Here is a 115,343-nt window from a genome sequence, read left to right as displayed (position 1 = left end):
TGTTCTTAAAATAGCTAAGATAATTTCCTCGTCATTTTGATTTAAACTAATGTATCGAATCACTTCTTTAGATTCAATTAAAAACTGCAGCGAGATTTTTTCCGAGTATTCTTGGGATAAAGTAATAATACCTTGTTTATCTAAAAATTGCAAGGCGTTATAGGTTTTTAAAGTTGGAAAATTATATTTGGTACAAAACTGATTCAAATTAAACGAAAATTGTTCGTTGATTCCTTCGCCGTAAGCAATTTGAAAGGAGTTGCATAATTTGACAAAAAGAGTATTTAAGAATTTTTTATCAGGTAGAACATCCAAAAATTGTGCTTTCGTTTGCAAAATGTCCGAAACACTAGTTAAGACCACGGCATACGCTTTTTCGCCATTTCTCCCAGAACGTCCTGCTTCTTGATAATAATTTTCGATGTTTTCGGGCAATTGTGTATGAATAACAGTTTTTACATTTGGCTTGTCAATCCCCATTCCAAATGCATTTGTCGCAACCATAACTTGTGCATCTTCATTCAGCCACAAATTCATCTGTTTTTCTTTTTCTTTAGAAGATAAACCTCCATGATAAAAAGTAGCAGTAAAACCTAAAGATTGTAATTGCTGCGAAAGTGTGATGCAGGATTTTCGATTGCGAACGTATAATATAGAAGGTTGCGGGTTTTTCTTTAAAATTTGTTCGGTGCGGTATAATTTATCTTCGACCTCAAAAACCATGTAAGCAATGTTTGCTCTAGCAAAAGATTGCTGAAAGATTGTAGCATTTTGCAGCCCTAATTCTATTTCAATATCTTTCTTTACCACAGGAGTTGCAGTTGCCGTTAAAGCAATAAAGGGAATCTTAGGAAAGTGTTTTTTTAGATCAATAATTTTTAAATACGCCGGTCTAAAATCGTGTCCCCATTGCGACACACAATGTGCTTCATCAATGGCTATATAATTTATAGGTAAGTTTTTTATGCGATCTAAAACCCAATCTTGTTGCAAACGTTCTGGCGAAACATAGAGAAATTTGTAATTTCCATATTGGCAATTGTCCAGTAAATCAATTAAATCTTCGGTATGAATCCCGCCTGTAATTGCAATAGCTTTAATGTTTCGCTTTTGCAAATTGGCAACTTGGTCTTTCATTAGCGCAACTAAAGGTGAAACCACAAGACAAATTCCTTCTTTCATTAAAGCAGGAACCTGAAAACATATCGATTTGCCACCACCAGTAGGTAAAATAGCCAAGGTATCGTGACCATTTGCAACCGATTCAATTATCTCGCGTTGTAAAGGTCTAAACGCATCGTGTTTCCAATATTTTTGAAGAATTGCTAACGCTTCTGGCATTCGTAATTAATTTAAAGTTAGGAAAATAGACCACGGTACCTTTACAAAATAATTAGAATTCGAACCTAAATCTTATCTAAGATATAAAGAATTCTGTTATCAACCGTGTCTTTTGGCACTTCAATCAATTCGTAACCATACTTTTGATAGGTCTGAATGAGGTGATTGTATATAATTGTAGCTTGTTCAAAGTTTTCGTATCGCTCGCTGTCGCTCAGATATATTTCTTCCCACGGCGGAAGCAAAAATATTTTCGAATATTTACATTGCTCGCAAGCTGCCGCAAAACGTTCGGGGTATAAGTCACCAATAAAATCCATATACGCCACAACATCGGGTATACCGCGATCAATAAATACCACTTCAGACGATTCTTGCAACGCGCTTTCAAACTGCTTTATCCTTCCTTTTAAAAGCATATCACTAAACAACAACGGGTTTTCAAGAAACAATTGATCGATTCCTTGCTTTTGCGCCTCCATCGTTACTTCGCGCGAAATTTCAGGATAACAACAGTAACCCTTGGTAACTAACCCTTCTATAATGGTTGACTTTCCCGTTCCCGGACCGCCAATAATAACTATAATTTCTTTTTGCACACTCTAAAAATAAAGGGCAAATTTACCTAAACTAATTCAGAATTAAAAAGGTTATTTGAGTTAGGAGCGAAAGATTTGGCTTTTTTTTAGGCATGGGTTCCTGCTGCCTTTCCAAATCTGCCGAAAAAAAACGGCAGGATTTTCCCTTGCATCAGGGCTATTGAATTGACATAGTTTCTTTTATGCCAAGAAAACACAAAAAAGCAGTACTGTTTTGATCTTTTAAATTTACCAAATGGGTTTTCTAGATTCTAAAATCAAAACCGTATATTTGCTGATATTTTATTAGATAATGGAGAACGAAAAAGATAAAAAAGTAACCGAATTTTACGAGCGATTAAAAACGGAATTGGACAATAGTAACACTTGGCCAGCCGAATATTTATTTAAATTTATTGTTCCGTCGGTTGCTGATAATGTAACAACAGTCGAAAAAGCATTTGACAATCTTGGTGCTGTAATTAAAACGACACAATCAAAAACCGGTAAATTTACTAGTGTTTCTGTAGACGTAACCATGAAAAGTGCCGATCAAATTATTAGCAAATACAAAGAAGTTTCAACCATCGAAGGAATAGTTTCACTATAATTATGAGCGAAAAATATAAAAAAGAAAATGCCAATGATGTCGTCTTTAATTTAGAATACAATTCTGAAAGGCAGCATTTAATTATTCCGGATTACGGACGCCATTTGCAAAAATTAATTGATCAAGCCACCACAATCGAAGATGATGAATTGCGCAATAAAGCTGCAAAATATATCATTCAGGTTATGGGAACTTTGAATCCGCACTTGCGTGATGTTCCCGATTTTCAGCATAAATTATGGGACCAATTGTTTATCATGTCCGATTTTAGATTAAATGTCGATTCACCCTATCCAATACCGTCCCGCGAAGTATTGCAATTGCGACCAGATGTTTTAGAGTATCCACAAAATTTTCCAAAATACCGTTACTACGGCAACAACATCAAATACATGATTGATGTGGCTAATAAGTGGGACGATGGTGACATGAAAAATGCTTTGATAATGGTCATTGCGAACCACATGAAAAAATCTTATTTAAGTTGGAACAAAGACACTGTAAAAGATGATGTCATATTTGAGCATTTGTACGAGTTGTCTGAAGGTACAATCAATTTGATACAAAGCACGGAAGAGCTGTTAAATACTACCGATTTGTTGCGTACTAATAAACGCATGTCGAACAAAATTAGCACAAGCACAAGCCAACCTAAAATACAGAATAACAAAAATAAAGTTGGCCCAAAAAAGCCTTTTCAAAAAAGTAATCAAAATAAAAGTAATTAAGAATTAGTTTTTTCACTTCTTAAACAAAATAAAAAGTCATAATAGTAAAAGAGTATATGGGAGTATTTAAAATCGAAGGAGGAGTTTCTTTAAAAGGTGAGATCACACCACAAGGTGCAAAAAATGAAGCTTTGCAAATTTTATGTGCGGTACTTTTGACGCCAGAAAAAGTACGAATTAACAATATTCCGGATATTATTGATATCAATAAATTAATTACACTTTTAGACCACTTAGGTGTAAAAATTGAAAGAAACAGTTCAAGCTCGGTGACTTTTCAGGCCGATCAGGTAAATGTTTCTTATTTAGAAACCGAGGAGTTTAAAAAAGAAGGTGGAGCACTACGTGGATCTATTATGATTGTGGGACCATTGTTAGCTCGTTTTGGAAGAGGATACATTCCGAAACCAGGTGGAGACAAAATTGGTCGTCGCAGATTAGATACCCATTTTGAAGGTTTTATTAATTTAGGAGCTAAATTTAGATACAACCGTGAAGATCATTTTTATGGAGTAGAAGCAGAAGATGGTTTAGTCGGGGCAGATATGTTACTTGATGAAGCATCGGTTACTGGAACAGCTAATATTGTTATGGCTGCGGTTTTAGCTAAAGGAACAACAACAGTTTACAATGCCGCTTGCGAACCGTATTTGCAGCAGTTGTGTAAAATGTTGAACTCGATGGGTGCTAAAATCTCTGGAGTTGGTTCTAATTTATTGACGATAGAAGGGGTAGAAAACTTAGGAGGTTGTGAGCATACCATACTTCCAGATATGATAGAGATTGGTTCTTGGATTGGTCTTGCAGCCATGACTAGAAGCGAAATCACAATTAAAAATGTAAGCTGGGACAACTTAGGATTAATTCCGAATACCTTTAGAAAATTAGGAATTACCCTTGAGCGAAGAGGAGATGATATTTACATTCCTGCTCACACCGATGGTTACGAAGTAAAAACAGATATTGATGGCTCTATACTAACCATTGCAGATGCGCCATGGCCAGGTTTTACACCTGATTTGTTGAGTATTGTTTTGGTCGTTGCCACACAAGCAAAAGGAGATGTGTTAATTCACCAAAAAATGTTTGAGAGCCGTTTGTTCTTTGTCGATAAATTAATTGATATGGGTGCAAAAATAATGTTATGTGATCCGCACCGTGCTGTCGTTATGGGACATAATTTCCAATCGCAATTAAAAGCAACAACAATGTCTTCACCAGACATTCGTGCAGGAATCTCATTATTAATTGCAGCTTTATCAGCAAAAGGAACAAGTACAATTCAAAACATTGAACAAATTGACCGTGGCTACGAACGCATCGACGAGCGTTTAAGAGCTATCGGAGCAAAAATTGAAAGAGCATAAATTCATGCAATGACAAATGAACAAAAAGCAATAAAAGCTACATATTTTAGTATTATAGGAAACACCTGCTTGGCCATCATAAAAGGCTTTGCAGGTTTTTTTGGCAATTCGTATGCCTTAATTGCTGATGCCATAGAATCTACTACAGATATTTTTGCGTCTTTTTTGGTTTTATTCGGAATCAAGTATTCAAATAAGCCGCCGGATGAAAATCATCCCTATGGTCACGGTAGAGCAGAACCTTTAATTACTTTTTTGGTAGTTGGCTTTTTGATTACTTCGGCAACGATTATTGCGTATGAAAGTATACTCAATATTCAGAAACCGCATGACCTGCCTAAATCCTGGACACTTTTTGTGTTAGGAGCTATAATTGTGTGGAAGGAATATTCGTTTCACAAAGTGATGAAACGAAGTAAAGAGACCAAAAGCTCTGCGTTAGCCGCAGATGCTTGGCATCATAGAAGTGACGCAATCACATCCGTTGCTGCTTTTATAGGTATTTCAATTGCGCTTTTAATGGGGCAAGGATATGAGTCAGCCGATGATTGGGCGGCACTTTTGGCAGCTTTTTTTATTTTGTACAATAGTTACCGAATATTTAGACCTGCTTTAGGAGAAATTATGGATGAGAATTTAAACGATGATTTAATCGTTGAAATTAGAAAAATAGCCAAAGAAGTTGAGGGTATTATCGATACCGAAAAATGCTTTATTCGTAAAGCCGGAATGAAATACCATGTTGATCTACACGCTATTGTCGAAGCTACAATTACGGTCAAAGAAGGACACGATCTAGCGCATCAATTGAAAGACAGATTAAGAGAGGAAATTCCTGAAATCGGTCATGTTCTCATTCACGTGGAGCCCAATACTTATATTTAAAGAGAATTGAACTTTGCAATCAGCGCGCTTCTTACAAAAAGGAACGAATCGCTAATTCGTAGCTTTTCAAGCCAAAGCCTAAAATAACTCCTTTTGCATTTCCTGAAATGTACGATTGATGTCTGAAACTTTCGCGCGAATAGGTATTTGAAATATGAACTTCAATAACAGGAGTAGTAACTGCTTTTATAGCATCTCCAATACCAATGGAAGTGTGTGTGTAAGCGCCTGCATTTAAGATAATTCCATCATAGTCAAAACCAAATTCCTGAATTTTACCAATCAATTCACCTTCAATATTGCTTTGATAATAACACAACTCTATGGTTGGAAATATAGTCTTTAGTTCTATTAAATAATCTTCAAAAGTAGTAGAGCCGTATACGTCAGGTTCTCTCTTTCCTAATAAGTTGAGGTTTGGTCCGTTGATGATGCAGATTTTCATAAAGTATAATTTGTGTAAAAATAAAAAAACCGTTCTACATTATAGAACGGTTTTTAAAATATTATGTGATATCACTTTTAAAACATAAATCCTGCTGATACTTGAAAAACAGAATTTTTAACATCAGCATTTTTCGAAGCTTCAGTTAATCCTAAGCCGTAACGTGCTTGAACAAAGAAGTTTTCTGTAATTTTGTATCCTAATCCACCTACTACTCCAAATTCGAAAGTTTCACCATTTTTGACATCAAAGTCATTTTTTTCACTTACTAAAAAAGACGCTTGTGGACCTAATTCTAAACTTAAATTTTCTGCAACAAAAAATTTAGCTAAAACAGGGATAGAGATGTATCCTAATTCATTTATAAAATCTTTACCAGCAGTTTTATAAGAAGCTCCTTCTGTTGAATATAAAAGCTCTGGCTGTATAGCAAAACTTTCCATAACTTTTATTTCCGCAACTAAACCTGCATGATAACTTGTAATTCCTTCTTTGTCGTAAGCTATACCATCAAAATTTGCATCACCAGTTTGATTCGCAAAGTTTGCTCCTGCTTTAACTCCAAATTTTACTAATTGTGCTTGTACTTGAGTGAATGACGCTACCATCATTATTGCTCCTAAAATGATTTTTTTCATTAATTGATTTTTTTAAAGTTTAAAATTATTGTGTAAAATAAGACAATATAAAACGAACTATTGTTATAAGTATTGTGCATTTTCTGTTAGAATTTCCATTTTAACTTTTTTTAACAATCGCTGTTTTTATATGTCATTACCTAGTTTATAGTGTATTTTTATAAGTGTCTAGTAGATAGAGTTTTGTTTGTTAAAAGTGCCTAAAATCAGAATTTGTTTGTTAGAATCAAAAAATCCCGTTTCAAGTATTGAAACGGGATTTTAGTATAAATCTATTTGTTATTAGAATTGAAAACCAATTCTAACTCCTCCAAAAACATTTGATGTAATATCAAAATCTTTTGATCCTGGAGTAGACGTAGAATTTGTAACAGTTCCTACTCTTGTAGAAGTTGTTGCATCTTTCGTTTTATCAGACATAAAACTTAATCCAGCTTCAACACCTAAATAAACTTTTTTAGCAATATAGTAATCTGCACCTGTAAATAGTCCAATTCCAAAACCTGACGTTTTTTGTTCAGCTTTAATGTAATTACCGTTTTGAGAAACGATGTCATTAGCTGTTTTTCCAAGGCCAACGATTAAATCTGCACCCGCATAAGTAGACAATCTGTTTGTACCAGCAAAATGCTTTTCAATACCTAACTTAATAGCGTTAGATGATACTTTGTTAGTCGTTGTAATTTCATTTGGTGATACACCTGCTACAGCTTCGGTCGTAGTACTATTTAATCCTAAACCAGCTCTTAATGCTAAATCTTCTTTAAGAAAATATCTAAATTTTAAAGCTCCGCCATTTAAATTAAAAGTGGCATTATTTAAACCACCTGCTAAACTTACTTCAGTTGTAACACTTCCAGTTGTTGGTTTGTAAGAAGAATCATCTTGTGCACTTACTGATTGAAACGCAAAAAAACCTACTGCAATTAAAAATACTTTTTTCATCGAATTAATTAAATTATAATTTTCTCTATTTTGCTTACTGCAAAATTTTGCGCAAAGGTAGGGAAAAATCCTAATTGATGTTATTTTCTTACACATTTTAAAAATTATTTTGAAAGTATTTACTTGTTTATATTTAAGTTACTGACAGACAGTTCTTACAGTTTATAATTCTTGTAAACTCTTGTTATTTTGATCATGATTTTTTACATAATCACATATTATTAAAGTTTTTATTGCAGCAATTTTTTTTTAAAGTGTCTTATAAAGCTTTTTTTGAGCTACTATTCCTAAATTAGTTCGTTTGATGTATTTTTTTAAGATTAGTCGCAATCTTTCATTTTTTTAGAATCAGTTTTATAGTTGGCCTTTTGATTAAATCGTATAATTCTGAATGTTAAACTATTACTGTGACTATTTTTTTTCCTTTTTGCTAAAAGCTGTTTTTATTGTGAAATAACGATATAAAAGTACCTGTAATTATTCACTGTAGCTATTTTGTAAAAGTCTGCTAAATTAGTTTGACCCTAGGTTTTAAAGGGAAGTATGATTATTTTTGCAACTTTAAACGCAATAATTAATTAAAAAAAAAAGATGAAAAAAATTTTATTAACAGCTGTAGCTGTTTTTGCATTTAGTTTTGCAAACGCACAAGATTCTAGTAAAAGTTTTGGTTTTTCAGAAGGTGATGTTCTAGTTGAAGGTAACTTCAGTTTCAACTCAACTAATGATAAAAACACAGATACTAAAACAAATTCACTTGGTTTCAATCCAAAAGTTGGTTATTTTTTAACTGATAAATTTGCATTAGGACTTGAATTAGAAGTGGCAAATGGTAGCACTGAGGTTGCAGGAATTGATACTAAAAAAAGTTCTAATTTTGGTGCTGGAGTTTTTGGTCGTTACTACTTTCTTGAATTAGGAGAGAGATTTAAAACGTATGCTGAAGTTGGAGTTGATTTTAACAACGGTAAAGATGGACTTGGTAACATGGAAACTAAATACAGCGGTGTTGGATTTGGTGCTGGTTTAGGACTTAACTATTTCGTTACAGAAAATTTCGCAATCAATTTCGGATTGTCTGATATTTTAGGATACTCATCTTACAAAGTTGAAGATGGAAAAGCGGTAAGTGGCTTTGGTGCTAACTTAAATGTTTTCAATAACTTTTTTGCTACTGCAAACTTTGGTTTGACTTTTAAATTGTAATTCTCACAATTTACTTATATGAAAACCTCTCCATTGGAGAGGTTTTTTTTTATATAAAATTCTTGCAAGTATTGATTTAGTTTAAAAACTTTAGCAAACAAGTACCTAACTATGACGATTAGGTTTTAATGTAGGTTATCAAAAAGACAAAATTCAATTGCATATTGGTATAGAGTTCTTTCTTTAGATAATTTTAAATTTGCAGTAAAAATCAAATTGTAATACAGTATCAATATCGAGAGCGTCCTTTTTAATCGAAAATGATTTACTTTGTAGTTATGAATTGGAGTACTTACATCAAAGATTATCAGTCGTATTTAAAGATAGAGCGTGGTTTATCTAAAAATACCGTCGAAAATTACACCTTAGATATTGAGAAGCTGTGCCTTTTTTTAGAAGAAAATAAAATAGAAGTAAGTCCGATAAAAATTAAGGAGGAAACACTTCAAAATTTTATTTATGAAATTTCTAAAAATGTCAATCCAAGTTCTCAATCTCGAATCATTTCGGGCTTAAAAAGTTTTTTTAGTTATTTAATTTTTGAAGATTATCGTGCAGACAATCCTTTAGAATTAATTGAGTCTCCAAAACTAGGACGCAAACTTCCAGATACTTTATCACTAGAAGAAATTGATTTTTTAATTGGTGCGATAGATTTAAGTACGCCGGAAGGTGAAAGAAATAAGGCAATATTAGAAACCTTATACAGTTGCGGTTTGCGAGTTTCGGAGTTGATCAATATAAAATTATCTGATTTATTTTTTGATGAAGGTTTTATAAAAGTTACCGGAAAAGGCAATAAGCAACGATTTGTACCGATAGGTCGCGGCACTCAGGTTATTATAGAGCGCTATGTGCAACATACTAGAGGATTTTTAGCAATAAAAAAAGGACAGGAAGATACGCTATTTTTAAATCGACGCGGAAATTTCTTAACCAGAGCAATGATTTTTACTATTATAAAAAACTTAGCTGTTAATTGCGGAATCTCAAAAAATATTTCTCCCCATACTTTACGCCATTCTTTTGCGACGCATTTACTTGAAAATGGTGCCGATTTACGCTCCATTCAATTGATGTTAGGACACGAATCTATCACAACGACAGAGATTTACGTTCACTTAGATCGAAAGTTCCTTACTGAAGTAGTTTCAAAGTTTCATCCGAGAAAAGGCTGATTGAAATCAGATTGTAATTAAAAATATATTACATTTATAATAGTAATTGCTAGTGGTCAATCTTTTAACTTTTTTGAATCCATGATTTTTGATTTATCAGAAAATACAAATGTCCAAAATGTCAACGATTTTTATAAGAAATTGTTTGAGAGGATACCCGACTTAATTTTCCAATTTTTAGTAACTCCCGATAATACGTATTCTTTTCCACTGATTAGTAAAGCAGTTGAAGATCTTTTTGAAATTCCAGTGGATGATTTTTCAAATAGTTCTAAATTTTTAATTTATGAAAAGGTTGTTCTAAGTGATCGAAAAATGTTTTTTAATACATTGATGAATGCAAAAAGAAACTTAGTTCCTTGGGAAATAGAATTTAGAGTTAAATTACCAATAAAAGGAAAGCGATGGTTGAAAGTAACTTCAAAACCAGAACGATCTGATGATGGAAGAGTTATTTTTTGCGGACGAATTTCAGATATTACTGATGCAAAAAAACAAGAACTAAGATTGCGAATCTCTGAGGAGCGATTTCAGTTTGCTTTGGACGCTTCGACAGTTGGAATTTGGGACTGGGATATGATTGAGAACCGTGTGTTTTATTCGTCTTTATCATTAAAAATTTTGGAGCAAAACTCTAGCGATGTTTTTGATAATCCAGAAATGTGGGATAAGATTGTTCATCCAGAAGATCTCGCGAAATATTATTCAGATATTCAAGAGCATTTTGAGAATAAAATTCCGTTCTACGAAAATTACCACCGAGTATTAACATCTAGTGGAAAGTACAAATGGATATTAGATCGTGGTAAGGTAATCGAAAGAGACGAAAGTGGGAAGCCATTGCGTGTTATAGGAACGCATACGGACATTTCTGTACAGAAAGAAAAAGAATTGGCATTGCTAAAAACAATGGAATTATATAGTGACCAAAATTCACGATTGATTAATTTTTCTCATATTGTAACGCACAACCTTAATACACAAGCGGGTAATTTTAAATTGATTTTGGATTTAATAGAAATGCAAGACGATTACAATTCTACTACCGAAATGATTTCTCATTTGAGAACAGTTTCTGATGATTTAAATGAAACTATTTCTCATTTAACAAAAGTAGTCGATATTCAAAATCATTTGAATATTGAAATTAAGGCATTAAATTTAAGCTTTTACTTAAGAAAAACTATTACAATATTGAAATCGTATATCAACGAAAACAGTGCAGTAGTGGTTAACAATATTCCCGAAGATGTTTTTGTAAATTTTAATCCTGCTTATTTAGAAAGCGTTCTGCTAAATTTTATGACCAATGCAATTAAATATTCAAAAGATGATGCGAATGCAATTGTCGAATTTGATTATGTGCCAACTTTTGAAGGATTTAGTTGTTTAAAGATAAAAGATAACGGCTTAGGTGTCGATATGAAGCGCTATGGCGACTTAATGTTTGGTATGTATAAAACCTTTCATCAAAACAAAGAATCTCGTGGAATTGGTCTTTATATTACCAAAAGCCAAATTGAATCGATGAAGGGAAAAGTTTCAGTTGAAAGCGAGGTAGGAGTGGGATCGATTTTTTCTATTTTCTTCAATGAAGAATTACCATCACAAGCAAACTAAATTTAAAATAGCAGCATAAAAAAAAGCTTCACAATTGTGAAGCTTTTTTTATCTCTACTAGCTTGTATTATTTTGCAATATTTACAGCTCTTGTTTCTCTAATTACAGTAACTTTTACTTGTCCTGGGTAAGTCATCTCCGTTTGAATTTTTTGTGAAATTTCAAAAGAAAGGGTAGAAGCATTATCATCAGAAACTTTTTCACTTTCTACAATAACTCTCAGTTCTCTACCAGCCTGAATGGCATAAGCACTTTTTACACCAGTAAATCCGTAAGCAACTTCTTCTAAATCCTTCAAACGTTGAATGTAAGAATCTAATACTTGTCTTCTTGCTCCAGGTCTTGCTCCAGAAATAGCGTCACATACTTGAACAATTGGAGACAGTAAGTATTTCATCTCAATCTCGTCGTGATGCGCTCCAATTGCGTTACATACTTCTTCCTTTTCACCATATTTCTCAGCCCATTGCATTCCTAAAAGCGCGTGAGGCAAATCACTTTCTGCATCTGGCACCTTTCCAATATCATGTAGTAAACCAGCTCTTTTCGCTAATTTTACATTCAATCCTAATTCAGCAGCCATGATTCCACAAAGTTTAGAAACTTCTCTCGAGTGCTGCAACAAGTTTTGACCGTAAGAAGAACGGTATTTCATACGACCAACTACTTTAATCAATTCTGGGTGTAAGCCATGAATCCCTAGATCGATAACCGTACGTTTTCCAACTTCAATAATTTCATCATCAATTTGTTTGGCTGTTTTAGCAACAACTTCTTCGATTCTAGCTGGGTGAATACGACCGTCGGTTACTAATTTGTGCAAGGCTAAACGAGCGATTTCTCTACGAACAGGATCAAAACAAGAAAGTATAATTGCTTCGGGCGTATCATCAACAATGATTTCAACTCCAGTTGCCGCCTCTAAAGCACGAATATTGCGTCCTTCTCTACCAATAATTCTTCCCTTTACATCATCCGATTCAATATTAAAAACAGAGACGCAATTCTCAACTGCTTCTTCTGTTCCAACTCTTTGAATAGTATTGATGATAATTTTTTTAGCTTCTTGTTGTGCAGTCAATTTAGCTTCTTCAATAGTGTCTTGAATGTGAGACATTGCTTCACTTTTTGCTTCGTTTTTCAAGCCTTCCACTAGTTGACTCTTCGCTTCATCTGCAGAAAGACCAGAAATAACTTCCAATTGTTGCAATTGGCTTTTGTGTAAACGATCAACTTCAATTTGTTTTTTATCTAATAGCTCAATTTTTGACTCATGTTCTACAGTTTTAGCTTCATAATCATCATTAATTTTTCGAGCTTTCGAGAGTTCACTAGAAATTTGAGATTCTTTATCACGAATTCTTTTCTCTACTTCGGCTACTTTTTTGTCACGAGTTAAAATAACTTGCTCGTGTTCTGATTTTAATTCTATAAATTTTTCTTTTGCTTGAAGTATTTTATCTTTTTTAATATTTTCAGCATCTAGATTTGCGTCTTTTATAATTGAAGCGGCTTCCTTCTTTGCATTTTTAATCAGGTTAGAAATATTGCTTTTTTCAATAATTTTTGCGATTCCAAATCCTGCTGCGATCCCAGCAATTAGTGAGATTATAATTGTACTTATGTCCATGTTTGTTTAGGTTTATATATAAAAAAAAGCCTACATTAGATTTATTGTATAAACTCGAAAAGACAAGTTTTGAGCTAACTCATTGTTCAAGTTTCCTCGCCGAAGCGTGGCATACTCTAGTAATGATGATTCGCTCATTTTAATTTGTTAGTGTTGAGTTTACCAAATGTGAACTAATGTAGGCAGTATCTTAGTTGTTATAAAGAACGTATTTATTTATTGAGATATTGATCTAAGATTAAATTTAATTTTTTAATTCTTTCAATTGTTTCTGTTCCATCTATTGCGTTGTCCAATTGCTTTTGCTCTACTTGTGCCGCAAATTGTAGGGCACACATTGCCAAAACATCTTGTTTGTCACGCACAGCATAACTTTCTTCAAACTGCTTAATCATCGTATCAATTTTTTTAGAGGCACTTCGAAGTCCTTCCTCTTGATTGAGTTCGACCGTTAACGGGTATACTCGATCGGCTATTGATATTTTAATTTTAAGCTTTTCGTCCATGTTTTTAGTCAGATAATTGCCCTATACAGTAATCAATTTCGCGAATTAATGAATTTATTTTAAGCTTAGTCTCTCTTTTGTTGTCATCGTTGCCCATTAATGAACTGGCAATTTTAAGTGTATCATACTGCTTTTTTAGAGCTGCAATCTCTTCAGATTGATTTTGTATGATGATTGCGGATTGGTTAATTTCTATCTGTAATTCTTGATTGTGTCGCTCTAAACCATTGGTTTTAGTCAGGAGCTTTTCAAGTTTATTTTCAAGAGTATCAATTATTTCTGCAATTACACTCATTTTACTCTTATTCATTACTTAATCATACAAAGTTAGTATTCCTTTTTATTATTACAATATTTTAAGTGTTTTTTTGAATTAAAAAAATAAACAAGCTTATTTTAATACTTTCTAATTTGTAATCTGAACTGTTTTTATGGCATTGTTTTTTTTATCTTAGCTAAAAATGTTACCTATGAAATTTGTTTTTATTTTTGTTTTGATGTGCAGTTTAGCGTTCGGACAAGCTACTTATCCTACGGACTATTTTGATTCTCCATTGGAAGTTCCTTTGCAATTGTCAGCTAATTTTGGCGAATTGCGTTCGAATCATTTTCACGCTGGTTTTGATATTAGAACACAGCAGCGTACAGGTCTTAAAGTTTTAGCTGCAGCCGAGGGCTATATTTCAAGAATAAAAATTTCTACTTATGGAGGTGGAAAGACATTGTATATTAGTCATCCAAACGGTTACACAACAGTGTACTGTCATTTGGGCAGTGCCGTTGGTGCAATCGAAAACTTTATTAAAGACAATCATTATAAAGAGGAAGCTTACGAAACCGAAATGTTCTTAAAACCAGATCAATTTCCGGTTAAAAAAGGCCAGATTATTGCCTTATCTGGTAATTCAGGAGGATCAGGTGGGCCACACTTGCATTTTGAAATTCGCGATTCAAAAACAGAAAATATCATCAATCCAATGCTTTTTGGTTTTGATAAAAAATTCACCGACACTCAAAAACCTATTTTATCAACGTTGTATGTATACCCATTAAGTGATAGTACAACGGTAAATCAATCGCGCAGACCATTGGTTTTAAATGTTAAATTACAAGAAGATGGATCGTATTTATCGGACCGTGTGAGTGCAAATGGTAAAATCGGATTCGGAATCACAGTTCGCGATAAAGACAATGTTTCGCCATTTAAGTATGGTATTTATAAAGTAGTCTCTTTTTTTAATGGCAATCCGAATTACGAGTACAGATTCGATTCATGTTCATTTGATGAAATGCGTTACATTAATGCTTTCATGGATTATGAGAAATATAAAAGTACTGGACAAAAAGTGCAGCAGTTGTTTATGCGTAAAAAATTTCCGTTAAGTATTATAAAAACGGATGCTGCCAATGGCGTTTTGACTATTGTACCTAATTTGGCTTCTTCTTACCGTGTGGAAGTTTCAGATTTTTACGGCAACACGACCAGTATAAATATTCCAATTCAATATGATTCATTACCGGTACTTATTCCTGCAGCAAAACCAGCTTCAAAATATGTAATTAATTCAGGTAAGGATGCTATGTTTTCAAAAGATAATGCGACTGTTTTTTTTCCGGCAGGAACTTTTTACACTGATTTTTCGATGGATTTTGATGTTCGAGAAGGCACTGTTTATATTCATGAAGACACTGTTCCCGTTCATTCTTATTTTACCGTTACTATCGACGATAGTACTTTTGGAGCTGGGCAAAGAGACAAAGTCTTCATCGCAGAAGTGCGCGGTAATAGATTAAATTATAACGGAACAGCTTTGAAGGGTACTACTTTTACTGCGAAAACGAGAGCTTTGGGACAATATAAGTTAGCGATGGACACAACGGCACCTTTAGTTAAAATCACAAAAGCAATTGAAGGAAAAAATGCAGACTCAAAATCGGTTCAATTTATTATATCTGATGATTTGTCAGGCATCAAGTCATACAATGGATATATAAATGACAAGTGGATCTTGTTTGAGTACGATTACAAAACTAAAAGAATTACGCATGACTTTGCTGATGGAATTGTAGTAAAAGGTTCCAATACTTTAAAAGTAGTAGTGGTTGATAACGTAGGGAATTCAACTACTTTTGAAACACAATTTTTTAGAAACTAAACTTTATTTCTGTTGAATACGTTAAAAATAGCGCTTGTTTTTCTAATAACTGGAATCGGCATTTCAGTTGAGGCACAAAATGCATTTTTGCGTGGAGTTGTATTAGATGAGAAACATCAAACCGTAGCAAGCGTAAATATTTTGTGTTTAGGCAAACAAGCGCAATCGCAAGCAGATGGCTCTTTTAGTATTGAGCTGCCTTCTAATAAAAAGGTAAGTGTCATTTTTACCCATGTTGCTTTAAAAATGATTACGCTGGATTTACTGTTGAATACAAATGAATACTTTGTTTTTAATCCTGTAATGAAGGAACGAATTGAACAAATTGGAGAGGTAGTTGTAAGTCAGACTAACTCAAAGAGAGTTGACGGAATTTTATCTTTAAGCGCTTCTATTGTGCAAAAAATTCCGGGTGCCAATGAAGGAATAGAGAATGTTTTAAAAAGCTTGCCAGGCGTAAATTCTAATAATGAATTGAGCACGCAATATGCTGTTCGTGGTGGAAATTATGATGAGAATTTAGTGTATGTGAATGAAATTGAAATGTATCGTCCTTTTTTGATTCGTTCGGGTCAACAAGAAGGATTGAGTTTTAACAACACCGATTTGGTGCAAAATGTTGATTTTTCAGCAGGTGGATTTCAAGCTAAATATGGAGATAAAGTATCTTCTGTTTTGGATATTACGTATCGAAAACCGACCCAATTTGCCGCATATCTGCAAGCGAGTTTTCTAGGAGGAAGTTTAGGGTTTGATTTTATTTCGAAAAGTAAAAAATGGACTGGAGTTACAGGAGTGCGCTACAGAAACAACAGCTTGCTAGTAAATAGTCAAGATACGCAAACTAATTATACGCCTTCATTTGTAGATGTGCAGACCAACATAAATTTCCAATCGTCAGATGTATGGGAGTTAAGTTTTTTAGGAGCAATTTCGCAAAATAACTACGAATATGAACCTTTAACAAGACAAACAAAATTCGGAACAATCGCTCAGCCACTAACTCTCTCCGTTTTTTACCAAGGTCTAGAAAAAGATATTTATAATACTTATTTTGGCGCGGTAAAATCAACACACAAAATTTCGGATGCTACTACTTTAAAAGTTATCGCATCTTTGTACCATACTACCGAACAAGAGCATTTTGATATATTGGGTCAATATCTTTTAAAGCCTACAAATGCAGTAGTCGGAGATGTAGATTATGAAACAGGAATTGGATCGCAACTCAATCATGCGCGAAATGATTTAGATGCTTTAATTGCTTCTCTTGAAATTAAAGGAAATAACAACTGGAATGACAATAGCGTAGCGTGGGGTGCTAAATTTACAAGTGAATCGATTCGTGATCGATTAGTAGAATGGGAAGTAATTGATTCGGCAGGATTTTCGATCAATCCGCCAATTTTAAATTTACCTATTAACGAGCAGCCTTACGCTACTTACACTGGACCTTTACTGCCGTATCAAAATGTTCGTGCGAACAATTCAAATCAAATCAATCGATTTTCAGGATTTGTGCAGTTCAATCGGAAAAGTGAGGTCGGTAGCAGTCAAATTTGGTATAATGCTGGAGTTCGATTTCAAGATTGGCAGGTTTTAGGTGGAGCCGTCAGGGGAGGTAATCAGATCGTATTTAGTCCACGCGCACAATTTGCTTTGCGGCCCAATTGGACTGCTAATATGATCTTCAGGCTTTCTGGCGGATTGTATTATCAACCACCCTTTTACAGAGAATTACGAGACAATCAAGGTGTAGTTCAACCAAACGTAGAAGCGCAGCAATCAGTTCAAATCGTCTTGGGTAATGATTATAATTTTAAGATGTGGCAGCGACCTTTTAAGTTAGTTTCTGAGTTGTATTATAAGTGGCTTGATGATGTTAATGTGTATAGCATTGACAATGTTCGCATTCGATATGCAGCCAACAATACTGCAGTAGCTTATGCAAAAGGAATCGACCTGCGATTAAATGGTGAGTTTGTGCCAGGAACTGAATCGTGGTTGAGTTTTGGTTACCTTAAAACCGAAGAAAATTATCAAAATAAAGGATATATAGCCAGACCAACTGATCAACGTTTGAAATTTGCTATGTTATTTCAAGATTATATGCCTAATTTGCCAAGTGTAAAATTATATCTTAATTTAGTCTATAATACAGGTTTACCAGGAGGTTCGCCTTCCTATAGCGATTCGTACCTGTATCAAAATAGGCTAAAGGACTATCGAAGAGCAGATATTGGTTTTTCAAAGGTTTTTATTGATGTAAATACCATCCAAGCGAAACAAAATTGGTTGAGTAATTTTAAAGAATTATCGATTGGTCTAGAAATCTTTAATTTGTTTAATAATCAAAATGCAATTACCAATACATGGGTTCGCGATGTATATTCTAAAAACGAATATGCGATTCCTAATTATATGACTTCGCGAGTTTTTAATGTTAAAATGCATATGAGACTGTAATTGTCCATAAGACGGTCAACAAAATGCTGTTATTAATCCATAAAATATTTCAAATTCATTACATTTGAAATTATTTTTTAATACGAGATAGATGAAAAAAATACATATTGCTCTTACCGCTCTAACTGTTTTATTTATGGTGAGTTGTAAAGAGGAACCAAAAGAAAAACCGAAAGTAATTTACGACGCGACGAATATGGAAAAAGCTTCCGCTCGTTACGATTCTACTCAAGTTGCAATTGCCGATCTTCCCATTCAAATGGAAGGAACTAATTATTTGATTCATCCTGTTGGAGATTTGCGTGTGTACGAGAGAGGAACAAAATCGAAATATGGTAGCTCTAGCGTTAATGATTTGAGCTTTACTATTTCAAATTTTGGGGAATATGAAATTACGGGCTATTTGCAGAATTTGAAGTTTCAGAAAATTGATTCTGATTCTATTAGACCGCTTACTGATAAACCTGCTTTGATTTTAACAGCTACGTATTTAAAAACGATTGCCGACAGGACAGGTCATCAGGTCATGGTGTATACCATGATTGATACTGACACCAATCGCGATGGAAAAATAGACACTAGCGACATTAAAGCACTGTATTTGAGTGAAAGTAGTGGCCAAAAGTTCACGAAAATGTCTGAAGATTTTCAAGAATTAATAGATTGGAACTTAGTAGAATCTAAAAATCGTTTGTATTTTAGAACTATCAAAGACACAAATAAGAACGGTCAATTTGATAAAAATGACGTGCTACATTACAGCTATATTGATCTGAATTCCAAAGTGTGGGAAGTGCAGTCGTATCAGCCTATTTAAGATATTGATCTAGATCAAAAATACTAAAAGCCATTGCTCTATCAATTTGAGTAATGGCTTTTTTTAATTCTATTTTCAAAAAAAATAAGATATTTTAAGATAGATTTATATTTAGATCAATATGTCACTTTCTAGATCTGATTTTTCAATGGTGATATCAAATCCTAAACGCTCCATCAATTCAATTACTAAATTTTTATACCAGTTTTCAGACTTAGGATGAATGTATAGCTTTTCGATAAGGTGTCGAATATCTACATTGATCTTTAAGCCATCGTTCAATTTGATATTGTTTTGAGAAGTGTCTGTTATAATGCGGACTTCTCTTTCATATTGAAAACTTTTACGTTTGAATAAAAAAGGAAAAAATAGATCCTCAAACGGAATGTATTCTTTTTTATAGTCGATATAATTCACTTCACCAATATATTGATCGTAATTGTTCTCTGGTTTCAATGCTTTCTTTAAACGGCCTATGGTAGATTGAATCGCTAAACCTTCGCTGTTTTGAGTGAATATTTGCCACATTGCAAACGATTCATTCTCGTTGATGTGCCAGCTACTAACGGCGACTTTTTCGCGATGTGTTTTGTAATATTTTAAAAAATCAGGATTATTTTCTGCTAATTTTTTAATTTCACCAAAAGTGGGTTCGCTAAAAGTTCCTTCATATTGATCTTCAAATTTGTCGGAACGTGACATGAATAATTTTTTAGAAATCAATAAATCTAAAAATTTAGATAGGTCTAAGTATTTCCAAACAATTGTATCGGGATCTGCTGGTAAAGTTATATTGGGATGTGATACGTACATTCTAACAGAAGTATTTTGATACTCTAATATACATCAATTTATTCAAAAGATTGCATCGTTACTAATTTGTTGTACATGCCATTATGATTAATTAACTCTTCATGACTGCCTTGTTCTACAATTTTACCTTTTTGCATGACTACAATTACATCTGCTTTTTGAATGGTTGATAGACGATGTGCGATTACAATGGAAGTTCTATTTTGCATCATGTTCTCTAGCGCCACCTGTACAAACTTTTCACTTTCGGTATCCAATGCCGAAGTAGCTTCATCTAAAATCATAATCGGAGGATTTTTAAGAACAGCACGCGCAATAGACAAACGTTGTTTTTGCCCGCCCGAAAGTTTGTTTCCACTGTCGCCAATGTTAGTCATGATTCCAAGCGGTAAATCTTTTACAAATTCGTACGCATTCGCAATTTTTAATGCCACCAAAATTTCTTCGTCGGTTGCATCTAATTTACCTAATGAAATATTTGCTTTGATGGTGTCATTAAATAAGATACTGTCTTGAGTAACCAATCCCATCAAACCGCGTAAGGATTGTAAGTGAATGTCTTTAATGTCGATGTTGTCGATTTTTATAGCACCTTCGTGTACATCGTAAAAGCGAGTTAATAAATTAGCAATCGTACTTTTTCCACTTCCAGATTGTCCAACAAGCGCCACAGTTTGCCCTTTTTTAATAGTTAAAGAAAAGTCTTTTAATACATTTTCTTCTTCATATTTAAAGTTGATGTTTTCAATAACAATTGAATCGATAAAATCTATTTTTTCAATTGCATCTATTTTACTAGTAATTGGATTTTCTTGGTGCAGAATTTCTAAAACACGTTCTGCCGCAGCATCTCCTCTTTTTACTCCATAAGAAGCTTTTGATATCGATTTTGCAGGAGTAAGAATGTTGTAGGCTAATCCCATATAAGCGATAAAAGCTGCTCCATTAAGTGTTTTATCAATTAAAACCATTTGGCCACCGTACCACAATAAAATCGAAATCACCATAATTCCCATGAACTCACTTGCAGGAGATGCCAAGTTTTGACGGTTTCCAATGCTGTTTGAAAGTTTAAAAAAGCGTTGGGTAGATTCCTGAAAAATACCATTAAAGTAATTTTCAGAATTGTATCCTTTTACCACCTTTAAACCACCGATCGTTTCTTCGATAGTCGAAAGAAAGTTTCCTTGTTCTTGTTGCGCTTTGGTAGATTGCCTTTTTAACTGCTTTCCAATCAAAGAAATTACATAACCAGAAAGAGGAATAAAAATAAATACAAAAAGAGTCAATTTGGTGCTAATGGTAAGCATTGCAATAATCGTAAAAACAATCGTTAGCGGTTCTTTTACGATCAGTTCTAATATGGCTAAAAAAGAGGTTTGCACTTCGTTTACATCTGCAGAAATACGAGCAATTACATCACCTTTTCTCTTTTCAGAAAAGAAAGATAACGGCAATTCGAGTGTTTTTTTATACATCGCATTACGCATGTCTCTCAATATACCGTTGCGTAAAAAAGTAATAAAAAACATCGCAAAATAATCGCAAATATTCTTCAGTAAAAAAATAGAAATTACAACACCAACCATTATTGATAATGTATAGCCAACACCGTAATTTGCTGTTGTTGTAGTGACGTAATAGCTTAAAAAATCTTCGGCAAATTGCTTAAATTCCCAGATACCAGTGTAAGTTGGCTTAATTGTGTTTTGCTTGGTTTGATCAAATAAAACCTGAATCATCGGAATCAAAGACATAAACGAAAGCGTACTAAATAAAGCATACAAAACATTAAAGAAAATGTTCAGGTAAGCGTATTTTTTATAAGGATATATAAAAGGAAGTATTTTTTTAATATTACTCATTGTAGGCTATTATTTTTACCATTAAAACCCGACAGTTTTTTAAACATTGTCGGGTTTATTTTAAAACAGAAGTTTGTTAATCTCTTTATTTCAAATGCATTGCTGCAATAATGCTTTTTATTTTTTCGTCTAAATACGTCTCAGTCGACTCATAATCTTCAACAGAATCCAAATGCGTATTAACACTGATGTAAAATTTAATTTTTGGTTCCGTTCCGCTAGGTCTGGCACAAATTTTAGAACCGTCTTCCGTATAATAAATCAAAACATTTGATTTCGGAATAATCATTTCCGTAACTTCATCAGTCAATAAATTGAGTGCTGTTGATGATTGGTAATCTTCGACCATTATAACGCGTTGACCAGCTATTTCTTTTAAAGGATTCTCTCGTAAATCAATCATCATTTGGTTGATTTCCTCAATGCCTTCCATTCCTTTTTTAGTTAGAGAAACCAAATATTCTTTATAAAAACCATGCTCTACGTAAAGTTCAATCAATTCTTTGTATACGCTACTTCCTGCTGCTTTAGCTTGAGCGGCTACCTCACAAATTAGTAAAGTAGCTGCAACCGCATCTTTGTCACGAACGGCATCGCCGACCATAAAACCGAAGCTTTCTTCGCCACCACCAATAAATTCTAATTCAGGAAAATCCTTAATCATTTTGGCGATCCACTTAAATCCAGTCAAGCCAATTTTGCATTCGACCCCATAACTACTTGTTAATTCCATTATCATGGGAGTCGATACTATGGTAGAACCTACAAACTGTTTTCCGTTAAGTTTACCCGCTTTTTTCCATTGCTTTAAAAGAAAAGACGTCATCAAAACCATCGTCTGGTTTCCATTAAGTAAAATCATTTTGCCCTCGTTGTCACGAACAGCGACACCCAACCTGTCGCAGTCAGGATCTGTCCCCACCACAATGTCAGCATTAGTTTTATCAGCCAAAGCCAATGCCATAGTTAACGCTTCTGGTTCTTCTGGATTGGGAGATTGAACGGTTGGAAAATCACCATTTGGCTCCGCTTGCTCAGGAACAATGTGAACATTTTTGTAGCCAGCCGCTGCCAAAGTAGGAGGTACCGATACAATCGAAGTTCCATGCAGCGAAGTAAATACAATTTGCAAATTGTCTTTTGCTTCTTGTGGGGTATTAAAACTGGCGTGTTCAACCGATGAAGCCACAAAAGCGTCGTCAATAGTTGTGCTTATATATTCAATTAAATTCTCGTCGGCTTTAAATTTAATTTTATCGTAATTCAAACTTTCAATTTCGGCAATAATAGCCGCATCTTGTGGCGGGACGATTTGTCCACCATCTTCCCAGTATACTTTATAGCCGTTGTATTCTGGCGGATTGTGAGAAGCCGTCAAAACGATTCCGCACTGACATTTTAAATATTTTAATGCAAACGATAGCTCTGGCGTCGGACGCAATTCTGAAAATAAATAAACTTTAATTCCATTAGCAGAGAAAACATCAGCTACCACTTTCGCAAGCGTATCGCTATCGTGGCGACAATCGTAAGCAATGACTACTTTTATTTCTTGATTCGGAAAAACTTCATGCAGGTAATTAGAAAGTCCTTGCGTATTTTTCCCCAGCGTATATTTGTTAATTCGGTTATTACCAACGCCCATAACACCGCGCATTCCACCGGTTCCAAATTCCAAATTTTTATAGAAACTTTCTTCCAATTCTTTTGGAGAGGTAGTCATCAATTCTTTAACTGCCGCTTGCGTTTCAGTGTCAAAAGTCGGAGTCAGCCATTCGTTCACAGCTGTTAAAATATTTGGTTCAATATTCATCTGGATGTATCTTTTATATTTAAATAATAATTTTCAGTAGCTTATTCCTGCTATTCACTGTATTTTTTGTGTTGAACCCCAACACAAAAAGATGCCGTTGCTATCAGGGCTAGGCTATCGTTGTTAATTAACTTCTTTTCCTATTTTATAACGGGCTTCGTTGTTTTTAGTTCGCAATATAATTTCACCCAAGAAACCAGCTAAGAACAATTGTGTTCCTAGAATCATGGTAGTCAATGCGATAAAAAACCACGGATTTCTAGTCACTAAACTATAATGCGGGCCTTCATATAAAGAGTACAATTTCATCACACCAATATAAAAAGCCAACAAAAAACCAATTATAAACATAAAAGAACCCAACGCTCCAAACAAGTGCATCGGTCTTTTGCCAAATCGAGATAAAAACCAAATGGTAATTAGGTCTAGAAATCCGTTAATAAAACGCTCCATCCCAAATTTAGTTTCACCGTATTTTCGAGCTTGATGTTGTACTACTTTTTCACCAATTTTTCCGAAACCAGCATTTTTTGCCAAAACCGGAATGTATCGGTGCATTTCGCCCGAAACCTCAATATTCTTTACAACTACATTTTTATACGCTTTTAATCCGCAATTAAAATCGTTTAATTCTACTCCAGACGTTTTTCTAGCAGCCCAATTAAATAATTTTGACGGAATGTTTTTGGCTACAACCGAGTCGTATCGTTTCTTTTTCCAACCAGAAACTAAGTCGAATTTTTGTTGAATAATCATGTCGTACAAATCCGGAATTTCTTCTGGACTGTCTTGCAAATCGGCATCCATAGTAATGATAACATCACCTTGAGCCTTGGCAAATCCAGCATGTAACGCTTGAGATTTACCAAAATTCTTCATAAAACGAATTCCTTTTACATTTGGATTCTCGTTCGAAAATCCTTCAATTATTTGCCAAGAATTATCAGTACTACCATCATCTACAAAAATGATTTCATAAGAATAATTATGAGTGTGCATAACTTTAATAATCCAATTATAAAGTTCTTGCAGAGATTCATCTTCGTTAAGAAGAGGTATGAGTATGGATAAATTCATTTAAATTAGATGCTTTGCGGATTGTTGTTTTTTAAAACTGCTCCCACAATTAAAGAGTATACTAAACCAAAAAAGGAATACATAGCAAGAGTAACTGGGAAAACAATTAATGGATTCATGAATTTTTTAATCATCGACATTCCCATTTCTACTTCTTTACTGGAAATATTTGGGTTTTTTGAAATCATATCTTGTTTAGAAATATATAAAACTTCATTTATGAATTCTGGAAAGACAAGATTAAATATTACACTAAAAGCAGCGTAGATAAAAGCGGCTACAAAAGCGATAGAAACACCAGTTTTTAAACATTCAGAAAAACTTATAAAACCATTGTTTACGTTTTTCTTATAATTGTTACAACCTAAATAGATAAAGAATAAAGGTAAAATTAGATAATTTGCAATGTTCACAATAGCACCTGCGCTGGTGTTTACCAATGATTTCATGCCAATTACATACATGACAACAAATTCTAAAATCATAATAACACCAAATAGAACACCATATAAAAGACCTGAATTTGCAGGTGAGACATTTTTTATCATAATTTTATGCTTAGAATTAATCTACAAATATAGTAATTCCCAAAATACAGCGGGCTATAAATTGCTTTTCGAATTTAACTAAAAAAATAAAAGTAAACTGTTGTTTATTGAAAAATAATTGTAAATTTGCAGACTGAAAATAATTAAATTTTAGAACAAAAAAAGAGTGGTTGCATTTACACCTTTTTCTATTAATGAAAAAGCTTCAAAATAAAAACGCTCTAAATATCAAATAAAAAAAAGATGAGAAAAGGAATCCACCCAGAGAATTACAGATTAGTTGCTTTTAAAGACATGTCAAATGATGATGTTTTTTTAACTAAATCTACAGCAGATACAAAAGAAACAATTGAAGTTGATGGAGTTGAGTATCCAGTTGTAAAAATGGAGATTTCTAGAACTTCTCACCCTTTTTATACTGGTAAATCTAAACTTATCGATACTGCAGGACGTATTGACAAGTTTAAAACTAAATACGCAAAACACATTAAAAAAGACTAATTTGTTTTTTTACAATACAAAAGCCTTCCATTCGGGAGGCTTTTTTTATGCGTTATTTTTCGTGTTTTATGTCTTTAGTACGAATCAAACTACTCAAAAACTTTGTAACTTTGCCCCGTATTTATAAATAACCACTCATAAATAACCAAACAATACGGTATGAACTATATTCTTTTTGATGGCCCAGCACGAGATGCTTTGTTGCCTTTTACTTTTACGCGACCCGTCGCTGATATCCTAATCGGTATTATGACCATTCGCGAAAAGTGGGAGATGCGTTTGGGATCTACTATTACAACTATTACTGAAGAGTACTTATCACAGAAATTTCCAATGGTCGAAATGGAAGAGAACGTCATGATAAATGCCTCATTTTTGCCCACAGCCAATTTGGTTGAAATGATTCAAGATTTAAAGGAGAATCAAGCCATTTACAAAGGCGAAGATATAATTGCTTTTTACACTACAGAAAATCAAGAAGAAGTAGATTTGGACGCTTACGAGATTTTACAATTTTCAGAAGATTGCATTACAGTTCAAAACACTTGGGATATTTTCTCTAAAAATAATGCTGCGATTTGCCAAGATTTCGAATTCGTAACCGCAGACAGAAAATCACAGCCAATTCCTAAAAGTGTTAATGTTATTGCGCCAGAAAATATTTTTTTAGAAGAAGGGGCTAAGTTAGAATTTGTAACTCTTAACGCTTCTACCGGACCTATATATATAGGTAGGAATACAGAAATTATGGAAAATGCCGTTATTCGTGGACCTTTTGCGTTATGTGAAAGTGCTTCTGTGAAAATGGGAGCCAAGGTTTACGGCGCTACAACCGTCGGGAATGGCTCTAGAATTGGAGGTGAAGTCAAAAATTCAGTTATTTTTCCAAATTCAAATAAAGGGCACGAAGGTTATTTAGGAGATTCTGTTGTAGGTGAATGGTGTAATTTGGGTGCAGATACTAATAACTCTAATCTTAAAAACAACTATGAAGAAGTAAAATTGTGGAGTTATGAAACCGAAGGATTTGCAAAAACGGGACTGCAGTTCTGTGGTTTAATGATGGGTGATCATAGTAAATGTGGTATAAATACCATGTTTAATACCGGTACAGTTGTGGGCGTCAGTGCAAATATATTCGGGACTGGATTTCCTCGTAATTTTATCCCAAGTTTTTCTTGGGGTGGTGCTGCTGGATTTACGACTTACAATACTAAAAAAGCTTTTGAAACTGTAAAATTAGTCTTAAGTCGTCGTAATATTGCTTTTGACGCGGTCGAAGAATCTATTTTAGAACACGTTTTTGACGAGACTAAAAAGTGGCGTAGAGATTAAATTAAGAGTAAATAAAATAAAAAGAGCTTTTCCGTAATATGGTAAAGCTCTTTTTGTTTTATTGCGAATTTATAATGGATTTACTCTTCAGCATGATGTTTTAATAATAATTATGTAAATTTAGATGCATTTTTAATAGTTTTATAATTCTTCGGTATTGGTTTTTAAATTTTTAATATGATTATCTATTAGTTTTTTTTCTTTAGATGTTATAGTTTTATACCAAATTTTTATTTTTTGAAAGATTTTATTGCATTTTTAATAATTATAAAATAATAGATTTGTTGTATGGAAGAAATTGTAACGTTTTTGAATGATATCATATGGAGTAATGCTTTAATTGTATTGTGTTTAGGAGCAGGTCTCTATTTTTCATTAAGAACTCGATTTCTTCAAGTACGTCATTTTAGAGAAATGTTTCGCTTGTTATTTGATGGTGAAAGTTCAGAATCTGGCGTGTCCTCTTTTCAAGCGTTGTCGATGTCTTTGGCTGGTAGAGTAGGTACAGGAAATATTGCAGGTGTAGCTACTGCTATTGCTTTCGGTGGACCTGGCGCCTTATTCTGGATGTGGACGGTAGCATTTTTTGGTGCTAGTACGGCATTTATAGAAGCAACTTTAGCACAAATTTATAAAGAAGAAAATAAAGGATTGCTACGTGGTGGACCTTCTTTTTATATTGAAAGAGGTTTAGGAGTAAAATGGTTCGCTACTGCTTTTGCGATTGTAGCTGTAGTTGCCATGGGAATTTTATTACCAGGTGTACAGGCCAATTCGGTTGCTGAAGGAATACAAAATGCTTTTCAATTGGACTCATGGATCACGGGTATTTCATTGGCAGTTATTTTTGCTGCAATTGTTTTTGGAGGAGTTAAACGTATAGCGAAATTTACGGAGCTAATTGTTCCTTTTATGGCAGCAGGTTATATTATTGCGGCTATTATAATTATCGCGGTAGATATTGATCAATTGCCTGGAATCATCTCTTTGATCTTCAAAAGTGCTTTCAATCAAGAAGCTGGTTTCGGTGCTGTATTTGGTTTAGCCGTACAGTGGGGAGTAAAAAGAGGAATTTATTCTAATGAAGCAGGTCAAGGTTCGGCACCACATATTGCTGCAGCGGCAAATGTGTCTCATCCTACGAAACAAGGATTGGTACAAGCTTTTTCGGTTTATATTGATACACTTTTGGTTTGTACAGCTACCGGATTTATGATTTTAATTACGGGAACTTATAATGTGCAAAACCCTGCGTTTGGATCTAAAGGAGAATCAGAGTTTTTATATACAGGACTGGCTAGTGTGAGTCCTGGTGCTGGTTATACGCAAAGTGCTATGGACACAGTTTTTCCGGGTTATGGTTCTTATTTTGTTGCTATCGCATTGTTTTTCTTTGCTTTTACAACTATTTTGGCTTATTATTATATTGCAGAGACTAATGTTTCGTATTTGACACGAAAGTTAAAATCACCATTTTACAATCATTTATTGCGAGCAGTAATGATTTTAGTTATCATTTACGGAAGTGTAAATACAGCAAAATTGGCTTGGGATATCGGTGATTTAGGAGTTGGTTTAATGGCGTGGTTTAACATTATTGCCATTTTAATTTTGCAAAAACCTGCTTTGGCAGCTTTAAAAGATTACGAAAAACAACGAAAAGCAGGAAGAAATCCAATTTTTAATCCGAAAGATATTGGTGTTGATAATGCGCCGCTTTGGGAAGAGTTGTATGAGAACAGAAAATTGTAATAACTTTTCGATCAATATAAAAAAATCCGATAAGCATTCTATCAAGATGGTTATCGGATTTTTTCGTGGTTTAAAGAATAAATTTATGGTTGTGCAATTATAAGAGTATCCAATTGTCTACTTCTCTAATTAATCTATCTTTGCAACTTCAAAAAAAAATCAATCAACGTAATGATTACAGTAAATGATATCTCCGTTCAATTTGGCGGGACCACACTTTTTAGCGATGTTTCTTTTGCTATTAATAAAAATGATAAGATTGCCCTAATGGGAAAAAATGGCGCGGGAAAATCGACTTTACTGAAGATTATTGCAGGTCAAAGTAAACCTTCTACCGGAAGTATTTCTACGCCAAAAGATGCTGTTGTTGCTTATTTGCCGCAGCACTTACTAACGGTGGACGGAGCTACTGTAATGGAAGAAGCATCAAAAGCTTTTGGTGAGATCTTTAAAATGAAGTCTGAAATAGATGAAATCAACGAACAGTTAACTGTTCGTACCGACTACGAAAGTGATGCGTACATGAAGTTAATTGAACGAGTTTCTGACCTAAGTGAGAAGTTTTACGCAATTGAAGAAGTAAATTACGAAGCAGAAGTAGAGAAAATTTTAACTGGGTTGGGATTTGTTCGCAAAGATTTTAGTCGACAAACTTCAGAGTTTTCTGGAGGATGGAGAATGAGAATTGAATTAGCTAAAATTTTATTACGCAAGCCTGATTTGATTTTACTAGATGAGCCAACCAATCACATGGATATCGAAAGTATACAATGGTTGGAAGATTTTTTGATTAATTCTGCAAAAGCAGTCGTAGTTATTTCCCACGACAGAGCGTTTGTAGATAATATTACAAATCGAACTATCGAGGTGACAATGGGACGTATTTACGACTACAAAGCAAAATACAGTCATTATTTAGAGCTTAGAAAAGACCGACGCATTCACCAACAGAAAGCTTACGACGAACAGCAAAGGATGATAGCGGATAATAGAACTTTTATCGATCGTTTTAAAGGGACTTTCTCTAAGACAGACGCCGTTCAGTCTCGTGTAAAAATGCTCGAAAAATTAGTGATTGTTCAAGTGGATGAAGTGGATAATTCGGCATTAAAATTAAAGTTTCCGCCGGCTGCGCGTTCAGGACAATATCCAGTTATTGTTAAAGACTTGACAAAAGCGTATGGCGAACATGTTGTTTTTAAAGGTGCTAATATTGTTATCGAAAGAGGTGAAAAAGTTGCCTTTGTTGGTAAAAATGGCGAAGGAAAATCGACTATGATTAAGGCTATCATGAAAGAAATTGGTATTGATGGCGGTAGTTTAGATATAGGTCACAATGCTCAAATTGGATATTTTGCTCAAAATCAGGCTTCTTTATTAGATGAAAATGCAACTATTTTTGAAACTATAGATAATATTGCGGTTGGAGATGTGCGTACGCAAATCAAAAATATTCTTGGTGCTTTTATGTTTCAAGGTGACGACATTACCAAAAAAGTAAAAGTGCTTTCGGGCGGAGAAAAAACGCGTTTGGCAATGATAAAATTATTGCTAGAACCAGTAAATTTATTAATTTTAGATGAGCCTTCCAATCACTTAGACATGAAGACTAAAGACATTATTAAAGATGCTTTGCGTGATTTTGATGGCACTTTAATCTTAGTTTCGCACGACCGTGATTTTCTTGATGGATTAGCTACCAAAGTTTTTGAATTCGGAAATAAACGAGTAAAAGAACATTTTGAAGATATTTCAGGATTCTTAGCGCACAAAAAAATGGAGAATTTAAGCGAAATTGAAAAATAAAAAAGATGCAATAGTATTAAAAAAGGCAAACTAATTAAAGTTTGCCTTTTTTTTATTGTTAAAAGTGAGCTTACAGTCTAATTCCGGGAGGTAGGAGTTCTTTATACGATGGGTTTTTTTTGAAAAACTGAACAACTCTAGGATAAGTAGGAACAACTTTTAAACGTTGTTCAGTAGCAGTTTCTAAGATGTTTTTAATTAGATTATCAATAAAAGGTTCATTTTTAAATTCTTCGGGAGTGTTTATTTTGGTTAAAAATATTTTTCTATCTTGAAAAGAATATTCAACGCTAATCATTCCTTCTGTTACTGTGGTTTCAAATTGTCTTGCAAAAGTGTTGTCTTTAATTTCAATAGCTGTAATTGGTTCCATAACTTTTATTTGTTTTTTTGAATTTATGCTTTTAAAAGTAACTTATAAGAAAATTATATTCTTTGTTGGTTCTAATAAACCAACAGCTCTCAAAGTCTATTTTGAGTTAATTTAGCAAGTGCAAAGTTAAGTGTTTGAAAGTCAAACACAAAGTGTTTTAACATCTGATTTCTCAGTCTGTCAGAAGGAACAAGCGACGCTTAAAATGATTTGGGCGATTATAAGTAACCAATAGAAGCTTTAGAAATTAGGTGCTTCTATCAAAAAACTTTAAATTTATGGTTCTTAGAAGTTTAAAATCTGTGAAATAATGACACCAAAAATCCCCGTTTATTTTATGCCTGGTTTGGCTGCGAGTAGTTTAATTTTTGAACGAATTAATCTGCCGGACGAATTTGAAGTTCATCTATTAGAATGGGCTATTCCCATGGAAAATGAGTCACTTTCGGCTTATGCAAAACGAATGACGTTGTCTATTAAGGAAGAAAATCCAGTTTTGATCGGCGTGTCTTTTGGTGGAATTTTGGTTCAAGAGATGGCGGAACACATAAAAGTGAAGAAGGTAATTATTATTTCTAGCGTTAAAAGTAATAAAGAATTGCCGCTTCGAATGCGAATTGCAAAATCTACTCAAGCATACAAATTAATTCCTGTACGATTGTTGGCAAACGTTGAGAGTTTAGCGAAGTTTTCTTTTGGAAAAAAAATAAACAAACGATTGGTTTTGTATAAAAAATATTTATCCATTCGCGATTATAAATATCTAAACTGGGCTATTCGAAGTGTTATTCTCTGGGAGAGAGTTGTTGCAAATCCGAACGTAATTCATATTCATGGAGATTCAGACGACGTTTTTCCTATAAAATGTATTGATAATTGTATCGTTGTAAAAGGTGGTACTCACATTATGATTTTAAATAAATTTCGTTGGATGAATGATAATCTACCTGATTTTATAAGAAAGTAATTAATTTTCTACAAGTGGTAAAACAACCGAATTATTTTTTAATCGTACGGTATTAATCATAGAGATAAAATTTTTATAGCTCTGTTCGGTTGCTTGTTCTAAAGTAATATTTCCCATAAATGGATTGCTAATTCGGTTAATACTTAGCACTTTTTGATTGGAATCAATAAAATAGGAGGTTGGGAAGCCTAAAGTATTTTTTAGCCGCGTTACTAATTCATAATTTTCATTCTCACTAGTGTCCGTATAGCAAATTTGAATTTTTTTATGAAAAAACCGAGACGTTTTTTACAAGTCAGCTCTGGTTCCCCAAAAGAAAACTAAAACTTCTAAGTCGCCATGCTGTTCTTCAACAATTTTGTTGAGTGCCGGAATATCCCCTTTATTTATAATGCACCAAGAGGCATAGGTAATGATAAAGACGGGTTTGCCTATTTTGCTAAGCGTAATTTTTTTGGAAGAAAGATTTTTTACTGTAAAATCGTCAAATTGTGTTCCGACTAATTTATAGTTCACTAACGAATCAAATAACCGCGCTCCTTCTGTGAAATTTTGATCTCTAAAGGCTTTGTTACTCGCTTTGATATACGGACGTATATTTAACTGCAAAGCGCGTGAAAAAGCAACATTAGTATTTTGTCCATAACTAATAGAAAAACAAATTAAGAGTAGTGTATAAAATACCTTTTTTAACATAGCTATTTTTTTGTAACGTTTAAATTATTACAAATCAAGCTACTGCTCTAAAAAACACGTTCAACTGTTTGTTTATTTGATGAACGGCACAAAAAAACCATCCGCAATGGATGGTTTAGTTTATTAAGAAAGAAATTTTATGAAAACTATATTTTCTTCATCTGATCTTTCATCATTATAATTTGATCTTTCAGCATTCCTTGTTTGTCTAATTTTTTAGCTTCAGCTAACAAACCGCTGGCTTCGATTTTTCTTCTTCGAGACATCGCAACCCCTGCAAGGTTTAATTTAGCAACAGCTAAGTCCATATCCATAGACAATCCTAATTCGATTGCTTTTTTGAAATGCTTCTCTGCCTTATTTAAATTGGTTTGCGAAAGCATGATTCCGTGCAAGTAATTAAAGTATCCTTGTTGTTTGCGAACTAGCGCAGTATCGGGATTTTTAATATAAGCCAACCACTTTTTTGCCCCTTCAAAGTCTTGTTTTCTTAATTTAAGAAAGGCTAAAAGAATAAATTCATTCTTAAAATAAAGAAAAACAGGAATTCCTGCTACTAAAATTAAGAAAATTCCATTTCCAATGTTGTTTTCCGTAAACTGCCAAACACTAGCCACTAATATAAGTGCCGCTAGAATTAATTTAATATTTTTGTGAAACATAATAGGGTGTAAATTTATGTTTGCAAAGATAGTAAAATGAATTAAAAATATTTTTATAAAACTTCTTGCTAGTAAAAAAAGACTTTGTATATTTGCACTCGGTTTTGGAGGAAGTCTTTCAAAACTAGTAAAAAGAAAATAGACACCATTTTAAAGATACAAAGCAATGAGCAAAAGAACATTTCAACCATCGAAAAGAAAAAGAAGAAATAAACACGGATTTATGGACAGAATGGAATCTGCGAACGGAAGAAAAGTTCTTGCGCGTAGAAGAGCGAAAGGAAGACATAAACTGACTGTTTCTTGCGAGCCAAGACACAAAAAATAATGTTTGTATAAACATAAATAAGGCGTTACTTTTTTTAAGTATCGCCTTTTTTTATACCTTGTCAGTAAATAAAGGTTTAATCCTTTAGTTTTAAGGTAGCTACAACTTTAAATTAGAAAAAACTATAACTACACAACACAAATAAAATGCCTAAAGACACATCAATTAAATCGGTTTTAATAATAGGTTCGGGTCCTATCGTTATTGGTCAAGCTTGCGAATTTGATTATGCAGGTTCTCAATCTGCACGCTCGATTCGTGAAGAAGGAATTGAAGTTATTCTTATTAACTCTAATCCTGCAACAATTATGACCGATCCAACAATGGCCGATCATATTTACTTGAAACCATTAACTACAAAATCGATTGTTGAAATTCTGAAAGAACATCCGCAAATTGATGCTGTTTTGCCAACTATGGGAGGTCAAACTGCATTAAACTTATGTTTAGAAGCAGAAGAAAAAGGAATTTGGAAGGATTTTGGGGTACGATTAATTGGTGTAGATATTAATGCAATTAATATTACCGAAGATAGAGAGCAGTTTAAACAATTACTTCATAAAATAGGAGTGCCTTCTGCACCGGCAGAAATATGTACTTCTTATTTAAGAGGAAAAGAAATTGCGCAAGAATTTGGATTTCCTTTGGTAATTCGTCCTTCGTTTACACTAGGAGGGACTGGAGCTTCTATCGTTTACAAACCTGAAGATTTTGACCGATTGCTAACCGCCGGTCTAGAAGCATCGCCAATTCATGAAGTACTAATTGACAAAGCTTTGATGGGCTGGAAAGAGTACGAATTGGAGCTTTTAAGAGATAAAAACGATAATGTTGTGATTATCTGCTCGATTGAAAATATGGATCCTATGGGAATTCATACTGGAGATTCGATTACTGTTGCACCTGCAATGACTTTATCTGATACTACATTTCAGAGAATGCGTGATTATGCAATTTTAATGATGCGTAGCATTGGTAATTTTGCAGGAGGTTGTAATGTACAATTTGCAGTATCTCCAGATGAAAAAGAAGATATCGTTGCTATCGAAATTAATCCTCGTGTATCTCGTTCTTCTGCTTTAGCGTCAAAAGCTACTGGATATCCAATTGCAAAAATTGCATCAAAATTAGCTTTAGGATACAATTTAGATGAATTGCAAAATCAAATTACAAAATCTACTTCAGCACTTTTTGAGCCGACTTTGGATTATGTAATTGTAAAAATACCTCGCTGGAACTTCGATAAATTTGAAGGTTCAGATCGTACTTTAGGTCTTCAGATGAAATCGGTTGGTGAAGTAATGGGAATTGGACGTTCGTTTCAAGAAGCCTTGCACAAAGCCACTCAATCTTTGGAAATCAAAAGAAATGGTTTAGGAGCTGACGGAAAAGGATATACCAACTACGAGCAAGTCATTGAAAAATTAACGTACGCAAGTTGGGATCGTGTTTTTGTAATTTATGATGCTATTGCAATGGGTATTCCCTTGAGTCGCCTTCATGAAATTACCAAAATTGACATGTGGTTCTTGAGACAGTATGAAGAATTATATGCTTTAGAAAAAGAAATAGCTACTTATAAGGTAGCCGATTTACCGAGAGAGTTATTGCTTGAAGCGAAACAAAAAGGTTTTGCAGACAGACAAATTGCTCACATGGTTGGTTGTCTAGAAAGTGAAGTGCACACTTTACGTGATACAATGAATATCAACCGCGTATTTAAATTGGTAGATACGTGTGCAGCTGAATTTAAAGCGAAAACACCTTATTATTACTCGACTTTTGAGGCTGAAATTGAAAAAGCAAACGGCGAGCGTTATGTAGATAACGAAAGCGTAGTTTCTGATAAAAAGAAAATTATTGTTTTAGGTTCAGGGCCAAACCGAATTGGACAAGGAATTGAGTTTGATTATTCTTGTGTTCACGGAGTTTTAGCTGCCAAAGAATGTGGTTACGAAACCATTATGATTAACTGTAATCCAGAAACGGTTTCGACCGATTTTGATACAGCGGATAAATTGTACTTTGAACCTGTTTTCTGGGAACATATTTATGATATTATTCAACACGAAAAGCCAGAAGGAGTTATCGTACAATTGGGTGGGCAAACTGCTCTTAAGTTGGCAGAGAAACTTTCTAAATATGGAATAAAAATTATTGGAACTAGCTTTGATGCTTTGGATTTAGCAGAAGACAGAGGACGTTTCTCTAATTTATTGACTGAATTAGAAATTCCGTTCCCACAGTTTGGGATTGCAGAAACTGCAGATGAAGCTTCAGCTCTAGCTGATGTTCTAGACTTTCCGTTATTGATCCGTCCTTCTTATGTATTGGGTGGTCAAGGAATGAAAATTGTAATTAATAAACAAGAATTGGAAGAGCACGTTGTAAACTTGCTGAAAACAATACCTGGAAACAAATTACTTTTAGATCACTATTTAGATGGTGCCATTGAAGCGGAAGCAGATGCAATTTGTGACGGTGAAAACGTGTATATTATCGGAATTATGGAGCATATTGAACCTTGTGGTGTACACTCGGGAGATAGTAATGCAACATTACCTCCTTTTAATTTAGGTGAATTTGTGCTGCAACAAATTAAAGATCATACTAAGAAAATTGCTTTGGGTCTTAAAACGGTTGGATTAATCAACATTCAGTTTGCGATTAAAGACGATACGGTTTACATCATTGAAGCCAATCCAAGAGCTTCTCGTACGGTTCCTTTCATCGCAAAAGCATACGGAGAGCCTTATGTGAATTACGCAACGAAAGTTATGCTAGGACATAATAAAGTAACTGACTTTAATTTTAACCCCCAATTAAAAGGGTATGCAATTAAACAACCCGTTTTCTCTTTCAGTAAATTCCCAAATGTAAATAAAGCATTAGGACCAGAAATGAAATCGACAGGAGAGAGCATCTTGTTCATTGATGACTTAAAAGACGATCAGTTCTACGAATTGTATTCAAGAAGAAAAATGTATTTGAGTAAATAATCTCAGATTCATTATAAAAAAAGCCTCAAGAAATTGAGGCTTTTTTTATAATGAACTGCGAAATAATATTATCGACCGTTTGCTACTTGTTTCAGATACTTTCCACCAGGGATTTGCATTTTATCAATCAATAATGAAATTTCGCTTAAACTAAAATTCCCTTTCAAATCCATTAAAACAGAATCTTCATTGGACGAACTTTCAATAAACATAAACAGTTCCTTAACTTGATTGGCAGTTGCTCCAGCGTTAGAGTAAATAGTAACTGTTTTGCCTGTCTCGTTTACTTTTTTAAGCTCCACTAAACTAGCAGACTTTATATAATTATAAGCGCTAATCTTCATTTCTTTTTCACGGGCAGCATTTTGAGTTGTAAAAACTTTTAGATCGGTTAATTTTTTAGTTAAATTCAGATAGTTTTGACTTACACTGTCAGATCCATCTATTTGTACCTTACCCATTAATTCGAACATCTTTTTTGTGACAACTATAGCATTAACATCATCGTGCTGATCGTAGGCATCAAAAGTGCTCTGAGAATAAAATGTTGTGGTGCAAAGCATTGCCATTGCCAATATTGTTAGTTTTTTCATTTCAATTTTTTTTAAATCCACTTTTTTTGATTTATGCAATACAATATACTACTATAATTGTGCCATTTGTAGGACTACGATAAGTTTCTTGAGCGAAAGCAGATTATTTTATTTTGCACTTATTTATAATCTTAGTGTAATGTGGCTTATTTTTTGTTATTAAAAATATAATTAAAACTAATGCGTTTATATTTACAAGAACCATACAATCGAAATTAACTATATGAAATCTACATTAAAAATTATTGCAGTATTTCTTTTTGCTTCGCTCACCTTCTATTCTTGCCAAGATCAAGATGATATTGATTTAGCGAAACAAGATAACTTAGAAGTTCAAGACTTTATTTGGAAAGGATTAAACCAATACTATTTATGGCAAGCTGACGTGCCAGACTTAGCAGACAATCGTTTTGCCAATCAAGGTCAATTAAATTCTTTTCTACGTAATTATACCGATCCTTTCGAACTATTCGATGCACTGCGTGTTAACCCTAAAATCGATCGGTTTAGTTGGATGGTCAAAGACTACACGGCTTTAGAGCAATCTTTTCAAGGAATAACTACGGCGGATGGAATGGAGTTTGGATTGTCGTATAAATCGAGTGGTAGTTCAGAGATTTTTGGCTATGTTCGGTACATTGTTCCAAATTCTGATGCATCGAAAAAAGACATTAAGCGAGGCGATATTTTTGTAGGTGTAAATGGAACGCAATTAACTGATAGCAATTACCAATCCTTGCTAAATCTTGAAAATTATACGCTAAATTTAGGTGATAATAACGGTGGTACTTTTACCTCAAATGGTAAAACAGTTGCTTTAACTAAAGGCGTATTAGCAGAAAACCCAATTGCCATTCATAAAGTGATTGAGTCAGGTTCTCATAAAATTGGTTACATCATGTACAACGGTTTTTATGCGGATTATGATAAAGAGTTAAATAACGTTTTTGGAGAGCTGAAAGCCGCTGGAGTTACTGATTTAGTTTTAGATTTACGCTACAACGGTGGAGGTTCCGTGCAAACAGCCACTCGTTTGGCAAGTATGATAACGGGACAATTTGATGGAAAGGTATTTTCGAAACAAGAATGGAATGCGAAATTCAATGAGTATTTTAAAAAAGAAGATCCTGAATTGCTGAAAAATTATTTCACAAAAGATTTAGAAGGACAATCTATCAATAGTTTAAATTTGAGCAAAGTATATATTTTAACAACTAAAAGCTCCGCTTCGGCAAGTGAATTGGTAATTAATGGTTTGAAGTCGTATATAGACGTAGTTCAAATTGGTGATGTCACAACTGGAAAAAATGTTGGATCTGTAACTTTATACGATTCGCCAACTTTTACCAAGAAAAATGTAAATCCGAACCATAAATACGCCATGCAACCCATTGTTTTAAAAATAGTTAATGCAAATGATTTTGGGGAGTATTACGACGGACTAGTTCCAACTTACGAACTTAAAGAAAGTCTTAGCAATTTAGGAATTCTTGGAGAGCTTTCTGAACCATTATTAAGTACAGCCGTTGGTAAAATTACTGGAACTCAAAAATTGACAAAGAAGAATCCGAGTTTAGTTTATAAGTACTTTACAGATAATAAAGCGATGAACAATCTAAATCAGATGTTTATAGAAAAAGCTCCTGAAGGACTTTTAAGAGCATTATAGTACTAAAAAACGGCTTCCAATTGGAAGCCGTTTTTGTTTAAAACAACTTAAATAAAAATAATTAAAACGTAATTATGGGTTAACTATTTTCTTCAATAGTAGAAGAAAAATTAGTAGTATACTAAACTTGGATTTATTATATCTTCCTTAATAAAGTTCTTTGTGTGAGTTTTACAACGATAGCCTTTGGTTATAAATGATTTGTTCTATTTGAATTTAGAAAAATCTTTAAGAAAACGAACAGCTTGTAAAGCTTTAAAATGCACCTTCTATTTTATTTAGAAATGTATTTTTCTTACTAATTATTAAAATAAAATCCGTTTGGTCCAACTCCAACTGTTAATTCTTTTTCAAGTGTTCCTGTTAGCGTATAAATGTATGCTTTGCTATTACTAGCGAAATCACCTCCGTCTGCAACATAAATTTTATCATTGTTTACAGCAAAGCCATACATCTTTCCGTAAACAGATGTAGATGTGTATTCAAATATAGACTTAGTTGGAGATACAGTAGCTGTATTATCCATTGCATAAACAGAAGTTTTAGCAGTAAAATAAATTTTGTTTTTATAAACGTCTAGATTTTTAGCACCATCTAAATCTGCAGTAAGTATCACTTTAGAAATAGAATTATCTGATAATTTTACTTTTAAAATTTCACTTCTATCTCCATAAGGACTTCTAATTATATATAAAATACCATCTTTTTCTTCCATTGTATCAGCGCTATCACCAACGAGTAATGCAGTTTCCACTTTTTTTGTAGCGATATTAACAATAATTAATTTGTCATTATCGTAAGGCTCAGTAATATAAAGTTTATTACCTACAAGTTCAATTTGGTTAGCAGTTCCATTTAATGCAATTGTAGATTCTACTTTATTTGTAGATAGGTCAATTACAGCAACAAAATCATCAGTATTTCCAGTTTCTGGATTTGCATAAGAGTAAGTATTTGCATTTGTTACATATGCTTTACCATCTTTTACTACACCGTATCTTGGAGTTTTCAAACCTGTCTCGATTTTTGCTTCTAGTTGAAAAGTATAACGATTAACAACATTAATTACGTTTGAACCGTTTGCAACAATATAAGCTTTGTCTCCGTCAAAGAAGATACTTTGAAGAAAAGTTCCAACATAATCAGACCCATTTACTGTACTGTAAACATCTGCCGTAAAAGTACTTTGATCATCACTTAAAAATGAAACTGATCCTCCATTAGAGTTTCCTTCATTTAGAATAAAAACACCATTGTCATATACTCCTTTTGGATCGTTTGAATTGTCATCATTATTTGAACAAGAAACAAAAAGCGTTGCGCTTAAAGCGACTAAAAATAATCTAGTTAATTTCATTATATTAAAATTTAAGGTTTAAGTACATATTAAAATTTCTTCCAGGCATTGGTCTATTCTCTAAACTTTCGTAAGGAGAATTCCATATATTTAAAACTTGGAAGCCAACTTTACAAGAAGTTACAAGTTTAAGATCATAATCGATTGCAATATTGGAAACAGTGTAAGAATTGACAATTTGCTTGGGATCGTTATCCGATTGAGTGTAAACAAAACCATTGTATAACAACTGATAATTACTCGAAAAGTTCTTATAAGCATATGACAACGCTGCTGTTGCTTTATGGAATGGCACAAAAAACAGTTGCTTTTTTGTTTCAATATTTTCAGAAATCGTGTAAGCATAAGTGGCATTCAAACTGAAACAGTTATTGCCGTATTGATTTCCCCATCCTAATATTATTTCAGCACCGTACGCATTTACTTTATCCGTGTTTTGTGGAGCCCATATGCCTTTATCTCCAGGAACCCATCGTAGTAGATCATCAATTTTATTGAAATAAAAAGTCTGAGTAAGGTTTATTTTTTTAAAATTAAAAACATTTCCAATCTCTGCTTGGTAGGAATTTTCAGGTTTCAAATTTAGATTGCCCCCTTGTTCCCAGTACAAATCATTATATGTTGGAATGCGGAAATTACGAGAAATGTTCATTTTAAAATTATAAAAATTATTGACCTCATAAATTGATCCAAACGAGAATAAAATAGGCGATTTATAATTGTTTGTAAATTCTTTTCGAACCCCATACTCATTTTGCCATTTCTCGTTAAGCTTCTGTTTTGCTAGCAATGCAGTCGAAATAATTTCACGAGTGTTATTTCCAAAACTTGTTCCGTATCCTCTCGTTTTAGTGTAGTCAAAAATACCGTTTACACTAATAGTTTTGCTAAATTCATAACCCAGATTTAAGATGTTAGTCCAGCTTTTTGTTTTGCCGTAACTGTATTTGTTTTCCTCTTTTTCAGGATAATATTGATAGTTTTCTAAAATATACGCAGTTTTAAAACTAGTTATAAAAGAATCAAAGTTGCCATTATATTCTATTAAATTTCTACTGAAACCATTGATATATCTTGATCTGGTTTCAGAGGCAGAAATTAATGAAGTATTTCTATCAGTATTTGATGTTTGACTGTAGGCTTTAATGCTGTTTTTTGAATTGATTTTGTATCCTAAATTAGCATTGAACCCAATCAATTCATACTCTCCATTTTGATTCCAAAGCTGCTCTCCTTTCCAATTATATCGACCGACATAATCGTAATCATTTGTCGAGCTGTTTCTTGAAAAGCCAATTTGTGTGCTCCATTTCGTATTTGAAATATTTACTTTATAGTTGACTCCTTGTGTGTTATAACTGCCATAATCTAGTTTTAAACTATTTTCAAATTGATTCGTAAATTTCAAAGTAGTATTTAAGTGAACGGTTCCACCAATCGCACCGCTTCCGTAAATAACACTTCCTCCACCGGCCTTTATGTCAATCGAATTGAAATCAGAAGAGGCAATAGTGTTAAAATCGGTACTTCCGTTCATCTGAGAATTGATATTAATGCCGTTCCAAATAACAGCAGTTTGCGAAGCAGTAGTTCCTCTAAAAGCTACTGTAGAAAGCATCCCACGACCGTATTCTTTAAAATAAATTGTTGAATTGAAATTTAGTAAATCTGTTAAAAGCGCTTCATTTTTTACGATAGTAGAATCGTTCAGATGTAAAACGGACTGAGAATCGCTAAATTTTTTAAAGTTTTGGTCTGCAATAACCACTTCGTTAAGTTTAGTAATACTATCGTTCTGTGCCAAAATAATTTGGCAACAAGTCATTAAAATAAATAAAAAGAAATAGTTCGCTTTCATAATTTCTAAACCCTTCTTCCCGAGAGTTCAATTTTTATGCAAAGGCAGGTCTCCTGGCTTGCGTTTTGTTGTTTACCTTCCCATTCGGTGTGTCGAACAGTGGCTTGTAGTTAACAACAAACATTCCTTTCGGAACTAAGCTTACAGTTGCGGGTACAGCTCAAGAATTAACTTGATTCCCTTTTAATGTGTGTGAAAATATACACAACCTTAATGCGGTGCAAATGTAGTAGTAAAAAACAGCAATATGAAAATTTGTTTGAAATTTTAAATTAAATTGTATTTTTATGTATAATTATTTTATAATGAATTAGTTGCTAATAATGTAATTTGAATAACTTCTCCAAAAGCAACATTATTCTGAAAAGCGTCTTTCAATGCAATACCGTTCACATGACACAAAATGCTGCGAATGATTCCAGCATGAGCCACAATAATAATATTCTTATCATTTTTAAATTTGATTTCATTTTCTATGAAATCAACTACTCTTTGATGTAAATCTTCAAAGGATTCTCCATTTGGAACGCGAACTGAAACAAAATCTTCCATCCAAGGGTTAAGATGTTCGGGATTGATTTCATCCCATTTTTGCAGTTCCCAATCCCCAAAATTCATCTCCATTAATCGATTGTCGACTGTCAACGATTGTCTTTTTTTTTGAGATGCAATGTAATTCGAAAGTTTTAAACATCGCTGTAGCGGACTAGAGTATACAATTCCGTTTTCAGGAAGTTGCTTGCTAATTTTTTCAAAAATTGCATCATGTGGTGTAACAAGATCCACATCGGCTTGACCATAACAGATTCCTTTGGCACAAACCGTTTCTGTATGACGTACTAAATAAATTTCCATATAGCAATAACAGATAAGTAAAAGATGATTTCGCAAATTTGCTGTGTTGCTCCCAAGCAGTCGCCAGTATAACCGTCAATCCATTTCTGAAAATAACGTGCTAAAAAATAACGAATTATAAAAACAGGCAGCAGCACAATTAGAATTTCATATTGAAAATAAGCTAAAATTAAAAGAGGTAGCAAGCCGAAAAATAAAGCACCAACCACTTCTTGCCATCCAAAGTTTTGTGCAATCGGTTTACTTTTGCTGCTTGCATCTTCGCGAGAATATTGATGTGTAAAAACAATGCTAATTGCCGCCAAGCGACTCACGGAGTGTCCAGAAATAAACAATAGGGCAAGTGAAAATAAATAGTGATTTGGAATGATATTTATGTGCGATAATTCATTTAAAGAGGTGAATTTCAACAAAAAAAGAACAACTAAGCCAATCGCTCCATAAGCGCCTATTGCACTATCTTTCATAATAAGAAGAATTTTTTCTTTGTTCCAGCCGCCACCAAAACCGTCGCAAACATCTGCAAAACCATCTTCATGAAAAGCACCAGTGGTTAAAATTGTTGCCATTATTCCGAAAACAATTGCAGTTTCATTCGAAAATAATTGAGACGAAATATAAAACGCCAAGAAAAAAATAATCCCCACAATCCATCCAATCAAAGGAAAATAACGAGAAGCTTTATTTAAATAATCTGGATTGTGATCGATGTTTTTGGGACATGGAATGCGGGTATAAAACATCAAAGCGGTAAAAAAAATATGCAGTTGTTTTTTCATTTAGTTATTTGTGTAATTTTTATTGCTGACTCACACCAGCATTTTCAAAACTTGCCATTTCATTAAAAAAGGCAACTGCCGACTGGATAATTGGAAATGCAACTGCGCAACCTGTTCCTTCGCCTAAACGCAAATTTAGTTGTAAAATAGTTTCAGCATTTAAATAGTCTAATAATTTCCGATGTGCTTTTTCATCAGATTGATGACAGAAAATTGCATTTTGCTGAATAGTAGGATTCATGGTTTTGGCGATCAAAAATGCAACCGAACAAATAAATCCATCAACTAGAATAAGCATATTATTTTCAAAAGCTGCTAACATTCCAGCGGCCATTTGTGTAATTTCGAAACCTCCAAAATACGCTAGGACTTCATTCAAATCGGTTGAGCCAGAGTAATTTTCAATAGCTTTCTTTAGAATTATATTCTTTTCATTTAGCTTCGTATCATTCAAACCCGTCCCTCTTCCCACACATTCTTCAATGGGGATTTCAGTTAATAGACTCATTAAAACAGCTGCTGTTGCTGTGTTTGCGATTCCCATTTCGCCAAAACCAATGCAATTACTTCCATTTTCAGCAATAAGATCTACGATTTGTTTTCCTTTTTCAAAACATAATTGCAATTCGATATTACTCATTGCAGCCCCGTGAAGAAAAGATTGCGTGCTTTTGGCAATTTTACAATTCAAGAGTTCCGTATTGGTTGGAAAATCATAATTCACGCCCGAATCAATAATTTTTAAATCTATTTTATGTTGTCTGCAAAACACGTTAATCGCAGCGCCACCTTCCAAGAAATTGGCAACCATTTGTCGGGTAACATCTTGCGGATACGCACTCACGCCGTGCAATGCAATACCATGATCCGCGGCAAAAACGACAATTGTTGGTTTTTTGATTTCTGGTGTTACCGTTTGAAAAACGCTAGCCACTTGAAAAGCAATTTGCTCTAATTTTCCCAAAGAGCCAGTAGGTTTTGTTTTTCCATCAATTTTATCTTGAATTGATTGAGTGGAAAATAGAGTAGGTGATGCTGCTATTTTTTTATGAGTTTCAATCTGCTGTGAGATTGTTTTATCGATACTACTAATTTCTGTAACTACTGGAATTTGCGATTTTTGCTTCCAATCCAACTGCTGCAACATGGGTTGGTTGTCGTAGTTTGTCGCTGGCTTTCCAACACAAAAATAACCCAAAGGTTCAATGTTTTCGGGCAAGTTTAAGATTTTCTTAAACTGATAATAATTAATAATCGAAACCCAACCCATTCCATATCCCTGTTCTGTGAGCGACAGCCACATGTTTTGAGCTGCACAAACCGAACTGAATTTTACTGCTTCATTGCTGCCAACAGTCCCGATAGTAAATGAATTTAAAACGGATCGATCATAAGCAATAATTAAACCGATCGGCGCTTCTTCGATCGCTTCCAATTTCAAAGATTTATATTTTGTTTTTTGCTTTTTATCATCTGTCAAGTCCGAGGCCTTGGCGTCATAATCCAAAAACAAGGCTTTAATTGCCTTTTTAACTTCAGGTGATTTAATGATATAGTAACGGGTCGCGTCAGTCAAACCAACCGATGGTGCCCAATGTCCAGCTTGCAAAGCTTTTTGCAAAACAGCATCAGGAACTTCATCGCCAGTAAAATGACGTGTATCCCGTCTTGCTTTTAAGATATCATCTAAATTGCTCATTTTGAATTTATTTTTTCGGTAAAACTGTGATTGAAATTGCTTTTGCTACCCTTTTATTTTTACTGCAATTCCAGAAACCATCAACGTCACTTGATCTGCGTTTTTTGCTAAAAACTGATTCATCCAGCCTTGAAGCTCGGTAAATTTTCGGCCAATAGGCGTGTCCGCATGAACGCCCATTCCAATTTCGTTGGTTACAATAATCAAAGTTACATTTTCTTGCGCCGCCATTTTGGTAAATTCAGCTTTTGCTTGCGTTAAACTTTCGGTCACATCATTTTTAGTATCCACAAAAAAGTTGGTCAACCAAAGCGTTACGCAATCAATCAGCGCCACTTTATCCGAAAAATCTATTTCACTCAACTGTTTTTCTTTCTCAATATTCGTCCAGCGCTCGTCACGTTCCGTTTGGTGTCGGTCGATTCGGGTCTGAAAATCGGCATCCCATTTTCGTGCAGTAGCCACATAAATCGGAGTTGCCGAAAGTTGTAAAGCCAAATCTTGAGCATAACTGCTTTTGCCTGAACGTTCTCCGCCAGTAATTAAATAGATCATGGAATTAATTATTAATTATAAATGTTTAATTATGAATTTTTGTTACTTACTTATTTATAATTTGTGCTTTCGTTGTCTTTAATATACTGGTAATCAATTTCAGGATTTCTACAGCATCAATTATAATATTTTCGTATTCCTTGTCATTGAGATAGTTAGTAGCTTTAAGTAGTTGTAACCAATATACAGTTTCATTTGCTTCTTTTTGAGCAATCGCAAGTTTATGAATAAAGTCTAATTTGCTTTCGGCATGTTCTGATTCTCGAATCATCGCGCCAACGCTCGTGCCCGATCTTAATAGCTGTTTGGAAAGTATATATTCTCTTTTTTCGACAGATAAATACTGATATAATTTTACAATTCGAATTGCGAACTCAAAACTTTTAGTATTCACGATATTTTCTCTCATAATTCGCAATTTATAGTGGACAATTAAGAATTGATAATTAATAATTAACAATTTATAATTGTTTAGTTAATGTAAAGATAATGGTTGTTCAATTTTTTACCAGCAATAATAAACAAGAAATTTATAAATTCTTCTACCTTTGTCGCTATTCAAATTGTAAATTATGAAAGGAGTATCATACAAATTGCTATTTATAGTTTCTTTTTTAACAGTTGTCAGCTGTAAAAAGAAAGAGGAAGTTAAAGTCGAAAAAGCGATCATCGTACAAAATAGTGTTGAATATGCTGCGGGTTTATCCATTCAAAAATACGACGGGTATTCGGTTGTAAAAGTAAGCAATCCTTGGCCTGATGCCAATAAAAAGTTTACATATATACTAGTAGAAAAAACAGAAAGTGTTCCCGATAGTTTAAGAAAGTATCAAAATATTACTGTTCCTTTAGCGTCTATTGTAGTGACATCAACTACCAATATTCCTTTTTTAGAAATGTTAGAAGTAGAAACCAAATTGGTTGGTTTTCCACATACCGATTATGTTTCTTCTGAAAAAACGCGTGTTTTAATTGATAAAGGAAGTGTGAAAAATGTCGGACAAAACGAAAGACTAAATATCGAACAACTAATCGATTTAAGTCCTAGTTTAATTGTGACTTTTGGAGTAGATAACAGCAATCCAATGTTGGACAATTTACAAAAAAGTGGTTTAAAAGTACTTATTCAAGGCGATTGGATGGAGCAATCTCCACTAGGGAAAGCCGAGTGGATCAAATTATATGGAGCACTTTTTGGAAAAGAAGAGCAAGCCAAAGATATTTTTGATAAAATTGTTATCAGTTACAATCAAGCCTTAAAATTAGTCGAAATGAGTGACGCGAATGCCACTGTTTTATACGGCTCTATGTACCAAGATCAATGGTATGTTGCACGCGGAAAAAGTTGGGTATCGCAATTTATGCGTGATGCAAAATCGAATTATTTATGGTCTGATCTTGACGGAACCGGAAGTTTAGCTTTGTCATTTGAAAAAGTTTTGGACAAAGCCAAAGAGGCTGACTTTTGGATCTCTACAGGCTCTTTTAAGTCTTTAGCAGAATTAGCGGCAAGCAACCCACATTACAGTCAATTCGCTGCGTTTACCAGTAAAAACATCTACACTTTTGAAAATAAGTTTGGCGCAACAGGCGGAACGATTTATTATGAATTAGGTCCAAGTCGTCCCGATTTGGTTTTGAAAGATTATATCAAAATATTTCATCCTGAACTGTTGCCGAGTTATGAATTTACTTTTGCTCAAAAACTAAATTAAGTACGTTGATCAATCAAAAACGCAATACCATTTTATTTGTTGTACTCGCGATAGGACTGGTTTTTTTATTCATCATCAACATTAGTTTTGGTTCAATAACAATTCCGTTCAAAGAAGTTTTTACGAGCTTGACAGGCGGAGAAGCCAGCAAATCTACTTGGGAATATATCATTATCAATTACCGTTTGCCCAAAGCCATTACCGCAATTTTAGTTGGAATGGGATTGTCAATTAGTGGTTTGTTAATGCAAACACTTTTCCGAAATCCACTCGCAGGTCCGTATGTTTTAGGACTCAGTTCAGGTGCGAGTTTAGGTGTTGCTTTTGTGATTTTGGGAGCAGGATTGTTGCCAGCTTTTTTGCGCGAAATGTTGCTGTCCTCTTACGGTATAGTATTGGCGTCCACACTCGGAAGTACACTAGTTTTGTTATTAGTATTAGTTGTTTCGCAGCGTTTACGAGATACAATGGCCATCTTAATTGTGGGATTAATGTTTGGTAGTTTTACGAGTGCGATAGTCGGTGTTTTAGCATATTTTAGTTCTGCAGAACAATTGCAAAAATTCACTTTTTGGTCGATGGGAAACCTTGGAAATCTTTCTTGGACTTCAATCATAATTTTATCTATTTGTGTCACTATTGGTTTGTTGGTAAGTCTTTCGAGTATAAAATCATTAAATGCACTTTTGTTAGGGGAGAACTATGCCAAAAGTTTAGGTCTTAATTTTGCTAAAATTCGTCTGATCATTATTTTTGCTACCGGTATTCTAGCAGGCAGCATAACCGCTTTTGCTGGCCCAATTGCCTTTATTGGTTTAGCTGTTCCGCATATTGCCAAACTAGTATTTCAAACCAGCAATCACGCGATTTTATTTTGGAGTACCTTGTTTTTTGGCGCAATGATTATGTTGCTTTGTGACGTGCTTTCTCAAATGCCTGGTTTCGACGTTACTTTACCCGTAAACGCCGTAACCTCAATTATAGGGGCACCGGTGGTCATCTGGTTGATGGTTCGGAAAAAAAGTTTTAGGTAAATTTAAACGCATAGAAACATAGTTTTTATTTCAAATAAATGATAGATGATTACTCAAAAGTATTTAGATGAACTAACGTATGAAGTCATAGGTGCCGCGATAGAGGTGCATAAGATCATTGGTAAAGGTTTACTTGAAAGTGTGTATCATCAGTGTTTAAAGGAAGAACTTACACAAAGAAAATTAAATTTCTTCACAGAGATGAAAGTTCCAATAATATATAAAAATAAGGAATTGAGTGCAGATTTAAGATGCGACTTATTTGTTGAGAATTGTTTAGTAGTCGAACTAAAAACATTTGCTGAAATAAGCGGACTGCATCATGCACAGCTTTTAACCTATATGAAACTTTTAAAAGCGCCAAAAGGAATTATAATAAATTTTAATTGTTTTAATATTTTTAAAGAAGGTCAAAAAACCTTCGTCAATGAATAATTTAAATTGCTACCCAAGTAATATCCATTTCAAGCTATGTGATAATTTACAAGTAATTACTATGTAACCTTTTTTGAAGAAAAAATATCCTATGTTTCTATGTGGTTAGATGAGGAAAATTGCAATTGAAGATAAGGGAATAAACGACATTTAGCATTGTTATAGCGTTATTCAAAATTGTACAAAAAAAATCGTCGCAAAATGAAAAATATTCTACAAACAAAAGATTTATCGATTGGATATAAAACCAATAAATCAGTTGTGATCATTGCTGAAAATTTAAACCTCAACCTGCAATCTGGTAAGCTGATTTCCTTAATCGGCGCAAACGGAATCGGAAAATCTACATTATTGCGAACGCTTACTGGAATTCAAAAGCCATTATCAGGCAGTGTTTTACTAAGTGGTAAAAACATTTTAGCATATAAAAACATAGAACTGGCACAAAACTTAAGTGTAGTTTTGACCGAAAAATTACCGCCAAGCAACTTGTCTATTTTTGAATTGGTCGCGTTAGGAAGACAACCGTACACCAATTGGATCGGAACTTTAACTCCCGAAGATATTGAGAAAGTAAATCTAGCGATGGAGTTGACGCAAATTACACATTTGTCTCATAAAAAACATTACGAAATAAGTGATGGACAATTGCAAAAAGTATTAATAGCGAGAGCACTAGCGCAAGATACACCGCTAATTGTTTTAGATGAACCCACTACACATCTCGATTTGTTGCACAAAGTATCACTTTTTAAACTCCTTAAAAAGTTGACCAAAGAAACTCAAAAAAGTATTTTATTTTCAACTCATGACGTAGATTTAGCCATTCAATTGAGTGACGAAATGATTATAATGACGCCCCAATTGGTAGTTCAAGACGAACCTTGCAACCATATTTCAAAAGGAAATTTCGCAACGCTATTCAAAGACGAGCACATTACGTTTGATGCGCAAAAAGGAAAGTTTGTAATTACTTAATTTTTTTCAGAAGCTTATCCAGCTATCCACTTGTATCTTTTCCTGGCTAAAAAAGCCAGCAAAAGGATACCGCTTCTATCTGGGCTACGGCAATAGTTTTCATATTACATTTAAACGTTCAATCCAATTTGTCGTTTTGCCTCACCAATTACAAAAGCAACCGAATTGGCAATATTAAAACTTCGAATTTTATCAGACATTGGAATCGTAAGATGATTGTCAAATAAAGCTAAAACTGCATCACTTAATCCGACACTTTCTTTTCCAAAAACCAACCAATCGCCATCTTTAAAGTTTGTTTCTAAATACGAAGTTTCTGCATGCGAACTCATTAAAAATACTCTGGTTTGATCTGGAATTTGTTGCGTCCACGCTGCTACGCTTTCGTATTCACTAACATCAAGATGCACCCAATAATCCAAGCCAGAACGCTTTAAGTTTTTGTCATTGATAACAAAACCGAAAGGATGAATCAAATGCAAACGGCTTTCAGTTCCTACGCACAATCGACCAATATTTCCTGTATTGTTAGGTATTTCGGGTTCAATAAGAACAATATTTAGCATTTTTTTAATTTGTAAAGTGAATGATTCAGTACTTTAAATACTATCCGAAAGTTTCAAAATCGGTAACTTCCAAAACATCTCCCGCGTTCAGAGTATTAAGTTTTACATTTCCCACACGAACGCGCACCAAACGCAAAGTAGGAAAACCAACTGCTGCAGTCATTTTTCTGACTTGTCGAAACTTTCCTTCAGTTACCGTGATCGATGCCCACGAAGTTGGTCCGTGGCGTTCGTCTCTAATTTTTTTACCTCTAATTCCAAAGTCTGGTTTTTCGGTAATCAAAAAAGATTGACAAGGTTTGGTGGTGTATTTGGTTCCGTTAAAACCAATTTCAACTCCTTTTTTCAATTCTTCGATCGCTTCTTGCGTGATGATACCATCAACTTGCACATAATATTCTTTTTCGACCTTTTTACTCCGAATTTGCTCGCTTACTTTTCCGTCCGTGGTCAATAAAAGCAATCCTTCAGAATCCTCGTCGAGACGTCCAATTGCCATTGTTCCCTCTGGAAAATTATGCAGTTCGCCCAACAGTTTCTTCGTCCTTTTCAATTCATAAACAAATTGGCTAAGATAGCCATACGGTTTAAAAAGGACGAAGTGACGGTGTATAGACATATAAAATAATTGAGGGCAAATTTAGTTTTTGGAATCCGGTATTGCTAGATCAAGTGTACAATAATGGTGCTTAATCTTTTAGTAATGATTTTATTTCGTTGAAGTCTCCATCCACAATTTCAATCTTTAAATCTAAAATATGTGCTATTAAAGTATAAACAGAAACATTCTGAAATGTTTTAACTTTTTTACCCACTTTAAAATTAGGTCCTTTTGCGTAAAAAATGGCATGCATGTCTTTATTTTTATTGTCATAACCGTGTGTACCGCCGCTAATCTTTTGACCTGTTGTGGCCGCCAAACTGTATCCTTTTCTAGCTTCTATAACATAATCTAATGTTCTGGGATTAGTGCCAAAATGCAAGCGTTTCGGAATTTCGCTTGGTTTCCAAAAATGGATGTGTTTTACTTTTTTTAAAGCCATTCCAATAGAATCTTTACAATCTGCTTTAGCCTTAATACTCATTATCGGATTGATAACTTTCGCGTACTCGACCCAACTTTCCTTTAAATAATTTGAAATTATTACCTTCTTATTGTCTGTAATGTCCGTCATTCCGTGATCTGAAACGATGATTAGATTAATTTCTTTTCCGATTGGTAACGCATCTAGTTTTCGAGTCAATTCGCCAACAATAGCGTTCATTTTGGCAACCATTTCTTTATTTTCTTTAGATAAAGGTCCGTATACATGCCCCGTGTGATCGGGTTCGTCAAAATAAAGAGTAATTAAGTGTGGTCTTTGAGCTTCAGGAAGTTGTAACCATTTTATAACTGTATCAATGCGGGTCTCATAAGGGACTCTGTCATCGTATTTCTTATAAATACTCGGACTTTTAGTTCCAGTATCAGAACCTGGCCAATAAAAAGACGCTGTTTTTATACCTTGTTCTTCCGCTACATTCCAAATTGGATTTCCTCCATAAAAGTCTGGATTGTTTTTAGCCGAAGTTGACAATGCAAAGGGAAGTTTGGTAAAAGGATCATAAAAATTATTGTTCACAATACCGTGGTGATCAGGGTACAATCCTGTGGCAATTGAATAATGATTGGGAAATGTTTTGGTAGGATAAGAGGGTTTCATCGACTTGGCTTTTACGCCTTCTGCAGCTATCTTTTCTAAATTTGATGTGTCAAAATATTTATAATAGTCCCAACGAAAACCATCTAAAGAAACTAAAACAACATACGGTTTCTCTGTTTTCTGAGCACTTATTGTTCCAACGAAGAGTAGGAATACGAAGTAAAATAAATTTTTCATTTTTCTATTGTAGAAGAACGGCAAAGATAAGCTTTTGGAACTTTTAAGTTGTTAAGAAAACTTTATTAGTAGTTTAAAAATTTACATTTATTCCAAAATTCAATCCCCATTGAAATTGATTGAAACTATTATTTTTAATTGGATTAATGTAGTAATTCATTCCTGGTTCAACAAACAAGTTGGTTTTTTTAAGAACCTCATATTGTATGGTGCTGCTTAATTTTGATCCATATACAAAATCATTTACTTGTAAGTTTTCCCCAATTGAGGTGCCGTCTAAAGTGACTTCGTTTGAAATTAATTTACCCAAAAAACCGCCTGTATTGAAACGAATATTTGCTTTTTTAGTGGTGAAAAGCGAGTACGAAATTTCCAACGGCATTTCTAAATACTGTAAATTTTGATCAATTGTTGCTGTAGCACTTGTTGAAGCTAATTCTTCGGCTGCGCTACTTTTATTGTTTGAATTGTCTGTACCGAAAACGTAGTTGTTATCAGAAGATAGATAGGCTACATTTTGATTGACTTTAAAAAAATCATTTGTCATGATGCCCATTGCCAAGTTCGTTTGTTTGTTGTAATAGGAAACATTTGCTAATGATTGGCCGAGTTCGCTTATTTTTAAGCCTGCACTAACGCCCCACTTTTTGTTGAGTTTGTAATTGGTCTTGAGACCGAAGGCAGCACTTTGTTTTGAGGCAACAGCGGCACCTAACACCTTTTTGTTTGAATAATTTGTTGAGTTAGCCACACCAGCATAAACTCCTACCGACCATTTGTCTGCACGTTCGTCTTGGATTATACTTTCAAGCTTATCTTTTGTTTCATCTGTTTTAGCGATTAAATTTTCTAACAGTTGCAATTCGTTCGCCACTTTTAATTTTATCACAGAATTCACAGAATCAATTTGCTTTTTGCTGAAAGAATTAGTGTTTTGATTTTGTAATGTTTGATTGTTTGCTGACTCTAAAGCTACAGCATTTGATTGTGAAAAGACAGTAACACTTGAATTTTGCAATGGATTGTTCAGTTGCTTATGATGTAGTACGTGCTTATCCAAACTGTTCTGTTGTGTTTTTTGAGTCACTGAAGACTTTATTGATTCCTTTGGTTTTTGCGGCCCATATTGATTCGATACTTTCAACTGATTTAGATTGTGTTTTTCTTTTACGTCTGCTGCTGTATCGGAATTATTCGAAACTATAGCGTTAACTTTTTCATTTTGAATGATTGTAACTGAATCTTGTATTTGTTCTTTATTTTTGATTTGATCCGATTCATCAATCACTATTTTGTTGCTAGTTTCAATTTTACTGTCATTTTTCATTAAGTTGTCATCAGAGAAAAGAAGTAAACCACCAAGTGAAAGACCGAGTACCAAACTTGCTGCAACAGACCACCAAAAAAAAGTGCGTTTTTTACGTTGAGGCTCATCAAGTTGTGCTGCGATACCTTCCCATACTTCTGGTGGAGGAGGGGTAGCATAACTTTCTAATGCTGAAAAAATATCTTCTATATTGGGTTTTTTCATGCTGTTTTAATATTAGATACGGCTAGAATCTTTTTTTGTAAAATGCTTTTGGCTCGGTTCAGGTTTGATTTGGAAGTGCCTTCGGTTATGCCTAATAATTGTGCAATTTCGCGGTGCTTTAATTTTTCAAAAATGTATAAATTAAAAACCGTTCGGTATTGGTCAGGAAGTTCCCTAATGTATTGTAGTAGTTTTTCTTGCGGAATACCATTTTCTTCTATTGGAACTTCTTCAGCTATTTTATCTTCGAAATCAGAGGCATCTATAAAAAAATTTTCTTTTTGTTTCTTTTTTAAAGTTTCTATCAGTTTGTTAATGAAAATTCTTTTCAGCCAACCTTCAAAACTACCTTCAAATTTATACTGATGCATTTTCTGAAAAACTATAACAAAAGCTTCTTGAAAAACATCTTTGGCGTCATCTTCATTTTTCATATACTTTAAGCAAATACCATATAAAACAGGAGAGAACAACTGGTATAATTCCAATTGTCCCCCTCTGTCATTGAGTAAGCACTTATTAATAAGTAAGTTTAAATTTTCGTCCAAAGAATAGTTTTTGTTGAAAAAAATATAAAATAATCGCTTGTAAAAGTACCATCTTAATTTTAAATACTGGCATTAAGTAAATGAGCGAGATATGTCAAAATAGCTGCAAGCAATGTAATTTTTTTATTGTAATGGACTGATCTTGTAGCTAGCAATACGATCTAAAACGGTCTTTTTAAATGCAATAATTTCAGCACTTTGGTCTTCAGTAGTATTAGTGTCAAAATAAACAGTAGTTATTTTACCTTCATTATGAAACTCAAAATAAATTCCGCCTCGATCTGCAGAATCTGGTGTCCCGTAAGTCTTTGTTTTTCCGCTTAAAGCGATAATTTCTGCAGGAACTGTTTTAGCAAAAGCGGTAAATTCACCTTTTTTTGTTAAAGACTTAAAATTGTATTTGGACATGTCATATTTGCCGTACTCAACATTTAAAAAAGCTTTGATATTTAAATCTGTCTCGCTGTAAAATGTCTGGCAGTTTGTTTCACAATTACCAAAGTACGTGCCTAAAACCACATAGTTTTTTGCGGGTGTAACTTTGTTAAAATAGATTGGTTTATCTGTTTTAGGAATCAATACAAAATGATGCGGGTTGTTTAATGCTTGTCCGTTCTCAGAACCTGCAGTGGGCTCATTTTCATAAAATTGAACAACTACTTCACATTCATTTTCTAAAATAGAACTTACTTTTATTTCGTAACCATTGGTTGCTTTAGTTCCGGCAAAAATTCCGATTAAGTAATTTTTTGTAAAATCAATAGCTGTCGGAATTGTTGCGTCGCCGCATGATGTTTCATTTTTCTTAAAAAACGAATCCATTTTTTCTTGGGTTTTTACAGCAATAACGCCAGATGTTGTGGGCATTGTTTTAATGGTATAATTGCATTCTACAGGATAGCTTGCGAAAGCGGTGTTTTCGTAATTACCGCAATTTTTGTAATCGTCTTGTGGATCGTTTAGATCGCAAGAACTAAAACCGATAGCTACAAAAAGCCCTAAAATAATGTTTCTCATAATTATAAATATATTTTTTTTATACCTAATAGACGACCGTACATCAAAAGGGTTGCGTGCAAATTGTACTTTAAGTATACTGCGTCGAAAAATCTGTGGTATTGATTAGTGTAATGGGTATTATTGCTTATTTTTACTTGTATATAAAAAGTAGTATATGCAAGATTTTCTTCCGATAGTTGTGGTGTTTGTAATTGCTTTTGCGACTGGATTTTTTACAGGAAAAATGGTCTTTTCTGTTAAGAATCGATCAGAAAGAGATGTTTTAGTCGAAAGAAATAATGCAGTAAATAATCAGTTGCAGGAGCAAAAAAACCGGGTAGTTGCCGATAAAAGTAGCTTCGAGAAACAAGTAGAATTGCTCCAAAATCAAATCGAAACAATTCGTACAGAGAAAGATAGCTTTGCGATTCAATTATCAAAGAAAGAAGTCGATTTTGAAAATTTGTGGGAACGCAACAAAGATCAAAAGACAGAAGTAGAGCAGTTACAGGAAAAGTTTACGAAAGAATTTGAAAATCTAGCGAATCGTATTTTAGAAGAAAAATCGACGAAGTTTACTGCTCAGAACCAAGAAAATTTAAAGAATATTTTGTCGCCTTTACAGGATAAAATTTTGAATTTTGAAAAAAAGGTGGAAGACACACACAAAGAAAGCATCGATTATCATGCAGCTTTACGAGAACAGATAAGAGGACTCAACGCGATGAATGAGCAAATGAGTAAGGAAACCTTGAATTTGACGAAGGCTTTAAAAGGTGATAGTAAAATGCAAGGCAATTGGGGCGAACTAGTTTTAGAACGAGTGCTCGAAAAATCGGGTTTAGAAAAAGGAAGAGAATATGATGTGCAGCAAAGTTATACCACAGATGAAGGTAATCGTGTTTTTCCAGATGTTGTAATTCATTTACCGGACGGTAAAAAAATGATTGTAGACTCGAAAGTATCTTTGACAGCCTACGAGAAATGGATTAATGAGGAAGAGGAAAGTCTCAAAAACAATTATTTAAAGCAACATGTTTTTTCGATAAAAAAGCATGTCGAACAACTGAGTGCAAAAAACTACCACGATCTCTATCAAATTGAGAGCCCAGATTTTGTGTTGCTTTTTATACCAATAGAACCTGCATTTGCGATTGCATTAAACGAAGACACCAGTTTGTATACCAAAGCTTTCGAAAAAAACATTGTCATTGTAACACCAACCACACTATTAGCCACACTGAGAACTATTGATAGCATGTGGGCCAATCAAAAACAACAGGAAAACGCATTTGAAATTGCGAGACAAGCAGGTGCGTTGTACGATAAATTTGAAGGTTTTGTAACCGATCTACAAAAAGTTGGCGTTAAGATAAAAGATGCCGAAAGCGAGTACGATAATGCCATGAAGAAATTGGTTGATGGCAGAGGAAACTTAGTAAGTAGTGTTGAAAAATTAAAAAAAATGGGAGCAAAAGCAAAAAAGTCATTGCCCGAAAATTTGGTTTCGCAGTCCAATATAAATAATAATTAATATAAAACATATGTTTAGAAAAGTAATAATAATTAGTGTTGTGGTCGTGATAGTGTCAATTGTGGGTTATTTGGCATTTATAAATTATGTCCCGTATAGCAATGGTATGCGCTCGGGCGAATTGATCAAACTAAGTAAAAGTGGCGCTGCTTTTAAAACCTGGGAAGGCGAGCTGAGTCAAGGTATTTCTGGAGCTCAAGTGTTTCGATTTTCAGTGCAGAGCGGTGATACCGAACTGATAGAGAAATTGCAAGGTTTGCAAGGTCATTATGTGGTGTTGAGTTATGTAGAGAAATACCAAGTATTTCCGTGGTGGGGTGATACACGTTTTTTTATCGTTTCTGCAAAAGAAGAAGTTTCTCCATTTAAAATAAAGTAAAAAATGACATCAAATTATAGAAATGTAGCCTGTTCAAAAATTAGTATATCTGAACTAATGTTGCCGTCGCATACTAATTTTAGTGGAAAAATTCACGGGGGTTATATTTTATCTCTGTTGGATCAAATTGCATTTGCGTCTGCATCTAAATACAGCGGGAACTATTGCGTGACTGCATCGGTTGATACCGTAAATTTTTTAAAACCAATCGAAGTGGGCGAACTGGTGACCATGAAAGCATCCGTAAATTATGTGGGTCGAAGCTCAATGATTATTGGTATTAGAGTAGAGGCAGAAAACATTCAAACAGGAGCAATTAAACATTGCAATTCCTCTTATTTTACAATGGTAGCCAAAGACAAAGAAGGTAAAAGTGTCGTTGTTCCTGGTTTAATTTTATCTGATTTGCATGAAGTGCGGCGTTATTTTAAAAGTCTAAAACTTATACAAGTGAAGAAAGAAATTGATGAGCATCAAGAAGAATTAGATTATACTTCGATCGAGGCATTGGCTAGTTTAGACGCACACAATGTACTTTTAGAACTGAATTAATTACATTCTATTTTAAGCGAATAAGAAATTAGGATGAAGTGGCTAATGGTTTCTATTTGCAATAGAAATTAAAAATATTAATCGGTTTTAATTGATTTTTAAGTACTTATTAAAACTATTGCGGCCAAATTTTCGTAACTTTAAGAGAGAGGATTTAGAAATCCTAAGTAGGGTTAGAACGAAAATTTAAATGCAGACGATTATGAAAAATATTACTTATCTACTTTTAGTAGTAATCAGCCAAGTTAGTACCGCCCAAAATAAAATGATCGCCACCAGCGGTCAGATTATATTCGAAGCTTCTGTACCTTTTTTTGAACCGATCAAAGCAACCGACAGTAAAGTTATGGTCACTTATGATCCTAAAACGCAAATGTTGGAATGTGTCAGTTACATCAGGAATTTTAATTTTGAATTGCCGCTAATGCAGAGACAATTTAATGAAAACTACATGGAGAGCAATCGGTATCCGAAAGCAGTTTTTAAAGGGAAAATCGAAAATTTTGTTAGTGCAAACGCTGACTTAATTCCAAAAGAATATACCCTCACTGGAAAAATGCAGTTGCATGGAAAATCGAAAATAATTAGTGTTAAAGCAATAATACAAAAAAATGCTAATGGAATTTTACTAACGTCTCATTTTATACTTGATCCAACAGACTTTAAAATAGAAATTCCATCGACAATTGCGGGTAAAATTGCTAAAACAGTTACTACCAATTTGGCAGCAAATTTACGATAAGGAATCTCTCAGCGCTTCTTCGATCGATTTATAACGAAAGATAAAATCAGTGTTTTCGATTTTTTGAGATGAAACGCGCTGTCCTTTCAGCAATAAATCACTCATTTCGCCCAAAGCTAACTTCAAAATAAAAGCAGGCACATTTGGCAACCACATTTTATAGCCGTAGACGGCGCACATTTTTTTAGAGAAATTTGTATTAGTATTAGAATCTCCCACTGCTGCATTGTAAGGGCCGCTCATTGTATTAGTTTTGATCGCATGAACATATATGCGGGACAAATCTTCTAGATGTATCCATGGCATATATTGTTTACCAGAACCCAAAGCTGCACCAAAACCATATTTAAAAACAGGAGTTAGTGGTTTTAAAAAACCACCATCTTTACCTAAAACTAATCCAGTTCTAATTTTTACAGTCCTAACGCCCATTGCGGCAATTGTATCAGCCGCTGCTTCCCATTTTTCACACACTTGACCTAAAAAATCAGTAGCAGGAGGATTTTCTTCGTGGCATATTTGTTCTGAAGTATAAGCGCCGTAAATACCAACGGCAGAAGCAGAAATAAATCCGTCTAAAATTTTATTGTTTTTCTGCAGACTATTATACAGCAATTGCAAAGAGTCTTCGCGACTAGCTACAATTTCTTTTTTTCTTTTTTCGGTCCAACGTGCACCAGCGATACTGGTTCCAGCTAAGTGAATGATGTAATCGGCTCTTAAAATTGCCTCGTTTTCGATCTCTTTCTTCTGTACATCCCAAGTGTAGTAGGTTACTTCTCTCGTGTTTTTTCTTTTACTGCGCGTCAGAATGCTAACCGAGAATCCTTCATCTAACAGCAAGTTCGTTAAGTGATTGCCTATAAATCCAGTACCGCCTGTTAGTAATATGTTTTTTTTATTTTTCACTGTTGTGTTTTTTAACATTACTTTTTGTTTAACGTTATGTAAATATACTTAAACATTCTGTATCTTTATACTCAAATTCAAAAAAAGTAAATAATGGCAACTCAAAAAGCAAAAATTACCAAAGACGCGATCGTGTCTTTATATATGAATTATGTTTTAGAACATGGAAAAGCACCCAAATCTGTTTATCTTTTTGCGAAGGAAAACAAGTTTGAAGAAAGCGAATTTTACGCGTTTTTCGGAACATTAGAAGGATTAGAAAAAGAAGTTTTTCAATTATTTTTTGTAAACACCATTAATCTATTGCACGCGCATGCAGATTATAACACTTACGGAATGAAAGATAAAATGCTTAGCTTCTACTTTACTTTCTTCGAATTGTTATCTGCAAACAGAAGTTACGTTATGCAAACATTAAAAAGCAATCCAAATCCCCTTAAAAATTTAACGCAGTTGACTTTGCTCCGTGAAAGTTTTAAGAAGTACACTAAAGAAATTTTAACCGACGAGTACCGAATTTCTCAAGAAAAGTTGCAAAATTTTCAAGACAAAGCCATTCAAGAAAGTGCCTGGTTACAATTAATGTATACGATAAAATTTTGGATGGACGATTCGTCTGCAGCTTTTGAGAAAACAGACATTTTAATCGAAAAATCTGTGACTACCACATTTGAACTTATGCGCATAGCTCCATTAAATCACTTGCTTGATTTAGGAAAATTTATTTTTAAAGAAAAAATCTATAATAAATAATGAAAAGTATCGATTATATACCAACTTCCAAAATAGAACGCGCAAGCAAATTGGTGCAAACGGGTGCTAAAATTGGAGTGAATTACATCAAATATTACGGAGAGAAAATCGTTAATCCAGAACTTTCACGCGATAAACTCAACGAAAATAATGCCGAAGACATTTACGATGGTTTAAAAAACCTAAAAGGGAGTGCTTTAAAAGTAGCGCAGATGTTAAGCATGGATAAGAACTTCTTGCCACAAGCGTATGTAGAAAAATTTTCACTTTCGCAGTTTTCTGTTCCGCCGTTGTCAGCTCCCTTAGTTTTAAAGACCTTTAAAAATAATTTTGGGAAAACACCTTATGAAATTTTTGATACGTTTAATGCCAATTCTGTGAACGCAGCAAGCATTGGGCAAGTACATTTGGCAGAAAAAGATGGTAAAAAATTAGCCGTAAAAATTCAGTATCCGGGTGTTGCTAATAGTATTTCGTCAGATCTAGCGATGGTAAAACCAATTGCAATTCGAATGTTTAATTTGCAAGGAAAAGATTCTGATAAATACTTTAAGGAAGTAGAAGATAAATTAATTGAAGAGACTAATTACTTATTAGAATTGGAGCAGAGCCAAGAAGTAGTAGATGCTTGCACGCACATTCCTAATTTACTTTTCCCTAATTATTACCCTGAATATTCTTCGGATAAAATAATTACCATGGATTGGATGACGGGTAAACATCTTTCAGAGTATGTTGTTACCAATCCAAATCAACAACAGCGCGATCAAGTGGGTCAGGCGCTTTGGGATTTTTACATGTATCAAGTTCACATTTTACGAAAAGTACATGCAGATCCACATCCGGGAAATTTTTTAGTAAATGACAAGCACCAATTAATCGCTTTGGATTTTGGGTGTATGAAAGCTATTCCGAATGACTTTTATGTTCCTTATTTTGAACTGATTAATAAACAAGTCATTGATGATAAAGAACTATTCAATAAAAAGTTATTTGAATTGGAGATTTTACGTGAAGATGACTCGGCTGAAGAAATAGTTTATTTCACTGAGATGTTTTACGATTTGTTGTCACTTTTTACACAACCTTTTCAGGAAGAAGAATTTGATTTTTCGAACGAAGGTTTCTTCGAAAATATTGGTAAATTAGGAGAACGTTTTTCAAAAGATACCAATTTGAAAAAAATGAATGGAAATCGGGGTTCTAAGCATTTCATTTATATGAACAGGACATTCTTCGGATTGTATAATTTAATGTTTGATCTAAAAGCTAAAATCAAAGTCAATAATTTCACACAATATAAAAAATAGATGATTCCAGTTTTTACAACCATAGAAACGGATCGAATTATTGAAATGGCGTGGGAAGATCGTACGCCATTTGAAGCCATAAAGTTTCAATTTTCGATCTCTGAGCAAGAAGTGATAAGCTTAATGCGAACCGAATTAAAGGAGTCAAGTTTTAAACGTTGGAGAAAAAGAGTACAAGGTCGAGCTGCTAAGCACGAACAAAAAAGAGTTTTTACTTTGGGACGTTTTAAATGCTCTAGACAAAGGGCAATTTCGGGAAATAAAATTAGTAAACGAGTGCAATAAAAAGTAGTAGATGAAAAATATAGTAATTGTAGGAGGAAGCAAAGGAATCGGAAAGGCGATTCTAGAAAAACAAGTTCAGGATAATTATGTTCATAATTTAAGTCGTTCTCAACCTGAAATTTCAAATTTTAATTTGAAACATTATTCGGTTAATATTTTGGAAGACGAATTACCAACTATTGAAGAAGTGGATACGCTTATTTATTGCCCAGGTTCAATTACTTTAAAGCCGATTCTGAATTTGACTTTGGATACCTTTAGAAACGATTACGAAATAAATGTAATTGGAGCTGTTCGTGCGATTCAACATTTTTTGCCACCACTTAAAAAATCTCCAAATGCAAATATATTACTATTTAGCACCGTTGCGGTCAAACTCGGAATGCCTTTTCATGCTAGCATTGCTGCAGCTAAAGCAGGAGTTGAAGGGTTAGTTCGTACATTAGGTGCAGAGTTGGCTTCAACTGTGCGAGTAAACGCTATTGCCCCAACTATTACGGAGACTGAATTGTCTTCGTCTATTTTAAGAAACGATAGAATGAAATTGTTAATGAAGGAAAGACATCCGCTGAAGAACTATTTACAACCTGAAGAAGTGGCTGGTTTGGCTGATTATTTAATTTCTGATTCAGCAAAATCGATTTCAGGTCAAGTTTTTCAAATGGATTACGGAATGGTAAGTTTTAAAATATAACACTATGAAAATTCTCTTAACTGGCGCTACGGGTTACATCGGAAAACGTTTGTTACCAATTTTGGTATTGAATGGTCATCACGTGGTTTGCTGTGTGAGAGATAAAAATCGTTTCTTTTGTCCTCCAGAATTGGCTTCGAATGTTGAAGTTATTGAAGTTGATTTTTTAAAAGAGGAAACGTTAAGTGTTATTCCAGAGGACATTGATTTTGCCTATTATTTAATTCACTCTATGGCGGGCTCAGATTCTAATTATGATGAGTTAGAGAAATTATCTGCTGAAAATTTTGTGAAACGATTATCTGACACTACAGTACAGCAAGTACTTTATTTAAGTGGAATTGTTAATGAAGAAAAGCTTTCGAAACATCTGGCATCGCGCAAGCAAGTAGAAGCGGTTTTAAATAAATCTCCTTTTGCAGTCACTACGCTACGTGCGGGAATTATAGTAGGTTCTGGTAGTGCGTCTTTTGAGATTATTCGCGATTTGGTAGAAAAGTTACCAGTAATGATCACGCCCAAATGGTTAAATACCAGATGTCAACCCATTGCTGTTACCGATGTGTTGGAGTTTTTGTATAAAAGTATGGGCGTCGAAGCAACTTTTAATAAAAGTTTTGATATTGGAGGTCCTGATATCCTCACATACAAAGAGATGCTGCTTGGTTTTGCAGCTGCAAAAAAATTAAAAAGATACATTATTACGGTCCCAATAATGACTCCCAAATTATCATCATATTGGCTGTATTTCGTTACGTCAACGTCATACAAATTGGCCTCTGCGTTGGTAAGTAGTATGAAAGTTGAGGTAGTTTGTCGAAACAATGACATCAATAAATTACTGGCTATTCATCCCATTGGGTACAAAGAAGCAATTGCGAAAGCGTTGGTCAAAATTGATGACAATATGATCGCTTCTAGCTGGAAAGATTCCTTGATTAGTGGCCGTTTCAATACTAGTCTTTCTGGTTTTATAAAAGTGCCTAAAAAGGATTGTTTTATAGACAGAAGAAAGCGCGAAATAATTGATTACGACTATACGATTAATAAAATCTGGTCTATTGGTGGGGAATCTGGCTGGTACTATGGCGATTGGTTGTGGCAACTTAGAGGCTTTATTGACAAACTTTACGGCGGTGTGGGATCGAGACGTGGCCGAACTAATAGAAACGAAATTCACTCTGGAGATGCACTCGATTTCTGGCGCGTTTTATATGCCAACAAAGAAGAAGGAAAATTGATTTTATTTGCAGAAATGAAATTACCAGGCGAAGCTTGGTTGGAATTTAAAATAATACGCAATAATTTATACCAATCAGCGACATTTAGACCCAAAGGTTTTTGGGGAAAATTATACTGGTACTCGGTGCTTCCTTTTCACGGATTCATTTTTAAAGGAATGCTCAACAGTTTAATCGATAAAAAGTAAATATTTTAGAATTATAAATTAAATATGTGACTTTAATTCAATTTATTTTCACAATTATACAGACAAAATAATAAAATAATCAACTTCTAATTTTAAAACTTATTTCTGTTGAAGTCCAGTTTTATAAGCGGTTAAAGCACGATCTCTTGCCATGGCATGTTCTACCATAGGTTTTCCATAACCCAAATCGAATTCAGATATCCAAGTGCGGACATATTCTCCTTTAGCATCAAATTTTTTAAGTTGAATTTCAGGATTAAAAACGCGGAAATACGGCGCAGAATCACAACCCGTTCCAGCTGCCCATTGCCAGTTTCCTACATTCGAAGCGAGTTCAAAATCTAATAGTTTTTCCGCAAAGTAGGCTTCGCCCCATTGCCAACTAATTAGTAAATGTTTACATAAAAAACTTGCTACAACCATTCGTACCCTATTGTGCATGTATCCTGTTTCGTTTAACTGACGCATTCCTGCATCAACCATTGGGTAACCCGTTTTTCCCTCACACCACAGTTTAAATTCTTCAGGATTATTTCTCCATTGAATTCCATCATAAGCCGATTTAAAATTATGATTGACTGAATTGGGAAAATGAAATAATATCTGCATAAAAAACTCTCTCCAAACTAATTCGTTTAAAAAGGTAGCATTTTTATGGGAAGCCCAGTGTGCAAGTTTTCTAATGCTTACAGTGCCAAAACGTAAGTGTGGAGACAAGTAAGTAGTAGAATCTAAAGAAGGAAAATTTCTAGTTTCTTCATACGTAGCAACTCCCTTTAAATTGTGCTCTCTTACCGAAATCGAGCTTCTTACAAAACCAATAGATTCTAACGTTAGAAAACTAAAATTGCTTTTGTAGAAATTCGAACTGTTGTTTTTTAATTCGTCTAGTGGTTGCTGTTTTAATGTTTCAAACTTTTGTACCCATTTATTTTTGTAAGGGGTATAAATGGTATAAGGCAAACCATCTGCTTTAGTAATTTCGCTTTCTTCGTAAATTACGTGGTCTTTAAAAACACTAACTTTTACTTTATTTGATGAAAGCAAAGCTGAAATTTCTGCATCTCGTTGCAAAGCATACGGTTCATAATCTTTATTAAAATAAACTTCTTCAATATCGTACTCTTCTAGTAAGTCAAACCAGACCTGATGTGTTTTTCCTTTGCGGATTATAAGAGAACTTTCAAAATCAGTTAATTCCAAATTTATTTTCTCTAGACTCTCATATATAAAAGTTACGCGAGCATCATCCTTTGGAAGTTGCTCGAGAATTTCATCATCAAAAATAAATAGTGGAATTACCGGAAAATCAGATTTCAATGCGTTCCACAAAGCAATATTATCATCCAAGCGTAAGTCACGACGAAACCAAAAAAATGTAACAGGAATAGTATTCATTATTTTTTATTAAAAAGCTGTTCTACTTTTTGATGGCGGTATTTAAAGATTGTTTCTAGTTGTTTCTCAATAACAAGGCTGTTCATTATTCGACCGATAAACCCTAGCGGAACGCCGTAGTGCACCACATCAGTCATCAAAGTTCCTTGTGGAGTTTCTTCAAAATAATGTTTGTGATGCCAAAAAGAATAAGGGCCAAAACGCTGCTCGTCTATAAAAAACTCTTTGTCTCGAACCGTTGTAATTTCGGTAACCCAACTCATTTTTATTCCCAATAGTGGCGAAATTTTGTAGGCAATTATTTGTCCTTGATACATTTTTTTCTGATCAAAATCGGTTACTTGAAAACCCATTGTTGCTGGTGTAATCTTTTGTAAATTACTCGGATCAGAAAAAAAATGCCAACACTCTTCGAGACTGGCATCAACTAATTGCTTGCTTTCTTTTTTATATAGTTTCATTAAACTGCGGTTTTTTGTTGTATTATAATTCTATTACAATTATATTTTATAATATTTAAAAGGAACAAACAGCATTCCGAAGCATTCTCCGTGGTGTTTGCCTAAATGTTTGTGGTGCACTTTGTGTGCTTTTCTAAGTCCGATGAGGTACTTGTTATTGGTATGTTTAAACCATTTAAAGCGCTGGTGAATTAGAACATCGTGAATTAAAAAATAGCAAATTCCGTATAAAGTGATGCCACATGCAATAAAGAACATGTAATTGAAACCGCCTTGAACACCAAAGTAGAACAAGACAATGCTTGGAACGGCAAAAATGACAAAAAACACATCATTGCGCTCAAAAGTGTTCTCGTATTTGGGCTGATGATGATCAGCATGGAAATACCATCCCAAACCGTGCATGATATATTTGTGTGTAAGCCAGGTCACACATTCCATGAAAAGAAAAACGCCAAGAAATATTAGGAAGAAAATCATTTTATATTTATTAAAATTATAATTCAAGTGCTATGACCAGATCTCATTTTTAAAAATAGTGTAGTATTTGTATATTTTAAAGCCTACACTAATTTTAATTTGTAACTAACAAAAGACTGTGCTAAAAGTCCTGCTTTAGTATAATTAGAAACTCGAATTCGTGTGTTGCCAATTTCATGAGAAGGCGTGTTTTCTAGTTTTCTAAGCAGTTTTCGATAGTAAACGTACGCTGTATAAACGCCGAATTTTGCTTCGATTGGTAATTTTTTAATGCCTTCTTTCGCAACTCTAAAGTCTTCTTCAATTTCGGCAATAATCATTGCTTTTGCATTATCATCAAACGAATTTAAGTCGACCCCAGGAAAATAATTGCGGTTCAGTACCAGATTGTCATCTTTTAAATCTCTTAAGAAGTTCACTTTTTGAAAAGCGGATCCAAGTCGCATCGCTTCATGTTTCAACTTGTCGTAGCGTTCTTGTTGACCAGCAACGAATACTTTTAAACACATTAAGCCCACCACATCAGCAGATCCATAAATGTAATCGTCGTATTCTGCTTTGGTATTGTAATCGGATTTTATTAAATCCATTTTCATGCTTTTTAAGAACGACTGAATTAATTCGTCACCAATATTAAATTCTCTTACAGTTTGTTGAAAAGAATTTAAAATAGGGTTTAAACTAATTCCGTTTGCAAATGCTTTGTAATATTCTGCTTCAAAATCATCCAACAATGCCTGTTTGTCAAAATCATGAAAAGAGTCTACAATTTCGTCTGCAAAACGAACAAACCCGTAAATACTATAAATCGCTTCGCGAATGCTTGGTGCAAGCATGTAGACTGCTAGCGAAAAGGAAGTACTGTAACTTTGCGTAACTAGCTTGCTGCATTTAAAGGAGGTATCATCAAATAACTGTTTCATCTTTTTGAGTTTTTTTGGATTAGTTGTGCCACTAATTTTCCTGAAATTAGTGCGGGTGGAACTCCTGGACCAGGAACTGTTAATTGACCTGTAAAATAGAGATTCTTAACTTTTTTACTTTTTAATTTAGGACGTAAAAAAGCGGTTTGTAATAAGGTATTGGCCATGCCGTATGCATTTCCTTTGTATGAGTTGTACTCTGATACAAAGTCATTCTTGCAAAACGACTTTTTAAATATAATGTTTTTTCGGATATCTTCGCCTGTAACTTGCTCGAAACGTGTAATTATTTTTTCGAAGTATTCTGATCTAAGTGCTTCAGTGTCATTAATTCCAGGAGCTAAAGGAATCAGGAAAAAAGCACTTTCCATTCCTTCTGGTGCAGCAGTTGCATCGGTCTTAGAAGGAAAATTAGCATAAAATAAAGGATTGTCTGGCCATTTCGGACTGTCATAAATATCTGCAGCGTGTTGATCAAAATCAACATCAAAAAACAAAGCATGATGCGATAGTGATTCAATTTTTTTATCAAAACCTACAAAAAATAATAATGAAGAAGGAGCAAATACGCGACTATCCCAGTATTTTTCAGAATACATTCTAAATTCTTTATCTAATAAAGTTTCGGTATGATGGTAATCAGCGCCACTTACAATAATATCAGATTCGATTCGCTTACCGTTAATAACCAAGGCTTTCGCCGAATTATTATCGACCACAATCTTTTCGATATTGGCATTGGTTTGAAAAACAACTCCAAGTGACTGCGCGAGAGTTGTCATTGCTTGCACAACATCATGCATGCCTGTTTTAGGATGCCATGTACCTAAACCAAAATCGGCATAATTCATAAAACTGTAAAACGAAGGCGTGTCACTTGGTTTGGCTCCAAGAAATAACACGGGAAACTCCAAAATCTGGATAAGTTTAGGATTTTTAAATTCACTTCGAACATCTTTACTTATATTACTAAAAAACTGTCCAACTCTTGCAGCTGTTTTTGGTGTAATAAGTTCAAATATAGATTCACCAGGACGATATACTAAGTCTTTTATAGCGATATCATAGTTGCGTTTGGCTTCTTCCATAAACGAAACAAGTTTACGGCCACTACCTTGCTCTAAATTTTCAAAAACTGCAGCTATTTCGGGTAGATTATCAGCAATATTAATAAAATTATCCACCCCGTAATACACACGATACGCAGGATTAAGTTTAATTAACTCATAATAATCGGATGTCTTTTTATTAAAGTCAGCAAAGAAACGTTCAAAAACGTCTGGCATCCAGTACCAACTTGGTCCCATGTCAAAAGTAAAGCCTTCAATTTTTAATTGTCTGGCTCGACCGCCAATGGTATCGTTTTTTTCATAAACCGTTACGGCGTAGCCATCTTGAGCCAAATAACATGCCGCTGAAAGCGACGAAAAACCAGAACCTATTATAGATATATTTTTTTTCATTTGTTTAACAAATATATAAAAATATTAAACAAAAAACTAAATCGCAGCTACTAAATCATCAATAGATTTAAAAGCAGTAATTCGTGAGTTTAAATTTTTGATTTCTAAATGAGCGGTCATTTTACCAATGAGCCAAATTTCGTTTGTATTTCCCAGCAATTCGTCACTCATCTGTTGTACATACTCGTTGACTATGTTAGGATCGGGTTGCACGGTCATGTAAGATATAAAAACAATTGATTCAAAATGCTTTCTTAAATCTTTAAGGTTTTCTATTGGCATACTTTCCCCTAAATAGATACTTTTATATCCTAATAGCAATACCTCGTATTGCAAGTACATCAATCCTAATTCGTGAATCTCGTTTAAAGGCAGCGAAAGAACAAAGACTTTAGACGTATTTCTAGGAGGTAAAACTTGAAGTTTCTCGGTATTGATTAATAATTTTTGCTTAATCAAATAACTTATAAAATGCTCGTGAGCTGGAGTTATAGTGTGGGACTGCCATAGTAAACCCAATTCGTTTAATAGCGGAATAAATACCTCGTTAAAGACTTCTTTGAATGTTTTCTCGGCAATTAACCAATTAAAAGTGTTAAAAAACAATTCTTGATCAAAATTCATCATTGCCATTTTGAAGGCGCTGATGGCATGATTTTTTGCGTTTTTATTCGAAATGATTTCACGCACTAAAATTGGAATATTTTCTGGTGCGTAAGTAGCTATTTTAGAAATTTTATAGCCGTACTCATGCAGTAAAGTGATATTTAGTAATTTTTGAAGACTGGCAATATCATACAAACGAATATTAGTGTCAGTTCGCATAGGTTCTAAGATGTTGTATCTTTTTTCCCAAATACGTATAGTATGTGCTTTAATACCAGAGAGATTCTCTAAGTCTTTAATACTGAAAACACTTTTTATATTGTTCATCATTTATGGAAATTTAATAAACAAAAGTATAGTTTTTTTTCAAATAAGAACCTAAAAGTATAATTTAAATCGAGATAGATATTTGTTGTCGTCCTTTTGTAAGTATATTTTCAATAATAATGAAGCGTCAATTGTGCTTTGCGATGCTGTGTAAACTCTTTTAAAATTGCTGTTTCTCTGCCATCTTTATAATCGTCAGTTATAGCAGGCTTAAAAATTATAAATATTAATAAATTAAAAAATTAAATCTTCAAGAGCAAGTTTTTAATTTGCGTTAGAATCTCTTCGATACATAGTTTTGTCGGTTTTTAAGATTAATTTAATATTTAAGCAATTACTTGTTGAACTAGTTCAAGAGTTAGTTTTTAGGAATCGTTTTAATTTTGCCGATGAAGAATAAACAAAAATAGTAAAGTGAAATAGTTGATTTTCTTTTGAAATAGTGATTTTAGAATTTTGTAAATTAGCTGTATGATTATATATACTTCTTTTCAAGAAAATATTTTAAAATACGTTGACTTATCTGAAGACGAATTGGCACATTTTACTTCTTTTTATTCTCTTCAGAAAATAGAAAAAAATACTATTATTTTAAAACAAGGCGAGGTTTGTGAATTTGAAAGTTACGTAATTGAAGGTTGTTTTAAGATTTTTTATCAAGGTGAAAATATTAAGGAGCACATACTGTATTTTGCTATTGAAGATTGGTGGATTTTGGATGTCGGAAGCTTTGTTTCAGGTCAAATGTCAAAACTAAATATTCAAGCATTAGAAGATTCAGTGGTATTAACAATTAGTAAAGCTGCAAAAGAGCAATTGTACGAAGATATTCCGAAAGTAGAAAAGCTGTTCCGAATAATGAATCAAAAATCGTTAGCATCCATGCAATTGCGAATAATTAGTATGCTTCATAAAAATGCAGATAAGAGATATTTAGATTTTAATGAACGGTATCCGACATTGTCGCAAAGAATAGCACAGCATCAAATTGCCGCGTATTTGGGAATTTCGCACGAGTTTTTGAGTAAAGTAAAAAAAAGAATTTTGCTTAATAAAAAGGAGTTCTAAATTCTTTTAGAATTTAGAACTTAGCATCAAATGAAAATTACAATCAAAAATAATTTGCTCATAATTAAATAAATATAAAAAATGGAAAAAAGAAAATGTGTGTTGATGGCCATAATACTCTTTATATCTTGTAATTTGTCTGCACAGTACGTCGAAAAACTGAGTAGTTTAAATCAAGCTGGTGCATTAAAATTAGCAGAAATGGCGAATGTTGAAGCTAAAAAACTCGATAAAAATGTATCCATTGCAGTGCTTAATTCTTCGGGTGTAGTTTTACTTTTGCTTAAAGCAGATAATGTTGGGCCGCACAATACGGAGGCTTCTAGAAGAAAAGCTTACACATCGCTTTCTACAAAGACCGCGAGTTATATATTGATGAAAAATGCCACTACAACTGAAGACGCAAAGAACTTAAACACGCTACCAGAACTGTTGTTGTTAGGAGGTGGTGTTCCTATTTGGCAAAACGGAGAATTAGTTGGAAGCTTAGGTGTTTCTGGGGGAGGTAGCGGAGAAAATGACCATAATATTGCGTTGAAAACTGTAGAGAATTTAGGATTTAAAACAAATAAATAATAGAACATGAAAACAAAGAATTTTTTTATCGTCTTAATGCTTGCTATAGCAAGTGTTAGTTTTGCACAGGAAGCAAAATACCAATTGTCAAGTCATATTTTAGATATTACTAAAGGAGAACCTGCTCCAAATGTAAAAATTAGTCTTTCTAAACAAGATCTAAAAGGTAAATGGACTCTAATTGATGAGAAAATCACCGATGCAAATGGCCGTATCCCTGATTTTCTAAAAGAAACTAAAGAAGGTAATCATAACGGTATCTATAAACTAACTTATTTTACAGAACCTTATTTTACAAAATTAAATCAAACGTCTTTTTATCCTTTTATAGAAGTTGTATTTGAAATTAAAGATGGTAAGCATTATCATGTTCCAATTACTTTATCTGCTTTTGGATACGCGACGTACAGAGGCAATTAATAAAAAGAGAGTTTAAATTTTGTGTCGCTATATCAAGAATAGAGGTGCATGCATAATGTTCAAAGTGTATATGGTTTTTAAGCTATTTGCGTTTTGAACATTATTTGTATTAAAACTTTAAAAAATTAAAACATGAAGAAGCTCTTCTTACTATTTCTTATAAATTTTTGCACAATGATAAATGCTCAAAACAACGGTATAACAGAACCTGTATTGACAGGTAGTATGGCAGCCCAAATGGCTCAAGCCGCTTTTAATGAAGCCGAAAAACAAGGTCTGTTTGTAACAATTACTATTGTAGATAAGTCAGGACAAACGCTTGCGGTTATTAGACACCACAATGCTGGCGTGCATACTATTAGAGCAAGCTACAAAAAAGCATTTACCGCTTGCTCTCAAAAAAGGGAAACCGCTGTAATTGCAAAAGGCATCAAAGACGGTTCTATTCCTGAAGACATTCGTTTTTTGGATGAAAATATATTAATAATGGATGGTGGAATTCCAATTTTTATAAATGAGAAAGTTGTCGGCGGCATAGGTGTTGGCGGTGCGCACGGTAGTGAAGATGTTCGTATTGCAAAAGCTGGATTGAAAGCGATGAGTCAGTAATTTTTTTAAGTCGTTGCTTTTTATCAATTTATAATGCGTTTACATAAATTAAAAAAGACATTTTATACTTGGATTTTTAGCTATAAATTCTCAAAAGATTATAAAACAGAATCTTCTAAATAAAATAAAAATAACGGTAACTTTTACTTTACGCGCCTATAAAATATTTTTGAAGTAATTTATCTCACTGTGTTACTAGCCTATATTAAATGCAGTAGAAATATAGTTGAATACTTATAAACCGAAGTTCAGAGTTCGTAATAGAACTTGGTGTAGGTCTGAAGATGCATTTTTCTACTATAAATTAGTACTGTTCGCTTAATTGTTTTTTTAAAGAATTTATAACAATCGTTTTTTTAATTTTTTTGAATGAAGTAGTATTTTTGCAAAATGAATTTATCAAAGTCTAAAGTCCTGTTTATGGCAGTTTGCACGGGATTAATTGTTGCAAACTTATATTATTGTCAGCCTCTTATTGTTTTAATAGCAAAAGAATTCGGAATTAAAGAGGCAGATGCAGGTTCAATAACCTATCTAACACAAGCCGGTTATGCTATAGGACTGTTTTTTATGGTTCCGCTTGGTGATAAAATAGAGCGTAAAAAACAAATAGTAGTAACCACTTTTGCTTCGGTCATTGCTTTGATTATAGCGGCCACAGCAAAAAGTTATTTTATTTTAGAGATAGCCTCTCTACTGATCGGAATTACTTCTATAGTTCCTCAATTAATTTTGCCTTTGGCAGCTTCTTTAAGCGAGCCGAGTCAGAGAGGAAAAGTAGTAGGAACAATTATGAGTGGTTTATTGGTTGGTATTTTACTTTCAAGAACTTTAAGCGGTTTTGTAGGCGAACTATGGGGCTGGCGCGCCATGTTTTGGATCGCAGCAGGATTGATTTTATTGCTGCTAATCGTTATTCAAAGAGAATTTCCTTTTAATAAACCAACATTTGAAGGTTCGTACGGACAACTAATTCGTTCTTTGTTTACATTAATAAAAGAACAACCCTTGTTAAGAGAGGCTACTGCAATTAATGTTTTTTGTTTTGCGCAATTTGGTGCATTTTGGACCACGATGGTTTTGTTACTGTCCGATGCTCCTTTTAACTTTAATAGCGCAACAATTGGTCTTTTTGGAATCGTAGGTGCTTCAGGTGCTTTAGCGGCACCATTGGTTGGTAAATTAGGGGACAAAGGCGGTTCTCGTATTGCAGTTGGTTATGGATGTGCTTTAATGGTCTTGAGCTTCTTGGTTTTTTACTTTTCAGGAACAAGTGTGATCGGAATCGTAATCGGAATTGTTTTAATCGATATTGGTATCCAAGGCGTTCACATTTCCAATCAAACACGCGTATATTCAATTTTGCCCGAAGCCAGAAATAGAATGAACACTGTTTTTATGTCTTTTAGCTTTTTAGGAACCGCTGCAGGTTCTGCCTTTGGATTGTTTTTATGGCAATATGGCGGTTGGCATGCAGTCACTTTAGGGTGTATGGTTTTATCAGCTCTCGCTTTTGCAGTTTACGGCTATACGTACAAATCAAAAACGAAACGATTGGAAACAACAAACGGATAAGAAATTAATTTGTAAATTTGCATTCAATAAAAAATATTAAAATAATGGAAAACGGAATATACGCTAAATTCAACACGGCTAAAGGTTCAATTTTAGTAAAACTAACAGACGATTTAACGCCAGGAACAGTAGGTAACTTTGTAGCTTTGGCTGAAGGTAATTTAGAAAATTCGGCAAAACCACAAGGAACTAAATATTACGATGGATTGAGTTTTCACCGTGTAATTTCAGATTTTATGATTCAAGGTGGTTGTCCACAAGGAAGCGGAACTGGTGGGCCTGGTTATAAATTTGATGATGAATTTCACCCAACATTAAAACACGATCGTCCGGGAGTTTTGTCTATGGCAAACGCTGGAGCTGGTACTAATGGTTCTCAATTTTTTATCACTCATGGACCAACTCCGCACTTAAATAACAAGCATACTGTTTTTGGTTATGTGATCGAAGGGCAAGATGTGGTTGATGCTGTAGAGCAAGGAGATCTTATCGAAAGTCTAGAAATAATTAGAGTAGGTGCAGAAGCTGAAAAGTGGAATGCAGTAGAAGCTTTTAGAACTTTTGAAGGCTCACGCGCCAAAAGAGAATCTGCTCAAAAAGAAGCAGCAGAAGCTGAAATGGAAAAATTGGCTGCTGGTTTTGATAAAACAGAAAGCGGATTGCGTTATAAAATGATTCAAAAAGGTGAAGGAAAGCAAGCTGCAAAAGGAAAAACAGTATCAGTTCATTATGAAGGTTCATTAGAGAACGGAAAAGTTTTTGATTCTTCTTACCCAAGAAAAAAACCAATTGAATTTAAATTAGGGGTTGGACAAGTTATCGAAGGATGGGACGAAGGTATTGCTTTGTTGAAAGTTGGAGATAAAGCTCGTTTTGTTATACCATCTCATCTAGGATACGGTTCAGCTGGTGCAGGAGGAGTAATTCCTGGTGATGCTACTTTGATTTTTGATGTAGAATTAATGGACGTAAAATAATACATTGTTATACTATCTAAAAAAAACCAATCACTTTATTGCTGATTGGTTTTTTTGTTTGTATCGTAATTTTATTTTATTTATTTCCATTGGATAGCACAACCTTCACTTGGTTTTTGCGGTTCTTTTAAAGTTCTGTTATAAATTATAGAGTCAATAGCGCCTCGCAAATCATTTCCGCTTAAACTAATGCCATTGTGTGGCCTAGAATCGTCCAATTGTCCGCGATACATTAACTTGTCATTGCTGTCAAATAAGTAAAAATCGGGCGTACACACAGCGTCGTAAGCCTTGGCTACCTCTTGTGTCGCATCGAATAAATACGGAAAGTCGATTTTATTGTCAAAAGCAAATGCAGTCATTAAAGCAGGACTATCGTGCGGGTTTTTTAGAACGTCATTGCTCGAAATGGCGATTACTCCAATTCCTTGTACGCGATAATCATTCGAAATCATTTCAATTTCTTCGATGGCATGAAGGACAAACGGACAATTATTGCACATAAAAATTACCAAAGTGCCTAAGGAACCTTTTAAATCGGAAAAAGAATAATCGTAATTTGAATTGGTGTCTGGGAGTCTAAATTCGGGAGCAATTGTTCCCAGTGGCAACATGTTGGAAAGTGTCATTGACATTCGATTTTTTTTATAAAGTTAAACAAAACTTCTGGCTAACTGACAATTAAGAGAATGGATTTACGTGCGAGTATTAGATTAGATAATTTAACTAAATTTGAGTTTCAATTCAATTAAAAAAAAGAAACAATGGATTTATCGTGGTCAGAGTTTGAAAGAGTTGAAATGCGCGTAGGAACGATACTAGAAGTTAACGATTTTCCTGAAGCTCGAAAACCGGCGTTTCAACTGAAAATTGATTTTGGTTCTTTAATTGGCATTCGTAAAACTTCAGCACAAATTACAAAAAGATATTCTAAAGGAGAATTGGTAAACCGACAAATCGTTGCAGTTGTTAATTTTCCAACCAAACAAATCGGAAAATTTAATAGTGAATGTTTGATTTTAGGCGCAGTAGGAGTTGAGGGTGATGTAATTTTATTAGCACCAGATTCTAAAATAGAAAATGGATTGCGAATTGGCTAATTGTCCATTTTAGTAATCAATTGCTGCAAGATCTCTTGTCCTTCTTCCCAAAAATGTAAATTAGATTCTGAGTTTATATGTCCTTTGCAGCCCACGTTTACAAAATCGCTTCCCCAGTGTTCTGCGAATTCTTTTTTTCTAGCGATAGATGCGTAAGGATCGTTTTCGCTGGCAACCACAATGCTTGGAAATGGCAATTGATGCATGGGAATTGGTGCAAAATTCCGAATACAGTCGGGCGTATGTTGGGGAGAATCTACATCTGCTGGCGCAACCAATAAAGCTCCGACAATATGTGAATTAGCATTACTTTTGCTCCAATGTAAAACTAACGAAACCGCCAAGCTGTGAGCAACCAAAACTGTTGGCTGATCTAGTTTTGCAATTGATTCATCTAACGCATATAACCAATCTTTGAGTTGGGGTTCATCCCAATTTTGTTGCTGTACTTTCGACGAATTTGCATATAGCTTTTGCCAATAGGTTTGCCAATGTTGCTCGCCAGAATTACCCAGACCAGATAAAACTAATAGATGTGGTTTCATTAAAAACTATTTTTTATTAACTCCGAAAGTATAAAAAAAAAGTCCAAAACTTCAGTTTTGGACTTTTAAATTCTATTGGAATTAACGATTAAATATCGTCAAATTCTATATCAGTGAATGTTGAAGTTTGCGGAACGAAATCTTCATTTTTCTCTATCAATGTTTCTCTTTTGAAGTCTTTTTGATGTCTTTCAGAAATAACTTCTTCTCCTTTATGATTCAATACGTAAGAGGTCATATCGCCTAAAATCTCTGCGAAAGCACTAAAATCTTCTTTGTACAAGTAAATTTTGTGTTTTTTGAAATGAAAAGATCCGTCTTCTTCAGTAAATTTCTTACTCTCTGTTATTGTAATGTAATAATCGTCAGCTTTTGTAGCTCTAACGTCAAAGAAATACGTTCTTCGTCCAGCGCGAAGCACCTTTGAAAAAATTTCTTCTTTTTCTAATAGGTCATTTTCTCTCATAATCTTTCTATCATTTTTTTTAATAGCAATCAAAAATCTTAAAAAATTATCTATTATCCAACAATTAAAGTAATTCTTTTTCTGAAAGTTGCTTAACATACAGGGCCGAATAATAGCCTTCTTGATTTATCAGTTGATTATGAGAACCTTGTTGTATGATTTTTCCATCATCTAGTATGATAATTTTATCCGCATTTTTAGCCGATGATATTCTATGACTTACAATAATGGTTGTTTTGTCTTTGCAAATTTCAAATAAGTTGTTCAAAATTGTTTCTTCTGTCTCTGTATCGACCGCAGACAAGCAGTCATCAAGCAATAAAATCTCAGGATTTTTTATAATTGCTCTAGCAATAGAAACACGCTGTTTCTGACCTCCCGAAAGAGTAATTCCGCGTTCTCCTAAAACCGTATCATATTGTTTGTTAAAAGCAATAATATTATCATGAACTACAGCATTTTTAGCCGCTTGCATTACTTCATCATCTGTAGCATCTTGATTTCCAAATTTGATATTATTTTTAATACTATCTGAAAACAAGAATGCATCTTGAGGCACAATACCAATGCTGTTTCTTAAATCGTTGAGGTTTAAAGTACTTATTTCTTTGGCGTCAATAGTAACTTGACCGGCATTTACATCGTACAATCTAGAGATCAACGATAAGATTGTTGATTTCCCTGAACCTGTTTTACCTAAAATAGCCAGAGTTTCGCCTTTTTTAACGGTAAAACTAACATTACTTAAAGCTTGGATGTTGGTGTCTTCATAGATAAAAGTGACATTTTCAAAAGCGATTGCACCTTCAATAAGAGAAGGCTCATTTGAATTGTTCTGAATTTGTGGTTCAATTTTCAAAAATTCATTCAGACGTTTCTGTGATGCTTCTGCTTCTTGAACCATAGATGAAATCCAACCCAATGAAGCAACGGGCCAAGTTAACATATTCACGTATAAAATAAATTCTGCAATCGTACCAATACTTGTTATCGTACCATTAATGTACATGGCTCCTCCAAAGTAGATGACAATTAAATTACTGATTCCGATAAGTGCAATCATTAATGGCCCAAAAAGCGACTGTACTTTGGCCAAATGCAAGCTTTTACTTTTACTTTCATTGGCAAGACTGATCATATTGTTCTGATGCTGTTCTTCTAATGAATTGGCTTTTATCACTCGAATTCCCGAAAATATTTCTTGCGTAAAACTCGAAACTTTCGATAAATATTGCTGAAAAGTAGTACTACGAATGTTGATTTCGGTACTAAGTTTAAAAATACAAAACGATAATATCGGTAACGGAATTAAAGTATATAAGGTTAGTCTTGGCGAAACATTAAACATGTATATTAAAACAATAATAAAGCGAATCAGTGTGTTTATGGTATACATTACTGCTGGACCAACGTACATTCGAACTTTAGAAACGTCTTCGCTAATCCGATTCATTAAGTCTCCCGTTCTATTCTGTTTGTAAAAGTTTTGAGATAATTTTTCATATTGCTCAAATACTTCATTTTTTAAATCAAATTCGACCAAACGCGACATTACAATTAGAGTTTGACGCATTAAAAATGTCAAAAATCCAGCGATGATGGCGGTTAATATAATAAGTAGAATATTAGATAATAATTCGCTTTTAATCACTTCGACACTTACGCTTCCTTCTTTCGAGAAATCTTCAATCGCTTTAAAGGACTTACTGATTAGTTTTGGAGTAAATAAAAAGAATATTTGTGCGATTATTGTGATAAATATTCCGGCAAAGAAACGGAACTTATATTTTATAAAGTATTTGTCTAAATAGCGTAATTCTTTCATTTTTTTGTGATATTCAATATAGAAATGTTCTTATTTTTTATTGTTTAATTCGTTTTAGTTTAAAGATAAATTACAGATCGTTAGAGATCGAATTGAAAATTACATAAAAACAAGACTTAATATTAACTTGTATTTAATTTATTCTTATTTTTGAGAAGTCTTTTTGACGAATTCGTAATTTATTATACTTTAAAATATCAAACGCTATGAGTGTATCTTCTTCAACTGAAAAAGAATTTCAGAAAATGGATCCTGTTTTTGGCCAACTTTCATTTGACAATCACGAACAAATTGTATTTTGTAATGACAAAGATACAGGTTTAAAAGCAATTATTGGTATTCATAATTCGGTTATGGGACCTGCACTTGGAGGTACAAGAATGTGGAATTATGCAAACGAATGGGAAGCCTTAAATGATGTATTGCGTCTTTCGAGAGGTATGACTTACAAATCTGCAATTACAGGACTTAATTTAGGTGGTGGTAAAGCGGTAATTATTGGAGATGCTAAAACGCAAAAAACACCAGAATTGATGCGTAAATTTGGAGAATTTGTACACTCATTAAGTGGTCGTTACATTACTGCTGAAGATGTGGGTATGGAAACCAAAGATATGGACACGGTACGAGATGTAACTCCATATGTTACTGGAATTTCAGAAGAAAGAGGTGGTTCAGGAAATCCATCGCCAGTAACGGCATACGGTGTTTTTTTAGGAATGAAAGCTGCTGCAAAACATCAGTTTGGTTCAGATAATTTAGAAGGGAAAAAAGTTTTAGTACAAGGAATTGGACACGTAGGCGAAACTTTAGTAGAATATTTGACTAAAGAAGGAGCAAAGGTTACCATTACAGATATTAATGAAGCACGTTTAAATGAAGTGGCAGCAAAGTACAATGCCACTATTTTTAGAGGGGACGATTTATACAGTGCCGACGTTGATATTTATGCGCCATGTGCTATGGGAGCAGTATTAAATGATGACACGGTTTATAAAATTAAAGCAAAAGTTATTGCTGGTGCTGCCAACAATCAGTTAGCGAATGAAAACATTCACGGAGCTATTTTGCAAGATAGAGGTATTTTATATGCGCCAGATTTCTTGATAAATGCAGGTGGAATTATTAACGTTTATGCGGAATTAGAGCATTACGGTAAAGAAGAAATTATGCGTAAGACCGAGAATATCTACAACACTACTTTAGAGATTATCGATTATGCCGTACGAAATAAAGTAACTACGCACCACGCGGCTTTGACAATTGCTCAAAATCGTATTGATGCTAGAAAGATCGAAAACAGTAAATTGAAATAATCTAAGCGATTGTATTGCATTTTGTAGTAGAAAACCAAAGCATGTCTTACAAAAGATATTCTTTGGTTTTTTTTGTTAATCATATATTTTCTAATGATGGGATAAATGATTATTTTTGCAGACTAATTTTAATAAAAGTTCTTACAAGGTGGTAAACAGAAGACACATTCGCTTAAAAGTTATGCAATCCATCTATGCGATGCATCAAAATGGTTCTGATAATCTAGAAAAGGAAGAGAAGTTTCTTTTTTATAGTATCGACAGTATTCAGGATTTGTACCTCGTTATGCTTTCTTCATTGATAGAAATTTGCAAAAAAGAATCGCAATACCTCCACCTAGCAAGCAAGAAACACTTAGCTACGAAAGAAGAAAAAAATCCAAACGAAAAGTTTATTAAAAATCAGGTTTTTCAAATTCTTACCGAAAACAATTCTTTAAGCGTTGCGCTCGAAAATCGTAAGATTAATAATTGGTCATTAAATGATGATTACATTTTATTACTTTTAAAAGATGTTAAGGCGAGTGATTTGTACGCAAAGTACATGAGTAATGACGTAAATACTTTTGCTGAAGACAAAGATTTTATAGCCGATTTATTTGCGGAAGTTATTGTGCCTAATGAAAAGTTGTATGAGTATTTAGAAGATGATAAATTAACTTGGGTTGATGATATTCCGTTGGTAAACACGCAAATTGTTAAGCAACTGAAAGGATTAAAAAATACCGAAGAAGGAGAGTTTAGAGTACCACGTGTTTATAAAGATACGGAAGATAAGGATTTTGTAAAAGATTTGTTTCGCAAGACCGTTTTAAACGAAAAAGCTTTAGCAAAAGAGTACGATGGTAAAACACCAAATTGGGATGCAGACCGAATTGCCGAAATAGATACTATTATTTTAAAAATGGCAATTTGCGAACTTTTAAAATTCCCATCAATTCCCGTGAAAGTAACTTTAAACGAGTATTTAGAGTTGGCAAAAGAATATTCTACTCCGAAAAGTAGTATTTTTATAAACGGAATTTTAGATAATTTAGTAAAAGAACTCGAGGCTGATAAAAGGTTACTTAAAACTGGCCGAGGTTTAATGTAATGATTAATTAAAAAAAAAGAGAATTTAAATTATGGAACAATTAACTCAGTTTGCACCGTTTTTATTAATGTTTGTGGTAATCTATTTTTTTATGATTAGACCGCAACAAAAGAAAGCGAAAAACGAAAAAGAATTTGAAAGCAGTTTAAAAGTAGGTGATAAAATAGTTACTAAAAGTGGTCTTCACGGTAAAGTAGCTGAATTGGCTGAAACTACGGTAATTGTCGAAACAATGGCAGGTAAATTAAAAATGGAGCGTAGTGCAATTTCATTAGAAATGAGTGCTGCTTTAGCAAAATAATTTGATTTTCAAGAAGTAAGAATTATAAAAGTCCCAATTTGTGCAAACAAATTGGGATTTTTTTTCTGGACTAAATAGGTGAATTTTGTAAATCAGACAGATCAAAATCTGTGATGTTTATGCTCAAAGTATTGCATAAAAAAAAAGCTAACCGTTTACCGATTAGCTTTTGTATATTTTTAATAGTGTACTTTTTACTGCTTTTTGTAAATCGAGTAAATAGTATTAATTGTTTTTCGATCTAACACATTGTCTACTGCTTCTGGAATATAATGTCTTTTAAAAGCGATAATTGCTGCCGACAAATTTTTAGTGTTGTAGCCAATAATTCGCAGAGCAGGCTCTATTTGAAAATCAAAAGGAGCTTCTGTCAAAAATTCATCTTGCCATAGTCCAAATCCATTTGCTGCCAATGCTTTCCAAGGAAATAAATTACTAGGATCTTGCTTTCTCGAAGGCGCAATATCAGAGTGGCCAATTATGTTTTGAGTTGGTATATTGTAGTCTTTCTTAAGCTTTGTCAGTAAAGCCAATAAACTATTGATTTGTGCTAAAGAAAAAGGTTCAAAACCATTGTTGTCTAACTCTATCCCTATCGAAGCCGAGTTAATATCAGTGTCTCTTCCCCAAGTGCCTGAACCAGCGTGCCATGCTCGTAAGTAATCGTTTAGCATTTGCACCACTGTTCCATCATCTCCAATAACATAATGTGAGCTTACTTGCAAGTTTTTATTGGTAAACGTTTTGATTGTTTGTGCCAAAGAATCTTGCGCAGTATGATGCAGAATAATGTAGTTCGGTTTTCTTAAATTAAAATTTACCGTACTAATCCATTCTGTTTTTATACCATAAGGCAAAGGAACTGGTTTTTTTATAGCAAGTGAATCGCGGTATAAAGTCAGCGGATCTGCAGAATCTGCAGAACCATACATGTTTAAGTTATTTTGACTAGACAATTCCGCCGCTTTCATGCTTGAAATTTGCATTTTGTAAGCTTCCAATTGTTCTTTATACGATTTTTCACTTGCCTGATATGGTTTTGTACTACCACAAGAAGCTACCACTAATCCTAAAAATAAAATACCTAAATATTTAGTAATAGATTGTGTAGGCGTTATATTTAATTTTAAACTATGTGTCATGCTATTCTTTTTTCTTTTTCTTTTTAGATTTTCTTGGCTTGGCATTGTCTTCTAAATAGATTTTATATTTTTCTTGCTGATCAGGGTTCAAGTAATTGTTGATTTGTTTATTAGTATTTTCTGAAAGAGATTTAAATTCGTCCATTTTAGCTTCTTGACTTAAGCTTTCATTTTTAATTAGAATTCCTTGCAGGTTTAGGCTTTCAATCAACACATTCTTTATAGCGACTTCTTGCAGCGCATCTAATGTTAATACGGGAGTCATGCGCTCCATTATTTCGCCAGCAGTAACATCAACCGGAATTTCTTTAGGTTTAGACTGTTGTTGCTGTCCCATATCAGACATGCCGCCCATTTGTCTGTTTCTGCCGTAACCATTGTTTCCGTAACCGTTATTGCCATATCCATTTCCATAGCCGTTGCCATACTGAGCCGAAATCAAATTGCTAAATAGCAAGGCAAAAAATAGTATAAAAAGGTTTCTTAACTTCATCTTTTTTGAATTATAGTGGTTAATGAGAAACAAGTAGCTGATTAAACTGAAGCAGGTTCACCGTATAAATCAAACTCTGTTGCTTCGGTAATTACAATATTTGCAAATTCGCCTGTTTTTAAGTAATGTTTTGAAGCATCAATTAAAACTTCGTTATCCACATCCGGACTATCGAACTCAGTACGGCCCACAAAATGTGCTCCTTCTTTTCGGTCAATAATACACTTAAAAGTTTTGCCTACTTTCTCTTGATTCAAATCCCAAGAAATTTGAGATTGTAATTCCATTATTTCGTTGGCACGTTCTTGCTTCACTTCCGCAGGAACGTCATCTTCTAATAAATAAGCATGCGTATTTTCTTCATGAGAATAAGCAAAACAACCCATTCTGTCAAATTTCATTTCCTGTACAAAATCCTTTAAAATATTAAAATCTTCTTGAGTTTCGCCAGGATATCCTACAATAAGGGTCGTGCGAATTGCCATTCCTGGAACTGCCGCTCTAAATTCTTTTAATAGTTTAGTCGTTTTTGCTTGAGTAGTTCCGCGACGCATTGATTTTAAAATCGAATCAGAAATGTGTTGCAACGGAATATCAATATAATTACAAATCTTTGGCTCACGTTTCATGATCTCCAGAACATCCATTGGAAAACCTGTTGGAAATGCATAATGCAAACGAATCCATTCAATTCCTTCAACAGCGACTAATGCTTCTAAAAGTTCTGCAAGATTTCTTTTCTTATAAATATCTAAACCGTAGTAGGTTAAATCCTGAGCAATCAGAATCAATTCTTTGACACCGTTCTTTGCTAAGCCTTGCGCTTCTTTTACTAATTTTTCAATGGGTTGAGAAACGTGTGTTCCTCTCATAATCGGAATAGCACAGAAGCTGCATGGTCGGTCGCAACCTTCTGCAATTTTTAAATAAGCGTAGTTTTTTGGAGTAGTAGTTAAACGTTCTCCTAATAATTCGTGCTTATAATCTGCTCCCAAAGCCTTCAATAATTGAGGCAATTCAGTTGTACCGAAATACTGATCTACATTCGGAATTTCTTTTTCTAAATCGGGTCTGTAACGTTCCGATAAGCAACCGGTTACAAAAACCTTATCAACTAATCCTCTCTGTTTTTTATCAGCATATTCTAATATCATGTTTACCGATTCTGCCTTCGCATTATCAATAAATCCACAGGTATTTATTACAATAATATTTCCTTCTGTTTCTGCAGGAGCTTCATGTTCAACCTCTTTTCCACTAGCTTTTAGTTGACCCATAAGGACCTCGCTATCATACACATTTTTCGAACAGCCAAGAGTGATTACATTGATTTTGTTCTTTTTTAAAGACTTGGTTCTCATACTTTTATAAATTGGAGTGCAAAATTACATTTTTTATTCTTGGAATCAGCACCCTTGTTGTTTTTTTATAGAGCTAATCCGGCTGTTCACTGTATCTTTTTGGTTTCGCAAGGGCGAGCCAAAAAGGATGCCGCTTCCATCCGGGCTAAAAAAATATCCGTCTCGATACAACAAGACGGATGTTTTTCAAATTAATATTTTTTGTTTATATTTTTAAATAATGAACTTCAAAATTGTAAGCTCAAAATTATAATTCAAACAACACAGTCATTGAAACGGTATTGAATTTAGTATTTAAATTAGCGTAATCAGTAAACCCTTGACTAAATGCCGCTCGTTGCGAATCTCTCTCCGCATACGAGTATGATAAATCAACTTTGGTAGCGCCAAAATCATAACCTAAACCACCAGAATAACTAGTTAGATCGCCAACTGTTTTTCCGTTCTCATACGGGCTACCTTCTAAACGATATCCAGCACGTAAGCTTAATTGTTTAATTTTATATTCCCCACCAATTCGCAATTCGCCATTCGTAGTCATTTTATCATTAATGCTGCTGTTTAGGCCTTTGTAATAGGAGTCGTTTTGTGGTTTAAAAACGGTGCTTGAATAATCTTTTATGGCGTAGTCAACGCTTAATAAGCCAGTTTGTCCAAAAATGTATGCAAAACTCGCAGTTAGTTTTCCAGGAGTTTGCAATTTATAAGGATCATAAACATTGGTAATGCGGGGGTCTACAACTTGAGCGGGCAAAGCACCTACATTGTTACTGCTAACCGAAACTATTTTTTGCGATAGTTCGTCATATACATCATACCAAGTATTAGATTCGTAAGCCAGCCCTAAACGAATGGCATCAGAAACTTTAGCAATAGCTCCCAATTGAAAGGAAAAGCCGCTACCGTACGTATATAAGTTGTTATCGAAACGTACGCTAGTCACTTGGTCATTGGTTCCTAGAGTATTTGAATTGTCTTCGTAAAAACTAGAATTACGTCTAAAGTCAATCGTATGTAAATTTAAATTCATACCCAAGTACAAGAAATCGTCGTACTGAGCGCCTAGATTAAAAGTAAATTTCCCATTGTAACCTGCACTATACACTTCATTTTCCTGGTAATAGTTTCCTCCAGCTGGAACGTTAGAAGTATATTCCGTATTATTAACATCGGTGGTAGCGGGATTAATCATGTACGACTGATAGCCAAGAAATGCCTGCTGCTCCCCATTATTTAAATTGCGATACGAACCATTTTCTAAAACGTCAAGCGCAATTCCATTCGCATAAGAAACAAAATAATTAGCAAGTGAATTGTTCGGATTAGTTCCTGCACTAAAAAGTCTACTGTTGTAATTGTTCGAATTGTCGTAATTAAATCCAAGAGAATATTTATTCCACTTACTGCTCTGATTTCTGTTTTTAAATACAAAAACGGCGCCACCTTGGTTTAAAGTAAAGCTATCGTCTTTTTCAGTAGTAGCGTTTCCAAAATAATTCGAATTATTTTTAGTTCCGTAGTTACTTAAAGTAACCCCAAATTGATTGTTCGCGAAAACAGCAGAACCAGCTGGGTTTACGTTTAAAGAAGATAAATCTCCACCCAGTGCACCAAAAGCACCACCCATGGCTCTAAAACGAGCTGTACCGCTTAAGTTGTCTTGTGCGTAACGCGTAGCATCAGAAATATCTTGAGCTTGTAGCGCGTTGAATGTTAGTCCGCCGATTAGTAATAAAAATATTTTTTTCATCTTAGATGGTTTGTAGTTCGTAAATTGTTATTTAATAATTAACGTCTTCCGCTTCCAGAAGAACGACCTCCGCCACTGTTTCCGCCTTGCATTGATCCGCCTCCGCCATTAGTACTTCTAGATGGGCTAGGAGTATAACTTCGTGATGGCGCTGTTGTATTTGAATTTCTTCTCGTAGGAGCATCATTATTATAACTTCTGCTCTGCGGTTGAGGATTATTCTGTCTCGTTTGTGGAGTCGCATTTCTTCTATTTTGAGAGTTGTAATCTCTCGTTGGTGTAGAAGAATTTCTTCGATTTATACTATTGTTTTGGTCAACAGCCTGCGCTCTTCGGGTTAGATTCGGAGTTCCAGTGCTGAAACTTGAACTTCTTCGGTTGTTTATGCTGCTGTTAGTTCTGTTGTTACGGTAAATATCAGTGTTACTGTAGCTGCTAGAACCACGTCTGCTTGGCGTAGTATTATAGCGAGTATTGTTGTAATAGTTGTGGTTGTTATAATAGGGTCTGTAATTATTGTAATAACCTGGGTAGCCCCATCGACCTCCGTAGCCCCAGTTACTAAAACCCCAACCTATACTAAGTCCAGAATAGCCCCATCCAATTCCGTGGTAAGGATAACCCAGGCCCATTCCGTAATACGGATATCCATAACCCATTCCATAATAAGGATATCCCATTCCGTAATAACTGCTACCCCAATAATCAGAGTAAACATTTACAGAGACAGAAGTTGGATTGCTTCCCCAACTTGGGTAATTGGAAACGCTACTTGGATTTTCAGAATTGTAATTACTATAATTATCTACATCGGTAAATATTTCGTCACCGATCTCTTTGTCTTGTAAGGAGTTAAAATAACTCGCATACTGATTACTGTTTTGAGTTGGCGCAGGATTACTTTGATAGGTCGTTCCTCCATAAATTCCGTCGTTTCCATAGTAGGAGCTATTTTGATAAGAGCCACACGAAGTAACGACTAAAGAAATCGATCCGAAGAGAGAATAAAGTAAAGTTTTTTTGGATTTTAAAATATTAGTTTTCATAATCGGTGGAGTTTTTATTGTTGCACATTACAAAAATAGTTAGTTTTGTGGAACTATTTAGGATAAATAAATAACGCAAAATTTGTGCCAAACTATATAATATGAGTAAGAACCTCACAACAAGATCAGAAGACTATTCAAAGTGGTATAACGAGTTAGTCGTAAAGGCCGATTTAGCAGAAAATTCGGGTGTTCGTGGCTGCATGGTCATCAAGCCTTATGGATACGCAATCTGGGAAAAAATGCAAGCAGAATTAGACAGAATGTTTAAAGAAACAGGGCATCAAAATGCTTATTTTCCTTTATTTGTTCCTAAAAGCATGTTTGAGGCGGAGGAGAAAAATGCCGAAGGTTTTGCAAAAGAATGCGCAATTGTAACGCACTATCGATTAAAAAACGATCCAGATAAACCGGGTAAACTAATGGTGGACCCTAATGCGAAATTAGAAGAAGAGCTAATAGTTCGTCCAACTAGTGAGGCAATTATTTGGTCTACTTATAAGGGATGGGTGCAATCGTATCGCGATTTACCTTTATTAATCAATCAATGGGCAAATGTAGTTCGTTGGGAAATGCGTACGCGTTTGTTTTTAAGAACAGCTGAGTTTTTGTGGCAAGAAGGACATACGGCCCATGCTACTCGTGAAGAAGCAGTAGATGAATCAGAAAAAATGATGAATGTTTATGCTGATTTTGCAGAGAATTTTATGGCAATTCCGGTTGTAAAAGGATTGAAAACAGAAACAGAACGGTTTGCAGGCGCGGAAGAAACCTATTGTATTGAAGCATTGATGCAAGACGGTAAAGCACTACAAGCAGGAACTTCGCATTTTTTAGGTCAAAATTTTGCTAAAGCTTTTGATGTGAAATTTGCTAATGCCGAAGGTAAGCAAGAATATGTATGGGGAACGTCTTGGGGCGTTTCAACACGTTTGATGGGTGCTTTAGTGATGACGCATTCAGACGATCAAGGATTGGTATTGCCTCCCAATTTAGCGCCAATTCAAGTCGTTATCGTTCCTATTTATAAAAGTGATGAACAACTAGCAACTATTACAGAAGCGGTTACTGCTTTGGTAGGACAATTGAAAAAACTGAAGATATCGGTTAAGTTTGATGATAGAACGACTCAAAAACCTGGGTTTAAATTTGCTGAGTGGGAACTGAAAGGAGTTCCAATTCGAATTGCAGTGGGGCCAAAAGACTTAGAAAACGGTACTTTTGAAGTGGCACGAAGAGATACATTAACCAAAGAAGTGGTTGCTAAAGAAGGAATCGCAGCTTATATAAATGATTTGCTGGAGCAGATTCAAAACGATTTATTTGCAAAAGCACTGGAATATCGCAATACCCACATTACGGAAGTAAATAGTTTTGAGGAATTTAAGGATATTTTAGAGTCTAAAGGAGGCTTTATTTCTGCTCATTGGGATGGTACTGCCGCTACAGAAGAAAAGATCAAAGATTTAACTAAAGCAACAATTCGTTGCCTTCCATTGGATCAGGATGAAGAGGTGGGAAGCTGCGTACTTACTGGAAATCCTTCTTCTCGAAGAGTGTTTTTTGCTAAGGCGTATTAATATTTCAAAGTTTTTTTGAAATATTTTACTTCTGCTATTGTACATCTTAAAAATAGTTGTATTTTTGCATCCGCATTAGAGAAGCAGGCCCGTTCGTCTATCGGTTAGGACGCATGGTTTTCATCCATGTAAGAGCGGTTCGATTCCGCTACGGGCTACTACTTTTTTTGCAAAACAAAGTTCTTAAAATATTGAGAAATTTAATGGCCCGTTCGTCTATCGGTTAGGACGCATGGTTTTCATCCATGTAAGAGCGGTTCGATTCCGCTACGGGCTACAATCTATTTAAATATAGAAAAACTTAGAACGATATGGTCCGTTCGTCTAGGGGTTAGGACTCCAGGATTTCGTCCTGGTAACAGGGGTTCGATTCCCTTACGGACTACTAAAATTAGTTGTGAATAAGTTTTATAAAATAAAAATTGGTGTCTCAATTTTTGTTTTATTAGTTAAAACCAAAGTGATTGTTAAGCAATTGTGGGAGGTTTTTCTTTTTTAACTAGTATCTATAATTATTATTACATCTAAAATTAAAAAAAATGGCAAATCATAAGTCAGCATTAAAAAGAATCAGAAGTAACGAAAAAAGAAGAGTATTAAACAGATACCAACATAAAACTACTCGTAATGCTATCAAAGCATTAAGAATAGCTACTGACAAATCTGATGCTACTTCTAAATTATCAGTAGTAATTTCTATGATTGATAAATTAGCTAAGAAAAATATCATTCATGATAACAAAGCTTCTAATTTAAAATCTAAATTAACGAAGCACGTTGCTAAATTGTAATTTTACAATTTAATACATATACAAAAAGGCTACTTTTAATTAGGTAGCCTTTTTTAGTTTTTTTTTTTTGAAATGCCTTATGATTATTAAATCATAAGGCATTTTTAATGTAAACCATCACTGATGATTTGTGTATCCTCCTTTGTGTGTTTTGTACTGCAAAAGCTAAGATCAAGATAAAGTTGGATGTCTCGCTGCTAGAAATTACGGATAAAAATTATTAGTTTATAGTTTGGAATAGTTCTACTACGAATAATATTTTGGCTTTACCAAGAAGTAAAAAGCAAGAGTTTCAGTATTCGATTTTAAGTTTCAATTGTAAAATGAAGCTTTTTACTTAGTAACACACTTTTTTCATAGCCCATGTTATTTCTAAAGTTCTTATTTATATTTTACACCAACAGTATTGTATGAAGTATAAGTTTCTTTTTCCTTCGATAGTATTTGCTGTTGGGTTTCTTCTTTTTAATTTTTAAATCAATTTACAATGCAACATAAAAATTGTTCTCATTCTGCAATTTTCACAACTGCTTTGCGCTGGGTAACCGGATGGACTTATTTCTCTGCTTTCTGGAGACGCTTAATTTTAGAAAACAAATTAGATCCCGAAGAAGCGGGCTACATCGGCGAAAAATTCAATCACTTTTTGCCAAACGCTTTGGGAATAAAACCTATTATTGAGCACTTGGTTTCTAATCCAGAAAGTCTTTGGTGGGCAATGGCTTCTTTTACGATTATTGAAGGAATTGTTGGATTGCTGTTTATTTTAGGATTCTTTACAAGACTAATGAGTGTTGGTGTTTTTATGCTCGCTATGGGGATTTTATTGGGTTCAGGTTGGCTTGGAACTACCTGCTTAGATGAATGGCAAATTGGCGTTCTTGGAGTAGCAACCGGCTTTACTATTTTTCTAACGGGAAGTGGAAAATATTCTTTGGATTATTATTTAAGTATAAAAAATAATACTCTAACTCAGAAGAAATGGTTTTTATGGTTGAATTCTGGAAATCTTCCTATCAGAGAATATGTTTTAAATAGAATTGTGCTTTTGGGTTCTGTACTCATACTAGCACTAACGTTATATACTAATCAGTATTTTCACGGTGGAGTTTACGGGACATTGCATAATAAATCGGTCAAACCTCATGTGACCATAACGAATGCTAAGCTTGAGGAGAAAAAGTTATCCTTTACTGTTTTTAGAGATGAAGGCGCTGATGTATATGGTTCTTTTTTAATTGGAATAAAATTGCGTAATGCTGCTAATGAAGTGGTTTTTGAGCAGAATCAGGTACAGCTTTCGCAGTTGTCTAATTCGCAAATTAGTAATGACTACGTAGCCAAAGTAAAAACAGGAAAACACAGTCTTATTTTGCCGCTAGGAGCAAGAGGGAATTTGACTTTTGAAGAGGATATCTTTCAAAATATGAGCGGTGCGTATACGTTGGAACTAATAGATATAAGTGGTGCAATGTGGACTAAAGAAGTTGTAAAAGAAAATTAAATTTTCTCTTTAAATAAAAAATCTGCTACTTGATTGTGACAAGCAGCAGATTTTTTTTTAAATAAATTACTATTTATTTTATGCTTCTAATGATACTTGTTCACTCTCAACGACAAATTCTTCTGTGTCCATTTCTTCTTTCCATTCCGCTTTTTCTGGTTTCGATGCTTTTAATGCATTGAACTTTTCTAATTGTTCTGTTTCTGTTTCTTCACCACTAAAGTAAGGAAAGACGTCCATGATTGGTGATTCAGAAATAGCTGGAATTGTATAGTCTCCCATAGTATTTTTCATCACAGCAGTAGTGTTATCAAAGGCTTCTTTGATATCATTTGCTTGTAATAAAATGTACATATTGGTTTTTCTTTCTTTTCCGCTTTCTTCATCATAAGCTAGTAGAGAAACTTTCGACTTAAACCAACGATCGCTATTTTCAAAAGGATGAATTTCGGCATAATTTGCTACTTTAATATTCGTGATTTTAAACTCTTCACTAATGTAAGCACTCATTTCTTCAGTAATTCTGCTTTCGGCTTCCGTATAAGATAAAGCGTCTACCAAATATGGTTCTGTAGTTACTTTTTGAGTTCCAGTATCATCTGTTTTTCTATATTTTACTTTGCATTCGTACCAAGTTGCGCTCATGTTATTTTGTTTTAAGGCTGACAAAGATAGATTTTAACGATAGATTAATGTCTTTTTTTTCAAATAGATATTCACAATTTAGAATTTTTTCTAATTTTATTTCTATCAATCTAAATTTTTAAAATCATTACTAGATTAAGTTATAGGACTTGGTTTTTAATACTTCAGAAAGTAGTAGATCAAAAAAAATCCTGCTTGTAAAAGCAGGATTTTTTTTATCAGTATAAAAAGCAGTGAACTATTTACGTTTCATTACTCTTTCTACAGCTTCAACGATTGATTCGTTAGTAAGATTGTATTTTTCCATTAATTGTGCTGGAGTTCCAGACTCACCAAAACTATCATTAACCGCTACAAATTCTTGCGGAGCAGGGCTGTTAAGCGATAAAACTCTCGCAACACTTTCCCCTAAGCCTCCAAGAATGTTGTGTTCTTCAGCAGTAACGATACATTTTGTTTTTGCCAATGATTTCAAAATTGCTTCTTCATCTAAAGGTTTAATCGTATGAATATTGATTACTTCAACAGAAATACCTTTTGCTTCTAAAGCTTCAGCAGCAATTAAAGCTTCCCAAACTAAGTGTCCTGTTGCAACGATAGTTACATCACTTCCTTCGCTTAACATAATCGCTTTGCCAATTACAAATGGTTCGTCAGCTGGCGTAAAGTTAGGAACAACTGGGCGTCCAAAACGCAAGTAAGCCGGACCTTGATGATCTGCAAGAGCAATCGTAGCTGCTTTAGTTTGGTTGTAATCGCATGTATTAATTACGGTCATTCCTGGTAGCATTTTCATCAAACCAATATCTTCTAATATTTGATGAGTTGCGCCATCTTCTCCCAATGTTAAGCCAGCGTGAGAAGCACAGATTTTTACATTCTTATCAGAATAGGCGACTGACTGACGAATTTGATCGTAAACACGACCAGTCGAAAAGTTAGCAAAAGTTCCAGTAAATGGAATTTTACCACCAATAGTTAAACCTGCAGCAATCCCAATCATGTTTGCTTCTGCAATTCCGATTTGAAAAAAACGTTCTGGATGATTTTTCTTAAATTCATCAAATTTTAATGAACCAATTAAATCGGCACATAAGGCAACCACATTTTCATTTTTTTGACCTAATTCAGTCATACCATCGCCAAAACCTGAACGAGTATCTTTACTTCCTGTATTTGTATATTTTTTCATTGTTCTTTTAAAATTGAAATATTAAAAAATTGTAAGACTAAAAAATCGAGAAATTTTTAATCTATAAACTTAATTTTTAATAGTCTGAATTACCACCAACATTATAATTTTGACCCAAAGCAGTTTCTAGTTGTGCATCATTTGGTGCTTTACCATGCCAAGCATGACTGTACATCATAAAATCAACACCGTTCCCCATTTCAGTATGCAATAATACACAAACTGGTTTTCCTTTTCCTGTTCTAGCTTTTGCTTCAGCCATACCAGCTAAAACCGCCTCAATATTATTTCCTTCTTTGATTTCAAGAACGTCCCAGTCAAAAGCTTCAAATTTAGCGCGGATACTTCCCATTGCTAAAACTTCGTCTGTTGGTCCATCAATTTGTTTTCCGTTTAAGTCAATTGTAGCAATTACATTGTCTACGTTTTTAGCAGATGCATACATAATTGCTTCCCAGTTTTGGCCTTCTTGCAATTCTCCATCACCGTGCAACGTATAAACGATATGATTGTCTCCATTTAATTTTTTTGCTTGCGCCGCACCAAGAGCTACAGATAGTCCTTGACCTAATGATCCTGAAGCCATACGAATACCTGGTAAACCTTCATGTGTAGTTGGGTGTCCTTGTAAACGAGAGTTTAATTTTCTAAATGTTACTAGTTCAGAAACAGGAAAATAACCACTTCTTGCTAAAACGCTATAAAATACAGGAGAAATATGTCCGTTAGAAAGGAAGAATAAATCTTCTCCAATTCCGTCCATATCAAATCCTTCTTTGCGGTCCATTATGTTTTGGTATAAGGCTACTAAAAATTCAGTACATCCCAAAGAACCTCCTGGGTGACCTGAATTTACAGCGTGTACCATTCTCAGAATGTCTCTTCTTACTTGGATAGTTAAATCGTTTAATTGTTGTGTGTTCGGTTTCATTTGTGTGTTAAATTAGACTGCGCAAAGATAATCAGATATTTTGATTTATGGATAATTCCATTTTTAGATTTATTAATAGTTATTAAGTATTGTATTTTTTTAGAATGCGAATGTTTTTTACGAATTATGAAGTATTTAGTACCTTGTAACCATGTTTGAACAATTATTTAGAAGTATTCAAGAAAAAGTAACTCTCACTCAGGATGAAATGGAATTGTGTAAAGCGCATTTCATTCCTAAAAAGCTACGTAAAAAGCAGACTTTATTACAAGAAGGAGACGTGTGTATCTACAATCCATTTGTTGAAAAAGGAATACTTCGCTCTTTTTCTATCGATCAAAAAGGAAATGAACACATCGTACAATTTGCAATTGAAGGTTGGTGGATTACTGATTTGTCTAGCTTTTTAACCAATAGTAATTCTATTTATACCATTGAAGCGTTAGAGAATTCAGAATTACTTTTGCTCACAACAGAGGCAAGAGAAGCTTTGATGTACCAGATTCCGATGTTTGAACGGTACCAACGCTTGTTATTGCAAAATGCATATATCGCCAATCAAGCTAGAATAAACATGAGCTTAACCAAAACGGGCAAAGAAAAATATATCAATTTAGGAATTGCTTATCCTGGCATTGTAAATCGTGTTCCTCAACATATGATTGCTTCCTACCTTGGACTTAAGCCCGAAACGCTGAGTCGTATTCGCAAACAAATTAGTACTCAAATCTAATTTGATTGACCTAGATCAATAGAATTTCTTGCTTTACATCAACGGAATCTCTTGCTATCGCATTGTAAATTTGCCTTGTAAATAAAAACGATGTTTAATAGAAAAACAGTTGCAATAATTGGACTTTCCGTAGCGAACATTTTCATACTAGCAACTAAAATTGCGGAAGAAAATGCAGTCTTACTTTTTGATCATGATGCTTCTGTAGTTAATAAGATGTTTTTGCAACTTCGTTCAGAAAATCCAAATGCTACAGTAGAAGTGATGACCTGTCCCATTAATGCAAGTTGGGAAGCAGATATTATTGTGCTTGCTAACTATTATTTAGAGCAGGCGAATCTAATACACCAAATCAAAAAAGTAGCTACAGGTAAAAGTATAGTTATTTTGATGGCTGAAGAGGAAAAGAATAAAGCAGCTGAATATCGAGATAGTTTTCAGGATTTATTCACTTTTTCGAAAATTATTTGCGTGTTTGTATCAGATAAAGATAACCATGATTGTTTCGTTTTTGAAGGGAATAATGAAGAGCCATTGCAAACTTATTTGACTTTTTTTACAACTATTGGTTTGAAAGTCATTAAGTAAAATATTTAAAAATTATTAATTTTAATTCAGAATTATATGAGTAAATCAGTTTTATTTCAATCTTACACTCTGGGAAAAAGTGTATTAAAAAACCGAATAGTAATGGCGCCAATGACGCGTAGTCGTTCTAATAACGAAGGAAATGTCGCTACAGCACTTACGGCAAAATATTACGAGCAAAGAGCAACAGCGGGCTTAATTGTTACCGAAGGAACTTTTGTTAGTAAAAAAGCAGTTGGTTTTATTAACGTTCCAGGAATTTATAGCGAGGCGCAAACTGACGGGTGGAAACTAGTTACAAAAGCTGTACATGACAAGGGAGGAAAAATATTTGCCCAATTATGGCATACCGGTAGGTTGTCGCATCCCGATTTGCACCATGGTGATTTACCACACGCGCCTTCAGCACTAAATCCGTATGCAAAAGCCTATACAAACGACGGTTTTGTAGATACGGTAGTGCCAAAAGAAATGACCGTTGAAGATATTAGACAAACTGTTTTAGACTTTGTAAATGCAGCTAAAAATGCGGTCGAAGCAGGTTTTGATGGAGTAGAATTGCATGCTGCTAATGGCTATTTATTGCAACAGTTTTTTAATGGTTCCAATCATCGTACAGATGAATACGGTGGTTCAATGGAAAATAAAGCCCGAATTTTGTTTGATATTTTAGATGCATTCAAAGAGATTATTGATTACAGTAAAGTTGGTGTTCGATTAAATCCTAGCTTGCACAACGCACAAGGCATGATGTTAGATAAGGAGACAATTCCGACCCATGAATATATTGTAAAACGCTTGAATGATTACGGATTGGCTTACATACATTTAACGGAGCCTTTTACGCCCGTAGATGACGTTCCTTTTGCTGTAACGGAAGTTGCTAAACATTTTAGACCCTTATATAACGGAACATTACTTATTAATAAAGGATTTACGAAAGAAACAGGAACTAAAGTTATTGAAGACGGATATGCAGATCTTGTTGCTTATGGAGTTCCTTTTATTGCTAATCCAGATTTAGTAGCTCGTTTTGAGGCAGATGCTCCATTGAATCAAGCGGATCAAAATACTTTTTATACACCCACAGAAAAAGGATATACCGATTATCCTTCTATGGAAGAATAAAGTAAATTCTTGTAATCTATTTAAAACACAGTATTATTTTAAATAGATTATAAAAACTAAAAGCTCGCAATTTGCGGGCTTTTAGTTTTTATTTCAATCGTTTAGAAACTATCTCTTATGCTGTATAATAGCTACGATTGCTTTTTAATTTTAGTATTTAAACTGTTCCATCCTCCGCCATTGAACACCGATGTATATCCATTTGATTTCAGAATGTTTTTGGCAGATGCGCTTCGCACTCCACTAGCACAGCAGGTAATAATAGTTTTGCTTTTATCTGTTAATTGAGCCAAATTGTTACTCAATGAACCAACAGGAATATTAATAGATCCATTAACGTGACCATTTGAATACTCATCTTTGCTACGTACATCTACGACAATGGCACCTTTTTGAATTAAATCTGCATAATTTACTTCAGGTCCAAAGCCGAATAATTTTTTTAGACTATTAATCATTGTTATTCAATTGTTATAATGGGTTAGAACTTTAAATTCAATAAAAAAGCATACTATCATAATAAGATTTGATACTAATATAAATTGTAATTCAAATACCAGTGAAAATTAGTGACGATTTTTTGCTTTAAATTTTACTTCTATAAAGTATCGCCTTCGCTGTAGTAATTGTTTTCTTCGTCTTCACTACCAATGTTTTCTTGCTGGTCGTCTAAATCAGCACCGGGAACGTCTAAGTCATCACCAAGTTTTTCCTCTTTGTCTATGTTGAAAGAATTCTCATTCCATTCTCCTTCTTTTTGGTCAATTACTTGATCGTTCGTAATTTTCTCGGGATTAATATTTGAAGCCTTGTCTTCTTGATTGAAAATATCTTCGTTTGCAGGATAATTTAACTGCTTTAAATTCGCTTCAATTTCTCTTTCTTTATCGGATTGTTGTTCTTGATCTTTCATAAAAATTTTTATATTTAAAACTCCCTTTTATTTAAGGAATTACATTATTTTAATTTTCTTTGTTTGTTCTATCAAGGTACAAATAGTATAAGACGTGGTGGTTATATATTTAAAAAAAGATGTTGTATCATTCACATTTCAAGAATATTTCACGGTTTTTAAAAGAATTTTAAAATTTAAGCTTTTCTAATTCGGTAATTTTGAATTTAAACTATCTTTGCCAACCCGAATAGCAGGGAGAAAAACGACATTATGAAGTTTGAATTATTACAAAAAGACCCGTTGTCAAAAGCAAGAGCGGGTAGCATTACTACAGATCACGGAGTTATAGAAACGCCTATTTTTATGCCGGTTGGTACAGTAGCTTCGGTTAAAGGAGTGCATCAACGTGAGTTAAAAGAAGACATTAATCCGGATATTATTTTAGGAAATACCTATCATTTATATTTACGTCCGCAGACCGAAATTCTTGAAAAAGCAGGAGGTTTACATAAATTCATGAATTGGGATCGAAATATTTTAACCGATTCTGGAGGATATCAAGTATATTCCCTTTCGAACAATCGAAAAATTAAGGAGGAAGGTGTAAAGTTTAAATCGCATATTGACGGATCGTACCACTTTTTTACACCCGAAAATGTAATGGAGATTCAACGTACTATTGGAGCCGATATAATTATGGCTTTTGATGAATGTACGCCTTATCCATGTGATTATAAATATGCACAAAGATCGATGCACATGACGCACCGTTGGTTGGATCGTTGCATCAATCATTTAGATAAATTACCATTTAAATATGGGTATGAACAAACATTTTTTCCAATTGTTCAAGGAAGTACGTACAAAGATTTGCGTCGTCAATCGGCAGAATATATAGCCAATTCAGGACAACAAGGAAATGCTATTGGTGGATTATCAGTAGGAGAGCCTGCTGAAGAAATGTATGCGATGACCGAAGTAGTTTGCGAAATTTTGCCAGAGGACAAACCCCGTTATTTGATGGGAGTAGGGACACCTATTAATATTTTGGAGAATATTGCGCTAGGAATTGATATGTTTGATTGTGTGATGCCAACGCGTAATGCGAGAAACGGAATGTTGTTTACATCGGAAGGAACTATCAATATTAAAAATAAAAAGTGGGAAGATGATTTTTCTCCAGTCGATCCCATGGGACATACTTTTGTAGATACTGAATATTCAAAAGCCTATTTGCGACACTTGTTTGCGGCCAATGAATATCTAGGAAAACAAATTGCGACTATCCATAATTTAGGTTTTTACATGTGGTTGGTTCGCGAGGCAAGACAGCGTATTATTGCAGGTGATTTTAAACCTTGGAAAGAAATGATGGTTAAAAAAATGGGACAAAGATTGTAAGGGTCGTAATTAGCCAAAAAGTATGTATTGATTTAAGCGTTGCGTTAGAGGTAAGACTCTGACTTCAGCTTTCAGTACACGACAAAGGCTTCTTATTAATTACTAATTTCTAATCATTATGGGATGTTAACAATAATAGATAGGTACATTTTAAAAAGATATCTTGCCACATTTGCGGTAATGTTATTTATGTTTATACCCATTGGTATCATTATTGACGTTTCTGAAAAAGTCAATAAACTGATCGAGAACGACATTCCAATTAGTGCTATTGCGCTTTATTATTATAACTTTACGATCTATTTTGCGAATCTTTTATTTCCTATATTTCTATTTTTGTCAGTAATTTGGTTCACATCTAAACTAGCAAATAACACCGAAGTTATCGCTATTTTAAGTTCTGGAATTTCGTTCAATCGCTTTTTAAAACCTTATGTTATTGGTGCTACAATCGTTTCTATTTTTGTCTTGTTAATGGGCTTTTTTATTGTTCCAGCTGCAAGTGAAGGTTTTAATAGTTTTAGATATACGTATTTAAAAGGTGGAGGGAAAGAGGCAATGCGTGGCGATAATACTAATGTATACAGACAAATTAGCGACGATGAATTTATTTTTGTAAACAGTTACAATGAATCCAGTCAAACCGCTTTTAATTTTACATTAGAGAAATTTAAAGGTGAAAAATTAGATTATAAAATTGTTGCTAGTCGAATTAAATGGAATCCAAAAGACAGCACATACACATTGTATGATTACACAAAAAGAACGGTCGGTGAGTTAAATGATGTAATTGAAAAACAGCCTGAAAAAAAGGCAGCATTTAATTTTGATTTAGAAGACTTAACGCCAGTAGTTTACATTGCAGAAACATTAACGTATGGCAAATTAGTCGATTTTATTGACAAAGAACGAGCTAGAGGTTCGTCTGATATTAATACTTATTTGGTCGTTTTATACAAGAAATTTAGTATTCCAGTTTCGGCATTTATATTGACTTTAATTGCCGTGTCGGTATCATCTATGAAACGTCGTGGTGGAATGGGAACAAACCTTGCTATCGGAATTGCCATTGCATTTTCTTATGTTTTCTTCGATAAAATTTTTGGCACTCTAGCCGAGAAGTCAACATTTTCACCATTTTTGGCAGTTTGGCTGCCTAATATTTTATATACCATCTTAGGCTATTTCCTGTTACGCAATGCAAAACGATAAATTTAAAAGTTATTTAAGCCTCCACTTCATTGTTTTCATTTGGGGATTTACAGCTGTTTTAGGGGCATTAATTACAATCGACGCTGAAATTTTAGTTTGGTTCAGAATGTTATTAGCTGCTGTTTTTTTAGGAGTTTTTATCTTAGGACGACGTAAATCATTTAAGGTGTCTGTTAGAGCAGCATTTAAAATGGTGTTTATCGGACTTTTGATTGCCTTGCATTGGATTTTCTTTTTTCGAGCCATTCATGTATCCAATGTTTCAATTACATTGTCCATCTTTTCCTTAGGTGCTTTTTTTGCTTCACTTTTAGAACCTTTATTCTATGGAAGAAAAATTTTATGGTATGAAGTTTTCTTCGGTCTCATTATCATAGCAGGTTTAGCAATGATCATGCAAGTCGAAATACAATATCTAAACGGAATGTACTATGCATTGGCTTCAATCATTCTTGGTGTTTTATTTACCTTAATGAATGGCAAAATGATTGTCAATCACGATTCGGCAGTCATCACTTTGTACGAATTTGGCGCTGGAGTTTTCTTTATATCCATCTATCTTCTTTTACAAGGAAAACTTAATCTAATGATGTTTAATATGACTTTAGAAAACTGGCTTTTGTTGTTGGTTTTATCTTCGGTCTGTACCGCTTATGCGTTTACGGCATCCGTAAAGGTGATGCAAAAGCTTACTCCTTATACAGTCATGCTAACCACTAATTTAGAGCCTGTATACGGAATTGTTCTGGCCTATTTTATAATTGGAGAAAAAGAAAAAATGAGTACTGAGTTTTATTTCGGAGCTTTGATTATCGTAATCACCGTAATTTTAAACGGAGTGATTAAGCATTATAAAAAAGACGATAAACTATAACTGAAACTGTAACTAAAGCGATACTTTACCAACTTTAATCCCAAATTAAACGTGCCATACGATATAATATTTTTATATTTGCGGTTCGAATTAAAATTAAAAATTCAAAAATCCTATGGAATATTTAGATTTTGAGCTTCCAATTAAAGAGTTAGAGGAGCAATTAGAAAAGTGTGTTATCATTGGAAAAGAATCTGAAGTAGATGTGACGCCTACTTGCAAACAGATTAGCAAAAAATTAGAAGAAACAAAAAAAGATATATACAAGAATTTAAGCGCTTGGCAACGCGTACAATTATCAAGACATCCAAATAGGCCGTACACTTTTGATTATATTAAGGCCATTTGTGGAGATACTTTTTTAGAGTTGCACGGAGACAGAGGTTTTAAAGATGATAAAGCGATGGTCGGTGGATTAGGTAAAATTGATGGCCAATCGTATATGATTATTGGTCAACAAAAAGGATACAACACGAAGACACGTCAATACCGAAATTTTGGTATGGCAAATCCAGAAGGATACCGAAAAGCCTTGCGTTTAATGAAAATGGCAGAAAAATTTGGTGTTCCAGTAGTTACCTTTATCGATACTCCAGGTGCATATCCAGGTTTAGAAGCAGAAGAAAGAGGTCAAGGGGAAGCAATTGCTCGAAACCTTTTTGAAATGGTTCGTTTGCAAGTGCCAATTATTACCATTATTGTGGGTGAAGGTGCATCGGGTGGAGCATTAGGAATAGGAGTAGGTGATAGAGTATACATGCTAGAAAACACATGGTATTCGGTTATTTCTCCAGAATCGTGTTCGTCTATTTTATGGAAAAGCTGGGAGTACAAAGAGAAAGCTGCTGATGCTTTAAAGCTGACTTCATCTGATATGAAAAGACAAAAATTGGTCGATGATGTAATTCCAGAACCGTTAGGTGGGGCGCATTTTGATCGAGAAACTACATTCAAAACCGTTACCCAATACATCACTAAAGCATATGCTGGATTGAAAGACTTATCAACAAAGGAGCTGATCGCCCAAAGAATGGACAAGTACACTAGTATGGGAGAATATAAAGAGTAAAATCGTATAATTTCAGTATAAATCCGAAGCCTTATAGTTTCGGATTTTTTTTTGGTTATCAACAATAAAAGGTTATTTATAAACAATTAATTCTAACAACTCAATAGCTGTAATTTTTTAAAATTCGCTATTTTCGCTTTATGGAAAACTTCAAGAATATAAGTCCTATCAAGGTAGACAAAACCACCATTATTAATTTAGAAAAAGGAAAACTTCCGCCACAAGTACTTGATTTAGAAGAGGCTGTGCTCGGAGCAATGATGATTGATAAAAAAGGAGTAGACGACGTAATTGATATTTTACAACCCGACGCTTTTTACAAAGATGCACACAAACATATTTTTGAAGCCATTGTGCAGCTTTTTACTGAAACCCAGCCCATTGACTTGTTAACCGTTTCAGCTCAGCTTAAAAAGAACGGAAAATTAGACGTCGCGGGTGGCGATTTTTACTTAATCCAGCTGACTCAAAAAGTAGCATCGTCTGCGCATATTGAGTTTCACTCTCGTATTATATTGCAGAAATTCATTCAGCGCAGTTTGATTCGAATTTCGTCGGAAATTATTGAGCAATCTTACGATGAAACTACCGATGTTTTTGATTTATTAGATCAAGCGGAAACCAAATTATACGAGGTAACGCAAGGAAACGTTAAGCGAAGTTCAGAAACCGCTCAAAGTTTAGTTTTACAAGCTAAAAAGCGAATTGAAGAAATTGCTGGTAAAGAAGGATTGAGTGGTATAGCCACTGGATTTGAAAAATTAGACAAAATTACATCAGGTTGGCAGCCGAGTGATTTAATTATCATCGCCGCAAGACCCGGAATGGGAAAAACTGCTTTTGTACTTTCTATGGCAAGAAATGTGGCGATTGACTATGGCCATCCAGTGGCTGTATTCTCACTAGAGATGGCATCAGTTCAGTTAATTACCCGTTTAATTTCATCGGAAACTGGATTGTCTTCAGAAAAATTACGGACTGGGAAATTAGAGAAACACGAGTGGGAGCAACTAAGTACCAAAGTAAAAGATTTGGAGAAAGCACCTTTATTTATTGATGATTCACCTTCACTTTCTATATTCGATTTACGTGCCAAGTGTAGACGTTTAGCTTCACAACACGGAATTAAACTAATAATTGTTGATTACTTGCAATTAATGACTGCGGGAGGAAACGGAAAAGGTGGAGGAAACCGTGAACAGGAAATTTCGACTATTTCTAGAAACTTAAAAGCTCTAGCAAAAGAGTTAAACGTGCCTGTAATTGCTTTGTCACAATTATCGCGTGCGGTAGAAACGCGTGGTTCGAGCAAAAGACCTTTGTTGTCTGACCTTCGTGAATCGGGTGCAATTGAGCAAGATGCCGATATTGTATCGTTTATTTATCGTCCAGAATATTACAAAATTGAGGAGTGGGATGACGACGAACAATCGCCGACTGCTGGACAAGCTGAGTTTATCATTGCAAAACACCGTAACGGTAGTTTAGAAAATGTTCGTTTGAAATTTATTGGTAATTTAGGAAAGTTTGATAACCTAGAAGACTTTACTGGTGGTTACGATGATTTACCCTCTAAAATGAACGCAGACGAAAATACATTTATTACAAAAAATTTACCATCTGCCAACGAAGCTTTTGGTAGTAATTTTAACGACGATGATGACGACAGCGACGTACCTTTTTAAGTAGTTAAAATTGAATTAGCATAAAAAATCTTTGCAAATTAGTTATTTGCAAAGATTTTTTTGTTTTTAATCAATTAAGTAATAGGAAAAAATCCGAAGGTGAAAATTAATTTAGTAGTTTAGCATTCTTGAATTTAATAAAGTTAATACTATTAACTAATTATAAAAATAATATTTATGGATGACAAAACCTTTCCAGGGCCTATTAAAATTTCTTTAGCGACTGCCAAAGAATGGGAAAAAAAGTATGACGGCGATACCACTGTAGGTGATGCTAAAAACAAGATGAAAGCTTTTTTAATACCCAGAGAAAGTTTAGAAAATGTCCTGGCTTTAAAGACTGAGGCAATTCGCGCTTATATCGGCATAAATGATAAAGATGAAAAAATATTATTTTTTGTAGGAGCAGATAAAGACGAAAAAAGCGGGCAGTATACAGATGTTTATGGAAGAAAAACATTAAATTATAATTTAGCAAAAGGACAAGGAGATGGAGACGAAGAAGAAGTTTATAATGGTACACGCCCAAGTCCACCCTTTTAATTTCACATATATTAATGGCAGATTTCTTAATATATAGTGGATATTTAATATTATTTATTAATCTTATTTTATATAATTTTAGTTTTTTATACAGACGAAAAGCTAATATTTTTTTTATAGGTTATTTAATATTTAGTCTTGGAATGCAAATTACGATGGAAGTACTGTATCAGTTAGGTTTTCATAACTTAGTAGTGGTAAATATATTCTTTTTAGGGAACTTTATTTTACTAAGTTTGTTTTTTAAATCTTTTTCGAAAACCAGAGAACAAGAAAATTTTATAGGGTATACTTTAGTAGCTGCGGTAGGGGCAATCATTGTACAAAATTGGCGCGATACTCAACTACTGTTTCAGTTCAACTTATTCGCCATTACACTTACAGCTGCTTTATTGATTTGTTATGCTTTAATTCATTTGTACAACCAACTTGGCACTGATAAATCGTATTATTATGTAACAGTTGGTATTGTAATTTATTTGCTATCTAGTACCGTATTGTACTTGATTGGGAATTTAACTCAGAATTTAAGTCCTGATATTAAATATCTTAGCTGGCAGCTAAATGCTTTACTAGTAATTGTTTTGCAATTATTTTATTGCTACGAATGGATGGTTACTTTTTCAAAAAAAAATGAGAAAAAAACAATTAATTTTTAAGTTCTTAAATTCGATACCTATAAATTTATATTTTTTTTAAACAAGTAGAAATAAATAAATTAATATTTTGATTCTCTTCTATAACAAACAAAATTTGATGCTACAAGTCTCCGCAAAGCTTAGCTTAATTCCAGAGAAAGACATTGTGCTTATAATTTTATTCAGCTCTGTCTTTTTTATGCTTGTTGCAGCTGCAATAGTTGTTTTTTTCTACTTTTCGAGAAAAAAAATCAATCAAAAAGAAATGGAAAAAAAGAATATAATTATTGAGTATCAAGACCAACAATTAAAGGCAGTTATTCTTACGCAAGAAACTGAGCGAAAGCGTATTGCACAAGATTTGCACGATGATATTAGTTCTAAACTTAATGTAGTTAAGTTAAATTGTCATTTATTAAGCACTCCGAACTTATCACCGGCCGAGCAAAAAGAGATTACCAGTATTATTATTGATTTAACGAACAAGGCTTTAGATAGTTCGCGTAAAATTGCTCACAATTTATTGCCACCTGTTCTCGAAAAATTCGGTTTAGACGCAGGTATCAAAGAGCTTTGTTTAGAATTCGAAAGTAGTAGGTCAGTAAAGATTGAATATAATAATGTTGTTGATTTTGATTTTAAGAATTTACACAATGATTTGCATGTGTTTCGCATCTTACAAGAGTTACTTAATAATTCTGTACGTCATGGTCAGGCGACTTTTATTAGTATTACTTTACGAGAAAACGATAACTTTTATTCTTGTATTTATACCGATAATGGTATTGGTTTTGATACAAATTTGTCAAGTAATCAAAAAGGTCTTGGTACCAAAAACATCGAAAGTAGAGTACGCTTTTTAAATGGGACATTGGAAATAAAATCGGCTAGAGGTGAAGGAACGAGAGTTAATTTCACATTTTAGGTGTTTTTTGTAGCTAAATGTAACATATTTTTTGTACTTTTCTGCAACCAAATTCGATATTGACGTTTCCCCTAAATCCGTTTCTATTGTATTTTTTTTTGAACAATTAATGTATTGCTGACCTCAAAAAACAAATATGAAAAACGTTATTAAAGTTGTTTTGGTAGATGATGAAATTTTGTTTCGTCAAGGAATTAAATTTATGTTAGATCGAGAAGAAGACTTTCAAGTAGTTTTTCAGGCTTCTAACGGAAAAGAATTGCTAGATTATCTTGATAATACGGATGAACAACCAGATGCAATTCTTACTGATCTTAAGATGCCCGTGCTTAATGGCGTTGAAACTACCAAAATTTTACACAAAAAATATCCTAATACTAAAATTATTGCGTTAACAAGTTATGATTCGCATTCTTTTGTAGCCAATATGATTGATGTAGGAGCTGCTGCATTTGTTCTCAAGAACGCAAAACCAGAAGAATTACTTTATGCAATACGACAGGTTGCAGATAAAGGTTTTTATTATAACGAAAAAGTATTAAAAATTTTGAAGGAAATAGAATTGATGAAAAAAAATGCAAAGTCCGAACTAGATGCAGCTTTTTTATCTCCCCGAGAAATTGAAGTATTGCAATTGATTTGCGAACAGAAAAATACAGCTCAAATCGCCGAAATTCTTTTTATTAGTCCTAGAACCGTCGAGGGGCATCGAACGAATCTATTGTTAAAAACCGAGTCTAAAAATATTGCTGGACTGGTAGTTTTTGCCATTCAAAATAGGTTGGCTTTAATTGACATGTAATTTTCCTAACTTAATAAAAATTTTATCGATAAAATATAATAAACAATTATCATAAGTACTAAAATTCCAACACCAATTTTTTTAATCAAACCTAGTCCTTTAGGTTGATTGTCGTAATTTTTTGATTCCATCATCGTGATTTTTATTTATAGTTTGGTTTTTCTATTTACAAATTTAGTGTCAATTTCCTTGATTTCGATGCGTGTTTTTACCCGTTTTAAGAATACACATGTTAAAATATAGAATATTTTAGTTTTTAATTTGTCGCTTTATTTCTTTACGGTCTTTGCAGTATAATGATTGATCTTTCCGTTAGTTTTTTATCTTTGAGCTATAAACTAAGTTGTTATGTCATTACGTCTTTACTTCTATTTATTTTTGTTTTTTTGCTCCTTAAAAGTAAGCGCTTCTTTTGTGTTATTACCTATGGATGAGTCTTCACAACAAAATCATCTAAAAGCGTACGGAATCACTTATTGGTGTTTGAACAACCAGTACAAAGCAAGTTGGTTACTTAATTATCGTGGGGGCTCTTTTTTATTGCCAGATTCTGAAGAGATTCGGAAAGAATGCCAAATTAGAGGAGTAAGCTATGAAATTTTGAGCGATAGCCAAGTTAATTTAATTTTAGAAGAAATTGCGAGTCCATCTCAAAACATGGAAACAATTATTTTAGAAAAAGCACCAAAAATTGCAGTATACACGCCGCAAGGAAAACAGCCGTGGGACGATGCTGTTACGTTGGTTTTAACTTACGCTGAAATTCCTTTTACACCTGTGTACGATTCAGAAGTCTTAAGTGACCAATTATTAATGTATGATTGGTTGCACCTACATCATGAAGATTTTACAGGACAATATGGTAAATTTTATTCTGCATATAAAAATATCCCTTGGTATATTGAACAAAAAGCTGCTGCAGAAATACTCGCTAAAAATTTAGGATACTCCAAAGTTGCACATGAAAAAGGAGCTGTTGCTAAAAAAATTAGAGACTTTGTAATTGGTGGTGGATTTATGTTTGCCATGTGTTCTGCGACGGATAGTTTTGACATAGCATTAGCTGCAGATGGAGTAGATATTTGCGAAGCAATGTTTGATGGAGACGCAAGTGAGCCCAACTATCAATCAAAATTAAATTTTCAGAATAGTTTTGCTTTTAAAGATTTTACCTTAGAAAGACGGCCTGAACAATATGAGTTTTCGAATATTGACATGACATTACAGCGCAGAATCCCGATGGAAAAAGATTATTTTACTTTAATGGAGTTCTCAGCAAAATGGGATGCTATTCCGAGTATGCTTTGTCAAAACCACACCCAGTTAGTAAAAGGATTTATGGGACAGACAACTTCATTTAATTCTGATCTAGTGAAATCAAATGTATTAGTTATGGGAACTTGTGAACTTAATGGCGAGGCGCGTTACATTCATGGTCAAAAAGGAAAAGGAATGTTTACTTTCTTTGGTGGACATGATCCTGAAGATTTTCAGCATAAAGTTGGGGATCCTCCAACTGTTTTAGATTTGCACCCCAATTCTCCCGGATATCGTTTGATTTTAAATAATGTATTATTTCCTGCTGCTCGCAAGAAGAATCAGAAGACTTAATTTTTATTTTATATTTTTTTATAACGATCTTTAAACGCAGTCACTATAATTATAATTTGTAAAACTACTATCGCAGGTACAAATAATAACTGCCATTCGATTTCAATTATTCCTGTTTTAGCACAAATTAATGCAGTAGCATAAGATAAAATAAAAGTTAGTAGTATGGTTTTTAAAACTACTTTCGATTTTTCAGTCTTTAATTTATTGGCTATTTTACGTAATGATCTTTTGAATAGTGTATTTTTGAAACGCATAATCAACATGTTTTTGCAAACATATCACTCGCAACTGGTTTTTTTTTACGGGAAACCGTAAGGTGCGTAAATTTTTTTAGATTATTCCTAGGTCTTTTGTTAATGCAATCAAATGGACATTATTGGTGGCTTTAAAGTAAATCTTTAGTTTATTGATCTTTTTTTCAATACTACTCGTGCTGTTTGGGATACAATTTTGTCTATTGAATTCACTGCTTATCTCTTGAATGCTAAGTCCGTTAGCGAGTAGTTTTAGCAACGATACGTCGTACCGTTCAATTTCAATTAATCCAATAGATCCCTTAGCTAGTGTTACTTTTATTTCCTTTTGATGGTATAATTTATGTACTGTTTGCTTTAAATTCTCAATACTATTTCGTCCCTTCATTACATAGGCATCAATTTTCAACTGGGTATGTAATTTCGAAATTAAATATGATTTGTCTTCGATTGAAAAAACAATTGTTTTTATATCGGGTTGAATTTTTTTCACAGCTTCAAGTAGGTCTTCTCCCGAATGTAAGTTAGTTTCACGATGGTCTTTTTTAAAGGACAAGTCAGTAATCAGTAAATCATAAGGAGTATTATCTGTAATTCCTTTTTTAATTTTTAGAAAAGCATCATCGCAATATTTGGCTACGTCAATATTTGAAATATCTATAGATTCAAGTGCTTGCTTAACTGTGAGAGAAATTGTATCTAAATCTTCAGCGACCAAAACTTTTTTATACATGTTTTATGTTGTTGGAAATGTGATTGATGCCTTAAAACCTTTGTCTAAAATTGAACTGTAGGATAGGCTTCCTTTTATCGATTTTAATCTGTTTTCTGCATTTTTTAGTCCGTTTTTGCTGCTTATTTTTTCAGGATTAATGCCGATTCCATTGTCGCAATAGTCAATTTTAATTTCTGTAGCTAAACTTGTGAATGAAATAACTACGAAAGAGCTGTGACTGTGTTTTTTCATATTTACTAGAAGTTCTTGAAGTACTCTGTAAACTGTAATTTTTTGCGCCGCTGAGATGTTATTCCAGTTTATCACATTTAAATCTTTCATTATAATTTGTATAGCAGATGAATTATAAGTATTAATCATCTGTTTTAAAAATTCGGCAAACGTTTCGTCTGTATTTATAATTCTATTTTGGTAAGAGATGTTTCTGATTTGAGAATAAATTATGTCTAAATTATTTAATAATTCTTCTTTGTTTTCTTTATATGCTAAATTTTTAGATTCAACCATCGTTATGGTTTGGTAAATTTCATTAGCTAATTCGTCGTGTAGTTTTTTAGAAATTCTCGTTTCAGATTTATAAATGGCTTTTGATTTCTCTATTTTGCTTCGATATAGTAAATAGTAATAGATCACAATAGATATAATAAGGACCAATGTAATAAGGAGATAGGAAAGTAATTTTTTATATTTTTCTTGCTCTAATTCTAACTGTGCGGTGATTTTTTGACTTTTGAGAATTTCATTTTCTCTCTTAGCTAGGCTCGAATCGTATTTTACCTTTGCAAACTGATTTTTTGCTATTTGCTTCTGCTTTGTAATACTATCATTTAACGCTACATATTTTAAACTATACTTCTTTAGATCGGTACCTGTAGAGCTATGGATTAATGCTATAAGAGCATTCATTCGATCATTAGAAGAATTCCACTTGGTTGCTAGTTCATACGCTTTACTAGCGTAATGTTTTGAAAGCTTTCGATTTGTTTTTTGAAAGTGCTTAGATTGATTTACGTAATTTCCAATTAAGCCCCATTCATTATTTGTACTTTTATAAATATTGAAACATCGCCTATAATATGATAGTGCTTTTTTAGGATCATTAGCTTCATGACAAAGACCAAGATTATTTAAAATACGTGCATATGATTCAGGATCTGTTTGTATTTCGTTTTGTACGCATAAATAGTCAAATATCTCTATGGCACTATCATAACTACCTTGCTCCATGTAGACGACTGCTTTATTATTTTGCGTGTTTAATTTTCGAAGTTTATCAGTTTTAAGTTGATAAGCTTTCTCATAATATAGTAATGATTTGTTATAATCGTATTTATGAAGATAATTTACTCCTAAGATCACGTAGATATTCCAAGCATAGTTTGGATTTTTTATTTCTTTTAGATAAGGTAGTGCTTCAGTTGCTGCTGATTCGCTAGAAATATAATCTCCTTGCTTTTGATTAATATCAGCCATGTTAAAAATACAGTATACTATTTTTTTTATATTTTTCTCATTTAAGGCAATCGATTTAGCTTTGGTAAAATAGTAATAGGAACTATCAAATTTTTGTGAATCGTATAAGCTATCTCCTATTTGAATTAAAGCTAGCAACTCTTTCGATGCTACTGCTTCATTTGATACAGGTAGTTTTTCGCTATCTCCATTGCATGACAATAATAGCTGGGAAATAAATAGCAAGTATAAGAAAAAGATTGGGGCTACTCTCATAGTACGAAAATAAGCAATTATACGAATACAGTATAAAAACTCAGAACTATTTAGACATAAAAAAACCCGATCTTTCGACTGGGTTTTCTATTATAAGTAAGTAATCTAAATTGAGTTGATAAAACGTTTATTTTACTTTATTAAGTATTGCTTTGAAAGCCTCAGGGTGATTCATTGCTAAATCAGCAAGTACTTTACGGTTCAATTCGATTCCGCTAGTCTTTACTTTACCCATAAACTGAGAATAAGAGATTCCTTCTAATCTAGCTCCAGCGTTGATACGTTGAATCCATAATGAACGGAAATTTCTTTTGTTTTGTTTTCTATCACGGTAAGCATAGCACATTGCTTTCTCAACCGCGTTCTTAGCAACTGTCCAAACGTTTTTACGTCTACCAAAGTAACCTTTGGCTTGCTTCATTATCTTTTTTCTTCTTGCTCTTTTAGCAACCGAATTTACTGATCTTGGCATAATATTATTGTTTTTTTTGTAGTAGGCGTCCCGAATTAAATCAAGAGAACTTATTGGCCATACTCCAAGGTTATATTTAAATTGTTTTAACCTAAAGAATTTAAAAAAAGTATTCAGTTTTCAGATAGTAGTGCTCAGTTAAAACTGCTTACTACATACTGACGACCGAGTACTAAATTATATAATTCTTAATTGTTGTTTGATGCTTTTCATATCTGTTTTGTGAACTAACGCTGAATGTGTCAAAGCTAATTTACGTTTTTTAGATTTTTTAGTCAAGATGTGACTTTTAAAAGCATGCTTTCTTTTAATCTTTCCAGAACCAGTAACTTTGAAACGTTTCTTGGCGCTAGATTTGGTTTTCATTTTAGGCATTTTTCCTAGTGTTTTTTAATTTATTCTTACTTACTTATATTTTTAGCTAGTAGTTTTTCGCTAATAACTTATTGCTAAAGGCTAATAGCCAAAAGCTTATTTTTTCTTCTTAGGAGCAATAAACATAATCATACGTTTTCCTTCTAAAACAGGCATAGCTTCAACTTTACCAAACTCTTCTAAATCTGTTGCCAAACGCAATAATAAAATCTGTCCTTGATCCTTATAGATAATCGAACGACCTTTAAAGAATACAAACGCTTTTAATTTAGAACCCTCTTTCAAGAACTTCTCAGCATTCTTTCTCTTAAATTCATAATCATGTTCGTCAGTCTGTGGACCAAAACGAATCTCCTTTACAGTTACCTGGGTCGATTTCGCTTTTAAGACTTTATCACGCTTTTTCTGCTCGTAGATAAATTTCTTATAATCCATGATTTTACAAACTGGCGGCTCTGCATTAGGAGAAATCTCAACTAAATCCAATTCGAATTCATCGGCTAGTCTCAATGCTTCTGAAAGTTTAAAAACTCCAGGCTCTATATTTTCCCCTACAAGACGTACTTCTTGTAGACCACGAATATTGTTATTAATTCTGTGGGCATCTTTTTTTTCTACGCGAGGTTGATAACCTCTGTTGCTTCTTATTGCTATGGCTTTATAATTTAAGTTAAACTGTAAATACTTTTAATGTCTTATTTATTTCCTCATTTACAATTGCGACAAATTCCTCAATTGTAACGGTAATATTCCCTTTTCCTTCTTGACCGTGACGACGAATAGAAATCGTTCCATTTCGTTCCTCTTCTTCACCTACAATCAGCATAAATGGCAATTTCTGCATTTCTGCATCTCTAATTTTCTTGCCTATGGTCTCATTTCTGTTGTCAATTAGGGCGCGAATTTCGTGATTTTCTAGCACATCTAAAACTTTTTTGGCATAAATTTCGTATTTCTCGCTTAAAGACAAGATAATAGCCTGTTCCGGTATCAGCCAAAGCGGGAAATTTCCTGCAGTATGTTCCAGCAAGATAGCGATAAAGCGTTCCATTGATCCAAACGGCGCTCTATGAATCATAACTGGACGGTGTAATTCGTTATCAGCACCTTTATAAGTTAACTCAAATCGCTCTGGTAAATTATAATCTACTTGAATCGTTCCTAATTGCCATTGTCTTCCTAAGGCGTCTTTAACCATGAAGTCAAGTTTAGGTCCGTAAAACGCAGCCTCACCATATTCTATAACCGTATTTAAACCTTTGTCTGCTGCGGCACTGATGATAGCATTTTCTGCTTTTTCCCAGTTTTCATCAGATCCAATATATTTTTCTCTATTTTCTTTATCTCTCAATGAGATTTGCGCTGTAAAGTTTTCAAATCCTAAAGAGCCAAATACATAGAGCACTAAGTCAATTACTTTTTTAAACTCTTCGTCCAATTGATCTGGAGTACAAAAAATATGTGCATCATCTTGAGTAAACCCTCTAACACGAGTTAAACCATGCAATTCACCCGATTGTTCATATCTGTATACGGTTCCAAATTCAGCGTAACGTTTCGGTAAGTCTTTGTAAGACCATGGACGCACATTGTATATTTCGCAGTGATGCGGACAGTTCATCGGTTTTAATAAAAACTCTTCTCCTTCATGCGGTGTTGTAATCGGCTGAAAACTGTCAGCACCATATTTCGCATAATGGCCAGAAGTTACGTATAATTCCTTTTGTCCAATATGTGGAGTAACCACTTGTTCGTACCCTGCTTTCTTTTGTGCCTTTTTCAAAAATTGCTCCAAACGTTCTCTCAAAGCAGCTCCCTTTGGTAGCCACAATGGTAAACCTTGTCCAACTTTCTGAGAAAAAGCAAACAATTCTAATTCCTTTCCAAGTTTTCTATGGTCACGTCGCTTTGCTTCTTCAAGTAATGCCAAATATTCAGTTAAATCTTTTTGCTTAGGAAACGACGTTCCGTAAACACGAGTTAATTGCTTATTTTTTTCATCACCACGCCAATAAGCGCCTGCAACACTCATAATTTTCATTGCTTTAATAATTCCCGTATTCGGAATATGACCACCGCGACATAAATCGGTAAACGTATCGTGATCGCAAAATGTAATGGTTCCGTCTTCTAAATTGGAAATCATTTCGGTCTTGTATACGTTGTCTTTGTACATTTCTAATGCTGCTGCTTTGCTAAGCGGACGCATTTTGAACTCATGTTTTCCTCTAGAAATTTCCAATACGCGATCTTCAATTCTTTTAAAGTCGGCATCAGTAATTTTTTGATCTTCAAAATCCACGTCATAATAAAATCCATTCGCAATTGCAGGTCCAAGAGTTAATTTAACTCCAGGAAACAATTCCTCCAATACTTGCGCCATAACGTGAGAGGTAGAGTGCCAAAATGCCTTTTTACCATCTGCGTCATTCCACGTATATAATATAAGACTACCGTCGGTCGTCAATGGAGTTTCGGTTTCAATTGTTGTACCATCAAAAGATGCCGAAATCACGTTTCTTGCAAATCCTTCACTGATGCTTTTAGCAACCTCCATCGGAGTTACGCCAGAAGCAAACTCTTTAATCGACCCGTCGGGCAAAGTAATCTTAATCATTGTCTTTAATTTTGTGAATGCAAATATACTTCATTACAAAAATCCACACAATATATATGTAGGTTAGTTTTTATATTTATGTTTCAACATGTCCCTTTATATATAGGTATAGGAAGTTTTTTTATATTTAGGAGCTATTTCCTGTCATTCGCTGTATCTTCTATTGCTTAAAAAAAGCAATAGAAGGATGCCGCTGCTACCAGGGCTAGGATTTAGCTATTCTGCTTAAATTTTGTGTTCCAGATCAAGCAAGTTTCTGCGACCTATATATAAGGAGTAAATACAGCAGTAAAATTAACTGAATCGAGTTCGAAGTTCTAGCATTATTATAAAGTGACAAAGAAACCTCTCAAAACCCAATAAAAAGAGTGAAGTTTTAAAAGAGTTAAAAGTTAATACCCAACATATTCTCGTAAAATCCCACCAGAAGCAAGAAAGAGGAGTAGAGTAAAAGCAAATACCCCACGTAAATCCTAAGAAACCGATCGAAAGCGATGTAAAAGGCTAAAAAGACAATAGTGTAAAGTGTTCACAAGATTAAGGTTTCCAAAGAGTTAAGAATTTATTAAAAAAAAAGATTGAAATAATGCAATAAAAAGGGTTGTTTATGTAAATAAAGTGACTATTTTTGCACCCGCAACAGCGACACGTTCTACTTTTTACTGACTACGAATTGAGATATTACAGCGGAGATTTTCTTCAAAAATAATATCAAAATAAAGTTTGTGTAGTAAGAAAAAACGTTTTACATTTGCACCCCGCTAAAGGCGCAAGTTATTTGAGATACTGACAAGGAAGAAT

115 protein-coding genes, 3 tRNA genes and 1 riboswitch (1 of these 119 running past the window's edge) are annotated in these 115,343 nt (G+C 33.9%); of the genes, 60 read left to right on the top strand and 58 right to left on the bottom strand.

Annotated elements, in window-relative coordinates; genetic code table 11:
- Together AP058_RS05250 and AP058_RS05245 are read right to left on the bottom strand one after the other, a co-directional pair.
- A protein-coding gene (locus tag AP058_RS05250; RefSeq protein ID WP_066307528.1) for an ATP-dependent DNA helicase RecQ crosses the window boundary here: on the bottom strand, nucleotides 1–1,341 show its 5' portion. It extends 555 nt beyond the left edge of the window; 1,341 of the gene's 1,896 nt are visible here — the first part of the coding sequence; it begins with the start codon at nucleotides 1,339–1,341; the stop codon falls past the left edge of the window.
- A gap of 65 nt (nucleotides 1,342–1,406) precedes the next feature.
- Entirely contained in the window at nucleotides 1,407–1,940 is a 534-nt protein-coding gene (locus tag AP058_RS05245) for an AAA family ATPase (RefSeq protein ID WP_066307525.1), read from the bottom strand.
- Nucleotides 1,941–2,232: 292 nt separating this feature from the next.
- Between AP058_RS05245 and AP058_RS05240 the strand changes: the two genes are divergently transcribed.
- The 4 genes from AP058_RS05240 to AP058_RS05225 are packed head-to-tail and all read left to right on the top strand — an operon-like array spanning nucleotide 2,233 to nucleotide 5,509.
- Nucleotides 2,233–2,529 (top strand): DUF493 family protein, encoded by a 297-nt coding sequence (locus AP058_RS05240; RefSeq protein WP_066307522.1) that lies wholly within the window; start codon nucleotides 2,233–2,235, stop codon nucleotides 2,527–2,529.
- 2 nt (nucleotides 2,530–2,531) lie between these two features.
- Nucleotides 2,532–3,257 (top strand): DUF4290 domain-containing protein, encoded by a 726-nt coding sequence (locus AP058_RS05235; protein ID WP_066307521.1) that lies wholly within the window; start codon nucleotides 2,532–2,534, stop codon nucleotides 3,255–3,257.
- A gap of 56 nt (nucleotides 3,258–3,313) precedes the next feature.
- The gene (gene murA / locus AP058_RS05230; RefSeq protein ID WP_066307519.1) at nucleotides 3,314–4,624 is read left to right on the top strand and encodes a UDP-N-acetylglucosamine 1-carboxyvinyltransferase; all 1,311 of its coding nucleotides are present in this window, start codon (nucleotides 3,314–3,316) and stop codon (nucleotides 4,622–4,624) included.
- A 9-nt stretch (nucleotides 4,625–4,633) separates the two neighbouring features.
- Complete coding sequence (locus AP058_RS05225) at nucleotides 4,634–5,509, top strand: cation diffusion facilitator family transporter (protein ID WP_066307518.1); 876 nt, start codon at nucleotides 4,634–4,636, stop codon at nucleotides 5,507–5,509.
- 31 nt (nucleotides 5,510–5,540) lie between these two features.
- Here AP058_RS05225 and aroQ read toward each other — a convergent pair whose 3' ends face one another.
- The 3 genes from aroQ to AP058_RS05210 form a co-directional block, all read right to left on the bottom strand.
- On the bottom strand, nucleotides 5,541–5,954 hold the full coding sequence (aroQ, locus tag AP058_RS05220) for a type II 3-dehydroquinate dehydratase (protein ID WP_066307517.1): 414 nt from the start codon (nucleotides 5,952–5,954) through the stop codon (nucleotides 5,541–5,543).
- Between the two features lie 77 nt (nucleotides 5,955–6,031).
- The gene (locus tag AP058_RS05215; RefSeq protein WP_066307515.1) at nucleotides 6,032–6,592 is read right to left on the bottom strand and encodes a porin family protein; all 561 of its coding nucleotides are present in this window, start codon (nucleotides 6,590–6,592) and stop codon (nucleotides 6,032–6,034) included.
- Between the two features lie 282 nt (nucleotides 6,593–6,874).
- Nucleotides 6,875–7,537, bottom strand: coding sequence for an outer membrane beta-barrel protein (locus tag AP058_RS05210; RefSeq protein ID WP_066307513.1), 663 nt, complete (start codon nucleotides 7,535–7,537; stop codon nucleotides 6,875–6,877).
- Nucleotides 7,538–8,128: 591 nt separating this feature from the next.
- Here AP058_RS05210 and AP058_RS05205 point away from each other — a divergent pair.
- From AP058_RS05205 to AP058_RS05195, 3 genes are all read left to right on the top strand, one after another.
- On the top strand, nucleotides 8,129–8,743 hold the full coding sequence (locus tag AP058_RS05205; protein ID WP_066307510.1) for an outer membrane beta-barrel protein: 615 nt from the start codon (nucleotides 8,129–8,131) through the stop codon (nucleotides 8,741–8,743).
- Nucleotides 8,744–9,021: 278 nt separating this feature from the next.
- The gene (gene xerD, locus AP058_RS05200) at nucleotides 9,022–9,921 is read left to right on the top strand and encodes a site-specific tyrosine recombinase XerD (protein ID WP_066307509.1); all 900 of its coding nucleotides are present in this window, start codon (nucleotides 9,022–9,024) and stop codon (nucleotides 9,919–9,921) included.
- An 81-nt stretch (nucleotides 9,922–10,002) separates the two neighbouring features.
- On the top strand, nucleotides 10,003–11,541 hold the full coding sequence (locus tag AP058_RS05195) for a PAS domain-containing protein (RefSeq protein WP_066307507.1): 1,539 nt from the start codon (nucleotides 10,003–10,005) through the stop codon (nucleotides 11,539–11,541).
- A gap of 67 nt (nucleotides 11,542–11,608) precedes the next feature.
- On the opposite strand, the gene rny is transcribed toward AP058_RS05195, so the two are convergent.
- The 3 genes from rny to AP058_RS05180 all read right to left on the bottom strand — a co-directional run bounded on the left by rny (nucleotide 11,609) and on the right by AP058_RS05180 (nucleotide 13,972).
- Nucleotides 11,609–13,171 carry a ribonuclease Y gene (gene rny, locus AP058_RS05190; protein WP_066307505.1) on the bottom strand — a complete coding sequence of 521 codons (1,563 nt, stop codon included), beginning with the start codon at nucleotides 13,169–13,171 and terminating at the stop codon, nucleotides 11,609–11,611.
- A gap of 212 nt (nucleotides 13,172–13,383) precedes the next feature.
- Nucleotides 13,384–13,677 (bottom strand): cell division protein ZapA, encoded by a 294-nt coding sequence (locus AP058_RS05185; protein WP_066307501.1) that lies wholly within the window; start codon nucleotides 13,675–13,677, stop codon nucleotides 13,384–13,386.
- A 4-nt stretch (nucleotides 13,678–13,681) separates the two neighbouring features.
- A complete protein-coding gene (locus AP058_RS05180) occupies nucleotides 13,682–13,972 on the bottom strand; it encodes a hypothetical protein (protein WP_066307720.1) in 291 nt (96 codons plus the stop codon).
- A 175-nt stretch (nucleotides 13,973–14,147) separates the two neighbouring features.
- Here AP058_RS05180 and AP058_RS05175 point away from each other — a divergent pair, with 175 nt between their 5' ends.
- The 3 genes from AP058_RS05175 (at nucleotide 14,148) to AP058_RS05165 (ending at nucleotide 19,116) form a co-directional block, all read left to right on the top strand.
- Nucleotides 14,148–15,833, top strand: coding sequence for a M23 family metallopeptidase (locus tag AP058_RS05175; protein ID WP_066307718.1), 1,686 nt, complete (start codon nucleotides 14,148–14,150; stop codon nucleotides 15,831–15,833).
- A 12-nt stretch (nucleotides 15,834–15,845) separates the two neighbouring features.
- Nucleotides 15,846–18,299 carry a TonB-dependent receptor plug domain-containing protein gene (locus AP058_RS05170; protein ID WP_066307500.1) on the top strand — a complete coding sequence of 818 codons (2,454 nt, stop codon included), beginning with the start codon at nucleotides 15,846–15,848 and terminating at the stop codon, nucleotides 18,297–18,299.
- A gap of 91 nt (nucleotides 18,300–18,390) precedes the next feature.
- A complete protein-coding gene (locus AP058_RS05165) occupies nucleotides 18,391–19,116 on the top strand; it encodes a hypothetical protein (RefSeq protein ID WP_066307499.1) in 726 nt (241 codons plus the stop codon).
- A gap of 111 nt (nucleotides 19,117–19,227) precedes the next feature.
- Here AP058_RS05165 and AP058_RS05160 read toward each other — a convergent pair whose 3' ends face one another.
- The 5 genes from AP058_RS05160 to AP058_RS05140 form a co-directional block, all read right to left on the bottom strand.
- A complete protein-coding gene (locus AP058_RS05160; RefSeq protein ID WP_066307498.1) occupies nucleotides 19,228–19,929 on the bottom strand; it encodes a DUF2971 domain-containing protein in 702 nt (233 codons plus the stop codon).
- Nucleotides 19,930–19,967: 38 nt separating this feature from the next.
- Entirely contained in the window at nucleotides 19,968–21,794 is a 1,827-nt protein-coding gene (locus tag AP058_RS05155) for an ABC transporter ATP-binding protein (protein ID WP_066307496.1), read from the bottom strand.
- An 85-nt stretch (nucleotides 21,795–21,879) separates the two neighbouring features.
- Complete coding sequence (locus tag AP058_RS05150) at nucleotides 21,880–23,607, bottom strand: phospho-sugar mutase (protein ID WP_066307494.1); 1,728 nt, start codon at nucleotides 23,605–23,607, stop codon at nucleotides 21,880–21,882.
- Between the two features lie 123 nt (nucleotides 23,608–23,730).
- Complete coding sequence (locus AP058_RS05145) at nucleotides 23,731–24,684, bottom strand: glycosyltransferase family 2 protein (RefSeq protein WP_066307493.1); 954 nt, start codon at nucleotides 24,682–24,684, stop codon at nucleotides 23,731–23,733.
- 5 nt (nucleotides 24,685–24,689) lie between these two features.
- On the bottom strand, nucleotides 24,690–25,232 hold the full coding sequence (locus tag AP058_RS05140; RefSeq protein ID WP_066307490.1) for a DUF4199 domain-containing protein: 543 nt from the start codon (nucleotides 25,230–25,232) through the stop codon (nucleotides 24,690–24,692).
- Nucleotides 25,233–25,475: 243 nt separating this feature from the next.
- Here AP058_RS05140 and AP058_RS05135 point away from each other — a divergent pair, with 243 nt between their 5' ends.
- The 4 genes from AP058_RS05135 (at nucleotide 25,476) to AP058_RS05120 (ending at nucleotide 30,626) form a co-directional block, all read left to right on the top strand.
- On the top strand, nucleotides 25,476–25,733 hold the full coding sequence (locus AP058_RS05135; RefSeq protein WP_066307487.1) for a type B 50S ribosomal protein L31: 258 nt from the start codon (nucleotides 25,476–25,478) through the stop codon (nucleotides 25,731–25,733).
- Between the two features lie 159 nt (nucleotides 25,734–25,892).
- A complete protein-coding gene (locus AP058_RS05130; RefSeq protein WP_066307486.1) occupies nucleotides 25,893–27,068 on the top strand; it encodes a GlmU family protein in 1,176 nt (391 codons plus the stop codon).
- 288 nt (nucleotides 27,069–27,356) lie between these two features.
- Nucleotides 27,357–28,820, top strand: a complete 1,464-nt coding sequence (locus tag AP058_RS05125) for a sodium:alanine symporter family protein (RefSeq protein ID WP_066307485.1) — start codon at nucleotides 27,357–27,359, stop codon at nucleotides 28,818–28,820.
- Between the two features lie 171 nt (nucleotides 28,821–28,991).
- Nucleotides 28,992–30,626 (top strand): ABC-F family ATP-binding cassette domain-containing protein, encoded by a 1,635-nt coding sequence (locus tag AP058_RS05120; protein WP_066307484.1) that lies wholly within the window; start codon nucleotides 28,992–28,994, stop codon nucleotides 30,624–30,626.
- 70 nt (nucleotides 30,627–30,696) lie between these two features.
- Here AP058_RS05120 and AP058_RS05115 read toward each other — a convergent pair whose 3' ends face one another.
- Nucleotides 30,697–30,999 carry a GNAT family N-acetyltransferase gene (locus tag AP058_RS05115; protein WP_231739544.1) on the bottom strand — a complete coding sequence of 101 codons (303 nt, stop codon included), beginning with the start codon at nucleotides 30,997–30,999 and terminating at the stop codon, nucleotides 30,697–30,699.
- Between the two features lie 310 nt (nucleotides 31,000–31,309).
- Here AP058_RS05115 and AP058_RS05110 point away from each other — a divergent pair, with 310 nt between their 5' ends.
- The gene (locus AP058_RS05110) at nucleotides 31,310–31,966 is read left to right on the top strand and encodes an alpha/beta fold hydrolase (RefSeq protein ID WP_231739541.1); all 657 of its coding nucleotides are present in this window, start codon (nucleotides 31,310–31,312) and stop codon (nucleotides 31,964–31,966) included.
- Between the two features lie 288 nt (nucleotides 31,967–32,254).
- Here AP058_RS05110 and AP058_RS05105 read toward each other — a convergent pair whose 3' ends face one another.
- Nucleotides 32,255–32,662, bottom strand: coding sequence for a redoxin domain-containing protein (locus tag AP058_RS05105; RefSeq protein ID WP_066307483.1), 408 nt, complete (start codon nucleotides 32,660–32,662; stop codon nucleotides 32,255–32,257).
- 146 nt (nucleotides 32,663–32,808) lie between these two features.
- Entirely contained in the window at nucleotides 32,809–33,324 is a 516-nt protein-coding gene (locus tag AP058_RS05100) for a hypothetical protein (RefSeq protein WP_066307482.1), read from the bottom strand.
- Nucleotides 33,325–33,490: 166 nt separating this feature from the next.
- Between AP058_RS05100 and rpmH the strand changes: the two genes are divergently transcribed.
- Together rpmH and carB are read left to right on the top strand one after the other, a co-directional pair.
- The gene (gene rpmH / locus AP058_RS05095) at nucleotides 33,491–33,652 is read left to right on the top strand and encodes a 50S ribosomal protein L34 (RefSeq protein ID WP_022828464.1); all 162 of its coding nucleotides are present in this window, start codon (nucleotides 33,491–33,493) and stop codon (nucleotides 33,650–33,652) included.
- 146 nt (nucleotides 33,653–33,798) lie between these two features.
- Entirely contained in the window at nucleotides 33,799–36,651 is a 2,853-nt protein-coding gene (gene carB, locus AP058_RS05090) for a carbamoyl-phosphate synthase large subunit (RefSeq protein WP_066307480.1), read from the top strand.
- A gap of 68 nt (nucleotides 36,652–36,719) precedes the next feature.
- On the opposite strand, the gene AP058_RS05085 is transcribed toward carB, so the two are convergent.
- Entirely contained in the window at nucleotides 36,720–37,244 is a 525-nt protein-coding gene (locus AP058_RS05085; protein WP_066307707.1) for a DUF4252 domain-containing protein, read from the bottom strand.
- A gap of 223 nt (nucleotides 37,245–37,467) precedes the next feature.
- Here AP058_RS05085 and AP058_RS05080 point away from each other — a divergent pair, with 223 nt between their 5' ends.
- Nucleotides 37,468–38,913: a S41 family peptidase gene (locus AP058_RS05080; protein WP_066307478.1), complete on the top strand. Its 1,446-nt coding sequence runs from the start codon at nucleotides 37,468–37,470 to the stop codon at nucleotides 38,911–38,913.
- A 298-nt stretch (nucleotides 38,914–39,211) separates the two neighbouring features.
- Here the strand turns inward: AP058_RS05080 and AP058_RS05075 are convergent, their stop codons facing one another.
- The 7 genes from AP058_RS05075 to AP058_RS05045 all read right to left on the bottom strand — a co-directional run bounded on the left by AP058_RS05075 (nucleotide 39,212) and on the right by AP058_RS05045 (nucleotide 46,425).
- Nucleotides 39,212–40,270 carry a hypothetical protein gene (locus AP058_RS05075; RefSeq protein WP_066307477.1) on the bottom strand — a complete coding sequence of 353 codons (1,059 nt, stop codon included), beginning with the start codon at nucleotides 40,268–40,270 and terminating at the stop codon, nucleotides 39,212–39,214.
- Between the two features lie 4 nt (nucleotides 40,271–40,274).
- Nucleotides 40,275–42,128 (bottom strand): TonB-dependent siderophore receptor, encoded by a 1,854-nt coding sequence (locus AP058_RS05070; RefSeq protein ID WP_066307476.1) that lies wholly within the window; start codon nucleotides 42,126–42,128, stop codon nucleotides 40,275–40,277.
- A 25-nt stretch (nucleotides 42,129–42,153) separates the two neighbouring features.
- A riboswitch (cobalamin riboswitch) is annotated at nucleotides 42,154–42,356 on the bottom strand.
- A 72-nt stretch (nucleotides 42,357–42,428) separates the two neighbouring features.
- Nucleotides 42,429–42,983: an alpha-ribazole phosphatase gene (gene cobC / locus AP058_RS05065; protein WP_066307475.1), complete on the bottom strand. Its 555-nt coding sequence runs from the start codon at nucleotides 42,981–42,983 to the stop codon at nucleotides 42,429–42,431.
- The gene (locus AP058_RS05060) at nucleotides 42,968–43,762 is read right to left on the bottom strand and encodes an adenosylcobinamide-GDP ribazoletransferase (protein WP_066307473.1); all 795 of its coding nucleotides are present in this window, start codon (nucleotides 43,760–43,762) and stop codon (nucleotides 42,968–42,970) included. The genes cobC and AP058_RS05060 overlap by 16 nt, the downstream gene beginning before the upstream one ends.
- 19 nt (nucleotides 43,763–43,781) lie before the next feature.
- Nucleotides 43,782–45,461 (bottom strand): nicotinate-nucleotide--dimethylbenzimidazole phosphoribosyltransferase, encoded by a 1,680-nt coding sequence (cobT, locus tag AP058_RS05055; RefSeq protein ID WP_066307468.1) that lies wholly within the window; start codon nucleotides 45,459–45,461, stop codon nucleotides 43,782–43,784.
- A 45-nt stretch (nucleotides 45,462–45,506) separates the two neighbouring features.
- Entirely contained in the window at nucleotides 45,507–46,016 is a 510-nt protein-coding gene (gene cobU, locus AP058_RS05050; protein WP_066307466.1) for a bifunctional adenosylcobinamide kinase/adenosylcobinamide-phosphate guanylyltransferase, read from the bottom strand.
- Between the two features lie 46 nt (nucleotides 46,017–46,062).
- On the bottom strand, nucleotides 46,063–46,425 hold the full coding sequence (locus AP058_RS05045) for a four helix bundle protein (protein WP_066307464.1): 363 nt from the start codon (nucleotides 46,423–46,425) through the stop codon (nucleotides 46,063–46,065).
- A 163-nt stretch (nucleotides 46,426–46,588) separates the two neighbouring features.
- On the opposite strand from AP058_RS05045, the gene AP058_RS05040 reads away from it, so the two are divergent.
- From AP058_RS05040 to AP058_RS05025, 4 genes are all read left to right on the top strand, one after another.
- Nucleotides 46,589–47,731 carry an ABC transporter substrate-binding protein gene (locus AP058_RS05040; protein WP_066307463.1) on the top strand — a complete coding sequence of 381 codons (1,143 nt, stop codon included), beginning with the start codon at nucleotides 46,589–46,591 and terminating at the stop codon, nucleotides 47,729–47,731.
- Nucleotides 47,732–47,736: 5 nt separating this feature from the next.
- Nucleotides 47,737–48,765, top strand: a complete 1,029-nt coding sequence (locus AP058_RS05035; RefSeq protein ID WP_066307462.1) for an iron ABC transporter permease — start codon at nucleotides 47,737–47,739, stop codon at nucleotides 48,763–48,765.
- A gap of 45 nt (nucleotides 48,766–48,810) precedes the next feature.
- Nucleotides 48,811–49,200: a GxxExxY protein gene (locus AP058_RS05030; protein WP_066307460.1), complete on the top strand. Its 390-nt coding sequence runs from the start codon at nucleotides 48,811–48,813 to the stop codon at nucleotides 49,198–49,200.
- A 201-nt stretch (nucleotides 49,201–49,401) separates the two neighbouring features.
- Nucleotides 49,402–50,178 (top strand): ABC transporter ATP-binding protein, encoded by a 777-nt coding sequence (locus AP058_RS05025; RefSeq protein ID WP_066307459.1) that lies wholly within the window; start codon nucleotides 49,402–49,404, stop codon nucleotides 50,176–50,178.
- A gap of 110 nt (nucleotides 50,179–50,288) precedes the next feature.
- On the opposite strand, the gene AP058_RS05020 is transcribed toward AP058_RS05025, so the two are convergent.
- From AP058_RS05020 to AP058_RS04995, 6 genes are all read right to left on the bottom strand, one after another.
- Nucleotides 50,289–50,744, bottom strand: a complete 456-nt coding sequence (locus tag AP058_RS05020; RefSeq protein ID WP_066307458.1) for a tRNA (cytidine(34)-2'-O)-methyltransferase — start codon at nucleotides 50,742–50,744, stop codon at nucleotides 50,289–50,291.
- Nucleotides 50,745–50,784: 40 nt separating this feature from the next.
- Complete coding sequence (locus AP058_RS05015; protein WP_066307705.1) at nucleotides 50,785–51,357, bottom strand: pseudouridine synthase; 573 nt, start codon at nucleotides 51,355–51,357, stop codon at nucleotides 50,785–50,787.
- Between the two features lie 76 nt (nucleotides 51,358–51,433).
- A complete protein-coding gene (locus tag AP058_RS05010) occupies nucleotides 51,434–52,624 on the bottom strand; it encodes an ectonucleotide pyrophosphatase/phosphodiesterase (protein ID WP_066307454.1) in 1,191 nt (396 codons plus the stop codon).
- Nucleotides 52,625–52,697: 73 nt separating this feature from the next.
- Nucleotides 52,698–54,155, bottom strand: a complete 1,458-nt coding sequence (locus tag AP058_RS05005; protein ID WP_066307451.1) for an outer membrane beta-barrel protein — start codon at nucleotides 54,153–54,155, stop codon at nucleotides 52,698–52,700.
- Nucleotides 54,152–54,703 carry an RNA polymerase sigma factor gene (locus AP058_RS05000; protein WP_066307449.1) on the bottom strand — a complete coding sequence of 184 codons (552 nt, stop codon included), beginning with the start codon at nucleotides 54,701–54,703 and terminating at the stop codon, nucleotides 54,152–54,154. Before AP058_RS05000 ends, AP058_RS05005 begins: the two co-directional genes overlap by 4 nt.
- A 123-nt stretch (nucleotides 54,704–54,826) precedes the next feature.
- Nucleotides 54,827–55,720 (bottom strand): protease complex subunit PrcB family protein, encoded by an 894-nt coding sequence (locus AP058_RS04995; protein WP_066307446.1) that lies wholly within the window; start codon nucleotides 55,718–55,720, stop codon nucleotides 54,827–54,829.
- Nucleotides 55,721–55,877: 157 nt separating this feature from the next.
- On the opposite strand from AP058_RS04995, the gene AP058_RS04990 reads away from it, so the two are divergent.
- From AP058_RS04990 to AP058_RS04975, 4 genes are all read left to right on the top strand, one after another.
- Nucleotides 55,878–57,236 carry a DNA recombination protein RmuC gene (locus AP058_RS04990; protein WP_066307445.1) on the top strand — a complete coding sequence of 453 codons (1,359 nt, stop codon included), beginning with the start codon at nucleotides 55,878–55,880 and terminating at the stop codon, nucleotides 57,234–57,236.
- Between the two features lie 10 nt (nucleotides 57,237–57,246).
- Nucleotides 57,247–57,615, top strand: coding sequence for a 6-phosphogluconate dehydrogenase (locus AP058_RS04985; RefSeq protein WP_066307443.1), 369 nt, complete (start codon nucleotides 57,247–57,249; stop codon nucleotides 57,613–57,615).
- Nucleotides 57,616–57,618: 3 nt separating this feature from the next.
- Nucleotides 57,619–58,167, top strand: a complete 549-nt coding sequence (locus tag AP058_RS04980) for an acyl-CoA thioesterase (RefSeq protein ID WP_066307441.1) — start codon at nucleotides 57,619–57,621, stop codon at nucleotides 58,165–58,167.
- A gap of 202 nt (nucleotides 58,168–58,369) precedes the next feature.
- A complete protein-coding gene (locus AP058_RS04975) occupies nucleotides 58,370–58,909 on the top strand; it encodes a YceI family protein (protein ID WP_066307439.1) in 540 nt (179 codons plus the stop codon).
- Here AP058_RS04975 and AP058_RS04970 read toward each other — a convergent pair.
- Nucleotides 58,901–59,818: a TIGR01777 family oxidoreductase gene (locus AP058_RS04970; protein WP_231739537.1), complete on the bottom strand. Its 918-nt coding sequence runs from the start codon at nucleotides 59,816–59,818 to the stop codon at nucleotides 58,901–58,903. The genes AP058_RS04975 and AP058_RS04970 overlap by 9 nt on opposite strands.
- 93 nt (nucleotides 59,819–59,911) lie before the next feature.
- On the opposite strand from AP058_RS04970, the gene AP058_RS04965 reads away from it, so the two are divergent.
- Genes AP058_RS04965 through AP058_RS04945 form a run of 5 tightly spaced genes read left to right on the top strand, consistent with a single transcriptional unit; the run spans nucleotide 59,912 to nucleotide 64,289 of the window.
- On the top strand, nucleotides 59,912–60,571 hold the full coding sequence (locus AP058_RS04965; RefSeq protein WP_066307437.1) for a TetR family transcriptional regulator C-terminal domain-containing protein: 660 nt from the start codon (nucleotides 59,912–59,914) through the stop codon (nucleotides 60,569–60,571).
- Nucleotides 60,571–61,881, top strand: a complete 1,311-nt coding sequence (locus AP058_RS04960; RefSeq protein WP_066307435.1) for an AarF/ABC1/UbiB kinase family protein — start codon at nucleotides 60,571–60,573, stop codon at nucleotides 61,879–61,881. The genes AP058_RS04965 and AP058_RS04960 overlap by 1 nt, the downstream gene beginning before the upstream one ends.
- Nucleotides 61,882–62,166, top strand: a complete 285-nt coding sequence (locus tag AP058_RS04955; protein WP_066307432.1) for a TIGR03643 family protein — start codon at nucleotides 61,882–61,884, stop codon at nucleotides 62,164–62,166. It abuts the gene before it with no gap.
- Nucleotides 62,167–62,176: 10 nt separating this feature from the next.
- Nucleotides 62,177–62,860 (top strand): SDR family NAD(P)-dependent oxidoreductase, encoded by a 684-nt coding sequence (locus AP058_RS04950; protein WP_066307431.1) that lies wholly within the window; start codon nucleotides 62,177–62,179, stop codon nucleotides 62,858–62,860.
- A gap of 4 nt (nucleotides 62,861–62,864) precedes the next feature.
- A complete protein-coding gene (locus AP058_RS04945; RefSeq protein ID WP_066307429.1) occupies nucleotides 62,865–64,289 on the top strand; it encodes an SDR family oxidoreductase in 1,425 nt (474 codons plus the stop codon).
- Between the two features lie 99 nt (nucleotides 64,290–64,388).
- On the opposite strand, the gene AP058_RS04940 is transcribed toward AP058_RS04945, so the two are convergent.
- From AP058_RS04940 to AP058_RS04915, 6 genes are all read right to left on the bottom strand, one after another.
- A complete protein-coding gene (locus AP058_RS04940) occupies nucleotides 64,389–65,687 on the bottom strand; it encodes a deoxyribodipyrimidine photo-lyase (protein ID WP_066307427.1) in 1,299 nt (432 codons plus the stop codon).
- Nucleotides 65,687–66,148 carry an SRPBCC family protein gene (locus AP058_RS04935; protein ID WP_066307426.1) on the bottom strand — a complete coding sequence of 154 codons (462 nt, stop codon included), beginning with the start codon at nucleotides 66,146–66,148 and terminating at the stop codon, nucleotides 65,687–65,689. The genes AP058_RS04940 and AP058_RS04935 overlap by 1 nt, the downstream gene beginning before the upstream one ends.
- A gap of 39 nt (nucleotides 66,149–66,187) precedes the next feature.
- On the bottom strand, nucleotides 66,188–66,628 hold the full coding sequence (locus tag AP058_RS04930; RefSeq protein WP_066307425.1) for a sterol desaturase family protein: 441 nt from the start codon (nucleotides 66,626–66,628) through the stop codon (nucleotides 66,188–66,190).
- An 83-nt stretch (nucleotides 66,629–66,711) separates the two neighbouring features.
- Nucleotides 66,712–67,551, bottom strand: a complete 840-nt coding sequence (locus AP058_RS04925) for a phytoene/squalene synthase family protein (protein ID WP_066307423.1) — start codon at nucleotides 67,549–67,551, stop codon at nucleotides 66,712–66,714.
- Complete coding sequence (locus AP058_RS04920) at nucleotides 67,548–69,014, bottom strand: NAD(P)/FAD-dependent oxidoreductase (RefSeq protein ID WP_066307421.1); 1,467 nt, start codon at nucleotides 69,012–69,014, stop codon at nucleotides 67,548–67,550. The genes AP058_RS04925 and AP058_RS04920 overlap by 4 nt, the downstream gene beginning before the upstream one ends.
- Nucleotides 69,015–69,050: 36 nt before the next feature.
- A complete protein-coding gene (locus tag AP058_RS04915) occupies nucleotides 69,051–69,947 on the bottom strand; it encodes a MerR family transcriptional regulator (RefSeq protein ID WP_066307419.1) in 897 nt (298 codons plus the stop codon).
- Nucleotides 69,948–70,418: 471 nt separating this feature from the next.
- Between AP058_RS04915 and AP058_RS04910 the strand changes: the two genes are divergently transcribed.
- From AP058_RS04910 to AP058_RS04885, 6 genes are all read left to right on the top strand, one after another.
- Nucleotides 70,419–71,015: a Crp/Fnr family transcriptional regulator gene (locus AP058_RS04910; RefSeq protein WP_066307418.1), complete on the top strand. Its 597-nt coding sequence runs from the start codon at nucleotides 70,419–70,421 to the stop codon at nucleotides 71,013–71,015.
- 105 nt (nucleotides 71,016–71,120) lie between these two features.
- On the top strand, nucleotides 71,121–71,591 hold the full coding sequence (locus AP058_RS04905; RefSeq protein WP_231739564.1) for a heme-binding protein: 471 nt from the start codon (nucleotides 71,121–71,123) through the stop codon (nucleotides 71,589–71,591).
- 6 nt (nucleotides 71,592–71,597) lie between these two features.
- Nucleotides 71,598–72,011: a hydroxyisourate hydrolase gene (gene uraH, locus AP058_RS04900; RefSeq protein WP_066307416.1), complete on the top strand. Its 414-nt coding sequence runs from the start codon at nucleotides 71,598–71,600 to the stop codon at nucleotides 72,009–72,011.
- A gap of 174 nt (nucleotides 72,012–72,185) precedes the next feature.
- Complete coding sequence (locus tag AP058_RS04895; RefSeq protein ID WP_369815131.1) at nucleotides 72,186–72,620, top strand: heme-binding protein; 435 nt, start codon at nucleotides 72,186–72,188, stop codon at nucleotides 72,618–72,620.
- A gap of 420 nt (nucleotides 72,621–73,040) precedes the next feature.
- Nucleotides 73,041–74,195 (top strand): MFS transporter, encoded by a 1,155-nt coding sequence (locus AP058_RS04890; RefSeq protein WP_231739535.1) that lies wholly within the window; start codon nucleotides 73,041–73,043, stop codon nucleotides 74,193–74,195.
- A 44-nt stretch (nucleotides 74,196–74,239) separates the two neighbouring features.
- Complete coding sequence (locus AP058_RS04885) at nucleotides 74,240–75,172, top strand: peptidylprolyl isomerase (protein ID WP_066307407.1); 933 nt, start codon at nucleotides 74,240–74,242, stop codon at nucleotides 75,170–75,172.
- 80 nt (nucleotides 75,173–75,252) lie between these two features.
- Here AP058_RS04885 and AP058_RS04880 read toward each other — a convergent pair whose 3' ends face one another.
- A complete protein-coding gene (locus tag AP058_RS04880) occupies nucleotides 75,253–75,807 on the bottom strand; it encodes a thioredoxin family protein (RefSeq protein ID WP_066307406.1) in 555 nt (184 codons plus the stop codon).
- A gap of 129 nt (nucleotides 75,808–75,936) precedes the next feature.
- Here AP058_RS04880 and AP058_RS04875 point away from each other — a divergent pair, with 129 nt between their 5' ends.
- Nucleotides 75,937–76,272, top strand: coding sequence for a tRNA-binding protein (locus AP058_RS04875; RefSeq protein ID WP_066307405.1), 336 nt, complete (start codon nucleotides 75,937–75,939; stop codon nucleotides 76,270–76,272).
- Here AP058_RS04875 and AP058_RS04870 read toward each other — a convergent pair.
- The 3 genes from AP058_RS04870 to AP058_RS04860 all read right to left on the bottom strand — a co-directional run bounded on the left by AP058_RS04870 (nucleotide 76,269) and on the right by AP058_RS04860 (nucleotide 79,108).
- Nucleotides 76,269–76,817 carry an alpha/beta hydrolase gene (locus AP058_RS04870; RefSeq protein ID WP_066307401.1) on the bottom strand — a complete coding sequence of 183 codons (549 nt, stop codon included), beginning with the start codon at nucleotides 76,815–76,817 and terminating at the stop codon, nucleotides 76,269–76,271. The two genes, AP058_RS04875 and AP058_RS04870, sit on opposite strands and share 4 nt — an antisense overlap.
- 88 nt (nucleotides 76,818–76,905) lie before the next feature.
- Entirely contained in the window at nucleotides 76,906–77,283 is a 378-nt protein-coding gene (locus tag AP058_RS04865; RefSeq protein ID WP_066307700.1) for a PUR family DNA/RNA-binding protein, read from the bottom strand.
- A gap of 64 nt (nucleotides 77,284–77,347) precedes the next feature.
- Nucleotides 77,348–79,108, bottom strand: coding sequence for an ABC transporter ATP-binding protein (locus tag AP058_RS04860; protein WP_066307399.1), 1,761 nt, complete (start codon nucleotides 79,106–79,108; stop codon nucleotides 77,348–77,350).
- Nucleotides 79,109–79,314: 206 nt separating this feature from the next.
- Here AP058_RS04860 and AP058_RS04855 point away from each other — a divergent pair, with 206 nt between their 5' ends.
- The 3 genes from AP058_RS04855 to yajC all read left to right on the top strand — a co-directional run bounded on the left by AP058_RS04855 (nucleotide 79,315) and on the right by yajC (nucleotide 81,818).
- Complete coding sequence (locus AP058_RS04855) at nucleotides 79,315–80,424, top strand: Glu/Leu/Phe/Val dehydrogenase (protein ID WP_066307398.1); 1,110 nt, start codon at nucleotides 79,315–79,317, stop codon at nucleotides 80,422–80,424.
- 181 nt (nucleotides 80,425–80,605) lie between these two features.
- Nucleotides 80,606–81,517: a transcription antitermination factor NusB gene (gene nusB / locus AP058_RS04850; RefSeq protein WP_066307697.1), complete on the top strand. Its 912-nt coding sequence runs from the start codon at nucleotides 80,606–80,608 to the stop codon at nucleotides 81,515–81,517.
- A 31-nt stretch (nucleotides 81,518–81,548) separates the two neighbouring features.
- Nucleotides 81,549–81,818, top strand: coding sequence for a preprotein translocase subunit YajC (gene yajC / locus AP058_RS04845; protein ID WP_066307396.1), 270 nt, complete (start codon nucleotides 81,549–81,551; stop codon nucleotides 81,816–81,818).
- 194 nt (nucleotides 81,819–82,012) lie between these two features.
- Here the strand turns inward: yajC and AP058_RS04840 are convergent, their stop codons facing one another.
- The 5 genes from AP058_RS04840 to AP058_RS04820 all read right to left on the bottom strand — a co-directional run bounded on the left by AP058_RS04840 (nucleotide 82,013) and on the right by AP058_RS04820 (nucleotide 87,610).
- Nucleotides 82,013–82,960, bottom strand: coding sequence for an N-acetylmuramoyl-L-alanine amidase (locus AP058_RS04840; RefSeq protein WP_082706588.1), 948 nt, complete (start codon nucleotides 82,958–82,960; stop codon nucleotides 82,013–82,015).
- Nucleotide 82,961: 1 nt separating this feature from the next.
- A complete protein-coding gene (locus AP058_RS04835) occupies nucleotides 82,962–83,453 on the bottom strand; it encodes a hypothetical protein (RefSeq protein ID WP_066307394.1) in 492 nt (163 codons plus the stop codon).
- 41 nt (nucleotides 83,454–83,494) lie between these two features.
- Nucleotides 83,495–84,814, bottom strand: a complete 1,320-nt coding sequence (rimO, locus tag AP058_RS04830; RefSeq protein WP_066307393.1) for a 30S ribosomal protein S12 methylthiotransferase RimO — start codon at nucleotides 84,812–84,814, stop codon at nucleotides 83,495–83,497.
- Nucleotides 84,815–85,061: 247 nt separating this feature from the next.
- Nucleotides 85,062–86,564, bottom strand: a complete 1,503-nt coding sequence (locus tag AP058_RS04825; RefSeq protein WP_066307390.1) for a transporter — start codon at nucleotides 86,562–86,564, stop codon at nucleotides 85,062–85,064.
- Between the two features lie 38 nt (nucleotides 86,565–86,602).
- Nucleotides 86,603–87,610, bottom strand: coding sequence for a hypothetical protein (locus AP058_RS04820; RefSeq protein WP_066307388.1), 1,008 nt, complete (start codon nucleotides 87,608–87,610; stop codon nucleotides 86,603–86,605).
- A 101-nt stretch (nucleotides 87,611–87,711) separates the two neighbouring features.
- Here AP058_RS04820 and proS point away from each other — a divergent pair, with 101 nt between their 5' ends.
- From proS to AP058_RS04790, 6 genes are all read left to right on the top strand, one after another.
- Entirely contained in the window at nucleotides 87,712–89,190 is a 1,479-nt protein-coding gene (gene proS / locus AP058_RS04815) for a proline--tRNA ligase (protein ID WP_066307386.1), read from the top strand.
- 86 nt (nucleotides 89,191–89,276) lie between these two features.
- Nucleotides 89,277–89,348, top strand: a tRNA-Glu gene (locus AP058_RS04810).
- Between the two features lie 47 nt (nucleotides 89,349–89,395).
- Nucleotides 89,396–89,467 (top strand) — tRNA-Glu (locus tag AP058_RS04805).
- Nucleotides 89,468–89,503: 36 nt separating this feature from the next.
- Nucleotides 89,504–89,575, top strand: a tRNA-Glu gene (locus AP058_RS04800).
- A gap of 154 nt (nucleotides 89,576–89,729) precedes the next feature.
- Complete coding sequence (gene rpsT, locus AP058_RS04795) at nucleotides 89,730–89,981, top strand: 30S ribosomal protein S20 (RefSeq protein WP_066307385.1); 252 nt, start codon at nucleotides 89,730–89,732, stop codon at nucleotides 89,979–89,981.
- A gap of 487 nt (nucleotides 89,982–90,468) precedes the next feature.
- Entirely contained in the window at nucleotides 90,469–91,485 is a 1,017-nt protein-coding gene (locus AP058_RS04790; RefSeq protein ID WP_066307383.1) for a TQO small subunit DoxD, read from the top strand.
- Nucleotides 91,486–91,563: 78 nt separating this feature from the next.
- Here the strand turns inward: AP058_RS04790 and AP058_RS04785 are convergent, their stop codons facing one another.
- The 3 genes from AP058_RS04785 to AP058_RS04775 all read right to left on the bottom strand — a co-directional run bounded on the left by AP058_RS04785 (nucleotide 91,564) and on the right by AP058_RS04775 (nucleotide 94,253).
- Nucleotides 91,564–92,130, bottom strand: a complete 567-nt coding sequence (locus tag AP058_RS04785) for a DUF4494 domain-containing protein (protein ID WP_066307381.1) — start codon at nucleotides 92,128–92,130, stop codon at nucleotides 91,564–91,566.
- 238 nt (nucleotides 92,131–92,368) lie between these two features.
- Nucleotides 92,369–93,322: a transketolase family protein gene (locus tag AP058_RS04780; protein ID WP_066307380.1), complete on the bottom strand. Its 954-nt coding sequence runs from the start codon at nucleotides 93,320–93,322 to the stop codon at nucleotides 92,369–92,371.
- Nucleotides 93,323–93,398: 76 nt separating this feature from the next.
- On the bottom strand, nucleotides 93,399–94,253 hold the full coding sequence (locus tag AP058_RS04775) for a transketolase (protein ID WP_066307379.1): 855 nt from the start codon (nucleotides 94,251–94,253) through the stop codon (nucleotides 93,399–93,401).
- Nucleotides 94,254–94,404: 151 nt separating this feature from the next.
- Here AP058_RS04775 and AP058_RS04770 point away from each other — a divergent pair, with 151 nt between their 5' ends.
- The 3 genes from AP058_RS04770 to AP058_RS04760 all read left to right on the top strand — a co-directional run bounded on the left by AP058_RS04770 (nucleotide 94,405) and on the right by AP058_RS04760 (nucleotide 96,702).
- Nucleotides 94,405–94,986 carry a Crp/Fnr family transcriptional regulator gene (locus tag AP058_RS04770; RefSeq protein WP_066307377.1) on the top strand — a complete coding sequence of 194 codons (582 nt, stop codon included), beginning with the start codon at nucleotides 94,405–94,407 and terminating at the stop codon, nucleotides 94,984–94,986.
- Nucleotides 94,987–95,076: 90 nt separating this feature from the next.
- Complete coding sequence (locus tag AP058_RS04765) at nucleotides 95,077–95,574, top strand: hypothetical protein (RefSeq protein WP_066307376.1); 498 nt, start codon at nucleotides 95,077–95,079, stop codon at nucleotides 95,572–95,574.
- 36 nt (nucleotides 95,575–95,610) lie between these two features.
- Nucleotides 95,611–96,702, top strand: coding sequence for an alkene reductase (locus AP058_RS04760; protein WP_066307375.1), 1,092 nt, complete (start codon nucleotides 95,611–95,613; stop codon nucleotides 96,700–96,702).
- Nucleotides 96,703–96,833: 131 nt separating this feature from the next.
- Here AP058_RS04760 and AP058_RS04755 read toward each other — a convergent pair whose 3' ends face one another.
- Both AP058_RS04755 and AP058_RS04750 read right to left on the bottom strand, forming a co-directional pair.
- The gene (locus AP058_RS04755) at nucleotides 96,834–97,160 is read right to left on the bottom strand and encodes a rhodanese-like domain-containing protein (protein WP_066307374.1); all 327 of its coding nucleotides are present in this window, start codon (nucleotides 97,158–97,160) and stop codon (nucleotides 96,834–96,836) included.
- Nucleotides 97,161–97,300: 140 nt separating this feature from the next.
- Entirely contained in the window at nucleotides 97,301–97,615 is a 315-nt protein-coding gene (locus AP058_RS04750) for a hypothetical protein (protein WP_066307373.1), read from the bottom strand.
- Nucleotides 97,616–97,867: 252 nt separating this feature from the next.
- Between AP058_RS04750 and tgt the strand changes: the two genes are divergently transcribed.
- From tgt to AP058_RS04700, 10 genes are all read left to right on the top strand, one after another.
- Entirely contained in the window at nucleotides 97,868–98,998 is a 1,131-nt protein-coding gene (gene tgt / locus AP058_RS04745; RefSeq protein WP_066307371.1) for a tRNA guanosine(34) transglycosylase Tgt, read from the top strand.
- A 123-nt stretch (nucleotides 98,999–99,121) separates the two neighbouring features.
- Nucleotides 99,122–100,210 carry an LptF/LptG family permease gene (locus AP058_RS04740; protein ID WP_066307370.1) on the top strand — a complete coding sequence of 363 codons (1,089 nt, stop codon included), beginning with the start codon at nucleotides 99,122–99,124 and terminating at the stop codon, nucleotides 100,208–100,210.
- On the top strand, nucleotides 100,197–101,084 hold the full coding sequence (locus AP058_RS04735) for a DMT family transporter (protein WP_066307369.1): 888 nt from the start codon (nucleotides 100,197–100,199) through the stop codon (nucleotides 101,082–101,084). The genes AP058_RS04740 and AP058_RS04735 overlap by 14 nt, the downstream gene beginning before the upstream one ends.
- A gap of 115 nt (nucleotides 101,085–101,199) precedes the next feature.
- Entirely contained in the window at nucleotides 101,200–102,153 is a 954-nt protein-coding gene (locus AP058_RS04730) for an acetyl-CoA carboxylase carboxyltransferase subunit alpha (protein WP_066307367.1), read from the top strand.
- A gap of 140 nt (nucleotides 102,154–102,293) precedes the next feature.
- Entirely contained in the window at nucleotides 102,294–103,838 is a 1,545-nt protein-coding gene (dnaB, locus tag AP058_RS04725) for a replicative DNA helicase (RefSeq protein ID WP_066307366.1), read from the top strand.
- Between the two features lie 177 nt (nucleotides 103,839–104,015).
- Nucleotides 104,016–104,381: a hypothetical protein gene (locus AP058_RS04720; RefSeq protein ID WP_066307365.1), complete on the top strand. Its 366-nt coding sequence runs from the start codon at nucleotides 104,016–104,018 to the stop codon at nucleotides 104,379–104,381.
- Between the two features lie 143 nt (nucleotides 104,382–104,524).
- Entirely contained in the window at nucleotides 104,525–105,040 is a 516-nt protein-coding gene (locus AP058_RS04715) for a hypothetical protein (RefSeq protein ID WP_231739531.1), read from the top strand.
- 244 nt (nucleotides 105,041–105,284) lie between these two features.
- A complete protein-coding gene (locus tag AP058_RS04710; RefSeq protein ID WP_231739528.1) occupies nucleotides 105,285–105,944 on the top strand; it encodes a sensor histidine kinase in 660 nt (219 codons plus the stop codon).
- A gap of 136 nt (nucleotides 105,945–106,080) precedes the next feature.
- Nucleotides 106,081–106,746: a response regulator transcription factor gene (locus tag AP058_RS04705; RefSeq protein WP_066307362.1), complete on the top strand. Its 666-nt coding sequence runs from the start codon at nucleotides 106,081–106,083 to the stop codon at nucleotides 106,744–106,746.
- A 348-nt stretch (nucleotides 106,747–107,094) separates the two neighbouring features.
- Nucleotides 107,095–108,357 (top strand): asparagine synthetase B, encoded by a 1,263-nt coding sequence (locus AP058_RS04700; RefSeq protein ID WP_066307360.1) that lies wholly within the window; start codon nucleotides 107,095–107,097, stop codon nucleotides 108,355–108,357.
- A gap of 8 nt (nucleotides 108,358–108,365) precedes the next feature.
- Here AP058_RS04700 and AP058_RS04695 read toward each other — a convergent pair whose 3' ends face one another.
- The 7 genes from AP058_RS04695 to thrS all read right to left on the bottom strand — a co-directional run bounded on the left by AP058_RS04695 (nucleotide 108,366) and on the right by thrS (nucleotide 114,542).
- A complete protein-coding gene (locus AP058_RS04695) occupies nucleotides 108,366–108,614 on the bottom strand; it encodes a hypothetical protein (RefSeq protein ID WP_157492618.1) in 249 nt (82 codons plus the stop codon).
- A 76-nt stretch (nucleotides 108,615–108,690) separates the two neighbouring features.
- Nucleotides 108,691–109,347, bottom strand: a complete 657-nt coding sequence (locus tag AP058_RS04690) for a response regulator transcription factor (RefSeq protein WP_066307357.1) — start codon at nucleotides 109,345–109,347, stop codon at nucleotides 108,691–108,693.
- Nucleotides 109,348–109,350: 3 nt separating this feature from the next.
- On the bottom strand, nucleotides 109,351–111,078 hold the full coding sequence (locus AP058_RS04685; RefSeq protein WP_082706582.1) for a tetratricopeptide repeat protein: 1,728 nt from the start codon (nucleotides 111,076–111,078) through the stop codon (nucleotides 109,351–109,353).
- 127 nt (nucleotides 111,079–111,205) lie between these two features.
- Nucleotides 111,206–111,550, bottom strand: a complete 345-nt coding sequence (rplT, locus tag AP058_RS04680) for a 50S ribosomal protein L20 (protein ID WP_066307354.1) — start codon at nucleotides 111,548–111,550, stop codon at nucleotides 111,206–111,208.
- Between the two features lie 177 nt (nucleotides 111,551–111,727).
- A complete protein-coding gene (gene rpmI, locus AP058_RS04675; protein ID WP_022827375.1) occupies nucleotides 111,728–111,925 on the bottom strand; it encodes a 50S ribosomal protein L35 in 198 nt (65 codons plus the stop codon).
- 96 nt (nucleotides 111,926–112,021) lie between these two features.
- Nucleotides 112,022–112,579, bottom strand: coding sequence for a translation initiation factor IF-3 (gene infC, locus AP058_RS04670; RefSeq protein WP_369815133.1), 558 nt, complete (start codon nucleotides 112,577–112,579; stop codon nucleotides 112,022–112,024).
- 16 nt (nucleotides 112,580–112,595) lie between these two features.
- Nucleotides 112,596–114,542 carry a threonine--tRNA ligase gene (thrS, locus tag AP058_RS04665; RefSeq protein WP_066307350.1) on the bottom strand — a complete coding sequence of 649 codons (1,947 nt, stop codon included), beginning with the start codon at nucleotides 114,540–114,542 and terminating at the stop codon, nucleotides 112,596–112,598.
- Nucleotides 114,543–115,343 lie beyond the last annotated feature (801 nt).

It is taken from the genome of Flavobacterium sp. TAB 87 (assembly GCF_001529295.1).
Classification (GTDB): Bacteria; Bacteroidota; Bacteroidia; order Flavobacteriales; family Flavobacteriaceae; genus Flavobacterium.
The sequence above is the reverse complement of the archived record's forward strand: the minus strand, read 5'-3'. Positions and strand labels throughout refer to the sequence as shown.

Coding starts and splice junctions, on each gene's coding strand:
- AP058_RS05240 (WP_066307522.1), top strand. CDS start 2,233: ATGGAGAACGAAAAAGATAAAAAAGTAACCGAATTTTACGAGCGATTA.
- AP058_RS05235 (WP_066307521.1), top strand. CDS start 2,532: ATGAGCGAAAAATATAAAAAAGAAAATGCCAATGATGTCGTCTTTAAT.
- murA (WP_066307519.1), top strand. CDS start 3,314: ATGGGAGTATTTAAAATCGAAGGAGGAGTTTCTTTAAAAGGTGAGATC.
- AP058_RS05225 (WP_066307518.1), top strand. CDS start 4,634: ATGACAAATGAACAAAAAGCAATAAAAGCTACATATTTTAGTATTATA.
- aroQ (WP_066307517.1), bottom strand. CDS start 5,954: ATGAAAATCTGCATCATCAACGGACCAAACCTCAACTTATTAGGAAAG.
- AP058_RS05215 (WP_066307515.1), bottom strand. CDS start 6,592: ATGAAAAAAATCATTTTAGGAGCAATAATGATGGTAGCGTCATTCACT.
- AP058_RS05210 (WP_066307513.1), bottom strand. CDS start 7,537: ATGAAAAAAGTATTTTTAATTGCAGTAGGTTTTTTTGCGTTTCAATCA.
- AP058_RS05205 (WP_066307510.1), top strand. CDS start 8,129: ATGAAAAAAATTTTATTAACAGCTGTAGCTGTTTTTGCATTTAGTTTT.
- xerD (WP_066307509.1), top strand. CDS start 9,022: ATGAATTGGAGTACTTACATCAAAGATTATCAGTCGTATTTAAAGATA.
- AP058_RS05195 (WP_066307507.1), top strand. CDS start 10,003: ATGATTTTTGATTTATCAGAAAATACAAATGTCCAAAATGTCAACGAT.
- rny (WP_066307505.1), bottom strand. CDS start 13,171: ATGGACATAAGTACAATTATAATCTCACTAATTGCTGGGATCGCAGCA.
- AP058_RS05185 (WP_066307501.1), bottom strand. CDS start 13,677: ATGGACGAAAAGCTTAAAATTAAAATATCAATAGCCGATCGAGTATAC.
- AP058_RS05180 (WP_066307720.1), bottom strand. CDS start 13,972: ATGAGTGTAATTGCAGAAATAATTGATACTCTTGAAAATAAACTTGAA.
- AP058_RS05175 (WP_066307718.1), top strand. CDS start 14,148: ATGAAATTTGTTTTTATTTTTGTTTTGATGTGCAGTTTAGCGTTCGGA.
- AP058_RS05165 (WP_066307499.1), top strand. CDS start 18,391: ATGAAAAAAATACATATTGCTCTTACCGCTCTAACTGTTTTATTTATG.
- AP058_RS05160 (WP_066307498.1), bottom strand. CDS start 19,929: ATGTACGTATCACATCCCAATATAACTTTACCAGCAGATCCCGATACA.
- AP058_RS05155 (WP_066307496.1), bottom strand. CDS start 21,794: ATGAGTAATATTAAAAAAATACTTCCTTTTATATATCCTTATAAAAAA.
- AP058_RS05150 (WP_066307494.1), bottom strand. CDS start 23,607: ATGAATATTGAACCAAATATTTTAACAGCTGTGAACGAATGGCTGACT.
- AP058_RS05145 (WP_066307493.1), bottom strand. CDS start 24,684: ATGAATTTATCCATACTCATACCTCTTCTTAACGAAGATGAATCTCTG.
- AP058_RS05140 (WP_066307490.1), bottom strand. CDS start 25,232: ATGATAAAAAATGTCTCACCTGCAAATTCAGGTCTTTTATATGGTGTT.
- AP058_RS05135 (WP_066307487.1), top strand. CDS start 25,476: ATGAGAAAAGGAATCCACCCAGAGAATTACAGATTAGTTGCTTTTAAA.
- AP058_RS05130 (WP_066307486.1), top strand. CDS start 25,893: ATGAACTATATTCTTTTTGATGGCCCAGCACGAGATGCTTTGTTGCCT.
- AP058_RS05125 (WP_066307485.1), top strand. CDS start 27,357: ATGGAAGAAATTGTAACGTTTTTGAATGATATCATATGGAGTAATGCT.
- AP058_RS05120 (WP_066307484.1), top strand. CDS start 28,992: ATGATTACAGTAAATGATATCTCCGTTCAATTTGGCGGGACCACACTT.
- AP058_RS05115 (WP_231739544.1), bottom strand. CDS start 30,999: ATGGAACCAATTACAGCTATTGAAATTAAAGACAACACTTTTGCAAGA.
- AP058_RS05110 (WP_231739541.1), top strand. CDS start 31,310: ATGACACCAAAAATCCCCGTTTATTTTATGCCTGGTTTGGCTGCGAGT.
- AP058_RS05105 (WP_066307483.1), bottom strand. CDS start 32,662: ATGTTAAAAAAGGTATTTTATACACTACTCTTAATTTGTTTTTCTATT.
- AP058_RS05100 (WP_066307482.1), bottom strand. CDS start 33,324: ATGTTTCACAAAAATATTAAATTAATTCTAGCGGCACTTATATTAGTG.
- rpmH (WP_022828464.1), top strand. CDS start 33,491: ATGAGCAAAAGAACATTTCAACCATCGAAAAGAAAAAGAAGAAATAAA.
- carB (WP_066307480.1), top strand. CDS start 33,799: ATGCCTAAAGACACATCAATTAAATCGGTTTTAATAATAGGTTCGGGT.
- AP058_RS05085 (WP_066307707.1), bottom strand. CDS start 37,244: ATGAAAAAACTAACAATATTGGCAATGGCAATGCTTTGCACCACAACA.
- AP058_RS05080 (WP_066307478.1), top strand. CDS start 37,468: ATGAAATCTACATTAAAAATTATTGCAGTATTTCTTTTTGCTTCGCTC.
- AP058_RS05075 (WP_066307477.1), bottom strand. CDS start 40,270: ATGAAATTAACTAGATTATTTTTAGTCGCTTTAAGCGCAACGCTTTTT.
- AP058_RS05070 (WP_066307476.1), bottom strand. CDS start 42,128: ATGAAAGCGAACTATTTCTTTTTATTTATTTTAATGACTTGTTGCCAA.
- cobC (WP_066307475.1), bottom strand. CDS start 42,983: ATGGAAATTTATTTAGTACGTCATACAGAAACGGTTTGTGCCAAAGGA.
- AP058_RS05060 (WP_066307473.1), bottom strand. CDS start 43,762: ATGAAAAAACAACTGCATATTTTTTTTACCGCTTTGATGTTTTATACC.
- cobT (WP_066307468.1), bottom strand. CDS start 45,461: ATGAGCAATTTAGATGATATCTTAAAAGCAAGACGGGATACACGTCAT.
- cobU (WP_066307466.1), bottom strand. CDS start 46,016: ATGATCTATTTAATTACTGGCGGAGAACGTTCAGGCAAAAGCAGTTAT.
- AP058_RS05045 (WP_066307464.1), bottom strand. CDS start 46,425: ATGAGAGAAAATATCGTGAATACTAAAAGTTTTGAGTTCGCAATTCGA.
- AP058_RS05040 (WP_066307463.1), top strand. CDS start 46,589: ATGAAAGGAGTATCATACAAATTGCTATTTATAGTTTCTTTTTTAACA.
- AP058_RS05030 (WP_066307460.1), top strand. CDS start 48,811: ATGATTACTCAAAAGTATTTAGATGAACTAACGTATGAAGTCATAGGT.
- AP058_RS05025 (WP_066307459.1), top strand. CDS start 49,402: ATGAAAAATATTCTACAAACAAAAGATTTATCGATTGGATATAAAACC.
- AP058_RS05020 (WP_066307458.1), bottom strand. CDS start 50,744: ATGCTAAATATTGTTCTTATTGAACCCGAAATACCTAACAATACAGGA.
- AP058_RS05010 (WP_066307454.1), bottom strand. CDS start 52,624: ATGAAAAATTTATTTTACTTCGTATTCCTACTCTTCGTTGGAACAATA.
- AP058_RS05005 (WP_066307451.1), bottom strand. CDS start 54,155: ATGAAAAAACCCAATATAGAAGATATTTTTTCAGCATTAGAAAGTTAT.
- AP058_RS04995 (WP_066307446.1), bottom strand. CDS start 55,720: ATGAGAAACATTATTTTAGGGCTTTTTGTAGCTATCGGTTTTAGTTCT.
- AP058_RS04990 (WP_066307445.1), top strand. CDS start 55,878: ATGCAAGATTTTCTTCCGATAGTTGTGGTGTTTGTAATTGCTTTTGCG.
- AP058_RS04985 (WP_066307443.1), top strand. CDS start 57,247: ATGTTTAGAAAAGTAATAATAATTAGTGTTGTGGTCGTGATAGTGTCA.
- AP058_RS04980 (WP_066307441.1), top strand. CDS start 57,619: ATGACATCAAATTATAGAAATGTAGCCTGTTCAAAAATTAGTATATCT.
- AP058_RS04975 (WP_066307439.1), top strand. CDS start 58,370: ATGAAAAATATTACTTATCTACTTTTAGTAGTAATCAGCCAAGTTAGT.
- AP058_RS04965 (WP_066307437.1), top strand. CDS start 59,912: ATGGCAACTCAAAAAGCAAAAATTACCAAAGACGCGATCGTGTCTTTA.
- AP058_RS04960 (WP_066307435.1), top strand. CDS start 60,571: ATGAAAAGTATCGATTATATACCAACTTCCAAAATAGAACGCGCAAGC.
- AP058_RS04955 (WP_066307432.1), top strand. CDS start 61,882: ATGATTCCAGTTTTTACAACCATAGAAACGGATCGAATTATTGAAATG.
- AP058_RS04950 (WP_066307431.1), top strand. CDS start 62,177: ATGAAAAATATAGTAATTGTAGGAGGAAGCAAAGGAATCGGAAAGGCG.
- AP058_RS04945 (WP_066307429.1), top strand. CDS start 62,865: ATGAAAATTCTCTTAACTGGCGCTACGGGTTACATCGGAAAACGTTTG.
- AP058_RS04940 (WP_066307427.1), bottom strand. CDS start 65,687: ATGAATACTATTCCTGTTACATTTTTTTGGTTTCGTCGTGACTTACGC.
- AP058_RS04935 (WP_066307426.1), bottom strand. CDS start 66,148: ATGAAACTATATAAAAAAGAAAGCAAGCAATTAGTTGATGCCAGTCTC.
- AP058_RS04930 (WP_066307425.1), bottom strand. CDS start 66,628: ATGATTTTCTTCCTAATATTTCTTGGCGTTTTTCTTTTCATGGAATGT.
- AP058_RS04925 (WP_066307423.1), bottom strand. CDS start 67,551: ATGAAACAGTTATTTGATGATACCTCCTTTAAATGCAGCAAGCTAGTT.
- AP058_RS04920 (WP_066307421.1), bottom strand. CDS start 69,014: ATGAAAAAAAATATATCTATAATAGGTTCTGGTTTTTCGTCGCTTTCA.
- AP058_RS04915 (WP_066307419.1), bottom strand. CDS start 69,947: ATGAACAATATAAAAAGTGTTTTCAGTATTAAAGACTTAGAGAATCTC.
- AP058_RS04910 (WP_066307418.1), top strand. CDS start 70,419: ATGATTATATATACTTCTTTTCAAGAAAATATTTTAAAATACGTTGAC.
- AP058_RS04905 (WP_231739564.1), top strand. CDS start 71,121: ATGGCCATAATACTCTTTATATCTTGTAATTTGTCTGCACAGTACGTC.
- uraH (WP_066307416.1), top strand. CDS start 71,598: ATGAAAACAAAGAATTTTTTTATCGTCTTAATGCTTGCTATAGCAAGT.
- AP058_RS04895 (WP_369815131.1), top strand. CDS start 72,186: ATGATAAATGCTCAAAACAACGGTATAACAGAACCTGTATTGACAGGT.
- AP058_RS04890 (WP_231739535.1), top strand. CDS start 73,041: ATGGCAGTTTGCACGGGATTAATTGTTGCAAACTTATATTATTGTCAG.
- AP058_RS04885 (WP_066307407.1), top strand. CDS start 74,240: ATGGAAAACGGAATATACGCTAAATTCAACACGGCTAAAGGTTCAATT.
- AP058_RS04880 (WP_066307406.1), bottom strand. CDS start 75,807: ATGTCAATGACACTTTCCAACATGTTGCCACTGGGAACAATTGCTCCC.
- AP058_RS04875 (WP_066307405.1), top strand. CDS start 75,937: ATGGATTTATCGTGGTCAGAGTTTGAAAGAGTTGAAATGCGCGTAGGA.
- AP058_RS04870 (WP_066307401.1), bottom strand. CDS start 76,817: ATGAAACCACATCTATTAGTTTTATCTGGTCTGGGTAATTCTGGCGAG.
- AP058_RS04865 (WP_066307700.1), bottom strand. CDS start 77,283: ATGAGAGAAAATGACCTATTAGAAAAAGAAGAAATTTTTTCAAAGGTG.
- AP058_RS04860 (WP_066307399.1), bottom strand. CDS start 79,108: ATGAAAGAATTACGCTATTTAGACAAATACTTTATAAAATATAAGTTC.
- AP058_RS04855 (WP_066307398.1), top strand. CDS start 79,315: ATGAGTGTATCTTCTTCAACTGAAAAAGAATTTCAGAAAATGGATCCT.
- nusB (WP_066307697.1), top strand. CDS start 80,606: ATGCAATCCATCTATGCGATGCATCAAAATGGTTCTGATAATCTAGAA.
- yajC (WP_066307396.1), top strand. CDS start 81,549: ATGGAACAATTAACTCAGTTTGCACCGTTTTTATTAATGTTTGTGGTA.
- AP058_RS04840 (WP_082706588.1), bottom strand. CDS start 82,960: ATGACACATAGTTTAAAATTAAATATAACGCCTACACAATCTATTACT.
- AP058_RS04835 (WP_066307394.1), bottom strand. CDS start 83,453: ATGAAGTTAAGAAACCTTTTTATACTATTTTTTGCCTTGCTATTTAGC.
- rimO (WP_066307393.1), bottom strand. CDS start 84,814: ATGAGAACCAAGTCTTTAAAAAAGAACAAAATCAATGTAATCACTCTT.
- AP058_RS04825 (WP_066307390.1), bottom strand. CDS start 86,564: ATGAAAAAAATATTTTTATTACTAATCGGCGGACTAACATTCAACGCG.
- AP058_RS04820 (WP_066307388.1), bottom strand. CDS start 87,610: ATGAAAACTAATATTTTAAAATCCAAAAAAACTTTACTTTATTCTCTC.
- proS (WP_066307386.1), top strand. CDS start 87,712: ATGAGTAAGAACCTCACAACAAGATCAGAAGACTATTCAAAGTGGTAT.
- rpsT (WP_066307385.1), top strand. CDS start 89,730: ATGGCAAATCATAAGTCAGCATTAAAAAGAATCAGAAGTAACGAAAAA.
- AP058_RS04790 (WP_066307383.1), top strand. CDS start 90,469: ATGCAACATAAAAATTGTTCTCATTCTGCAATTTTCACAACTGCTTTG.
- AP058_RS04785 (WP_066307381.1), bottom strand. CDS start 92,130: ATGAGCGCAACTTGGTACGAATGCAAAGTAAAATATAGAAAAACAGAT.
- AP058_RS04780 (WP_066307380.1), bottom strand. CDS start 93,322: ATGAAAAAATATACAAATACAGGAAGTAAAGATACTCGTTCAGGTTTT.
- AP058_RS04775 (WP_066307379.1), bottom strand. CDS start 94,253: ATGAAACCGAACACACAACAATTAAACGATTTAACTATCCAAGTAAGA.
- AP058_RS04770 (WP_066307377.1), top strand. CDS start 94,405: ATGTTTGAACAATTATTTAGAAGTATTCAAGAAAAAGTAACTCTCACT.
- AP058_RS04765 (WP_066307376.1), top strand. CDS start 95,077: ATGTTTAATAGAAAAACAGTTGCAATAATTGGACTTTCCGTAGCGAAC.
- AP058_RS04760 (WP_066307375.1), top strand. CDS start 95,611: ATGAGTAAATCAGTTTTATTTCAATCTTACACTCTGGGAAAAAGTGTA.
- AP058_RS04755 (WP_066307374.1), bottom strand. CDS start 97,160: ATGATTAATAGTCTAAAAAAATTATTCGGCTTTGGACCTGAAGTAAAT.
- AP058_RS04750 (WP_066307373.1), bottom strand. CDS start 97,615: ATGAAAGATCAAGAACAACAATCCGATAAAGAAAGAGAAATTGAAGCG.
- tgt (WP_066307371.1), top strand. CDS start 97,868: ATGAAGTTTGAATTATTACAAAAAGACCCGTTGTCAAAAGCAAGAGCG.
- AP058_RS04740 (WP_066307370.1), top strand. CDS start 99,122: ATGTTAACAATAATAGATAGGTACATTTTAAAAAGATATCTTGCCACA.
- AP058_RS04735 (WP_066307369.1), top strand. CDS start 100,197: ATGCAAAACGATAAATTTAAAAGTTATTTAAGCCTCCACTTCATTGTT.
- AP058_RS04730 (WP_066307367.1), top strand. CDS start 101,200: ATGGAATATTTAGATTTTGAGCTTCCAATTAAAGAGTTAGAGGAGCAA.
- dnaB (WP_066307366.1), top strand. CDS start 102,294: ATGGAAAACTTCAAGAATATAAGTCCTATCAAGGTAGACAAAACCACC.
- AP058_RS04720 (WP_066307365.1), top strand. CDS start 104,016: ATGGATGACAAAACCTTTCCAGGGCCTATTAAAATTTCTTTAGCGACT.
- AP058_RS04715 (WP_231739531.1), top strand. CDS start 104,525: ATGCAAATTACGATGGAAGTACTGTATCAGTTAGGTTTTCATAACTTA.
- AP058_RS04710 (WP_231739528.1), top strand. CDS start 105,285: ATGGAAAAAAAGAATATAATTATTGAGTATCAAGACCAACAATTAAAG.
- AP058_RS04705 (WP_066307362.1), top strand. CDS start 106,081: ATGAAAAACGTTATTAAAGTTGTTTTGGTAGATGATGAAATTTTGTTT.
- AP058_RS04700 (WP_066307360.1), top strand. CDS start 107,095: ATGTCATTACGTCTTTACTTCTATTTATTTTTGTTTTTTTGCTCCTTA.
- AP058_RS04695 (WP_157492618.1), bottom strand. CDS start 108,614: ATGCGTTTCAAAAATACACTATTCAAAAGATCATTACGTAAAATAGCC.
- AP058_RS04690 (WP_066307357.1), bottom strand. CDS start 109,347: ATGTATAAAAAAGTTTTGGTCGCTGAAGATTTAGATACAATTTCTCTC.
- AP058_RS04685 (WP_082706582.1), bottom strand. CDS start 111,078: ATGAGAGTAGCCCCAATCTTTTTCTTATACTTGCTATTTATTTCCCAG.
- rplT (WP_066307354.1), bottom strand. CDS start 111,550: ATGCCAAGATCAGTAAATTCGGTTGCTAAAAGAGCAAGAAGAAAAAAG.
- rpmI (WP_022827375.1), bottom strand. CDS start 111,925: ATGCCTAAAATGAAAACCAAATCTAGCGCCAAGAAACGTTTCAAAGTT.
- thrS (WP_066307350.1), bottom strand. CDS start 114,542: ATGATTAAGATTACTTTGCCCGACGGGTCGATTAAAGAGTTTGCTTCT.